The sequence below is a fragment of the Neoroseomonas alkaliterrae genome, assembly GCF_014199195.1.
GTDB classification, from domain to species: domain Bacteria; phylum Pseudomonadota; class Alphaproteobacteria; order Acetobacterales; family Acetobacteraceae; genus Neoroseomonas; species Neoroseomonas alkaliterrae.
In genome coordinates this window covers 51513-162850 of sequence record NZ_JACIJE010000006.1, presented here as the reverse complement: position 1 = coordinate 162850, position 111338 = coordinate 51513, and the positions used below count along the sequence as shown (strand labels likewise).

Below are 111338 nucleotides of genomic sequence, written 5' to 3'. Positions count from 1 at the left end.
ATTTTCCCGCCGAGCCCGACGATGCGGCCGGTCAGATCGCGCTTCTGCGCGCCGTGGTGGCGGAGCGGCCGGATGCGATCCTCTTCGCCCCGGCCGACGATGCCCTCCTGGAGGCCCCGGTGGCCGAGGCGATCGCGGCGGGCATTCCCTTCATCGGCTTCGTCAACCGCATGAGGGGGGTTTTCGTCTCCTTCGTCGGCGCCGACGACGCGGCCATGGGCCGGACCGTCGCCGGCTTCCTCATCGCGGCCCTGAATGGCCGCGGCGATGTGGTGCTGATCGAGGGGCCGGACAGCGCGCCCACCAGCCGCGACCGCGGCCGCGGCTTCCGCGAGGCCATCGCGGCCGCCCCGGGCATCCGCCTGCTCGGCGCCGCGCCGGGGCGCTACCTGCGCGAGCCGGGGCGCGCGGCGATGGAGGCGCTGCTCGCGCGCCATCCGCGCCTGGACGGCGTGATCTGCACCAACGACCTGATGGCGCTCGGCGCGCTGGACGCGCTCGAGGCCGCGGGGCGGCGCGCTCTGGTGGTGGGCAACAACGGCACCATCGAGGCGGCGGAGGCGATCGCCGAGGGCCGGCTGCTCGCCTCCATGGACTATGACGGGCAGCGCATGGGCGCGATCGCCGCCATGGCCGCGCTGCGCCACCTGCGCGGCGAGCCGGTGCCGCGCGAGATCCTGCTGCCCGCCGTCGTCATCCATCGCGGCAACCACGCGGCCTGGCTCGTGCCGATCGAGCAGCGCCCCCTGCCCCGCTGGGAGGATGCCGTGCCCGCCTGATCCGATATCCGCACCGGGAGGAACCGCCCATGACAATGACCCGTCGGGCCTTCGGCGCGTCGCTCGGCGCCGCCCTCGCCTTGCCGGCGGTCGCGCAGCAGCCCTGGCCCAGCCGGCCGGTCCGGCTGATCAGCCCCTTCGCCCCCGGCGGACCGCAGGACGTTCCGGCCCGCTTCTTCGTCGAGCACCTCTCGCCCCGCCTCGGCCAGCCCGTCATCTTCGAGAGCCGTGCCGGGGCGGGCGGGCAGGTCGGGATGCAGCATGTCGCCACCGCGACGGACGGGCATTCCTTCCTCATCACCTCGAACGCCGTGGCGACGCTGCCGGCGCTGCGCCGGGATCTCGGCTTCGACGTGTTCACCGACCTGCCGCCGGTCTCGGTCGTGATGGAATCGCCGCTCACGCTCGCGGTCCGCAGCAGCAACGGACCGGCGGATCTCCGCACCTTCCTCGCCCGCGCGCGGGAGGCGCCGGGGCGCGTCTCCTTCGGCTCCTCGGGCATCGGCTCGGCGACGCATCTGGCGGGCACCTATTTCGCGCAGAAGGCGGGGGTCGAGCTGCTGCACGTGCCCTATCGCGGCGCCGGGCTGATCCTGAACGCGCTGCTCGCCGGGGACATTGACTGCTTCATCGGCGACATCTCGCTCGCGCTCGAGCATGTGCGCGCGGGCAGCATCCGCGTCATCGGCGTGACGACCGAGGCGCGCGCGCCGCTGCTGCCCGAGGTCCCCGCGGTGCGGGAGATCGTTCCCGGCTATGCCGTGCCCTTCTGGTTCGGGCTGTTCGCGGCGCGCCAGACGGCGCCCGAGGCGATCGCGCGCATGAACGCCGAACTGGCCCCGCTCGCGCAGCCCGGGAGCGCGCTGTTCCGGCGCATGGCCGAGCGTGGCTCGACGCTGCTGCTCGACGGCCCGGCGCCACTGGCCGCACGGCTCCTCGCGGAGGTTCCTCAGTGGCGGGAGGTTGTGCGCGTGGCGGGAATCACGCCGGAATAGGCGCGCCCCTCACGGCCGCATGGTGAAGGCCGCCATCCCCGGCGCCAGCAGCTTCTGCGCCAGCCGCGAGAACTCGCACAGCAGGCGGCGGGAGTCGCGCGGGTCGATGATCTCCTCGACCCAGAAGGCCTCGGCGGTGCGGAAGGGGGAGCGCAGCTTCTGCAGCCGCGCCTCGATCTCGGCGACCTTCGCGGCCTTGTCCTCGGCGGCCGCGACCTCCGCCGCATAGGCCGCCTCGACGCCGCCTTCGAGCGGCAGGGAGCCCCAGCGCGCCGACGGCCAGGCGTAGCGCAGCGAGAAGCGCCCGGCCGGCTGGTGCACCACCCCCGCCACGCCGAAGGCATTGCGCAGGATGATGGTGCACCAGGGCTGGCGGCACTGGTTCACCGCCGCCATGGCGCGCACGCCCCAGCGGATGGTCGCGTTGCGCTCGGCCTCGAGCCCGACCGCGAAGCCGGGGCAGTCCATCAGGTAGACGACCGGCAGGTGGAAGGTTTCGGCGAGGTCCACCTGGCGGATCACCTTCTGGCAGGCATCGGCCGTCCAGGATCCGCCCTGGAACACCGGGTCCGAGGCCAGCACCGCCACCGGCCGCCCTTCGAGCCGCGCGAGGCCGGTGACGACCGGCCGGCCGAACCAGCGCCCCGTCTCGAAGAAGGAGCCCTTGTCGAACAGCGCCTCGATGATGGGGCGCACCTTGTAGGCGCGCCGCGGGTCGCGGGGGATGGCCGCGAGCAGCCCCTCCTCCCGCCGCGCCGCATCGTCGCGGGCGCGGATGACGGGCGGCAGCTCGAACACCGAGGAGGGCATGTAGGAGAGGAAGCGCCGCGCGGCGGCGAAGGCCTCGGCCTCCGTCTCCACCGCGTCGTCCACCGCGCCGGCCTTGCACTGGATCTCCCAGCCGCCAAGGTCGCGCTTGTCCAGCGTCTCGCCGAGGCGCGCCACCACCGGCGGGCCGGCGACGAACATCGCCGAGGACTTCGTCATCACCGAGTAGTGCGCCGCCGCGAGCCGCGCCGAGCCGAGCCCGGCCACCGAGCCGAGGCCGAGCGTGACCACGGGCACAAGGCCCATATTCGCCGTGGTCTGCTGGTAGAGCTGCGTCCCGCCCACCCCGCCGGGCAGGTTGGCGCGGCCCGTCGTCTCGATGGTCTTGACCGAGCCGCCGCCGCCCGAGCCCTCGATCAGCCGGATGATCGGCAGGCGCAGCTCCGCGGCCATGCGCTCGGCCATGATCGGCTTCTCGCGGATGGTCGCGTCCGCGCTGCCGCCGCGCACGGTGAAGTCGTCGCCCACCACCACCACCGGCCGGCCATCCACCATCGCCCGGCCCATCACGCAGTTCGAGGGGGTGAAGGCCGCGAGGTCGCCCTTGGCATCGTATTCGGCGCGGCCCGCTATGGCGCCGACCTCGTGGAAGGAGCCGCGGTCCACCAAAGCCTCGACCCGCTCGCGCACCGTCAGCCGGCCGCCCTCGTGCTGGCGCTTCACCTTGTCGGGCCCGCCCATCGCCCGGGCCAGGGCCTCGCGGCGGCGCAGTTCGTCGAGTTCGGGCTGCCAGCTCATGCGTGCGGAGTGTCCCCTTCCTCCGCCGAGTGTCCCGCCGGCGCGGCGCGACGGCAAGCCGGGGTCAGGGCGCGATCACCTCGTCGCGGCGGAACCAGAGCGTCAGCGCGGGCCCGCTCGTCAGGCGAAGCTGCACGAGGTTGCCCTCGGTCGCGACCACCGCCCATTCGTTGATGCGGAAGGTGGTCCGGCACCCCCCGGCGGCACGCGCCTCGGCCAGGATGCGGGGCGAGGCGTCGGTGCGGTCGCCGAGCAGGCGCAGCGCGGCGGGATCGGCGCAGCCCACCGTCCCGTCGCGCTGCACGCGCCAGACCGGCGCCGCGTCGGCGGCGCGCGGCGGCGCGGGCGTGGCCTCGGGCGCGGAAGCACCCCCTGGCGCCTCGGACGCCGCGTCGGGCGAGGGCGGCGGGGCGGGCGGAACTCGGCCGCCGCGCAGCAGCGGGGGCGGGGGCGGAGGCAGCGGCAGCGGCTCCTCGGGCGGCGGCGGCTCTGGCGCGCAGGCGGCGAGCACGAGCAGCAGCCCGATGGCGGCGCGCGGGAAGGGGCGAATCATCGCCCGACCGTAGCATTCGCGGCCGCCGGACCGGGAGTGCATCAAGGAACCACACGCAGCCTTGCCTTGCATTGCCGATTCGATTCACCGATGATTCAGGTGTTTATGGGGCGGGGTCTGCCGCGGCGGGGATGATCGGTCGAGGCGAAAGGCGGGAACGGAACCCTGCGCGGTCGCGCGCGCCGGACTTGGCGGCGCGGCTGCGCAGCCTCGTGATCCTGGCCGTCGTGCCGCTGCTGGTCGCGGCGCTGGGTGTCGGGGCCGGGCTCATCTGGCTCGAAGGCAGCGCCGCCGATGCCCGGCTGGCCGAGGCGGCGCGGATCGCCTCGCGCGCGGCCGATGCCGAGATCGAGCGCCGCCGGGCCGCGCTGGAGGGCTTCGCCGCCGCGCTGGCCGCGGCGCCGGACGACGATCTTGCCGCGACCGACGCCGCCGCGCGGCGCCTCGCGGAGACGGTCGGGGCCCCGATCGCGGTGCTCGATCGCGCGCTCGGGGTGCTCGTGGACACGGCCCAGCCCTTCGGCACGCCGCTCGGCTCCACCCCGGCCATCGCGGCGGCGATCTGGGCGGTGGAGACGGGGCGCCCGCGCGTGAGCGACGTGCTGGTCGGCGCCCAGGGAACGGAGGGCGCGCCCCCGCAGCTCGTGCTGCCGCGGATGCAGGATGGCCGCGCGACGGGCGTGCTCACGATCCAGATCGTGCCGGAGCGGATCGCCGATGCGCTCGCCGTGCCGCGCGCGGTGATATTCGACAGCCGCGGCCGCGTGGTCGCGGCGCATGGCGAGGAGGCCGGCCGCGGGCCGGCATGGCCGGCCGTCTATACCGCGCCGCGCGGCACCGCGCAGGAAGGGCGCGGCGCGGACGGGGCGGCGCTGCGCTTCGTCGTGGCCCATCTCGCCGAGGCGCCGGAGTGGTTCCTCGTGGTCTGGGAGCCGTCGGGGCTGGCGGCCTCGCCACTCGGGCGCTTGCTGCCGGTCGCCGCCGGGCTGCTGCTGCTCGCCCTCGCCGCCGCGGCCATCGCCTGGCGGCGCAGCCTGCGCCTGCTGCGCGAGCCGGTCGAGGCGGCCGAACGCCACATCGAGGCGATGGCCGCCGCCCTCGCCGGCGAGGGCCAGCCCCCTGCCCCGCCGCGGCTCGGCGGCGCGGCCGAGTTCGCCGCGCTGGGCGAGGCGCTGGCCGAGGCGCAGGCGGCGGTGACGGCGCGGGAGCGGCGGCTGCGCGCGCTCGCCGAGGCCGGCGCGCTGGTGCTCTGGCGCGCCGATGCCGCGGGCGGCTGGATCGAGGCGGCCGGCTGGGCCGGGCTGACGGGACAGACCGCGCCGGCCTTCCGCGGCGATGGCTGGCTCGAGATGCTGCACCGCGACGACCGCGCGCCGACGCTTGCCGAGTGGGGCCGCTGCCTCGTCGCGCGCAGCATCATCGGCGTGGAGTTCCGCCTGCGCATGGCCGACGAGGCGGCGGGCTGGCGCTGGGTGCGCGCCACCGGCGCGCCGGTGACGGGCGAGGACGGCCAGATCCTGGAATGGGTCGGGGCCATCCACGATGTCGCGGAGGCGCGCGGGGCCGGGCAGGCGCATCGCGTCAACGAATCCCAGGTGCGGCAGACGGTCGCCGAACTGCGCGCGGTCTACGACAACGTGCCGGTCGGCCTCGCGCTCGTGGACCAGGGGCTGCGCTTCGTGAACGTCAATGCCCGCTTCGCCGCCATCAGCGGCCTGCCGAACGAGGCGCATATAGGCCGGGCAGTGCGCGAGGTGATGCCCGAGGGCCTCGCCGCGCCGCTCGAGGCGGCGCAGCGGCGCGTGCTCGAGACCGGCCGGCCGGTGCTCGACGTGGCCTGTTCCGGCCAGGCGCCGGGCGAGGTGCAGAACCTGCGCCACTGGCTCGCTTCCTGCCATCCGGTGAAGGATGCCGAGGGTGTCGTGACCGGCGTCTCGGCGGTGCTGCAGGACGTGACCGAGCGCGTGCATGCGGAACGCTCGCGCGAGTTGCTGGTCACGGAGCTGAACCACCGCGTCAAGAACACGCTGGCCACGGTGCAGGCGATCGCGGCGCAGTCCCTGCGCGGCACGGCGGGCGCGGCCGGGATGGGGCGCGAGTTCGTCGGCCGGCTGCAGGCGCTGATGCGCAGCCACGACCTGCTCGCCGACCAGGGCTGGGAGCCGGTTGACCTCGCCCGCGTGGTGCGGGCGGGGCTGCTGCCCTGGCTCGAGGCCGGCCGCGCCATCCGCCTCGGCGGCTCGGGCCGCATCCAGCTGACGCCGGCGCAGGCGCAGGCCGTCGTGCTCGGGCTGAACGAGCTCGCCGGCAATGCGGTCCGGCACGGCGCGCTGTCGCGCCCGGGCGGCGAGGTGGACCTGACCTGGAGCCTGTCCGAGGACGGCGTGGCGAGCCTTTCCTGGCACGAGAGCGGCGGGCCGAAGGCGAGCCCGCCGCCGCCCGAGCGCCGCGGCTTCGGGCTGCGCCTGCTCGAGCGCGGGCTGGTCCATGATCTCGGCGAGGGCGCCTCTGTGTCGCTGCGCTTCCCCGAGGAGGGGCTCGAGGCACTGATCCGCTTCCGCGTCGGCGAACCGGCCCGGCTGCCCGAGACCGCGCCCTTGGCCCTGGGGCAAAGCCGCGTATAACGCCCCCCGTTCACTCGACAACGGCAGGATGGGCTGGGGCATGGCGCGCGCGCTGATCACCGGGGTGACGGGCCAGGACGGCGCCTATCTGGCCGCGCTGCTGCTCGGCAAGGGATACGAGGTCCATGGCCTGCTCCACCGCCACGGTGGATCGGAGGCGGTGAGCGAGCGGCTGCGGCGGCTCGGCTGCGCGGGCGAGGTCCGCATGGTGGACGGCAACCTGATCGACCTCTCCTCCCTGATCCGGCTGCTCGAGAAGGTGAAGCCGGACGAGATCTACAACCTCGCCGCCCAGTCCTTCGTGCGGATGTCGTGGGACCAGCCGCTGCTGACCACGCAGGTCACCGCCATCGGCACCGCCAACATGCTGGAGGCGGTGCGCATCGCCGCCCCCGGCGTGCGCTACTTCCAGGCCAGTTCGAGCGAGATGTTCGGCCGCGCCGAGACGCCCGCGCAGAACGAGGACACGCCTTTCCATCCGCGCAGCCCCTATGCCTCGGCCAAGGTCTTCGCGCATTGCCTCGTGCAGAACTACCGCGACGCCTTCGGCCTGTTCGGCTGCAACGGCATCATGTTCAACCACGACAGCCCGCTGCGCGGCATCGAGTTCGTGCTGCGCAAGATCACCGATGGCGCGGCGCGCATCAGCCTCGGCCTCGCGAAGGAACTGCCGATGGGCAACCTCGAGGCGCGGCGCGACTTCGGCCATGCGCGCGACTATGTGCGGGCGATGTGGCTGATGCTGCAGCAGGACAAGCCCGACGACTATGTGGTGGCCACCGGGCGCGCCGCCTCGATCCGCGACCTCTGCCGCATCGCCTTCGCCCATGTCGGCCTCGACTACCAGGACCATGTGCGCGTGGACCCCGCCTTCCTGCGTCCGGCCGATGTGGACGTGACGGTCGGCGACGCGAGCCGGGCGCGCACGCGCCTGGGCTGGGTGCCGGAGACGAGCCTCGAGGCCATGATCGCCGAGATGGTGGACGCCGACCTCACGCGCTGGAAGGCGCGGCTCTAGGCCAGGCCGCCGGGGCGGATCCGATCCCGGGCGAACTCGTCCCTCGACACGACCGGCCGGGCGGGCTACCGCGAAGGCCGGCGCCATGAGGCAGGCGCGAGGGTGGTGCCGCCACGCGACCGAGGGTGGCGGCGGGCTGCGGAGCATCCGGCGCGATGCCGGGAAGTGTCAGGAGATCAGGCAGGCATGATGTCGCGCAAGCGCGTTCTGGTGACCGGCGGGGCCGGCTTCATCGGCTCCCATCTGTGCGAACGCCTGCTCGCCGAGGGCGCTTCCGTGCTGTGCGTGGACAACTACTTCACCGGCACGCGCGACAACATCGCCCACCTTCTCGCCCATCCGCGCTTCGAGGCGATGCGCCACGACATCACCTTCCCGCTCTATGTCGAGGTGGACGAGATCTACAACCTCGCCTGTCCCGCCTCCCCGGTGCACTACCAGTTCGACCCGGTGCAGACGACCAAGACCTCCATCTCGGGCGCGCTCAACATGCTCGGCCTCGCCAAGCGGGTGAAGGCCAAGGTGCTGCAGGCCTCCACCAGCGAGGTCTACGGCGACCCGGAGGTGCATCCGCAGCGCGAGGACTACCGCGGCAGCGTCAACCCTCTCGGGCCCCGCGCCTGCTACGACGAGGGCAAGCGCTGCGCCGAGACGCTGTTCTTCGACTACCGCCGCCAGCACAATGTCCGCATCAAGGTGGCGCGGATCTTCAACACCTATGGCCCGCGCATGCACCCCAATGACGGGCGCGTCGTGTCGAACTTCATCGTCCAGGCCCTGCGCGGCGAGCCGGTCACGATCTACGGCGAGGGCACGCAGACGCGCTCCTTCTGCTTCGTGGACGACCTCGTGGAGGGGCTGATGCGCCTGATGGCGACGCCCGACGAGGTGACGGGGCCGGTCAATCTCGGCAATCCGCACGAGATCACGGTGCGCGAACTCGCCGAGCGGGTGATCGCGCTCTGCGGCGAGGATGCGCGCATCGAGAAGCGCCCCCTGCCCCAGGACGACCCGACCCGCCGCTGCCCCGATATCGGCCTAGCGAAGCGGCTGCTCGGCTGGGAGCCGAAGGTGCCGCTCGAGGACGGGCTGCGCCGGACGGTCGCCTATTTCGACGCCCTGCTCCGGCGGCCCGAGACGGCGGACTGATACCCTGCGGACAAAGGATCGTCCTTTGCCCACAGGGCATCAGGGTTCGGTTCCGCGCGCGGCCACCCCGCGAACCCCGCACGCCGTGCCAGCGGGCGAAAGATCCGACCTTCCACCCGCTAGTATGAGCCGCCGCTAAGGGGCCGCGCCGCGCCTCAGCGCAGTGGGAAGCCCAGAGCGACCAGCTTCTCCTTCAGCCTGTCGCGCCCGCTCAGCGCCTTCATCGTGCCGAGCCGCGCGATCACGCGCTGCGACCAGGTCTGGTCCGCCATCTCATTGCGGCGGGAGAACTCGGCCATGCGCGGGTCGTAGGCGGCGCGGTGCGCGGCGTCGTCGGCGTCATAGGCCTCATGGTGCAGAACGGCGGCCTGGGGCAGGCGCGGCTTCACCTCGCCCTCGCGGCCCGGCAGCGGATAGCCGACGCACAGGCCGAAGACCGGCGCCGCGCCGGGCGGCAGGCGCAGCAGTTCCGCCACCCGCGTCACGTCGTTGCGCAGCGCGCCGATATAGACGGTGGAAAGCCCGAGGCTCTCGGCCGCCACCACCGCGTTCTGCGCGGCGAGCGCGGCGTCGATCGCGGCGACGAGGAAGGATTCGAGATACGGCATCCCGGCCAGTTCCGCCCCGGCCTCGGCGGCGAGCCGGCCGTTGCGCGACACGTCGGCGAGGAACACCAGGAAGATCGGGCACTGCTCGATATGCTTCTGGTTGCCCGCGATCGTCGCGAGTTCCCGGCGCGTCGCCGGGTCGTTGACCGACACCGCCGACCAGGTCTGCAGGTTCGAGGAGGTCGCCGCCGACTGCGCCGCGGCGATCAGCGCCTCGAGCGTGCCCGCGGGCGGCGCGTCGGGGCGGAAGCCGCGCACCGAGCGGTGCGAGAGAAGCAGCGCGAGCGTCTCGTTCCAGGGTCCGGCCTTGGGCTCGGCGCCCGCGCCGTAGCGCGCGGCAAGGGCGGCGGCGGCCGCCGGCATCTGCGTTCCGTCCATGATCTCGTCTCTCCCGGGGATGACCCGAAGGTAGCGTGCGCCGCCCGGTCGGCAAGCCGGCCGGCGATGGCGGCGGCCGGATCCGGCGCAGTGACGCGCCATGCCGCCGGCATGCTCCCGCATCCGATGCCGCAGGCGCCGCCGCGCCGCGCCGCTCCGTCAGTTCTCCGGCCGGAAGCCGCTCTCGCGCACGATCCGCGCCCAGTCGTCGCGCTCGCGCCGGATGCGCTCGGCGAAGGCGGCGGGGCTCTCGGAGGTGGTCGCGGCATATTCGAGCCGCTCCATCGCCGCGATCATCTCGGGCGTCGCGGCGGCGGCGCGGATCGCGCCATGCAGCGCGGTGACGATGGGCGCGGGCGTGCCCGCCGGCAGCAGCGCGCCGAACCATTCGTCCTTGTTCAGGTCCGGATGGCCCAGTTCCGCGAAGGTCGGCACATCCGGGAAGCGCGGGTTGCGCGCGGCGGAGGAGACCGCGAGCAGCCGCAGCCCCTGCCCGTGATGGGCCGAGACATCGCCCAGCACGCCGATGAAGCAGGTCAGCCGCCCGGCGATCAGGTCCTGCACCGCGGGCGCGGCGCCGCGGAAGGGGATGTGCGTCAGGTTGAGCCCGGCCTTCTTCGCCAGCACGATGCCCATGAAATGCGGCGAGGACCCGGCGGCCGGCGAGGCCCAGGGCAGTTCCCGCCCCTGCGCCCTGGCCCATTCGATCCAGGCGGGCAGGCTCTGCGCGGGGTGTTCGCGCGGCACCGCGAAGGCGAAGGGATAGGTGCAGACGGTCGAGACCGGGATCAGGTCGGTCAGCGCGTCGTAGCGCACCTCTCGAGGGAAGACATGCGGCTGCAGCACGAGCATGGAGGCCGGCGTCTGCAGGATGGTGGTGCCGTCGGCCTCCGCGGCCTTGACGTGCTCGACCGCGATGCGCCCGGCCGCGCCGACGCGCCCGTCCACCACGATCGTCGGCGCGAACACGCCGCGCAGGCGCTCGGCATAGAGCCGCGCGATGACATCGGAGGACCCCCCGGGCGGAAAGCCGATGACGATGCGCGCATTGCGCTGCAGCGTCTGGGCGCGGGCAAGGCCCGGCGCGGCCGTGGCGGCGAGCAGGCCGAGCGTCGCGCGCCGGCCGATGGCGAAGGTCATGGCGTTGCATCCTCCCTGGGCCCCGGCGGAGGGGCGTTGCGGCGAGCAGATAGCGAGGCGGGCGGCCCGGCGCCAGGGCCATCCGGCGCCATCCGCGGTTCAAAGCCCGAGGCCCGGCACCAGCATCGCCTCCAGCGCCGCGCGCCGGGCGGGCGGGATCGGCACGGCGCGGCGGGCGGCGAGGTCGAAGGCCACGCCCACCGCCTCGGCCGCGGCGACCGGCGCGCCGGTCTCGCCGTCATGCAGGAGGTGCGTCCAGGTGGTGGTCTTCTCGCCCAGCGCGCGCAGCCCGCTGCAGACGGTCACGAGCTGGCCAGCGCGCATCGGGCGCAGGTAGCAGACGCGGTATTCGAGCGCCGCGCTGCCCATGCCTTCCTCCTTCACGCCCACGCCGGTGCCGCGGTTGCGCAGGTTGGGCACGCCGTCCCAGACGCGCGCGATGACGCCATCGGGGCGCATCACGCCGGCGGCGTCGCACTCATGCGCGCGCACGGCGCCGCGGTAGCCCTCCGCGAGGCCCATGGCGAGCGCCGCCCCGCGGTCCGGCAGGGCACGCGGCGGCGCGAAGGAAAGCCCGCGCGGCGCCGCATGCGCGGGCAGCGCGACGCGCAGCGCATCGAGGGCAAGCCCGCCGGCAGGTGCTGCGAGGTCGGTGACGAAGGTCGCGGCCGGCGCGTCGGTCGCGGTGTTGCGGATCTCGGCAAAGCAGCGCAGCCCGTCCGGCGCCGCCTCCAGCACGCCGCCGGCGATGGTGAAGGGCGTGCCGGGCGACATCTCCCGCAGGAAGCGGATGTGCTGGTCCCGCACCACGAAGCCCGCGCGGGAGGGCGGCAGCCCCGCCTCCAGCAGCAGCCAGGCGAGCGCATCCGTCACCCGCGCGACGTAGTGGCGCACATTCATGTGCCCCATCACGTCGCATTCCTCCTGCTGCACGCTGCCCCGGCCGATGATGATCACGCCAACGCCCCCTCGCTGTCGCCGCCCAGATCAGCGCGGCAGCGCCGCGGCGGCAAGCCGGGCGGGGGGTTGCGCCCGGCGCCCGCTTCGCGGGAGCATGCCCGCAAGCACGGAAGGGAACGCGCCATGGATGTCGGTCTGTTCTGCCTGATGGGCTATCGCACGCGCGGCACGCCGACCGCGGCCATCTACGACGACGCGGTGGCGCAGGTGAAGGCGGCCGAGGAAGCCGGCTTCGCCATCGCCTGGTTCGCCGAGCACCATTTCTCGAACTACTGCGTCTGTCCCTCGCCGCTGATGATGGTCGCGCACATGGCCGCGCACACCTCGCGCATCCGGCTCGGCTCGGGCGTGGTGATCGTGCCGCTCTACCATCCCTCGCGCCTGCTCGCCGAGATCGGGATGGTGGATTCGCTGACCCATGGGCGGCTCGTGCTCGGCATCGGCAGCGGCTACCAGCCATACGAGTTCGAGCGCTTCGGCCAGGATCTCGCGGAAGCCCCGGCCCGCCTGCTCGAGGTGATGGCCATGATGGAGAAGGCCTTCGCCGCCGAGACCTTCACCCACCAGGGCAGGCACTACGCGCTGCCCGAGATGCACATCGCCCCGCGCCCGGTGCGCGGCCTGCCCGATGTCTACGTCGCCGGCGACAACGCCGACCTGCACCGCTATGCCGCCGAGCGCGACTGCGTGGTGATGGTCACGCCGCGGCACTTCACCCCGGCCATGCTCGCTGCCGCGCGGGCGCGCTTCGAGGGCGTGTGGCGCAACGCCGGCAAGGCGCCCGAGACGCTGCGCTTCGGCGCCATGCGTCCCTTCTGCATCACCGAGGACCGCGAGGAGGCCGCGCGCTTCCTCGAGAATGCCCGCTGGCAGATCCGCCTCTCCCAGGCGCTGCGCCGGCGGGAACAGGCGATGGACGGCGGCATGCTGGTCGAGAAGCCCTGGGAGGGCGAGCCGAGCCTCGAGGAGATGGGCGCGCACATGATGGTGGGCGACGCCGCCACCGTCGCCGCGCGCATGGCCGCCGAGATCCGCGCGGCCAGCCCCTGCCACTACCTGCTGCAATGCCATGTGGGCGACATGCCGCTCGGCACCGCGCTGCGCTCGATCGCGGCCTGGAAGGCGCAGGTGAAGCCGTTGCTGGAGCGCGAGTTCGGCCCGCTCGACCGCATCGGGATGCCGGCTGCCGCCGCGGCGTGAGCCCCCCTCGCGGGCGCTTGACCCGCCGCCCCCGGATTTGCCACCGTTTGCGTCGTGGGGATCCTGGTCAATGTCCGTGGCGGGGATGACGACACGCTCTGGGCCGTCGTGGCGACGGTCGGGCGGCGGTCCCGGATCGCGGAAGTGTTCCGCTCCCGCGCCCAGGCGCTGAACGACCGCGCCTGGCGGGACCAGCAGGTGCGCGACTACGCCGACTGGCTGGCCCGCGCCAAGCAGCCCATTCCGGCCTATTCCGTGGCGCCGATCCGGCGCTCCGACCTGCCGCGCAAATGGACGCCGCTGCCCGCCCTCGGCTTCCTGCGCGGGCAGACGATCTGACGCCGCCGGGCGCGGGCCCCGTCCTCTCGCCCGCTGGCAGCAGGCGATCCGGCGTGATCGCTACCCGCCATCCCCCGGCCGCCGCCCGGCCCAGAACATCCAGGCGATCCAGCCGAAGGCGCCGAGGAAGAGCAGATGGGCGCCGAGCACCGCCAGCACCGCTTCCGGGTGCCATTCCGCCGCGCGCAGCGCCGCCAGCCCGCCCGGCACGGACCACCAGAGCACGCCGAGCATCACGGCGAGGATCACCGATGCCACGACCGGCCGGCGCGCCGCGCCATGGCCTTTCGGGATGCGCGGTTCGCTCACGGGACGCGCACCCCGCGCGGGGCAGGGCGAGTCGCGGCGGGCAGAGGCCCATCCGGCCCGGCGATGCGCGCCGCGCCCGCATCCACCGGGGCCGCCCCCGAGTCGCGAAGGCACGCCGTCAGGCCGCAGGCGGCGCCCGGCCGGACACGCCCCCCGTGCAGGGCGAACACAAGGAGGCCGGGCGCGCCGGCCCCGAGCCCTTCGCGCGACCCCGCCCGCCGCACGGCCTCACCCCGATTTGGCGAGCGTGTCGAAGGCCTTGAGTCGCGCCATCAGCGCCGGCATCTCGCGCAGCGGGATCATGTTCGGGCCGTCCGACGGCGCGTGGTCGGGGTCCGGGTGGGTCTCGATGAACACCGCCGCGACGCCCACCGCCACCGCCGCGCGCGCCAGCACGGGGGCGAATTCGCGCTGGCCGCCGCTGCTGGTCCCCTGCCCGCCCGGCTGCTGCACGGCATGGGTCGCGTCCATGACCACCGGGTATCCGGTCTGCGCCATGATCGGCAGTGCGCGCATGTCGGCGACCAGCGTGTTGTAGCCGAAGGAGACGCCCCGCTCGCAGAGCAGGATGTTCTCGTTGCCGGTGGAGGCGATCTTGGCCGCGACGTTCGTCATATCCCAGGGGGCGAGGAACTGGCCCTTCTTGACGTTGATCGCGCGCCCCGTCTGCCCGGCCGCGATCAGCAGGTCGGTCTGGCGGCAGAGGAAGGCCGGGATCTGCAGCACGTCCACCGCCTCGGCCGCGGGGGCGCATTGCTCGGGGGCATGGACGTCGGTCAGCACGGGAAGCCCCGTGGCCTCGCGCACCTCGGCCAGGATGGCGAGGCCCTCCTTCATGCCGATGCCGCGCGCGGCCTTCACGGAGGTGCGGTTCGCCTTGTCGAAGGAGGATTTGTAGATCAGCGGCACGCCGGCGGCGGCGGCCATCTCGGCCAGCGCGGCCGCGGTCTCCAGGGCGTGGGCGCGGCTCTCGATCTGGCAGGGGCCGGAGAGGAAGACGAGCGGCAGCGCATTGCCGATCGCCACGCCCCGCACTTGGACCGTGCGCATCAGACGAGCCTCGCCTGCTTCACCGCCGCGCCGATGAAGCCCTTGAAGAGCGGGTGCGGGTCGAAGGGTTTCGACTTCAGCTCGGGGTGGTACTGCACCCCGATGAACCAGGGATGGTCGGGGTATTCCACGATCTCGGGCAGCACGCCGTCGGGCGACATGCCGGAGAAGCGCAGCCCGGCCGCCTCCAGCCGCTCGCGATAGGCGACGTTGACCTCGTAGCGGTGGCGGTGGCGTTCCTGGATCTCGGCCGCGCCATAGACCTCGCGCACCAGCGAACCCTCCGCGAGCCGCGCCGGATAGGCGCCGAGGCGCATCGTCCCGCCGAGGTCGCCATTGGCGTTGCGGCGTTCGAGCTCGTTGCCGCGCAGCCATTCGGTCAGCAGCCCGACCACCGGTTCCTCGCAGGGGCCGAACTCGGTGCTGGAGGCGCCCTTGATGCCGAGCAGGTTCCGCGCCGCCTCGATCACCGCCATCTGCATGCCGAAGCAGATGCCGAAGAAGGGCACCTTGCGTTCGCGGGCGAAGCGGACGGCCTCGATCTTGCCCTCGCTGCCGCGCTCGCCGAAGCCGCCGGGCACGAGGATGCCGTTGACCTTCTCGAGCCGCGCGACGGCCGCGGCGTCGTTCTCGAAGATCTGGCTGTCCACCCAGTCGAGCCGCACCCGCACATTGTGCGCGATGCCGCCGTGGGTCAGCGCCTCCGCCAGCGACTTGTAGGCGTCGAGCAGGTTCGTGTACTTGCCGACGACGGCGATGGTGACCTCGCCCTCCGGCTGCTTGATGGACTGCACGATCGCCTGCCAGCGGCGCATGTCCGGCTCGCCATAGGCCGAGAGGCCGAAATGGCGCAGCACCTCCTGGTCCAGCCCCTCCTCGTGGTACTTGAGCGGCACCTCGTAGATGGTGCCGGCATCGAGCGCGGGGATCACGCTCTCGGGGCGGACATTGCAGAAGAGGGCGATCTTGCGCCGCTCGTTCTCCGGGATCGGCCGGTCGCAGCGGCAGAGCAGGATCTGCGGCTGGATGCCGAGGCCGAGCAGCTCCTTCACCGAATGCTGCGTGGGCTTGGTCTTCAGCTCCCCGGCCGACGGGATGTAGGGCACCAGCGTCAGGTGCATGAAGAGGCTGCGCTGCGGCCCGAGCTCGTTGGCGAGCTGGCGGATGGCCTCGAGGAATGGCAGGCTCTCGATGTCGCCGACGGTGCCGCCGATCTCGACCAGCACGAAGTCGTAGTGGTCGGTCTCGGCCTGGATGACTTCCTTGATCTTGTCGGTGATGTGCGGAATGACCTGCACCGTGCCGCCGAGATAGTCCCCGCGCCGTTCCGCCGCGATCACGTCGAGGTAGAGCCGCCCCGTGGTCCAGTTGTCCGCCTTGCGCGCCGCAACACCCGTGAAGCGTTCGTAGTGGCCGAGGTCGAGGTCGGTCTCCGCCCCGTCGTCGGTCACATAGACCTCGCCGTGCTGGTAGGGGCTCATCGTCCCCGGATCCACGTTGAGGTAGGGGTCGAGCTTGCGCAGGCGGACCTTGTAGCCGCGCGCCTGCAGCAACGCGCCGAGCGAGGCGGATGCGATGCCCTTGCCGAGGGAGGAGACCACGCCGCCGGTGATGAAGACGAACCGCGCCATGGGCGCCCTCCATAACAAGCCGCGCACGGCCCCGCCACCCGCACGCGGCGCGGGGCGGCCTTGCGCCAGGAAGTGATTGCGAAGACTGGGTTAGTTGGTCGGGACGGCAGGCAGCGCCGGGATCGCGGGCGCCGCGGGGGCGCCGGCGGGCGGCGGCGAATCGAGGATCGAGCGGTTCTGCTGGCCCGCGCCGCGGTTCAGGATCGCGAGCGTCAGCGCCAGCACGAAGAAGATCGTGCCCAGGATGGCCGTGCCGCGGGTCAGCAGGTTCGCCGTGCCGCGCCCGCCCATGAAGGCGCCCATGCCCCCGGAGGAGCCGATGCCGAGCCCGCCGCCCTCGCTGCGCTGGAGCAGCACGACGCCGATCAGCGCCAGGGTGACGAAGAGGTGCAGGACGAGCAGGACGGTGGTCATGGCGCCGCGTATCTAGCGAAGGGAAGGCCCCGGGGCTACCCCGCCGCGCGGGCGATGGCGAGGAAATCCTCCGCGACCAGGCTCGCGCCGCCCACCAGCGCCCCGTCCACATGCGGCAGGGCCAGGATGGCGGCGGCATTCGCGGGCTTGACCGAGCCGCCATAGAGGATGCGCAGCCCGCCCCCGTGCTGCGGGAAGGCGGCGACCAGCCGGGCGCGGATCATGGCATGCATGGCCGCGATGTCGGCCTCGGTCGGCGTGCGGCCGGTCCCGATCGCCCAGACCGGCTCATAGGCCACCACCCCGCCCGCCGCGCCGAAGCCCGGCGGCAGGCTGCCCGCGATCTGCTCGGCGACCACCTCCTCCGCCCGGCCGAGCAGCCGGTCGTCCTCCGGCTCGCCGACGCAGACGATGGGCACGAGGCCCGCGGTGATCGCCGCCTCGGCCTTGGCGCGCACGGTCGGGTCGGTCTCGCGGTAGGCGGCGCGGCGCTCGGAATGGCCGAGGATGACGTAGCGCGCCCCGGCATCGGCCAGCATCGGCGCGGCGATGTCCCCGGTATGGGCGCCCTTGGGGGCGGCGTGGCAGTCCTGCCCCCCCACGGCGACCGGCGTTCCCGCCAGCGCCGCCGCCACCGCGGCCACCAGCGTGGCCGGCGGGCAGACCAGCAGCTCCGCCCCGACCCCCGCCGCGCCGGCCGCCACCGCGCGGGCGAGCGCGAGGCCGTCGGCGGCGAGGCCGTGCATCTTCCAGTTCCCGGCGATGAGGGGGCGGATTCCGGGCGTCATGGGCGTCTCCTCGCGGCGTTCCGGGCGCGAGGTAACGGAAATGCCGGGCGGCTCCAACCCGGGGGTGCGGGCCGGCGGGTCTCGCCGCCCCTTCCGCCGCCGGGGTGGGGCGGCTAATCAGCCCGGCATGCTCACCGCGCTCCGCCGGATGGCCGGCACCTGGGTCGCCAAGATCCTCTTCGCCCTCCTCATCCTCTCCTTCGCCGTCTGGGGGATCGAGGACGTGGTGCGCAACCTCGGCCGCGAGACGGCGGTCGCGCGCGTCGGCGACAGCGCGATCGAGCTGACCGAGGCGCAGAACGCCGCGCGGCGGGAGATGGCGCGCCTCGCCCGCCAGCTCGGCGCCCGCTTCGACCCGGACGAGAATGTCCGCCGCGCCGTCGCCGCCGCCTCGCTCGAGCAGCTCATCTCCGACCGCGCCCTGCGCGCCGAGGCGCAGCGCCTGGGCATCGTCGCCCCGGCCGCGGCGGTGCGCGACACGGTCTTCTCCATTCCCGGGCTGCGCGGGGCGGACGGCGCCTTCTCGCGCCCCATCTTCGACAGCCTGCTGCGCCAGAACGAGCTGAACGAGGCGCAGTTCCTGCAGGTCGTGGCGGGCGACGTGCTGCGCCAGCAGCTCGCCGGCGCGGTGCGCGCGGGCGCGGCCGGGCCGGATGCCCTCGCGGCGCCGCTGCTCGCCTGGCTGATGGAGCGCCGGGTGGCCGAGGTGGTGCAGGTCGCCCGCGCCGCCATGCCCGAGCCCGAGGCGCCGACCGAGGCGCAGCTCCGCCGCTTCCAGGAGAACAACCCGGCGCAGTTCTCCGCGCCCGAATACCGCGAGGTGGCGGTCGCGGTCCTGTCGGCCGAGGCGGTGGCCGGGGAGATCGAGCTCGACGAGGCGACGCTCGCCCAGGCCTTCGAGCAGCGCCGCGCCCAGTTCGAGACGCCCGAGCGCCGCGCGCTGCGCCAGGCCGTTCTGCCCACGGAGGAGGCCGCGCGCGCCCTGGCCGAGGCCTGGCGCGGCGGCGCCGATTTCGCCGCGATCGAGGCGCAGGCCGTGGCGGCGGGCGGCACGGCGGCGGATCTCGGCCTGCTCGACCGCGCCGCCATGCCGATCGAGACGGTCGGCGCCGCCGCCTTCGCCGCCCCCGCGGGCGGCGTGACGGACCCGGTGCGCAGCCCCTTCGGCTGGCATGTGCTGCAGGTCGAGCGCGTCGAGCCGGCCGAGAGCCGGACGCTCGCGCAGGTGCGCGGCGCGCTGCGCCTCGAGGTGGCGCGCGACAGGGCGCTCGACCTCGCCTATGAGCGCGCCAACCGGGTCGAGGATGCGCTCGCCGGCGGCGCCGGCCTTGCGGATGTGGCGCAGCGCTTCGGCCTCGCCGTCGCCACCGTCACCACCGATGCCGCCGGGAATGCGCCCGAGGGCGGCGCCGCGAGCCTGCCCGTGCCCGAGGCGCAGCGCGCCGACCTCCTGCGCGCGATCTTCGCCGCCCGGCAGGGCGACGCCCCGCGCATGACCGAGATGGGCGAGGCCTTCGTGGCCATCGAGATCCGCGAGGTGCGCCCGCCCGCGCTGCGGCCCTTCGAGACGGTGGAGGCGCAGGTCCGCGCCGCCTACCTCGCCGATGCGCGCCGCCGCGCCGCCGAGGAGCGCGCCGCGGCGGTGCTCGCCGCCGCCGGGACCGGCCGCCCGCTCTCCGAGGTGGCGGAGGAGGCCGGGCTGCCCTTCCAGCGCGTCGGCCCCTTCGGCCGCAACCCGGCGACCGCCGCGCCCCTGCCGCCCGAGCTGGTCGCGCCGCTGTTCGAGGCGAGCGGGCAGGCGCCGACCATGGTCGAGACGCGGGACGGCTTCGCGGTGGCGCGGCTGGTCGAGGTGCTGCGCTTCGACCCGGCCTCCGACCCGCTGGGCCTGGGCCGGATGAGGGGGGAGATCGAGCAGTCCATGCAGGACGAGCTCGAGGAACAATTCGCCGTGGCCCTGCGCGCCCGTGCCAATGTGCGCATCAACACGCAGCTGCTGGAGCAGGTGAGCGGCCGATGAACGAGATGTCCGCGGGCAGCGCCCGGGCGGCGCTGGAGGCCGGGCGCGGCGCCATCCTGGTGCGCGAGCGCGTGGCCGACCTCGACACCCCGGTCGGCGCCTTCCTCAAGCTGACGGGCGGCGCGCAGGCCCATGCCTTCCTGCTGGAATCCATCGAAGGCGGCGCCGCGCGCGGCCGCTATTCCGCGATCGGCCTTGCGCCCGACCTCGTCTGGCGCTGCCGCGACGGCCGGGCGGAGGTGAACCGCCACGCGCTGACCGCCCCCCACGCCTTCGAACCCGAGCCCGGCGCGGCGCTCGACAGCCTGCGCCGGACCATCGCCGAGGCGCGGATGGCCGTCCCGCCCGGGCTGCCGCCGATGGCGGCGGGGCTGTTCGGCTATCTCGGCTACGACATGGTGCGGCTGATCGAGAAGCTGCCCTCGCTCAAGCCGGATGTGCTCGGCATCCCCGATGCGGTGCTGACACGGCCCACGCTGATGGCGATCTTCGACCATGTGCGGGACACGCTGACGCTCTGCGCCCCGGTCTGGCCCGGCGGCGAGCCGGGCGCGCTGATCGAGGCCGCCGAGGCGCGCCTCGACGAGGCCGAGGCCGCGCTCGACCGGCCGGTGCCGCGCGCCGCGCCGCCGGCCAACCTGCCGCGCCTCGCCCAGCCCGACAGCAATTTCACCGAGGCCGGCTACATCGCCGCGGTGGAGAAGGCGAAGGAGTACATCCGCGCCGGCGATGCCTTCCAGATCGTCCCGTCGCAGCGCTTCTCGGTGCCCTTCGCCCTGCCGCCCTTCGCCCTCTACCGCGCGCTGCGGCGGATCAACCCCGCGCCCTTCCTGGTGTTCGGGGATTTCGGCGGCTTCTCGGTGGTGGCGGCGAGCCCGGAAATCCTGGTGCGCTGCCGCGACAACACCGTGACGGTGCGCCCGCTCGCCGGCACGCGGCGGCGCGGCGCGACGCCGGAGGAGGACCGCGCGCTGGAGGCCGAGCTGCTCGCCGACCCGAAGGAGCGGGCGGAGCACCTGATGCTGCTCGACCTCGGGCGCAACGATGTCGGCCGCGTGGCCGAGATCGGCACGGTCAAGGTCACGGCGCAGTTCCAGGTCGAGCGCTATTCGCAGGTGATGCACATCGGCTCGGAGGTGCAGGGGAGGCTGCGGGCGGGGCTCGATGCGCTGGACGCCTATTGTGCGGGCTTCCCGGCGGGCACGCTGACCGGTGCCCCCAAGATCCGCGCGATGGAGATCATCGAGGAGCTGGAACCCTCGCGGCGCGGCCTCTATGCCGGCGGCATCGGCTATTTCGGCGCCGATGGCGGCATGGACACCTGCATCGCGCTGCGCACCGCGCTGGTGAAGGACGGCATCATGCATGTCCAGGCCGGCGCGGGCGTGGTGGCCGACAGCAACCCCAAGGCCGAGTACGAGGAGACGGTGCAGAAGGCCCGCGCCCTGTTCCGCGCCGCCGAGGAGGCCGTGCGCTTCGCCGCCGGCCGGCGTGAGCGCGGCAACGGCTGACCCCGCGCCGCTGCTCGCGCTGGCCGAGGCGGCGCGGCGCGAAGGGCGGGCGGTGGAGGCGGCGGCGGCCCTGCGCAGCCTGGCCGCCCTGCTGCCCGGCGATGCCCGCATCCGCGCCGCGCTGGCGCGCTGCCTGTTCCAGGCCGGCGCCTGGGAGGAGGCCTGGGAGGCCTACCAGGTCCGCTTCGAGCTGATGCCCGCGGCCTTCCCCCGCGTCACCCGCCCCGGGCCCGGCGGCCCCGTGCCCATCCCGCCCTGGCGCGGCGAGGGTTCGCCCGCCGCGGTGCTGGTGATGGGCGAGCAGGGGCTGGGCGACACCATCCAGTTCGCGCGCTACCTGCCCATGCTCGCCGCGCGCGGGGTGCGGGTCCATGCGGTGCTGGACCGGCGGCTGCACCGGCTGCTCGGGCCGCTCTGCGACGGCATCGACCTGCGCGCGAGCGACACGCCGGGCCGGGTGGCGGGGCTGCGGGCCTGGCTGCCCATGCTCGACCTGCCGCGCGCGCTGGGCCTCTCGCCGCGGGCGTATCGCGGGCGGGTGCCCTACCTCGCCGCCGAGCCCGATCGCCTCGCGCGGCTCCGGACGCGCATCGGCGCCGAGGGCTTCCGCGTGGGCATCGTCTGGCAGGGCAACCCGGCGGCGCCGGTGGATGCCAACCGTTCGGCGCCGCTTGCCGCCTTCGCGCCGCTCGCCGCGCTGCCGGGGGTGCGGCTCTTCGCCCTGCAGAAGGGGCCGGGCGAGGCGCAGGACGCCGCCTTCCCGCTCGACCGGCTGGGCCGGGAAATCGACAACGGGCCGGACTGGTTCCTCGACACGGCGGCGGCGATCATGGCGCTCGACCTCGTGGTGTCGGTGGACACGGCGGTGGTGCATCTCGCGGGCGCGCTCGGCCGGCCGGCGCTGATGCTGATGCATGGCTGCCAGGGCGACTGGCGTTGGCTGCACGCGGAGCAGACCCCGCTCTGGTATCCCTCGCTGCGGCTCCTGCGCTGCCCGGGCGGCGGGGCCGACTGGCAGGCGGCCGCCGCGCGCGCGGCGCAGGCGATCAGGACGGGGGACCTGCCCGCGCCGGCCCATCCGGGTTGACCGGGCGGGGCGCAGGCCGCCGGGCGAACGCCTCGGGCTTCGGTCAGGTGCCGAACAGCGTCAGCGCCTCGATCAGGTTCAGCGTCGTCCAGACGGTGATGATGGCGAGCGCCAGCCAGATCATGACCATGCCGACCACCGCGCCGGTGCTCCCGGCGATGCGCCGCACCACGAGGCCCCCGGCCACCAGGGCCAGCACCACCGCCGGCAGCCGCCAGGAAACCTCGGCCAGGGCGTCGATCATGCCGCACCGCCGCACGGGAGCGCGGCCTGACCGCGCGCGGCGGCGGGCGCGCGCCCGGCCGTGCCGGGAGGTTGCCCGGCGAGGCGGCGGCGAGGGGCGCGGACTCGGCTCATGCGGGCAGGCTACTGCGCCCGGGCGGCCTGTCCCAGCCCCCGCGGCCGCGCCGCCCTTGATTCCCCCGCCCCGCGGGTCCAAGGATCACCGGCCATGATCCTGCTGATCGACAACTACGACAGTTTCACCTTCAACCTCTTCCATTTCCTCGGCGATCTCGGGGCGCGGGTGGAGGTGCGGCGGAACGACGCCATCGACCCGCAGGGCGTGCTCGCCATGAAGCCCGAGGCGGTCGTGCTCTCCCCCGGCCCCTGCACGCCGAACGAGGCCGGCATCTGCCTGCCGCTGATCGGCCTCGCCGCCGAGGCGCGGCTGCCGGTGCTCGGCGTCTGCCTCGGCCACCAGGCGATCGGCCAGGCCTTCGGCGGGCAGGTGGTGCGCGCGCCCGAGCCCGTGCACGGCAAGGTCTGGCAGGTCCACCACGACGGCACGGATATCTTCGCCGGCATCCCCTCCCCCTTCGCCGCGACGCGCTACCATTCGCTGATCGTGGACCGCGCGAGCCTGCCCGAGTGCCTCGAGGTGACGGCCTGGACCGAGGACGGGCTCATCATGGGGCTGAAGCACCGGGCGCTGCCGATCTCCGGCGTGCAGTTCCACCCCGAGAGCATCGCCTCGGCCCATGGCCACGACATCCTGCGCAACTTCCTGACACTGGCCGGCGCGACCCTGGCGGCCCCGGCCGCGGCCTGAGGCAATGTCGCTCAAGCCGATCCTGGCGCGCCTCGCCGCCGCCGAGCGCCTGTCCGAGCCCGAGGCGGAGGAAGCCTTCGGCATCATCATGGGCGGGGAGGCGACACCGGCGCAGATCGCCGGCCTGCTGATGGCCATGCGCGTGCGCGGGGAGACGGTGGCCGAGATGACCGGCGCCGTGCGCGCCATGCGCGCGCGCATGGTGGCGGTGGAGGCGCCACCCGATGCCATGGACATCGTCGGCACCGGCGGCGATGCGGCGGGAACGCTGAACATCTCGACCGCCGCGGCGATGGTGGTGGCCGGCTGCGGCGTGCCCGTGGCCAAGCACGGCAACCGCGCCTTGTCGTCTCGCTCGGGGGCGGCGGATGCGCTCTCGGCCCTCGGCATCTCGCTCGACGTGCCATTCGAGCGCCTGCCCGCCGTGCTGCGCGAGGCGGGAATGGTGTTCCTGATGGCCCCGCGGCACCACGCCTCCATGCGGCACGCCGCGGGCCCGCGGGTGGAACTGGGCACGCGGACCATCTTCAACCTGCTCGGGCCGCTGGCCAATCCGGCGCGGGTGAAGCGCCAGATGACCGGCGCCTTCGCCCCCGAATGGCTGCGCCCGATGGCCGAGGCGCTGGCGCGGCTGGGCAGCGAGCGCGCCTGGCTGGTGCATGGCCAGGGCCTCGACGAGCTGACGCTCGCGGGCGAGAGCCAGGTGGTCTCGCTCGAGGCCGACGGCAGCATCCGCGAATTCACCGTGACACCCGAGGATGCCGGCCTGCCCCGCGCGCCGACCGAGGCGCTGCGCGGCGGGGACCCGGCCGCCAATGCCGCAGCGCTCGAGGCGCTGCTGCAGGGGGCGGCCGGGCCCTATCGCGACGTGGTGCTGCTCAATGCCGCCGCGGCGCTGATCGTCGCCGGCCGCGCCGCGACGCTGCGCGAGGGCGCGGCGCTGGCCGCCCGCGCGCTGGACGAGGGCGCCGCCCATGGGGTACTCGCCCGCCTCCGCGCCGCCTGCCCTCCCAAGGACGCTGCCGCATGAACGCGCCCCACATCGCCACCGCCAAGGCCGCCGCCGTCGAGGTGCCCGACGTGCTGGTCCGCATCATCGCCGACAAGGAGAAGGAGGTCGCGGAGCGCATGGCCGCGACGCCGCAGGCGGAGATCGAGCGCGCGGCGGCCAATGCGCCGCCGGTGCGCGACTTCGTCGGCGCGCTCTGCGCCCGCATCGGCGAGGGCCGCACCGGGCTGATCGCGGAGATCAAGCGCGCCTCGCCCTCGGGCGGGTTGATCCGCGACCCCTTCGACCCGCCGGCGCTCGCGAAGGCCTACGAGGCGGGCGGGGCGGCCTGCCTGTCCATCCTGACCGACGGGCCGTATTTCCAGGGCGCGCGGGAGCATCTGGAGGCCGGCCGGGCCGCCTGCTCCCTGCCCGTGCTGCGCAAGGACTTCATGATCCATCCCTGGCAGGTCTTCGAGGCCCGCGCCATGGGTGCGGACTGCATCCTGCTGATCATGGCCTGCCTGAGCGACGCGACGGCGGCGGAGCTGCTCGAGATCGCCCATGCGCTCGACATGGCGGTGCTGGCCGAGGTGCATGACCGGCGCGAGCTCGACCGCGCGCTCGGGCTGAACACGCGGCTGATCGGGATCAACAACCGCGACCTGCGCACGCTGCAGACCGACATCGCGACCACCGAGCAGCTCGCGCCCCTGGTCCCGGCCGACCGCCTGCCGGTGGCCGAGAGCGGCATCCGCACGCCCGCCGATGTGCGGCGCATGGCCATGGCCGGGGCGCATTGCATCCTGGTCGGCGAGCACCTGATGCGCCAGGCCGACGTGACGGCGGCGGCGCGCGAACTGGTCGAAGCGCGCTGATGGCGCTGACGCATTTCGACGCCGCCGGCCGCGCGGCCATGGTGGATGTCTCGGCCAAGGCGGAGACGGCGCGCAGCGCGACCGCGCGCGGACGGATCGTGATGCAGCCGGCCACCCTCGCGCTGATCCGCGAGGGGCGCGCGGGCAAGGGCGACGTGCTGGGTGTGGCGCGCATCGCGGGCATCATGGCGGCGAAGCGGACCGCGGAGCTGATCCCGCTCTGCCATCCGCTGATGATCAGCAAGGTCGCGGTGGAGCTGGAACCCGAGGGCGAGGACGCGGTGGCGATCGAGGCCACGGTGACGCTCACCGGCCGCACAGGCGTCGATATGGAGGCCCTGACCGCCGTGACCGTCGCGGCCCTGACCGTCTATGACATGGTCAAGGCGGTGGACCGCTCGATGCGGATCGAGGATGTGCGCCTCGTGCACAAGGCAGGCGGCAAGTCGGGCGAGTTCCGTGGCGAGTGACCTGCTTCCGGTGGAGGAGGCGCGCGCGCGCATCCTCGCCGCGCTGAGCCCGACCGCGGCCGAGACGGTAGCGCTGCCGGATGGCGCGGGCCGCGTGCTGGCGCGGCCCGTGGTCGCGCGGCTGACCCAGCCGCCGGCCGATGTCTCGGCCATGGACGGCTATGCGGTGCGCGCGGCCGATGCGGCGGAAGGCGCGGTGCTCGCGGTGATCGGCTCGGCCCCCGCCGGCCGGCCCTTCGCCGGCCGCGTCGGGCAGGGCGAGGCCGTGCGCATCTTCACCGGCGGCTTCGTGCCCGATGGCGCGGACGCGATCCTGCTGCAGGAGGACGCGGTGGCGGAAGGCGATGCCGTGCGGGTGCGGGAGGCGGTCACCCCCGGCCGCTGGATCCGCCGGCGCGGGCTCGATTTCGCCGAGGGCAGCGAGGTGCTACCGGCGGGACGGAAGCTGACCGCGCGCGACATCGGCCTTGCCGCCGCCTCGAACAACCCCTGGCTCGCGGTGCATCGGCGCCCGCGCATCGGCATCCTCGCCACCGGCGACGAGATCGCGCTGCCCGGCGACCCGATCCCGCCGGGCGGTATCGTCTCCTCCAACGCGCATGCGCTGGCCGCGCTGGTGAAGGCGGCGGGCGGCGATGCGGTGGTGCTGCCGATCGCGCCCGACGACACCGCCGCGATCGCCGGCGTCGCCGCGACCGCGCATGCCTTCGACCTGCTGGTGACGACCGGCGGGGCGAGCGTGGGCGAGCATGACCTGATCCAGTCGGCCCTGGGCGGGGAGGGCTTCGAGCTCGGCTTCTGGAAGATCGCGATGCGGCCGGGCAAGCCGCTGATCTGGGGCCGGCTCGGGCGCACGCCTGTGCTCGGCCTGCCGGGCAATCCGGTCAGCGCCATGGTGTGCGGGGTGGTGTTCCTGATGCCCGCGATCGCGCGCCTGTCCGGCCTGCCCGGGGACCCGCCGCCGACGCGCCGCGTGCTGACCGCCGTGCCGCTGCCCGAGAACGACCGGCGCGCGGACCATCTGCGGTCGGTGCTGTCGGTGGATGAGGCGGGGCGGCTGGTGGTCACGCCGGCGCGGGTGCAGGATTCCTCGATGCTCGCCACGCTCGCGCGTGCCGATGCGCTGGTGCTGCGCGCGCCCTTCGCGCCCGCCCTGCCGGCCGGGGCGGAGGTGGAGGCGATCCTGCTGGCGGAACTGGGCATCTGAAGCCGCGGCCGCCCCGGGCGGCGCCCGTTCTCAGGTTCCGGTGTCCAGAGGCCTTTCGGCCTCCGCCGGGTCTTCAGGGAGGGCGGCGCCCTCCCCGCCGCTCGCGCGGTCCCGCCACGGCGGCGCCACGTCCGGCCGGCCGCGGCGCATGCGGCCGCGCGAGAGTTCGGTCACCACGCCGTGCAGCGTGCGTAGTTCCTGCTCGGTCACCTCGCCGCGCTGGAACCAGTGGCGCATGTTGCGGACCATGCCCGGGCGCTTCTGCGCGTGGTCGAGGAAGCCGCAGGCGTCGAGTTCCGCGACGAGGCGCTCGAGGAAGGATTCCAGCTCGCCCTTGGTCGCGACGCGCGTCTCGTTCGTCATCAGCACGCGCGGTGGCGTCGTCTCGGCCGCCATCCACCATTCATAGGCGAGGATCATCACCGCCTGGGCGAGGTTGAGCGACATGTGCTCGGGGTTGAGCGGGTAGCGCACCAGCGTGTCGGCGCAGGCCATGTCGTCGTTCTCGAGGCCCGCGCGCTCGGGGCCGAAGAGCACGGCGCTGCGCAGGCCGCGCGCGGCGATCGCGCGCAGATCCTCGGCCGCCGCGCGGGCAGTGCGGACGGGAATGACGACGTGGCGCGGGCGGGGACAGGTGGCGAGCACGCGATGGCAGTCCGCCACCGCCGCCGGCACGCTCTCGAACACCTGCGCGGCGTCGAGGATGGCATCCGCCCCCGAGGCCGCGGGGTAGGCATCGGGCTGCGGCCAGCCGTCGCGCGGGGCGACGAGGCGCAGGTGCCACAGCCCGCCATTGGCCATGGCGCGCGCCGTCGCGCCGATGTTGCGCGCCATCTGCGGGCGGACGAGGACGATGACGGGCGTCTCGCCCGCGGGCGGCGTGAGGTTCGCCCGCCCGTCCTTCCGCCCGCCGGTCATCGCGGCTGGGTTCGCGCCAGGAAGGCGCGGAGCTGGGCGATCTCGGCCTCCTGGGCGCGGATGATGGATTCGGCGAGCGCGCGGATCTCGGGGTCCGAGCCGTGGCGGAGGACGACGCGCGCCATGTCGATGGCGCCCTGGTGGTGCGGGATCATGCCGGCGGCGAAGTCGCGGTCGGCATTGCCGGTGAAGCGGATGTTCATGTCGCGGTGCATCCGCTCGTTGGCGGCGCGGAACTCGCGGGTGGAGGCCGGCTCCTGCGCGGCCGGCGCGGCGCCATGGCCGCCGTGATGCGGGCGCTGCGCGGCGGCGGGCAGGGCGATCAGGGCGGCGGCGAGGGCGAGGGCAAGGCGGGTCATGTCGGTCTCTCCCGTGCGGATGGCTGGTCCGGATGGGATGCGGCTTCCCGTCATGGCAAGGTCAAGCGCGGCGCCAGCTGGTGCCGGCGGGGCCGTCCTCGAGGATGATGCCCTTCGCCTTGAGGTCGTCGCGGATGCGGTCGGCCTCGGCCCAGTTCTTCGCGCGGCGGGCGGCGAGGCGGGCGGTGATGGCGGATTCCACCTCCTCCCTGGTCGGCCCGGCCACGGCAGAGGCCATGAGCGTGTCGCCCGACGCCGTCGCTTTGCCTGCGCCCGCAAGGCCCTGCGCCCAGGCTTCCGGTGCGAAGCGCGTGATGCCGAGGATCTGTGCGGCCTCCCTGAATGCCGCGGCCGCCGTGCCGGGCGCGGGCTCCCGCGTGAGCCCGATCCGTTCCAGCACCACCGTCGCGGAACCGCCGACGGTCAGCGCATTCTCGAGCGTGCGGAGATCGCGCAGGCGCGCGAGCGCGAGCGGCGTGTTCAGGTCGTCGTGCAGAGGCTCGAGCACCCATTCAGCCATGCGTCGCGCAAGGCCCTCGTCATGCGCCGCAGGCGCGCGCCGCAGCATGGCGTAGTGCCCGTCGAGCTCCGCCTTCGCCTCCCGCAGCCCCTCCATCGTGAAATCGAGCGCCGCGCGGTAATGCGTGCGCAGCAGCAGCAGCCGGAACGCCTCCCCCGCCCAGGGGCCTTCGGCGAGGATGTCGCGCACGGTCATGAAGTTGCCGAGCGACTTCGACATCTTCTCCCCGTTCACGAGCAGCATGCCGTTGTGCATCCAGTACCGCGCGAAGCCGCGGCCGGGGAAGGCGCAGACGGATTGCGCGACCTCGTTCTCGTGGTGCGGGAAGATCAGGTCGTGGCCGCCGCCATGGATGTCGAAGGCCTCGCCGAGATGCTTCCACGACATGGCGGAGCATTCGATGTGCCAGCCTGGCCGGCCGCGCCCCCAGGGGCTCTCCCACCCGGGGGTGTTCTCGTCGGAGGGCTTCCACAGCACGAAGTCGCCGGCGTCGCGCTTGTAGGGCGCGACATCCACCCGCGCGCCGGCCAGCAGCTCGTCCGGCGATCGGCCCGAGAGTTTCCCGTAGTCGCGGAACGACGGCACGCTGAACAGCACATGCCCCTCGGCGACATAGGCATGGCCGTTGGCGATCAGGCGCTCGATCAGCGCGATCATCTCGGCGATGTGCTGCGTCGCGCGCGGCTCCACGGTCGGCTCGAGCGCGCCGAGGGCGGCCATGTCGGCGTGGAAATCGGCCGTGGTGCGGGCGGTGATGGCCTCGATCGGCTCGCCGGTCTCGCGCGAGCGCGCGTTGATCTTGTCGTCCACGTCCGTGATGTTCCGGACGTAGGTCACCTTTGGATAAAGCCGCCGCAGCAGGCGGAACAGCACGTCGAAAACCACCACGGGGCGGGCATTGCCCAGATGCGCGAGGTCATAGACGGTCGGCCCGCAGACATACATCCGCACATGGCCGGGGTCGATCGGCTCGAAGCGGCGCTTCCTGCGCGCGGCGCTGTCGTGGATGAAGAGGTCTGTCATGGCGGTCCGGCGGCGAAGGGAGAGGTGCAGGCGCGCGGGGAAGGACCTTCCCCTCGGGGACGGTTCAGCGACAGAGCGCGGATGCGCGGAGCCTGGACACGGACATGCCTATCCTTGTGCGCCGATCCCGCCCGGGATTCAAGCGCCGGCCGCAAGGCGCAGGCGGGCGGCCGCCCTCTCCCGCCCGATCAGGGGCAGCAGCGTGCCGAGGTCCGGCCCCTGCTCCTCCCCCGTCAGCGCGAGGCGCAGCGGCAGGAACAACGCCTTGCCCTTGCGTCCCGTCGCCGCCTTCAGCGCGCCGGTCCAGGCGGACCAGGTGGTGCCGTCCCAGGGCTCGGGCGGCAGGGCGGCGAGGGCGGCGGCGAGGAAGTCGTGCTCGCCCTCCTGCACCGGCGGGACGATGCTGCCGCGCAGGATGTCGAACCAGGGGCGCGCCTCGCGCAGCAGGTCGAGATTGCCGCGCACGGCGAGCCAGAAGGCCTCGTCCGCGCCCTCGGGCAGGCGGTCGCGCACCGCGGCGAAGGGGGCCTCGTGCAGCACGCGGCGGTTCAGCGCGAGCAGGTGGCGCGTGTCGAAGCGCGCGGTCGCGTGCGAGACGCGGCCGAGATCGTAGCCGGGCGCGAGGTCGCGCGGCATGCCCGCCACCGGGTCGGCCGAGGTGCCGAGCGCGGCAAGATAGCCCGCGAGCGCCGCCGGCTCGATCCCGTCCTTGCGCAGGTGGCGCAGCGAGATCGAGCCGAGGCGCTTGGACAGCGCGCCGCCCTCCTCGTCGGTCAGCAGCGGCAGGTGGGCGAAGGCGAGGCGCGCGGCGTCGCCGCCCAGCGCCTCGAAGATGTCGAGCTGGATGCCGGTGTTGGTGACGTGGTCCTCGCCGCGGATGACGTGCGTGACCGCCATCTCGAGGTCGTCCACGACCGAGGTGAAGGTGTAGAGCGGCGACCCGTCCGCGCGGATCAGCACGGGGTCGGAGATGGCGGAGAGCTTCACGCGGCGCTCGCCGAGCACGAGGTCGGTCCAGGCGACGCTGCGCGGCGAGAGGCGGAAGCGCCAATAGGGCTGCTTGCCGTTCTCGATGGCGCGCGCGATCTGCTCGGGCGTCATCTTCAGCGCCTCGCGGTCGTAGATCGGCGGGCGGCCCTCGCGGCGGCGGCGCTCGCGCTTGAAGGCGAGCTCCTCCTCGGTCTCGAAGCAGGGATAAAGGCGGCCGTCCTGCTTCAGCCGCTCGGCGGCGGCGGCGTAGCGGTCGAGGCGGGCGGACTGCGCGATGCGCTCATCCCAGTCGAGGCCGAGCCAATGCAGGTCCTCCTCGATCGCCGCGGCGAATTCGGGCCGGGACCGCTCGCGGTCGGTGTCGTCCAGGCGCAGCACGAAGGTGCCGCCATGCCGGCGCGCATGCAGCCAGTTGGCGAGCGCGACGCGGGCATTGCCGACATGCAGCAGCCCGGTCGGCGAAGGGGCGAAGCGCAGTTTCATCGGTCGGGGTCGAGCGCCTGGTAGTCCGTGTCGGCCTTGCGCGTCGCAGGGTTGGCGATGCAGTGCTCGAGCCAGGGCTGCAGTTCGAGCCCCGGCGCGATGGCGTATTCGCCGAACATCAGGAAGGCCTGCCGCAGCGCGCGGGCATCGGGGTATGCGCCGCGCAGGTGCTCCACCTGGTCGCGCACGAAGCGGCGGGCGTATTCGGCGGCGGCCTCCGCGCTGCGGAAGCCCTCCACCGACCATTCCTCCTCGGGGTCCTGGTCGCTGGCGAAGTCGCCGCAGAGGACGGCATGGCTCATGCCTCGTCCTCCTCCTCGTCCCGCCGGGGGTCGAGGACGCGCCAGTTGCGCTCCTCGGCGTCGCGCACCGGGGTGTCGGCGAAGTCCTTGAGTTCGCTGCGACTCACCCAGGCGTCGTCGCCGGCGCCGAGCACCTCGGCATCCTCGCCGAAGGCGAACCAGGCGTCGAGCACGGCCTTGGCGTCCATCCCCGGCGCGCGGCAGCGCTCGACGGAATCGCGCACATAGCGGCGGGCGAAGGCGTTGGCGTGCTCGATGCTGATGAAGCCCGTGACGGTCTCGACCGGGTCGGAACCATTGGCGCCGGAGAGGTCCATGATCCGCACGGCGTAGTCGCCGCGGGGGAAGATCTCCGCCTCGAACTCGCCGCTCATGTCACCAGCGCCGTGAAGCCGTTGGTGATCGGGTAGCGCCGGTCGCGGCCGAAGGCGCGCGGCGTGATCTTCACCCCGGGCGGCGCTTGCCGGCGCTTGTATTCGGCGCGGTCGAGCAGCCGCCAGACGCGCAGCACGGTCGCGCGGTCATGGCCCTCGGCGACGAGCGCATCCACGGATTTCTCGCCTTCGACGAGGCCCTCCAGGATGGCGTCCAGCACCTCATAGGGCGGCAGGCTGTCCTGGTCCTTCTGGTTGGGGCGGAGTTCGGCGGAAGGCGGCTTGGTGATGACGCGCAGCGGCATCACCGCCCCGTCCGGCCCCTTCGCGCCCGCCGGGCGGTTCGCGTTGCGCCAGCGGCTCAGCGCGAAGACCATGGTCTTGTAGACGTCCTTCAGCACGGAATAGCCGCCCGCCATGTCGCCGTAGATGGTGGCGTAGCCGGTGGACATCTCGGACTTGTTGCCGGTGGTCAGCAGCATGTCGCCGAACTTGTTCGACAGCGCCATCAGCGTCAGGCCGCGGATGCGCGACTGGATGTTCTCCTCCGTGATGTCGGGCGGACGATTGCCGAAGACCGGCGCCAGCATGGCCGTGAAGGCCTCCATGGCCGGCCCGATGCCGATGACGTCGTAGCGGATGCCGAGAAGCCGCGCGCATTCTGCCGCATCCTCGAGGCTCTCCTGGCTGGTGTAGGGCGAGGGCATCATCACCGCGCGCACGCGGTCCGCGCCCAGGGCATCCACCGCCACGGCGGCCGAGAGCGCCGAATCGATCCCGCCCGAGAGGCCCAGCACCACGCCGGGGAAGCGGTTCTTGTCCACATAGTCGCGCAGGCCCAGCACCATCGCGGCATAGACCTGCCCGAGCGTCTCCGGCGGGCGGCTGATCGCGCCAGGGGTGCAGACGAGGCGCTCGCCCTCCCGCCGCCACTCGGTCAGGCGGACCTCCTCCTCGAAGCTCGGCAGCAGATGCGCGAGCGAGCGGTCGGGGTTCAGCACGAAGGAGGCGCCGTCGAAGACAATCTCGTCCTGCCCGCCGACCTGGCCGAGGAAGACGAAGGGCAGCCCCGTCTCCACCACCCGCGTGACCGCGAGCGGCAGGCGCTGGCGCTCGTGCTTGTCGGCCTCGAAGGGCGAGCCGTTGATCGAGAGCAGGATCTCCGCGCCCGTCTCGCACAGCGTCTCGGCCACCGCGGGCAGCCACCAGTCCTCGCAGACCATCAGCCCGAGGCGGAAGCCGCGAAAGGGCACCGGGCCGGGCGCGGGGCCGGGGTCGAAGACGCGCTTCTCGTCGAAGACGCCGTAGTTCGGCAGCTCGTGCTTGGCGCGCCGCGCGGCGATGCGGCCGCCTTCGAGCAGGAAGGCCGCGTTGTGCAGCTTCGCCCCGTCCTGCCACGGCCCGCCGACGATCAGCCCCGGCCCGCCATCGGCGGTCTCGGCGGCGAGGCCGGCGATGACCTCGGTGCAGGCCGCCACATAGGCGGGCTTGCGGACCAGATCCTCGGGCAGGTAGCCGCCGACCGAGAACTCCGGCGTGACCACGAGGTCGGCGCCGAGGCGCGCCCCTTCGGCGCGGGCGCGACGGATGCGCTCGGCATTGTCGCGCAGCGCGCCCACATGGGTGGTGTTGATCTGCGCGAGCGCGATCTTCAGCGTGTCGGCCATGATGACGGCACCATAGTGCAAGCCCTTCAGGAGCGTGAGAGGGGCCGCCGGAACGGAGCGCGCGCATCGCTGCAAAGGGCGGCACACCGCCCCCGGCCCGCCCCGGCCCGGCGCCTCACTGCCCCACGCCGTCCTTCCTCCGCGCCTCGCCGCGCCGCAGCAGGAACTCGCGCCCGACCTTCACGCGCGGCACGCCGTCATACTCCACGATGTCGGCGGTGGCGTAGGTCTCGGACCAGGCGTCGGGGATGAAGGATCCGGTGCCGACCACGTCGATCGGCGCGCGCGCCTCGGCCATCACGCGGCACTTGCCGACGCCGAAGCCGGAGGAGGCGACGATGCGCACCTTCGGGAAGCCGGCCTCGTCCAGCGCCTCGCGCATGCGCCAGATGGCCGCGGCCGAGACGCCTGTGCCGACCAGGTGGCGGAGTTCCGTCTCGCTGCGGTAGCGGCGGATCGCGCCCGGCGCGTGGCGTTCGAGCACGGCGTAGGATTCCGCCGGATCGAGCCCTTCGAGGAAGCGCCCGCCATGGGTATCGAGTCGCACCGCGAGCCGCCCCGCCGCCGCGAGGTCGGGGAAGCGGCGCGCCACTTCGAGGCCATCCGTCACCTCCCGGCCGAAATAGTCCACGAGCACGGTCAGCGGATCGTCCGGGTAGGTCTCGTGGAACATCTCGGCCGCGCGCACGGTCGAGCCGGCATAGCCGATCAGGGCGTGCGGCATGGTGCCGTAGCCGGATTTCTGGCCGAACCAGTGCGCCGTCGCGTCGTTGGCGTTGCCGATGAAGCCCCTCGCCCCCTCCTGCTGCGCCGCGCGGCTGCCGACGGAGGCGGCATAGGCCATCATCTCCTGCATCTCGGCGCCGGCGCAGTGGCGCGCCTCCATCGCCAGGAACGCGACCTGCGGCAGTTCCAGGCACATCTGGTAGGCGTTGTGGGCGGCGACACAGGCGGCCCCCAGCTTCTGCAGCAGCAGCGTCTCGAGGTCCGACAGCGCGACGAAGGAGCCGGTGATGTAGACGAGCGGGTCACCCGCGCCGACCCACTGGCCCTCCTGGTGCACGAGGTCGATCCGCACCTCCGTCCCGCGCGCGGCGGCGACGGCGCGCAGCCAGTCCAGCATCAGCCGCGGCGCCGAGACGACCGGGCGGCGGAGGAAGACCGCGTAGGTGACGCGCGCATCGCCGAAGCGCGCGACGATCCGCTTCGTGCGGTTGAAGTAGCTATCCGTGCGCGCGGCGATCGCCGCATCGTCGGTGTCGGACGGCGCGGGCCGGGCCGCGGCGCGGCCGGGCAGGCCGGTGGCCAGCGCCTCGCCGAGCGCGCCGGCGCCGAGGGCGGGCGGCTTGTTCACTGCGCCGCCTGGGCCGGGGCCGCCTGGACGGCGGCCTTGCGGGCCTTCAGCTCCTCCGCGATCAGGAAGGCGAGTTCGAGCGACTGCTCGGCGTTCAGCCGCGGGTCGCAGGAGGTCGCGTAATTCGCCGCGAGGTCGGCCTCCGAGAGGCGATGCGCGCCGCCGAGGCATTCCGTCACGTCGCTGCCGGTCATCTCGACATGCACGCCGCCGGCGATGGTTCCCTCGGCCTCGTGCGCGTCGAAGAAGCGGCGGACCTCGGCGAGGATGGCGTCGAAGGCGCGCGTCTTGTAGCCGGCGACAGTGGTGGTGTTGCCGTGCATCGGATCGCACAGCCAGACCACGTTGCGCCCGGCATCGCGCACGGCGCGCAGCAGGGGCGGCAGCTTCGCCTCCACCTTGTCCGCGCCCATGCGGGAGATGAGCGTCAGGCGCCCCTTCTCGTTGGCGGGGTTCAGGATCTCGGTCAGGCGCACGAGTTCCGCCGCGTCCATGCTGGGGCCGACCTTCATGCCGATCGGGTTCTTCACCCCGCGCAGGAACTCGACATGCGCGCCATCGGGCTGGCGCGTGCGGTCGCCGATCCAGAGGAAGTGGGCCGAGCAGGCGTAGGCGTCACCGGTGGTGGAATCGACGCGGGTCAGCGCCTGCTCGTAGGGCAGCAGCAGGCTCTCGTGGCTGGTGTAGAAGTCGGTCTCGCGCACCTGGGGCAGGTCGGACATGCCACACGCCTGCATGAAGCTCAGTGTCTGGTCGATGCGCGTGGCCAGGTCCTCGTAGCGCGAGGCGAGCGGGCTGCGCGCCACGAAGCCGAGGTTCCAGCGATGCACATGGTGCAGGTCGGCATAGCCGCCGGTGGCGAAGGCGCGCAGCAGGTTCATCGTGCCCGCCGACTGCATGTAGGCGAATTCCATGCGCGCCGGGTCGGGGATGCGCGCCTCGGCGGTGAAGTCCGGGCCGTTGATGATGTCCCCGCGATAGGAGGGCAGGGTCACGCCGTCCCGCGTCTCGGTGTCGCTCGAACGCGGCTTGGCGAACTGCCCGGCCATGCGGCCGAGCTTCACCACCGGCACCTGCCCGCCGAAGGTGAGCACCACGGCCATCTGCAGCAGCACGCGGAAGGTGTCGCGGATGATGTTGGCGGTGAAGTCGCCGAAGCTCTCCGCGCAGTCCCCGCCCTGCAGGACGAAGGCCTCGCCGTCCCCGGCGCGGGCGAGCGCGGCCTTGAGGCGCCGCGCCTCCCCGGCGAAGACCAGCGGGGGAAACCGCGCGATCTTCCCCTCCATGGCGGCCAGCGCCGCCTGGTCCGGGTAGTCCGGCACCTGCCGGATCGGCATCGCCCGCCAGGAATCCGGGCTCCAGCCACGCGCGCTCATCGTCTGGCTCTCTCCTGCATGCAAGTCCGCCACCTTAGCCCCGGCGGCGGGGCTGGGGGAAGCCGAGCGACCGTGCGAGGCTGCCCGGCGGGCCGTGCAGCCAGGGAGGACGCAGGTGGAACTTTCGCATGCCGTCGCGGCGATGATGCAGGGCGCGGTCCAGTCCGGCGAGGTGCCGGGCGTGGTGATCGCCGCCGCGGGGCGGGAGCAGGCGGGCTTCGTCCGGGGGTTCGGGGTGCGGCGCCTCGGCGCGCCGGAGCCGATGGAGCCGGACACGGTGGTCTGGATCGCCTCCATGACCAAGGCGGTGGTGGCGGTGGCAGCCATGCGGCTGGTCGAGGCCGGCCGCATCGCCCTCGACGCGCCCGCGGCCGCGCTGGTCCCGGAGATCGCGGAGGCGCAGGTGCTGGAGGGCTTCGACGCGCAAGGCCAGCCGCGGCTGCGGCCGCCGAGGCGGGCGATCACGCTGCGGCATCTGCTGACCCATACCTCCGGCTTCCCCTACGAGATGTGGAGCGCGGAGACGATCCGCGCGCGCAAGGCGCTCGGCCTGCCGCCCATGCCCTCGGGCCGGCTGGCGGCGCTGCGGCTGCCGCTGCTCTTCGACCCCGGCGAGGACTGGACCTACGGGATCGGCCTCGACTGGGCGGGGCGGGTGGTGGAGGCGGCGAGCGGCCAGCGCCTCGGCGCCCACCTGCAGGAGGCCATTCTCGGGCCGCTCGGCATGGCCGACACCGCCTTCCGCCTGCGCGAGGACATGCGCGCGCGCCTGGCACCCGTGCATGCCCGCGCGCCGGACGGCAGCCTCGCGCCGACCGCCATGGTCGTCGAGCAGGACCCGGAGTTCGAGAGCGGCGGCGGCGGGCTCTATTCCACGGCGCGCGACTACCTCGCCTTCGCGCGCATGATCCTCAACGGCGGGCGGCACGGGCGCGAGAGGCTGCTGCGCCCCGAGACTGTGGCCGAGATGGCGCGGGACCAGATCGCGCCGCTCGCCGTCAAGCCGATGCTGAGCGCCATGCCGGCGGCGACGAACGACGTGGATTTCTTCCCCGGCCTGCCCTGCGGCTGGGGGCTTTCCTTCCTCATCAACCGCGGCCAGAGCCCGCAAGGCCGGGCGGCGGGCGGCCTCGGCTGGGCGGGGCTCGCCAACACCTACTACTGGATCGACCACGGGCGCGGGACGGCGGGGGTGTTCCTCACGCAGATCCTGCCCTTCTTCGACGCGAAGGCAGTGGCGCTGTTCCGGGGGTTCGAGGCGCGGATGAACGGGGCCGGGCCGTAGGGCGAACGGCCTGCGCCTCGCCGCAGGCTCACGGCCGCCCGCGGCATCTCACTGTGCCGCCGCCGGCACGCCCGCGACGCGCGTGCGCGTGCGCAGCGTGACGAATTCCTCCGCGGCGGTCGGATGGATGCCGATGGTGCGGTCGAAATCCTGCTTGGTCGCGCCCATCACCACCGCGATGCCGATGCCCTGCATGATCTCGGCCGCGTCCTCGCCCAGCATGTGCGCGCCGAGAACCTTCTGCGTGCGCTGGCAGACCACGAGCTTCATCAGCGTCCGCCGGCCGGCGCGCTTCGTGATGGTATGCCGCATGGGCGTGAAATGCGTGACATAGACATCAACCGGCCCGCGCGCGGCGGCCTCGGCCTCGGTCAGCCCCACCGTGCCGATCGGCGGCGTCATGAAGACGGCCGTCGGGACGTTCTCGTAGGAGGCGCGGCGCGGCTTGTTCCCGAACAGCGTATCGGCCAGCGCATGGCCCACCGCCGTCGCCATGGGCGTGAGGTTCACGCGGTCCAGCACATCGCCGATCGCGTGGATGTGCGGCACCGAGGTGCGGTGCTCCTCATCCACCGTGATCGCGCCCGAGGGCGTGGTCGCGACGCCGGCGCGATCGAGCCCCAGCCCCGCCGTGTTCGGCGCGCGGCCGGTGCAGAAGAACACGGCGTCCACCTCCTTCACGGAGCCGTCGGAGAGCGCGACCATCAGATGGTCCTCGATGCGCGCGATGCGCGTCGGCGTCACATCCGGGTTCAGCGCGATGCCGCTCGCCGCCAGCGCCTCGGCGGCGGCGGCGCGGATGTCCTCGTCGAAGCCGCGCAGCGGCAGCGGCGCGCGGTAGAGCAGTTCCACCTGCGCGCCGAGGCCTCGCAGGATCGAGGCGAACTCCACCGCGATGTAGCCCGCGCCGATCACCGCCGCGCGCCTCGGCAGGGCCTTCAGCGTGAACAGGTCGTCCGAGACCAGGCCGAGTTCCGCGCCGGGAATCGGCAGGCGCGTCGGCGTGCCGCCGGTCGCGATGACGATGCGTTCGGCCGTGATGCGCCTGCCGCCGACATCGAGGGTGTGGGCATCGAGGAAGCGCGCCCGCGCGTCGAAGGTCGCGACGCCCGCGCCGGCGAGCAGTTTGGCGTAGATGCCGGACAGGCGCGCGACCTCGGCATCGCGGGCGGCGGCGAGCTTCGCCCAGTCATGGCCATGGGCGGCGATGTCCCAGCCGAAGGCCGAAGCGTCCTGCGCCCAGGCGCCGTATTCGGCGGCATTGACCATGATCTTCTTGGGCACGCAGCCGACATTGACGCAGGTGCCGCCCCAGAAGCGCTCCTCCGCCACGCCGACGCGCGCGCCATGGCCCGCGGCGATGCGCGCGCAGCGCACCCCGCCGGAGCCGCCGCCGATGACGAAGAGGTCGAAGTCGAAGGCCATGCGGAGCGCTCCGGAACGCTTCCGGGGGGATGAAGCCCCCCGGCGCCAGGTCAGGTGCCGATCCCGCCCAGGGCGAGATACTTCACTTCCAGGTATTCCTCGATGCCGAGATGGCTGCCCTCGCGCCCGAGGCCGGATTGCTTGAAGCCGCCGAAAGGCGCCTCGGCCGTCGAGATGATGCCCTCGTTGATGCCGATGATGCCGTATTCCAGCGCCTCGGCGACGCGGAAGATGCGCCCCACGTCGCGGGCGTAGAAATAGGCCGCGAGGCCGAACTCGGTGTCGTTGGCGAGCCGGATCGCCTCCTCCTCCGTCTTGAAACGGAAGAGCGGCGCCACCGGACCGAAGGTCTCCTCGCCGAAGATCTTCGCCCCGCGCGGGACGTTGGCGAGCACGGTCGGCTCGAAGAAGTTGCCGCCGCGGGCGTGGCGCTTGCCTCCCGTGACGATCGTCGCCCCCTGCGCCAGCGCGTCGGCGATGTGCTCCTCGACCTTCGCCACCGCCTCGGCGTTGATCAGCGGGCCCTGGGTGACGCCGGGCTCCATGCCCGGGCCGACCTTGAGTTGCTCCACCGCCGCCTTCAGCTTCTGCGCGAAGGCGTCATAGACGCCGTCCTGCACCAGGATGCGGTTGGCGCAGACGCAGGTCTGCCCGGTGTTGCGGTACTTGGACGCCATCGCCCCCTGCACCGCCGCGTCGAGGTCGGCATCGTCGAAGACGATGAAGGGCGCGTTGCCGCCGAGCTCCATCGAGGTCTTCTTGATCGTCTCGGCGCACTGCGCGAGCAGCACGCGCCCCACTTCCGTCGAGCCGGTGAAGGACAGTTTCCGCACGATCGGGTTGGAGGTGAGCTCCTTGCCCGTCTCGCCGGATGGCCCGGTGATCACGTTGCACACGCCCGCCGGCATGCCGGCACGCTCGGCCAGCACGGCGATGGCGAGCGCGCTGAACGGCGTCTGCGAGGCCGGGCGGATCACGCCCGTGCAGCCCGCCGCCCAGCCGGGCCCGGCCTTGCGGGTGATCATGGCCGAGGGGAAGTTCCAGGGCGTGATGGCGGCGAAGACGCCGATCGGCTCCTTCGTCACCAGGATGCGGCGGCCCTTGGCGTTCTGCGGGATGGTCTCGCCATGGACGCGCCGGCCTTCCTCGGCGAACCACTCGATGAAGGAGGCGGAATAGACCACCTCGCCCTTCGCCTCGGCGAGCGGCTTGCCCTGCTCGGCCGTCATGATGGCGGCGAGGTCGTCCGCGTTCTCGTGCATCAGGGCCGCGATGCGGTGCAGGATCGCCGCGCGCTCCTTCGCCAGCATGGCGCGCCAGGCGGGCCAGGCGGCGTTGGCGGCCTCGATGGCCCGGCGCGTCTCGTCGCGCCCCATGGCGGGCACGCTGCCGATCACCTCCCCGGTGGCGGGGTTGCGCACGGCGATGGTCTTGCCGCTCGCGGCCTGCACCCATTGCCCGCCGATGTAGTTGGCCTGGCGGAACAGGTCGGGGTCCTTGAGCGGAATCCTGGCTGCGGCGTCGAGCATGGCGGCCCCTCCTTCGTGTGGGCGCGAAGATAGGCGCCCCGGCCCCGGCTGTCAGCCATGCGCCCTTGCGCGGCGCGGCCTGCGGGGCATGATCGGCGCGAGAGACGGAGGAAACGACGCATGGCCGCGCGCGACGCGACCCACGACCCGGCGCTGCGCAGCTGGGTCGCATCGGCGAACGAGGCCGGCACCGACTTCCCGATCCAGAACCTGCCGCTCGGCATCTTCGACCGGCCGGGCGAGACGCCGCGCGCGGGTGTGGCGATTGGCGATGCCGTGCTCGACCTGCGTGCCGCGAAGGAGGCCGGGCTCATCGCCGGCGAGGCCGCCGAGGCGGCCTGCGAGCCGGCGCTGAACCGGCTGATGGCGCTCGGCCGCAGCGCCTCGGCCGCGCTGCGGCGGCAGGTCTCCGCTCTGCTCGCCGAGGGCGCCGCGGCGGCCTCGCTCGCCGACCGCATCCTGGTGCCGATGCACGAGGCCCGGATGCGGCTGCCGGCGCGGGTCGCGAACTTCTCGGATTTCATGGCCTCCTACGACCATTGCGCGCGGCTCGGCGTGCGGCGGGACCCGAAGAACCCGCTGCCGCAGGCCTTCCGGAACCTGCCGGTGGCCTATCATTCGCGCGCGAGTTCGGTGCGCGTCTCGGGCGAGCCGGTCGTCAGGCCGAACGGCCAGTGGCAGCGCCAGGACGGGACGGTGCATTTCGGCCCGAGCGAGGCGCTCGACTACGAACTCGAACTCGCGATCTGGATCGCCGGGGAGAATGCGCTGGGCGAGCCCGTGCCCATGGCCCGCGCGCCGGAGCGCATCTTCGGCTACGGGCTGCTCAACGACTGGTCGGCGCGCGACATCCAGCGCTGGGAGATGCCGCCGCTCGGCCCCTTCCTGGCCAAGAGCCTGTCCACCAGCGTCTCGCCCTGGATCGTGACCGCCGAGGCGCTGGCGCCCTTCGAAGTGCCGGCGCCGCCGCAGGATCCGCCCGCCCTGCCCTACCTCGACAGCGCGTGGAACAGGACGAACGGCGCGCTTTCCATCCGCATGAGGGCGGCGATCCTGACACCCGCGATGCGCGCGGCCGGCGCGGCGCCCTTCGTGCTGACCGAGACGCAGTTCGCGGCCATGTACTGGACCGCGGCGGCGATGGTGACGCACCACGCCTCCAACGGCTGCAACCTGCTGCCGGGCGACCTGCTCGGCAGCGGCACCGTCTCGGGCCCCGAGGACACGGCGCGCGCCTGCCTCGCCGAGATCGGCCTGACCGGCGCCGTGACCCTGCCGAACGGCGAGACGCGCCGCTGGCTCGAGGATGGCGACGAGGTGATCTTCACCGCCCGCGCCGAGGCGCCCGGCGCCGTGCCCATCGGCTTCGGCGAATGCCGCGCCGTCATCGCCCCCGCCCCCGCCTGGCCCCAGGAGTAGCGCGCCATGCCCCGACGCATCGTGGACATATCCTCGCCCCTGATGGCCGGCGTCGCCTCGGACCCACCGCACATGCTGCCCGAGATCGACTACGTGGATCACCGCATGAGCGCCCCGCGCATGGCCGAGGAATTCGGCATCCGCGTGGACCAGCTCCCCGAGGGGGAATACGCGGCCGTCGAGCGCGTGCGCATCAGCACCCACAACGGCACGCATCTCGATGCGCCCTACCACTTCTTCTCGCGCATGAACGAGCGGCTGAAGCCGGGCGGCGAGCCCTCCTGGCGGATCGACGAGGTGCCGCTCGACTGGTGCTTCCAGCCGGGCGTGAAGCTCGATTTCCGCCACCTGCCGGACGGCTACGTCGCGACACCCGCGGACGTGCAGGCCGAACTCGCGCGCATCGGCCATGTGCTGAAGCCGCTCGAGATCGTGGTGGTGAACACCGCCGCCGGCGCGCGCTACGGGCAGGAGGACTACATCCACCGCGGCTGCGGCGTGGGCCGCGCGGCGACGCTGTGGCTGCTCGAACAGGGCGTGCGCGTGACGGGAACGGATGGCTGGTCCTGGGACGCGCCTTTCTCCCACACCAGGCGCAAGGTGGCCGAGACGGGCGACGCCTCGCTCATCTGGGAAGGCCACCGCGCGGGGCGGGAGATCGGCTACTGCCACATGGAGAAGCTGAACAACCTGGAAGCCCTGCCGCCGGACGGCTTCATGATCGCCTGCTTCCCCGTGAAGGTTCACCGCGGCTCGGCGGGCTGGACCCGCGCCGTCGCCATCTTCGAGGAGTGAGACCGATGCGCCGCCTGCTGCTCGCCCTCGCGCTGGCCATGCCCGGCGCGGCCATGGCCTTCCCCGACCGGCCGATCACCATCATCAACCCCTATGCGACCGGCAGCAGCACCGATGCGGTCGCACGCGCGCTGGCGGAATCCTTCACCGCCGAGCTCGGGCAGAACGTGGTCGTCACCTCGCAGTCCGGCGCCTCGGGGGTAGTGGGCATGCGCGCCCTCGCCGCGGCCGCGCCGGACGGGCACACCCTCGCCTATTCGCCGCTGGTGCCGCTGGTGGTGCAGCCGCATCTCGTGCGCAACACCGGCCTCGGGCCCGAGGCCGTCGCGCCGGTCTGCAACGTGACCGAGAACATCCTCGGCCTGATGGTCAGGGCGGAGAGCCCGATCCGCGACCTGCAGGGCCTCGTCGCCGCGGCGCGGCAGCGGCCGCTCTCCTACGGCTCGCCCGGGCCGAACTCGGCGCCGCAGCTCGGCGTGGAGCGCATCCGCGCCGCCGCGGGCGGCGACTACACCCATGTGCCCTTCCGCGGCGACGCCGCGTCGCTGACGGAGGTGATCGCCGGCCGGCTCGACTTCGCGGCGATCGTCGCGGCCTCCGGCGTGCCGATGGCGCGGTCCGGCCAGACGCGGATGATCGCGGTCTTCTCCGAGCGCCGTCACCCGGCCTTCCCCGAGGTTCCGACGGCGCGCGAGCAGGGGGTGGATGCGCTGCAGCCCTCCTATGCCGCGCTCTTCGCCCCGCGCGCCACGCCCGCCGCCGTGCTCGACCGCCTGCAGGCCGCCTGCGAGCGGGCCATGCGCACCGAGACCTTCGCGCGCGTCGCGGCGAACTGGGGCGTGGTGCCCGATTTCCGCCCGCGCGCCGAACTGCAGGCACGGATGAACCGGGAATACGAGGAGACGGGCCGCGTGCTGCGGCTGCTCGGGGCGCAGCCCGATTAGGGCTACTCCACCGTCACCGACTTCGCGAGGTTGCGCGGCTGGTCCACGTCCGTGCCCTTCAGCACCGCGACGTGGTAGGCGAGCAGCTGCACCGGGATCGCGTGCAGGATGGGCGCCGAGAACGCGCCCACGCGCGGCAGCACCACCACCCGCTCGGCGAAGGCGCGCAGCCTCTCGGCGCCGAGGTCGTCGGTGAAGGCCATGATGCGCCCGCCGCGCGCCGCGGCCTCCTGCAGGTTGGAGGCGGTCTTCTCGAACATCGGCCCCGAGGGGCAGAGCGAGATCACCGGCACGGCGGCGTCGATCAGCGCGATGGGGCCGTGCTTCATCTCGCCCGCCGCATAGCCCTCGGCATGGATGTAGCTGATCTCCTTGAGCTTCAGCGCGCCTTCCATGGCGATCGGGAACATCGTCCCGCGGCCGAGGAACAGCACGTCCCGCGCCTTGGCGACCTCGGCGGCCATGGCGCGGATCTCGGCGTCGCGCTCGAGCACCAGCGCGGCATTGGCCGGCACCTCGAGCAGCGCGGCGGTGAGCTTCGCCTCGTCCTCGGCCGTGATGGTCCCGCGCGCGCGGCCGAAGCCGATGGCCAGGCAGGCAAGGACCGCGAGCTGCGCGGTGAAGGCCTTGGTCGAGGCGACGCCGATCTCGGGACCGGCGACGGTCAGCACGGCGCCGTCGCTCTCGCGCGCCATGCTGCTCTCGGGCACGTTGACCACCGAGAGCACCTTCTGCCCGCGCGCGCGCAGCAGGCGCAGCGCGGCCATGGTGTCCGCCGTCTCGCCCGACTGGCTGACGAGGATCGCGGCCCCGCCCTCGGCCAGCGGCGGGTCGCGGTAGCGGAACTCGCTCGCCACGTCGGCATCCACCGGGATGCGCGCGAGCTGCTCGATCCAGTAGCGGCCGACCTGGCCGGCAAGGAAGGCGCTGCCGCAGGCGGTGATGGTCAGCCGCGGCACCGCGGCCGGGTCGAAGGGCAGCGGCGGCAGGCTGACGCTGCGCGTCAAGGGGTCGAGATACTGCGTGAGCGTGTCGCCCAGCACCACCGGGTGCTCGTGCAGTTCCTTCTCCATGAAGTGGCGGTAGTTGCCCTTGCCGGTCGCGGCGCCCGAGATCGCGGTGAGGCGGATTTCGCGCTCCACCGGCCGGTCGTCGGCGTCGAAGAAGCGCGCGCCGGCATCGTCCACCACGGCCCAGTCGCCCTCGTCGAGATAGGCGATGCGGCGTGTCAGCGGCGCGAGCGCCAGCGCGTCCGAGCCGACGAACATCTCGCCCTCCCCGAAGCCGACGGCGAGCGGCGCGCCCTGCCGCGCGCAGATCAGCGTGCGCGGATGGCCGGTGAAGATCATCGCCAGCGCATAGGCGCCATGGGCGCGCTTCAGCGCGGCGGCGGCGGCCTGCTCGGGGCTCATCCCCTCGGCGAGGTGCTGGTCCACGAGGCGCGCGAAGGTCTCGGTGTCGGTCTCCGTCTCGAAGACCTGGCCTTTCGCTTCCAGCTCGGCGCGCAGCTCGGCGTGGTTCTCGATGATGCCGTTGTGCACCACGCTCACCCGCGCCGTCCCGTGCGGATGGGCGTTGCGCTCGGTCGGCGCGCCATGCGTCGCCCAGCGCGTGTGGCCGATGCCGGTGGTGCCGGGCAGCGGGTTCGCCTCCAGCACGCGCGCGAGGTTGCCGAGCTTGCCCTCCGCGCGCCGGCGCTCGATGTGGCCGTTCACCAGCGTCGCGATGCCCGCGCTGTCATAGCCGCGGTATTCCAGCCGCCGCAGCGCCTCGAGGATGCGCGGGGCGGCCTCTTCCCGCCCGACGACGCCGACGATCCCGCACATGCGCTACTTGCCCTTCCCCTTGAAGCCGCGCCCCTCGTAGACGGTCTGGCGGCCGCGCGCGATGGCGAGCGCATCCTCCGGCACATTGGCGGTGATGACGCTGCCCGCGCCCACCAGCGCCCGCGCGCCGACCTTCACCGGCGCGACGAGGGCGGTGTCGGAGCCGATGAAGGCCCCCTCCCCGATCTCGGTGCGGTGCTTGGCCACGCCGTCGTAGTTGCAGGTGATGGTGCCCGCGCCGATGTTCGCGCCCGCGCCGATGCTGGCATCGCCGAGATAGGAGAGGTGGTTCGCCTTCGCCCCCTCGCCGAGCGTCGCGGCCTTCAGCTCGACGAAATTGCCCACATGGGCACGCGCCTCGATCACCGTGCCCGGACGCAGCCGCGCGAAGGGGCCGATCACCGCCTCGCGCCCCACGGCGCAGCCTTCGAGATGGCTGAAGGCGCGGATCAGCGCGCCTTCCGCGACGCTCACGCCGGGGCCGAAGACGATGTGCGGCTCCAGCACCACGTCGGGCGCGAGGCGCGTGTCGTGGGCGAGGAAAACCGTCTCCGGCGCCTGCATTGTCACGCCGGCGGCGAGCGCGGCCTCGCGCAGCCGGCGCTGGACCTCGGCCTCGGCCGCGGCGAGCTCAGCGCGGGAGTTGATGCCGCGCAGCTCGGCCTCCGGCGCCTCCACCGCGCGCACGCGCCGGCCCTCGGCGCGGGCCAGCGCCACCACGTCGGTCAGGTAGTATTCGCCCTTGGCATTGTCGTTGCGCACCGCCGCGAGCCATCGGAACAGGTCGGCCGAGGCGGCGCAGACCACGCCGGCGTTGCACAGGCCGATGGCGCGCTCCGCCTCGTTCGCATCGGCCCATTCGACGATGCGCTCGACCATTCCGCCCTCGCCCAGCACCACCCGGCCATAGCGGCCGGGATCGGCAGGCCGCATGGCCAGCAGAACGAGATCGGCCTCGGCCCTCGCGGCGAGCAGCCGGCCGAGCGTCTCCCCGGTGATCAGCGGGTTGTCGCCGTAAAGCACCGCCACGTCGCCCGGATGCCCGCCGAGCAGCGGCATGGCCTGCAGCGCGGCATGGGCGGTGCCGAGCCGCTCGCGCTGGACCGCCACGCCATGCGGGGCGACCGCGGCCTCGAGTTCCGGCATGTCCGGGCCGACCACGGCGACGATGCGGGCGAAGCGCGGCTCGCAGGCGGCGAGCAGGTGGCGGATCATCGGGCGCCCGGCCAGCGGGTGCATGACCTTCGGGCGGCCCGAGCGCATGCGCGTGCCGAGCCCGGCGGCGAGGATGATGGCGGCGGCGGAGGACATGCCTTCCGGTAACAAGCCGCGCCGCGCCGCGTCCAGCGGCGCGCGCGTCAACTCCCGTTGCGCCGTGTGTCGGCCGGGCGGCGCGGGGGCCGTGCAGCCAGGCGCGGGCCGCCGCACCCGGCCCCATCATGCACCGCCCCCTTGCCGGACGCGCCGGGCCTGCGTAGCGGGACGGCATGATCCGCACCGCCGTCTTCGACCTCGACGGCACGCTGCTCGACAGCGCGCCCGACATCCACGCCGCGCTGAACCGCGCCATCGCCACGCGCGGGCTGCAACCCTACACGCTGCCCGAGGTGACGGCGATGATCGGGGATGGCGTGCAGGTGCTCGTCACCCGCGCCCTTGCCGGGCGCGGCCTGCCCTTCGATCCCGCCGTGCTGGCCGCGCTGATGGCCGACGAGGCGATCAGCCACGCCCGCGACACCGCGCCCTTCCCCGGCATACCCGAGGTGCTCGAATCCCTCTCGGACCAGGGCTGGCGGCTTGCGGTCTGCACCAACAAGCCCGAGGCGGCGGCGCGCGCGCTGCTCGGTTCGCTGGGGCTTGCGGGGCATTTCGCCGCGATCGGCGGCGGCGACAGTTTTCCCGTCCGCAAGCCCGATCCGGGCCATCTGCGCGCGACGCTCGCCGCCGGGGGCGGCAGCCCCGAGGGCGCGGTGATGATCGGGGACCATCGCAACGATGTGCAGGCCGCCGCCGGCGCCGGGCTGCCCTGCATCTTCGCCGGCTGGGGCTACGGGACGCCCGCCATGGCGGAGGGCGCGCCCATCGCCGTCCGGCCGGCCGATCTGCCGGGGCTGCTGGCCGCGCTACGGCCCTGAGCGGTTGATCCGCACCAGGTCCAGCCGGAAGGCGCCGAGGAAGGTCGAGGGGAACTCCACCCGGAGCGGCATCGGCGGCTGCCCCGGCCCGAGCGTCGCGATCCAGGCATCGGCCTCGCGCGGGCGACCGGCGCGCGCCGGGTCGTCGCCGCGCCGGAAGCCGCCGACCAGCCGGCTCTCCAGGCGGCAGCGCAGCGCCTCGCCCGTGATGCCGCGCAGCGGCGGCGCATCGGTGCCGATGGTGCGGGAGGACCATTCCATCTTGCGCCGGCCGTCGAAGACCGCGCCCGTGAGGTCGCACCGCCCGGTCGCCGCCGCATCGCGCGAGAGGCGCACCAGCGCCGAGAGGGTGTCGATCGCCCCCTCCCGCGCCTCGGGCGGCACGGGGATGCGGTCGGGGCCTTCGGGCGGTTCGAGCACCACCGGGCGGGGCGTCGCGCCGGCGAATTCCAGCAGCGTCCGCCGCGGCGTGCCGCGCCATTCGCCTTCCGCGAGGTAGCGAGCCGGCTGCACCTCGCGCCCGGCCAGGCGGCCCTCGGCCTCCGCGCGCTGCTCGGCCGGCAGGAACAACCGCCCGATCCCGCGCGCGCGGGAGACGCTGACGAGGCGATACCGCCCCTCGGTCATGTCGAGGGTGAGTTCGACCTCCATCACGGTCACGCCGGCCTGGGAGACGGCATAGACCGCCTCGAGCGGCATGGCGCGCGCGATCGGGGCGCCGAGGGCGCAGGCGGCCAGCAGCATGAGGGCGCGGCGGGGGAACATGAGGCGCAGGTTGGGCGCGCCGCCACCCCGCGCAAGGCCCGGCGCTTGACACCCGGGGCCGGGGGCCTCTATTCCCGCGCTCCCTGGTCGGGCGCGTAGCTCAGCGGGAGAGCATTCGCTTCACACGCGAAGGGTCACAGGTTCAATCCCTGTCGCGCCCACCATTCCCTCCCCGACCTGTCCGAGATCGTCGAGCAAGGCTGAGCGCACGGTCGTGCGCGACGCCGCCGCGACGAGCGCGGCGGCGCCTTCCGGTTCAGCGCGGGCCGGGCCCGCCCGGGCCACCGGGGCCGCCGGGGCCACGCGGGCCACGCGGACCGTCGCCGCCGCGGCGGCGCACCTCGTCGCGCGTCAGCACGCCGTCGGCATTGCGGTCGGCCGCGCGGAACATCGCCTCGGCGACGGGGCGGAGCTCCTCGAAGGTCACCCGGCCATCCATGTTGGCATCCACGAAGCGGAACATGGCCGCGCCGCGCTCCTGCATCCGCGCGCGCGCGTATTCCGGCATCTCGCGGCGCCGCTCGGGGCGGCGGGCCTCGTACCAGGCGCGGAGTTCCTCGAGCGTGACCGCACCGTCGCTGTTCGCGTCCGCCTCGGCGAAGCGGGCCTGCAGCCAGGCCCGGCCCTCCTCGAGGGTGACGCGGCCGTCATTGTTGGCGTCGGCGCGCGCGAAGGCCTCGCCGGCGGCGAAGCCGCCACCCGCACCGCGGCGCCCGTGGTGGTAGTGATGGCCGGGACCGCCCTGGCCGCCCGGCCCGCCCTGCCAGCCCGGACCACCCGGGCCGCCCGGCCCGCCGCCGGGACCGGGCTGCGCCAAGGCGAGGCTGGAGGCCCCCGCCGCCAGAACCGCGGCCATCGCCGCCATCGTCATCTTCCGCATGGGCTGCGTCCTTCCATTTCGCGGCATGGCGCCGCTAAGGGAACACTGCGCCGCCTTTGTAACAGCGGCATTGCCCCGGCCCGGCCCCGAGGTGAGGAAACGTAACGCCCCGCTTATGGCTTCGGGGTGCCGGCCTCGCCCAGATCCCACCACATGCCGGCGAAGGCGAGGATGCCCTCCCGCGCCGGGGCGATCAGGAAATGCTCGTCCGGCCCGTGCTGCTTGCAGCCATTGTAGCTGTGCGGCACCCAGACCAGCGGCACGCCGAGATGGTCCACGAAGACATCGCCCGGCAGCCCGCCCGAGGCATTGGGGATGATCTGCACCCGCTTGCCGAGGGATTTCGCCATGCTCGCCTGCGCCCAGCGCACCCAGGGGTGGTCGGGGTCGGTGCGCGAGGCCGGCATGCGCAGCCCGGCATTCTCCACCGCGACATCGTGGAACCCGTGCGCGTCCAGATGCGCGCGGATCGCGGGGCCGAAGGCCGCGGGGTCGCTGTCCACCGTGTAGCGGATCTGGCAATGCGCCCGCGCATCGGGGGCGACCGCGTTGACCGGGTTCTCCGGCCGGCCGGAGATCATCGCGAGCACGATCAGGCTGTTCCAGCCGTAGATCTTCTCGGCGCTGGTCAGGCCCGGCTCGCCCCATCCCTCGTCGATCGTCGCCGCATCCCCGCCGCCGCCCACCGGGCAGCCGTCGAGCACGGCGCGCACCGAGTTCGGCAGGGCGGGCGGCAGGATTCCCCGCACCAGCACGCGGCCGTTGCTGTCCATCAGGGTGGTGAGCGCGTGCGCGAGCAGGATGGCCGGGTCGCGCGTCAGCCCGCCCCAATGGCCCGAATGCACCCCGCCCGGGCGCAGCCGCAGCACGAGGTCGAAATGCCAGGTGCCGCGCGTGCCGGTGGCGATGGTCGGGATGTCCGGCTCGACGCGCGGGCCGTCCGAGGCGATCAGCACATCGGCCGCGAGTTCCCGCGCATGGGCCGCGACGAACTCGCGCAGGCCGCGCGAGCCGCGCTCCTCGGCCATCTCCAGCACGACCTTGACGTTGAAGCCGAGGCGGCCGCCGCGCTCGGCGAGCACGGCCTCGAGCGCGGCGATGTCGAGCGCGTGCTGGCCCTTGTTGTCGGCGGTGCCGCGGCCATACCAGCGGCCATCCTCCTCGATCAGCCGCCAGGGCTCGAGCCCCTGCCGCCACTGGTCCTCGAGGCCGCGCACCGTGTCGCCATGCCCGTAGAGCAGGACGGTCGGGCGTGCGGGATCCTCGATGCGGATGCCGGTGAGGATCGGGCCGAAGCCGGCGACCGGGTTCGGCCGCACCTGCACCGCGAAGCCGAGCCGTTCGAGCCAGGGGCGGATGGCGCCGTTCAGGTAGCGGTCGAGATCGGCCTCGCGTCCTTCCTCCTGCGCGGTGGAGGGGATGGCGACGAGGTCGGAGAGCAGCGCCTTGAAGCCGCCCCCGTCGAAGAAGGCGGCGGCGCGGGCAAGGGCGCCTTCGCGGCTCGGCATGGCGGGCCTCCCCTCAGACGATCTGGTTCACGAGGGCGGTCTCGCCCCGCTGCAGTCGGGCGATGTTCTCCATCATGAAGTCGAGCACGTTGTCCTCGTAGCGGTGCGTCTCGCCCCCGGTATGCGGCGTGATCAGGACGTTCGGCATGGCCCAGAGCGGGCTGTCGGCGGGCAGCGGCTCCTCCGCCGTCACGTCGAGGGCCGCGCCGGCGATGCGGCCTTCCTGCAGCGCGGCGATGATGGCCGGTTCGTCCACCACGCGGCCGCGCGCGACGTTGATGACCTGCGCCGTCGGCTTGAGCAGCGCGAGTGCGGCGGCGTCCACCAGGTGGCGCGTCTCCTCGGTCAGCGGGCAGGCGAGAATGAGGAAATCGGCGCGCGGCAGCACCGCCTTGAGGTCGCGGAAGGAATGCACCTCGTCCGCACCCTCCGCGCCGCCGGCGACGTTCTGGCGCACGCCGACGACATGCATGCCGAGCGCCTTGGCCAGCCGCGCGATGCGCCCGCCGATGCGGCCCAAACCCACCACCACCGCGGTCTTGCCGCCGGCCTCGTCCTCGCGCTTGCTGAAATCGCCCATCATGCCGCGCCAGAACCGCTTGGCCTGGTTGTCGCGCGCTTCGGGGATGCGGCGCAGCAGCGCGAGCATCAGGGCGATGGCGTGCTCGGAGACCGCATTGGCATTCACGCCCTGGCCGGAGGCGAGGCGGATGCCCGCCTTCCTCAGCACCTCCCGGTCATACTGGTCGGTGCCTGCCGAGGCCGACTGCACGAACTTCAGCTTCGGCGCGATCTGCGGCAGGTCGTTGCGCCACAGGCCGGAGCAGACCAGCACATCCGCCTCTCCGATCGCCGCATCGAGCCCGGCGCGGTCGCGCACCTCGACGAAGCGGATGCCGGTGTTCCGCAGCGCGAAGCGGTCCCCGAAGCGATAGGCGACATGGGCGAAACAGAGGGTGAGCTGGTCGCGCGGCGGCAACATGCGTGGCGGTCTCCCGAGGATGGAACGGGCGCGACCGTGACCCCGCGGCGGCGGGGGCGCAAGGGGGCCGGGTTCAGCGCGTGCGCGAGGGCGCGGCCGAGGCCGAGCCGCCACCGCTGCTCCCGCCACCGCCGCCGAGGATGACCGCGAGCGCCGCGGCGCCGGCGAGGCCCGCGGCGGCGGCCGCGCCGGGCGCGGTCAGGGTGTCGGGCTCGCGCGCGGTGGCGATCAGGCGCTGCTGGGCCCGCGTCGGCGGCGCGAGGCTCGCCCGCGGCTGCGCCTGGCCGCGCGGGGCGATCACCACCGCCGATCCGGCCGGCACGACGAGCGTGCGGGTCTGCGCCATGGCAGCGTCCGCGGCGAGGCAGGCGAGGAGGGCGAGGGCAAGGGTTCTTCTACCCATGGTAGAGAACCTTTAGCGCGTCCTCTCCCGAGGGGCAATCATGCTCTCCACGCGCGGGGCCTGCCGGACGCCCTGGCGCGCCGGGGGCGTCCTCTGCTCGCTTCCCTGTGGTGCTCTGCCTGCCGACATGATCCTGCCGGCGGCGCGACGGCGCGGAGCGCGCCGCAAGGCGCGGTCCCGGCCTGCTTGCCAGCCACCCTCCCGGGGCCTAATCCCCGGGACGAGACGGGAGAACGCCCCATGGACGCACATGTGCCGAACGACAGCCACGCCGAGATCCGCGAGGAGGTGCGCAAGCTCTGCGCCCGTTTCCCTGGCGAGTACTGGCGCGCGCTCGACCAGCGGCGCGGCTACCCGACCGAGTTCGTTCAGGCGCTGACCGAAGCGGGCTGGCTCGCCGCCCTGATCCCCGAGGAATACGGCGGCTCGGGCCTGCCGCTCTCCGCCGCCGCGGCAATCCTCGAGGAGATCCACGCCGCGGGCTGCAACGCCGCCGCCTGCCATGCGCAGATGTACACCATGGGCACCGTGCTCAAGCACGGCAGCGAGGAGCAGAAGCGCAAGTACCTGCCCAAGATCGCGACCGGGGAGCTGCGCCTGCAGGCCTTCGGCGTGACCGAGCCGACCTCGGGCACCGACACCACCGCGCTGCGCACCTTCGCGAAGAAGGAAGGCGACAAGTACATCGTCAACGGCCAGAAGATCTGGACCTCGCGCGCCGAGCACTCCGACCTGATGCTGCTGCTGGCGCGCACCACGCCGCGCGACCAGGTGGCGAAGAAGACCGAAGGGCTGTCCACCTTCCTCGTGGACATGAAGGCCGCGCTCGGGAAGGGGCTGACCATCCGCCCGATCCGCACGATGATGAACCACAACTCCTGCGAGGTCTTCTTCGACAACATGGAGGTCCCGGCCGAGAACCTGGTCGGGCAGGAGGGCCGCGGCTTCCGCTACATCCTGGACGGGATGAACGCCGAACGGATGCTGATCTCGGCCGAATGCATCGGCGACGCCAAGTGGTTCATCGAGAAGGCGGTGGAGTATTCCAAGCAGCGCGTGCTGTTCGGCCACCCGATCGGCAGGAACCAGGGCGTGCAGTTCCCGATCGCCCGCGCCTATGCGGCCATGCGCGCGGCCGAGGCGCTGCTGCAGCAGGGCCTGAAGAAGTTCGAGGCCGGCCTGCCCTGCGGGGAGGAGGCGAACATGGGCAAGATGCTCTGCGCCGACGCCGCCTGGATGGCGGCCGAGGCCTGCATCCAGACCCATGGCGGCTTCGGCTTCGCCGAGGAATACGACGTCGAGCGCAAGTATCGCGAATGCCGCCTCTATCAGGTGGCGCCGATCAGCACGAACCTCGTGCTCTCCTACATCGGCGAGCATGTGCTGGGGATGCCCAGGAGCTACTGACCATGGCCGGGGTGCCGGTCGCCATCGCCTACGACTTCGACGGCACGCTGGCGCCGGGCAACATGCAGGAGCACGTGTTCCTGCCCAAGCTCGGCGTCGAGCCGGCGCAGTTCTGGGCCGAGGCCAATGCGCTCGCCGTCGCGCAGCAGGGCGACCGCATCCTGACCTACATGCACCGCATGCTCGAATGGGCGCGCTTCAAGCACCTGCCGGTGCGCCGGGAGGATTGGATCGCCCAGGGTGCCGGCATCTCGCTCTTCCCGGGCGTCGAGGACTGGTTCGATCGCATCGGCGCCGCAGCGGCGCGGCGGGGCCTTGCGGTGGAGCACTACGTGATCTCCTCCGGCCTGCGGGAACTGATCGAGGGCACCGCGATCCGCCGCCATTTCCGCGCCGTCTTCGCCTCGGGCTTCCTCTATGACGGCTCGGGCGTGGCGATCGCGCCGGCGGTCGCGGTGAACTACACCACCAAGACGCAGTATCTCTTCCGCATCAACAAGGATGCGCTCGACCTCGCCGACGACACGGCGGTGAACGCCTACCGGCCGCAGGACCAGCGCCGCGTTCCCTTCGCCAACATGATCTTCATCGGCGACGGCGACACCGACATCCCCTGCTTCCGCACCGTGAAGGAGCAGGGCGGGCATTCCATCGCGGTGCATCCGGCGGGCGATGCGGCACGGGCCGAGCGGACGCGGCGCCTGATCGCCGAGGGCCGCGTCCATTGCGCCGTGCCCGCGGACTACCGGGCGGGAGGCGAGCTCGAGGCCCGCATCCTCGCCATCCTCGACCTGCTCGCCGCGCGCGAGCGCGTGACAGCACCCCTGCCGGAGACCCACGCATGAGCGGTTCCCGCCCCCTCGAAGGGCTTCTCGTCGTCGCCATGGACCAGGCGGTGGCCGCGCCCTATTGCGCCTCGCGCCTCGCCGATGCGGGCGCGCGCGTAATCAAGGTCGAGCGGCCGGAGGGCGATTTCGCGCGCGGCTACGACACCGTGGCCAACGGGCTTTCGAGCTACTTCGTCTGGCTGAACCGCGGCAAGGAGAGCATCTGCCTCGACATCAAGAAGCCCGAGGACAAGGCGCTGCTCGAGCGCATGATCGCGCGCGCCGATGTCTTCATCCAGAACCTCGCCCCGGGCGCGCTCAAGCGCGCGGGCCTCGGCAGCGCGGAGCTGCGCGCGCGCCATCCGCGGCTGATCACCGTGGACATCTCCGGCTATGGCGAGGAGGGCGACTACGCCACGATGAAGGCCTATGACCTGCTCGTGCAGGCGGAAAGCGGCCTCGCCTACATCACCGGCCGGCCAGAGGGGCCGGGGCGCGTCGGCGTCTCGGCCTGCGACATCGCCTGCGGCATGCACGCCTATGCGGCGGTGCTCGAGGCGCTGCTCTCGCGCGCCATAACCGGCCAGGGCAAGGGCATCTCGGTCAGCCTCTTCGACGGCATGGCGGACTGGATGACGGTGCCGCTGCTGCAATACGAAGGCACGGGCAAGAACCCGCCGCGCATCGGCCTCGCGCATCCCTCCATCTGCCCCTATGGCGCCTTCCGCACGAAGGACGGGCACGACGTGCTCATCGCCATCCAGAACGAGCGCGAATGGGCCTCCTTCTGCGCGCATTTCCTCGAGGAGCCGGAGCTGCCGCAGAAGCCGGGCTTCACCGTCAACAACGACCGCGTGGCGCACCGGCCGATGGTGGACGGGCACATCGCGCGGATGTTCGCGACCCTGACGCGCGAGGAATGCGCGGCGAAGCTGCGGCGGGCGAACACCGCCTACGGCTTCGTCAACGATTGCGGCGGCCTGCAGAAGCACCCGGTGCTCAAGCGCGCGCCGGTGCAGACCGAGAAGGGGCCCGTGCAGATCGCGCTGCCGCCGGCCCGGCTCTCGGACGGGTTGCGGCCCTTCGGGGCCGTGCCCGCCCTGGGCGAACACGGTGCTGCCATCCGCGCGGAGTTCGGCGGCTGACCGCGCCGCCGCACGATCCGGGTTGACCCGGGCGCGCGCAGTCGCGACTTTAGGCGGCGTCCAATCGTACTCGACAAGAAGGCGCCGCCGGCAAGGCGGACGCCCGAACTAGCCAGGGAGGCAAGAAGACATGATCCGACTGTCCCGCCGCCGGCTCGCGCTGGCCGGAGCCGCCACGGTGCTCGCCGCACCAGCCTTCGCCCAGCAGCGGCAGGCACGCTCCTATGTGCTGACGACGGCCACCACGGGCGGCGTCTTCTATCCGGTGGGTGTCGCCATCGCGACGCTGACCAAGGTGCGCCTGCAGGCCTCGCAGGGGCTCGACCTCAGCGCCATCTCCTCCGCCGGGTCGTCCGAGAACGTGAAGCTGCTGCGCGAGAACCAGGCGCAGTTCGCGATCCTGACCGGCCTCGTGGCGCAGTTCGCCCGACAGGGCAGCGGGCCCTTCCAGCAGGATGGCCCGCAGAACAACCTGCGCGGCCTGCTGCCGCTGTGGTGGAACTACGACCAGTTCGTGGTTGACCGGCGCCTCGCCCCCACCGGGCGCATCGGCGACCTCGCGAACCTCTATGGCCGCAAGTACTCGATGGGCGCGCGCGGCTCGGGGCTCGAGACGCATCACCGCTGGCTGTTTCCGAATCTCGGGCTGCAGACCGACCGCTTCGACCTCGTCTATCTCGGCTACGGCCCCACGGCCGAGGCGCTGCAGAACGGCACCATCCAGGGCGGCAATTTCCAGGCCGGCCTGCCCACGGGCAGCCTGACGCAGCTCATGGCGAGCGCGGGCGACCGCATGCGGTTCCTCGAGTTCAACGAGGAGGACGTGGCCAAGGCGAATGGCGGCGGCTCGCTGCTCTTCCTCGGCACGATCCCGGCGAACACCTATCCGAACCAGCCGCAGCCCTGGAAGACGGCGCGGCTTTCGAACTACCTCGCCTGCAATGCCGCGGTGCCGGAGCAGGATGTCTATCTGATCGTCAAGACGATCTTCGAGAACCTGCCCTTCCTCAACAACATCCATGCCGCGACGCGCGAGATCGACCTCCAGGACGCGGCGAGCGGCGGTCCGCTGCCGCTGCATCCCGGCGCGATCCGCTACTACCGCGAGCGCGGACTGACCATCCCGCCGGCGATGATCCCGGGCTGAGGCGCAGCGGCCGGGGCGCGAGCCCCGGCCGGCCGCGGACGAGTTTGCGCCTGGGCGGCCGGGCGCCAATCACAGAGCGTGGGGGCTTCCGCGGCCGTGCCGGGCGATCGCGGGCAGGGAGTTGTTCAGGATGTCCGAGGGGATGGCGGAGCGGCAGGCGAAGGCCGCCGAGGCTCCGGTGGACGTTGATACTGGCAAGGCGCTGCGCGGGCCCGGCACCGCCGCGGGGCAGGCCGCCATGGTCGGGGGCGCGCTGCTCTCGCTGCTGCACATCTATCTCAACACGCTCGGCACCTGGTCCGAGATGTGGGTCAACATCGTGCATTTCGGCGGTTTCGGGGCGCTCTGCGCGCTCGTCTATCCCGCCTTCCAGGCGCGCAGCGCGCAGGGCGCGCGCCTCGTGCTCGTGCTCGATGTGGTGCTGGCCGCGCTCTCGCTCTCGCTCATCGCCTACCTCATGCTCGGCGAAGCCTCCTTCTTCGAGCGCAATGCGCGGTTCGAGTGGTACGACTGGTTCTTCACCGCGCTTGCTCCCTTGCTCGCGCTGGAATTCGTCCGCCGCACCACGGGGTTGCTGATCCCCGCGATCATGGTCACGGCCTTCACCTATGTGGTGCTGTGGGGGAAGTACGTGCCGGGGATGCTGACCTTCCCGGGCCTCACGCTCGAGACGATGCTCTACCGCAGCTTCTACACAGATGACGGGATGCTCGGGAACATCGCCTCGATCTCGGCGACCTATGTCTTCATGTTCGTGCTGTTCGGCGCCTTCCTCAACCGCTCGGGCGCGGGGGAGTTCATCATCGACTTCGCCCGCGCGGTGGCGCGGCGGATGATCGGCGGGCCGGGTTATGTGGCGGTGATCGGCTCGGCGCTGATGGGCACCATCTCGGGCTCGACGGTGGCCAATGTCGCGGCGACGGGCGTCATCACCATCCCGATGATGAAGCGGGCAGGCTTCCGGCCGAAATTCGCCGCGGCGACGGAAACCGCGGCCTCGACCGGCGGGCAGATCATGCCGCCCATCATGGGGGCGGGCGCCTTCGTCATGGCGTCCTATACCGGCATTCCCTACCTGACGATCGTCGCGGTCTCGGTGATCCCGGCGATCCTCTATTTCTGGTCGGTCGCCATCTACATCCGCATCGAATCGCGCAAGCAGGGCCTGACCGCGACCGACCCGGACGCGCCCTCTGTGGGCGAGGCCTTCCGCCGCGGCGGGCTGCAGTTCTTCCTGCCGATCGGGGTGTTGATGGGCCTGCTGATGGCGGGCTTCACGCCCACCTATTGCGCCGGGGCCGGCATCATCGCGCTGATCGCCTCCTCCTGGCTGCGCAAGGGCTACGGGATGGGGCCGCGGGCGATCTACGAGGCGCTCGCGAAGGGTGCGGCGGACATGATCCTCACCGCGGTGCTGCTGGTCGCCGTCGGGGTGGTGGTCAACGCCATCGCCACCACCGGCATCGGCAACACCTTCTCGCTCATGATCAACCAGTGGGCGGGCGGCAGCCTGATCATCGCCCTCATCCTGATCGCCCTGGCCTCGCTGGTGCTGGGCATGGGCCTGCCGGTGACGGCGGCGTATGTGGTGCTCGCGACGCTCTCGGCGCCGGCGCTGGCGGAACTCATCGCCCATTCCAGCGTGCTGCAGGCGGTCGCGGCCGGCACCATCGGCGACCAGGCCAAGGCCATCCTGATGCTCGCCGCCCCCGACCGCATGGCCGAGATCGGCCAGCCCATGAGCCTCGAGGCGGCCCGCGCCCTGGTCGCGCTGATCCCGCCCGAGATCAGCCGCACCTTCGCCGAGGGCGCGCTCTCGCGCGAGGCGCTGACGGTCGCGCTGCTCTCGGCGCACATGATCATCTTCTGGCTCAGCCAGAGCTCGGGCATCACGCCGCCGGTGTGCCTGACCGCCTTCGCCGCGGCGGCGATCGCCAAGACCCCGCCCATGGCGACGGGCTTCGTCTCGCTCAAGCTGGCCAAGGGGCTCTACATCGTGCCGCTGCTCTTCGCCTACACGCCGATGATGGGGGGCAACATCTGGCACGACCTGCAGGTGGCCTTCTTCGCGTTCTTCGCCATCTACGCGATCGGCGGCGCGATAGACGGCCATCTGGAGGCGCCGGTCTCCTGGCTCGTCAGGCCCGTGCTGCTGCTGGCCGGCGCGGCGATGATGTGGCCGGAGAACCTCCTGGCGCATGTCGTCGGCCTCGCGGTATTCGCCGCCCTCTTCGCGCTGAACCTGCGGGCGGCGCGGCGGGCCGAGGCGAGGCCCGCGGCGGCCTGAGGCGATCCTCCCGGCACCCTCGCGCGCTCAGCCCGGGCGCCGGAAGAAGGCGAAGGGCGTCACGCGGCCGGGCGGCTGGGCCGGCGGCTGCGCGGCCGGCCGGCCCACCATCATGATCGGCGCCGCGCGGTAGGCGTCGAGGCCGCGCCCCTGCCCCGGGTTCGCCGCCGGCAGCACCTGGGCCCGCTCGGCCCGGTTCGCGAGGCTGAGCGGCCCGGAGGCCGCCCCGCCGGCGGCGAAGCGCGCGAGCAGCGCGGCTTCGGCCGCCGGATCCCCGGCCGGCCGCCCCTGCTCGCCGGCCCAGGCGGCCAGCACCCGGGCGCGGTAGGGCTCGGCCCGCTCGGGCGTCTGGGAGTGGTAGTGCCCGGCCGCGCGCGCCCAATCCCCCGCGGCGGCGCGCAGGTCAGACAGGAACTGCGCGGCGTAGCGCGCATTGGTCAGTGGGTCGAAGGCGGCTTCCAGCGAGGCAAAGGCGTTCGGATGGTGATGCAGGTTCACCTGCATGCACCCCACATCGATCAGCCGGACGCCGCGGGCCTGGAGTTGCCGCACCTCGGCAATCGCTGCCTCGCGTGTCGGGAAATACATGCCGCGCCCCTCGGCATTGATCGTCCAAGGCCAGGGAATGATGCGCCCGGTCGCGGGGTCCCGGCGGCCGGATTCGACGCGCCCGATCGCCTGGAGCAGCCCGGCAGGCACGTCGCGCTCGCGCTCGGCCATGGCGATGGCGGCGCGGCAGGCGGCGCCGGGCTCCGGCGCGGGCAGCGCAAGCGCCTGCGGAACAGGCGCGAGTCCCAGCAGCAGGGCCATCAGTCGCGACAGGCGCGCGCGCGAGGCGGGGGCAGCATGGGGGTGGCTTGGCATGGCCTGGAAACCGCAAGCGCCATGCCACGCAATAAACATGCGTTCGCATGCTGCGTTGCGACATTCATGCTGCGCTGCAAAATTCCCCTTGCGAAGCCCTGCAAACGCGCCTAACTACCGGCCTGCGGCGGGTCGGCCTCGCCTCCCGCCGTCTTTCTTGGACGTTTCCTCCCTAAACTTGGCGGTGCCTTCGGGCACCGCCTTCTTTTTTTCCGCCCCACGGGAGCAAGGCGTTCTCCGGAATGCTGCGGCGCATCAAGGCCGCAGGAAGCCCCAATCCACCCGCGCCAGATGCCCGATCAGGGTCGTGACGTTGCGCGCCAGAGCCGGCAGGCCCGGCCCGCGCTCGATCCGGGCCTCATCCATGTAGAGCGCGCGCGCGAGTTCGATCTGCAGCGCGTGGACCCCCTCCCGCGGCCGCCCGTAATGGCGCGTGACATAGCCGCCGGCATAGGGGTCGTTGCGCCGGACGCGGTAGCCGAGCCCGACCAGCGCCTCCTCGACCAGGCGTGTGGCCCGCGGCGCGCAGGCCGTGCCATGCGCATCGCCGAGCACCATGTCGGGCGGGTTGGCGGCCTGGGCCGGGTGGGCGGGCATGGAATGGCAGTCCACCAGCAGGCATACGCCGAAGCGGGCGCGGGTCTCGGCGATCAGGCGGGAAAGGGCGGCGTGGTAGGGTTCCCAGCAGGCCCGGATGCGCGCCTCGGCCTCCGAAAAGCGCAGCCGGCGGCGGTAGATCGTCTCGCCTGTCGCGACGATGCGGGCGATGGTGCCGAGCCCGGCCCCCACGCGCGGGCTCGAGGTGTTCACCCAGGGCGGCAGGGGCCCGTCGAACATGCTGGGGTCGAGTTCCCAGGGCTCGCGGTTCACGTCGCACCAGACGCGCGGGAAGGTCGCGGCCAGCAGCGGCGCGCCATGGGCGGGCGCGGCGGCGAAGATCTCGTCCACGAAGGAATCCTCGCTGCGCCGGAGCGCGAGCGGGTCGAGCCGCGCCTCCGCCACGAAATCGGCCGGGTAGTCCTGTCCGGAATGGGGGGAGGCGAAGACCACGGGCATGGTCTGCCGCGCCGGGCGGTAGATCGTGTAGGGCGCCGCCTCGGCGCCCGCGCCGAGCGTCTGGGCGGGAAGGTCCATGCGAGGGCGACCAAACCATAGCGCCCCGCCCCTGTCACGCGGGACGGATTAGCGAATTGGTCAGCAGAGGGGCCGCATGCTGCGCCGCGATGTCCGGCAAGGCAAAAGGCCCCCAGGGCGGCGGCACGATCGTGATCCGCCGGGAGGAAGGCGGCGATCACGGCCACCATGGGGGCGCGTGGAAGGTCGCCTACGCCGATTTCGTGACCGCCATGATGGCCTTCTTCCTCCTGATGTGGCTGCTCAACGCCACCACCGAGGAACAGCGCCGGGGCCTGGCCGATTATTTCGCGCCGACCAACCTGCTCGCCCGCTCCGTCTCCGGCTCCGGGGCGCCCTTCGGCGGGCAGACCCCGAACGACCAGGGCAACCAGACCTCGACCACCGGCGCGCTGACCATCCAGCCCGGGCGGCAGCCCGTTGTCCTCGACATCGAGGAGGACGACACCGACACTCCCGCGCGCCCCATGACCCGCCGCGACGGCCCCGAAGGCCGCGAGGAGGCCGAGGATCCGCGCCTCGTCGCGCCGACGCCGCCGGGGGCGTTGAGCGGCCCCGAGCCGCCCCGCGGCGGGCCGGCGGACGAGCCCGCCCCGGATCCCCGCCCCGACGCCCTCTCGGAGGCCGAGCTGCGCCGCGAACTTGCGCGCCGCGAGCGCGAGGCCTTCGAACAGGCGGCGCAGCAGATCCGCGAGGCCGTCGCCGCCGACCCCGCACTCGCGGACCTCGCGCGGCAATTGCTCGTGGAGCAGACGCTGGAGGGGCTGCGCATCCAGCTCGTGGACGCTGAGGGGCTGCCGATGTTCGCGCTCGGCGGGGCCACGCCGAACGAGCGGGCGCGCGCGCTGCTCACCCGCGTCGCGCAGGCCGCGCTGCGCCTGCGCAACCCCATCTACATCGAAGGCCACACGGACAGCACGCCGTTCCGTGGCGGCGCCGGGCGCAGCAACTGGGACCTCTCGGCCGAGCGCGCCAACATGACGCGGCGCCTTCTGTCCGAGGCCGGGATCCCGGAGGAGCGCATCCGCAGCGTCAGCGGCCGCGCGGACCGCGAGCCGCTGATCCCGGAGGACACGGCCGCGCCGGCGAACCGGCGCGTCTCGATCACGCTGCTGCGCCAGATCCGCGAGGAGCCCGGGCGATGACCTCGATCATCGGCGTCGTCCTGCTCTTCGTGATGGTCTTCGGCGGCTACATGCTCGCCGGCGGCAAGTTCGACATCATCGTCAAGGCCCTGCCCTTCGAGATGATGATGATCGGCGGCGCCGCGCTCGCCGCCTTCCTCAGCTCCAACTCGATGCACGACGTGAAGCACACGCTCGGCGGCATCGGGAAGATCCTCAAGGGCGCGCGCTACCACAAGCAGGACTACACCGAGATCCTCTCCATCCTCTACTACCTGGTCCGCCTCGCGCAGACCAAGGGGCCGATGGCGCTCGAGCCGCATATCGAGAAGCCCGAGGAGAGCGCCGCCTTCCAGAAATTCCCCAAGATCGCCGCCGACCGCCACGCGGTGATGATGATCTGCGACTACCTCCGTATGGTCGGCATGAACGCCGACGACCCGCACCAGATCGAGGACGTGATGGGGCGGGAACTGAAGAAGCTTCGGGAGGAGGAGCTGCACCCCTCCCACGCCATCCAGAACATGGCGGATGCGCTGCCCGCGCTCGGCATCGTCGCCGCCGTGCTCGGCGTCATCAAGACCATGGCCTCGATCAGCGAGCCGCCGGCAGTGCTCGGCAAGATGATCGGCGGCGCGCTCGTCGGCACCTTCCTCGGCGTCTTCCTCGCCTACGGCATCGTCGGCCCGATGGCGACGCGGCTGCGCGGCGTGGTGGAGGAGGAATCGCGCTACTATGAGGTGATCAAGGCCGTCATCGTCGCGCATCTGCACGGCAACGCGCCGCAGGTCGCGGTCGAGACCGGCCGCAAGCTGGTGCCGAGCAGCCACATGCCGACTTTCCAGGAGCTGGAGCAGGCGCTGCAGGAGCTGCAGATCGGCTGAGCGGCCGAAGCACGCGCCCGTCCATCTTGCGATGGTTTGCGGCGTCGCAAGTGCGAAGGCCACATCAGGCACGGCATGGAGCGTGGCGCCTGCTCCTATACGGCCGCCCCGTCACTCCGCGGCGTAGCCATAGATGCGCCGCGCGGCCTCCTCGCTCACCAGCCCGTCCTCGACATCGCGCCTCACCAGCGCGGGGTCGCGTTCCTTCGGGTTGCCCATGCCGCCGCCGCCCGGGAGTTTGAGCAGCAGCCGCCGCCCCTTCGGAATGATCTGGAACCCCTTGGTCCGCAGCACGGTGCCATTGGCGTCGTTCAGGCCGACCCAGCCGGCCGCGCCATCGCCGCCGCCGTCGCGGCCCTTGGGCGGGTTGGCCACGCGGTCGAAGATGGCGTTCACCGCGAACTCCGCATCGCCCTTGGCTCCGATCTCCATGACCTGCCCGAAGCCGCCGCGGGTGCGGCCGGGGCCGGCGGAATCCGGCCTGAGTTCCTTCTTCCAGAAGATCACGGGCGCGACGTTCTCGGTCGCCTCCACCGGCATGGTGCGCACGCCCGAGGGGAAGGCCGTGCCGTCCAGCCCGTCCTTGCCCGGGCGCGCGCCGGTGCCGCCGGAGTTGAAGGTGATGATCTCGAAATCCTCGACCTCGGCGGCCGGGCCCGAAACCTGGGAACCACCCCGCAGCGGCGGGTTCCACAGCGCGGAGGAGCCTTCGGCATTCACCCGGTGCGGGACCGCCTGGTGCAGGCAGCCCATCATCAGGTCGGGCAGAAGCTGCCCGATCACGTGCCGCACGCTGACCGGATAGGGGCGCGGCGCGTTGAGGATGCAGCCCTGCGGGATCTCCATCTCGAAGGGCCTGAGGCTCGCCCAGTTGTTGGGAACCTCGGGCGCCACCACGCACTTGATGCCGAAGCAGGCATAGGCGCGGCAATAGGCGGGGGGCACGTTGATGCCGCGGTTGGACAGGCCCGAGGTGCCGGCGAAATCCACCACGATGCGGTCCGCGTGGATGGTCATCGCGGCCTTCAGCGTGACCGGCGCCTCGTAGCCGTCGGAGCGGATCTCGGCGCGATAGGTGCCGCGCGGCAGTTTCGCGATCTCGGCCAGCGTCGCGCGCGTGCTTGCCTCGAAGATGGAGTGCGCGAGCTCGTCGAGGCTGTCCATCGCGAACTCGTCCATCATCTCCACGAGCCGCTTCGCGCCGGCGTCGTTGCAGGCGCAGAGGGAGTAGATGTCGCCCTCGAGTTCCACCGGCGTGCGGGAGCCGGCGCGGATGAAGTCGAAGAAGGTCTCGTTCGGGACGTTGCGGTCGAAGCACTTCACGATCGGGATGTAGAGACCTTCCTCGAAGACCGACCGCCCCTCCGGCCCCATCCCGAGGCCGCCGATGTCGATGATGTGCGCGGTGTTGGCGAACAGGCCCACGATCTTCCCGTTGCGGAAGGCGGGCGTGACGACCGTGAGGTCGTGCAGGTGGCCGGTCGCGAGCCAGGGGTCGTTGGTGATGTAGTGGTCGCCCGGCTGCATGGTGTGCGCGGGGAACTTGGCGAGAAAATGCGCGACCGATTCCGCCATGGAGTTCACATGGCCCGGCGTGCCGGTCACGGCCTGGGCCAGCATCCGCCCCTCGAGGTCGAAGATGCCGGCGGAAAGGTCGCCCGCCTCGCGCACCGTGGTGCTGAAGGCGGTGCGGATCATGGTCTGCGCCTGCTCCTCCACCACGGCGATCAGGCGATTCCACTGGATCTGGCGCTGGATCTGCGCGAGCGCGCCGGTTTCCTTGCTCATCACGCGGCCTCCTGCGTCAGGTCGAGATAGCCGAGCCCATCCATCCGGCACGTCCAGCCGGGGCCGACCAGCGTGCTGGTCTCGGCTTCCGCCACGATGGCGGGGCCGGGGATGGTCGCGCCCGGCGGCAGATGGGCGCGGTCATAGACCGGCCATTCGCCCACCTCGCCCGTCGCCGTGTCGCGCACCATCTGCACGCGGACCGGCTTCGGCGCGGGCGCATCGGCCACCGGCGCCACCGGTTCCACATGCGCCTCCACCGTGCGCACCGTGACGGCGAAGGAGAGGATCTCCACATCCGAGCCCGGCACTGGCCGGTCGTAGAAGCGGGCATATTCGGCATCGTAGAGCGCGCGGATGCCGGCCACGTCGGCGGCCGTCAGCGCGCGCGGCGGCAGCGGCACCGGGATTTCGTGCCCCTGGCCGACATAGCGCATGTAGGCGATGCGCGTCTCCTCGACCGGCGCGCCGAAGGCGCCCTCGCTCACCACCTGCGTCGCCTCGGCCGACATGGAGGCCAGCAGCGCGTTCACCGCCGCGAGGTCGAAACTGCCGAAACGCTGGTAGAGCGAGCGCACCACCTCATAGGCGACCGGCGCGCGCAGGAAGCCGATGGCCGAGCCGACGCCAGCACCCGAGGGCACCAGCATGCGCTTGACGCCGATCTTCTCGCAGACGCGGTAGCCATGGACGGGGCCGCCGCCGCCGAAGGCGATGACGATGCGCCCCTCGTATGACTTTCCGCTCTCGATGGCATGCACGCGCGCGGCATTCGCCATGTTCTCGTCCACCATCTCGACCACGCCGAGACCGGCCATCTCCGCCGAGAGCCCGAGCCGGCCACCGACATGGGCCACGAGCGCCTCCCGCGCCAGATCGGGCTTCAGCGGCAGCGAGCCGCCGGCGAAGAGCGAGGGCTCGTAGCGGCCGAGCACGAGGTTCGCATCCGTCACCGCCGGATGCGTGCCGCCGCGGCCATAGCAGGCCGGTCCCGGATCGGCGCCTGCCGATTCCGGCCCCACCTGGATGCGGCCCATCCCGTCCACCTGCGCGATGGAGCCGCCTCCGGCGCCGATCTCCACCATCTCGATCACCGGGATGCGCAGCGGCAGGCCCGATCCCTTCTTGAAGCGGCCGACGCGCGCCACCTCGAAGGTGCGGGACGCCTGCGGGCGGAAGCCGTCGATCAGGCAGACCTTCGCCGTGGTGCCGCCCATGTCGAAGGAGAGCACCTTGTCGAAGCCGCGCTGCCTCGCGACGAAGGCGGAGAAGATCGCGCCCCCCGCAGGGCCCGATTCCACCAGGCGGATCGGGAAGCGCGAGGCCGTCTCGATCGTGGTCAGCCCGCCGCCCGAGAGCATCAGGAACAGCGGGCAGGCGACACCCGCCGCGCGCAGGCCGGCCTCGAGCCGCCCGAGATAGGTCGCCATCAGCGGCTGCACATAGGCATTCGCGACGGTGGTGCTGAAGCGCTCCCATTCGCGCATCTCGGGCGAGACCTCGGAGGAGAGCGAGATGGGCAGCCCGGGCCACATCTCGCGCACGATCTCGGCGGCACGGCGCTCATGCGCCGGGTTCACGAAGGCATGCAGGAAGCCGATGGCGAGGCTCTCGATGCCCTCGCCCTTGAGGAACTCGACCTGCTGGCGCAGCGCCGCCTCATCCAGCGGCAGCAGGACCTTGCCGGTGTTGTCGAGCCGCTCGGGCACCGGCAGGCGCCAGCGGCGGCGGACGAGCGGCTGCGGCAGCTCGATGTTGAGGTCGTACTGGTCGTAGCGCGCCTCGTTGGCGAGAGCGAGCACGTCGCGGAAGCCCTCGGTCGTCAGCAGCGCGGTGCGCGCGCCCTTGCGCTCGATGATGGCATTGGTCGCGAGCGTCGTGCCGTGGATGAGCAGCGAGAGCTCGCCCGGCGCCATGCCCGCCTTGGCGAGCACCTGCGCGACACCCTCCAGCACGCCCTTCTCGGGCGCGGATGGCGTGGTCAGGACCTTGGCCGTCCAGCGCTGCCCGCCCTTCTCGATGGCGAGGTCGGTGAAGGTGCCGCCGATATCGACTGCCAGCCGAGCGGTCACTGCGCGGCCTCCGCCGCCCAGCGCTGCACCACGGCGCAGGCCGCCGCGTAGTCTTCCATGCGCATGTCTTCCTTCGGATTGTGGCTGCCGTGCTGGTTGCGCACGAACAGAAGGGCGGCTGGGATCTTCGCCTCGGCGAAGGCGGCCGCGTCGTGGCCCCCGCCCGAGGCCATCTCGCGCCAGGGAATGCCGAGGCTGCTCGCCGCGCTGGCGAGCGCGGCGCGGATGCCCGCATCCATCGGGCTGGCGCGGCTGCCGGTTTCGGGGCCACGCTCGAAGCGCACGCCGCGGCGCGCCTCGATCTCCTCCATGAAGCGGTGCAGCGCCTCGAACATCAGGTCGCAGGCATGCGGGCTGACGCTGCGCACATCGAGGGAGAACTCCGCCTCCCCCGCGATCTTGGTGAAGCCGGCCTCGGCGGTGGTCGCCATGGTGCAGAAGGTGCAGACCAGCGCGTGGCCCATGGTCTCGAGCCGCACCCATTCCTCGTCCATGCGGTGCACGAGTTCGGCCAGCGCGGCCGCCGCGTCGCGGCGATACTTCCGCGGCGTCGCGCCCGAATGGTTGTATTCGCCGATGACGCGCGCCTGGCGCAGGCGACGGCTGCCCGGAATGCCGGTGACGATGCCGATCGGCACCTGCTCGGCATCGAGCACCGGCCCCTGTTCGATGTGCAGTTCGAGGAAGGCGGCGACGTTGTGCGGGCCGAGCGCATGCTCGCCGCGCGCCACCGCGTCGGGGTCGAAGCCTTCCTCGCGCATGTGCTCGGCGAGGCTCCGCCCAGTGTCCTGCCGGCGGATGGCGAGGCCGTCCGGTTTCAGCAGCCCCAGCGCCATGCGGCTGCCGGGATAGGAGACAGGGAACCAGGAGCCGGCCTCCTCGGCGCGGATCGCCATGACGGTGATGTCGCGCCCCGGCACGAAGCCCGCGCGCTTCATGCCCGCCACGGCGGCCATGCCCGCGAGCACGCCCGCCGCGCCGTCGTAGTTCCCGCCCTGCCGCACGCTGTCGAGATGGCTGCCGATGACGAGGCGCTTGGCCGACCGGTCCGTGCCGGGGAGCGTCATGTAGAGGTTGCCCGCGACATCCACGGTGCTTTCCAGCCCGAGGCGGTCGGCCGCGGCGCGCACCAGCGCATGCGCCATGCGTTCGCCGGGGCCGTAGGCCTCGCGCGTCACGCCCTCGCCGTCCGCGCTGCCGGCGCGCAGCCCGGCGAAGAGTTCGGCGGCGAGGTCCATGTCCGGGGTCAGGTTCGGCAGCATCCGCGCGGCTCCTTGTCGGTTGCGTCACCTGCGGGGCACCGGTGCGGCGCCCCGCCGCGGCTCAGAGCATGCTGCGCACGCGGCCGCCATCCACGCGGACCATCGTGCCCGTGATGTAGGCGCCGGTGACGCCGGCGAGGAAGGCGCCCATCGGCCCGTATTCGTGCGGCTCGCCGACGCGGCCGGCCGGGATCTCGCGCCCGGCCTTGGCGATCTCCTCCTCGACGCTGGTGCCGGCCTTCTCGGCGCGCACCGCGGCGGTCTGAAGGATGCGGTCGGTGCGGATCGAGCCCGGCGCAAGGACGTTCATCGTCACGCCATCCGCCGCGACCTCGGCCGCGAGCGTCTTGAGCCAGGCCCAGATCGAGGCGCGCAGCGTGTTCGACAGCGCGAGCGTCGGGATCGGGTGCTGCATGCCCGAGGAGCCGACCACGATCACGCGTCCGTATTTCTGCGCCCGCATCGCGGGCATCAGCCGCATCGTGATGCGGATCGGCGAGACGACGATGTTCTGGAACCACTTCACGAGGTCCGCCTCCTTCATCTCGGAGGCGGTGCAGACGGGCGGGCCGCCATGGTTCAGCACCAGGATGTCCACCCCGCCCATGGCCTTCACGGCGGTGTCCGCCAGGCGGTCCATGTCCTCGCCGGAGGCGACATCCGCCTGCACGACGGTCACCGCCGGCGCGCCGAGCGCCTTCAGCTCGCCCGCGGCCTTCTCCATCGCCGCCACGTCGCGGCCGCTGATCGTCAGCACCGTGCCTTCGGCGGCGAGCGCATCCGCGATCGAGCGCCCGAGGCCCTTCGCGCCGCCCATCACCAGCGCGCGCTTGCCCTTCAGACCGAGATCCATATCCGCAACCCCTTCATCCGTGCCGTGGAACCGGGCCGGACCCTGCCCCCTCCCCCGCCCCCTGGCAAGACGGGGCGGGGCGCGCTATGCGCGACGCGTCATCCCCGAAGCATGCAGGAAGCGTTCCATGGCAAAGCCGGTCCTTCTCGTCACCCGCAAGCTGCCGGACGGCGTGGAGGCGCGCCTCGCATCGCTGTTCGATGCCCGGCTGAACAGCGCGGACGAGCCCTGGTTCCGCGACGGCGCGGAGATCGCGCGGCGGGCCAGGGCGGCCGGCGCGGCGGGCGTGCTCTGCGCGGCGGGCGACCCGATGAACGCCGGGACCATCGCCGCCCTGCCCGACAGCGTGCGCATCGTGACCACCTTCTCGGTCGGCGTGGACCACATCGCGCTCGATGCCTGCAAGGCGCGCGGCATCGCGGTGACGCACACGCCGGAGGTGCTCTCCTTCGCCACCGCCGAATGCGCCTTCACGCTGATGCTGATGGCCGCGCGCCGGGCGGGCGAGGGCGAGCGGCTGGTGCGCTCGGGCAAGTGGGAAGGCTGGGCGCCGACGCAGCTCATGGGTGTCACGCTGCAGGGCAAGCGGCTCGGCATCCTCGGTTTCGGGCGCATCGGGCGGCAGCTCGCGGAGATGGCGCGCGGGATGCAGATGGAGATCCACTACCACGACGTGCAGCGCCTGCCGCCCGAGCTCGAAAAGGGCGCGACCTTCCACCCGGATGAGGACGGCTTCCTCGCCGCGATCGACGTGCTCTCGATGCATGTCCCGGGCGGCGAGGGCACGCGCAAGTGGCTGAACGCCGCGCGCCTGGCGAAGATGAAGAAGGGCGCGCTGGTGGTGAACACCGGCCGTGGCCCCTCGGTGGACGATGAGGCGCTGATCGCCGCGCTGAAGTCGGGCCATATCCGCGCCGCCGGCCTCGACGTCTATGACGGCGAACCGAAGGTCCATCCCGGCTACATCGCGCTCGAGAACGTGGCCTTGCTGCCGCATCTCGGCTCGGCCACGATCGAGACGCGCGATGCGATGGGCGCGCGCTGCATCGAGAACCTCGAGGCGCTGCTGATCCGGGGCGAGAACCCGCCCCACCGCGCCGCCTGACGCCTGACGCCGGACAAGGACGACCGCCATGCATTTCGACTTCACGCAGATCCCGCACGAGCAGGCCTATAAGCTCGTCGTCGCCTCGGTCGTGCCGCGTCCGGTCGCCTGGGTCGTCAGCCAGGACCGCGAGGGGCAGGTGAACGCCGCGCCCTATTCCTTCTTCAACGCCTTCTCCGACAACCCGGTGGTGGTGGGCATCGGCTGCGGCCCGCGCGCGGGTGCGGCGAAGGACACGCTCGCGAACATCGAGGCGACCGGCCAGTTCGTGGTCAACCTCGTCTCCGCCGCAACGGCCGAGCAGATGAACGTCACCGCCATCGACTTCCCCCATGGCGTGAACGAGATCACCGAGGCAGGCCTGACCACCGCGCCCTCGCTGAAGGTGAAGGTGCCGCGCATCGCCGAGAGCCCGGTCGCGCTGGAATGCGAGATCTTCCAGTTCGTCCCCGCCGGCCACCACACCATCGTGATGGGCCGCGTGGTCGCGCAATACGTGCGCGACGATTGCGTGCTGGACGCGGCGAAGTTCTACATCGACACGCCGAAGCTCGAACTGGTCGGGCGCATGCACGGGCGCGGCTGGTATGCGCGCACCACCGACCGCATCGAGATCCCGCGCCTGTCCGTCGCCGACTGGGAGGCACGCCGGGGCGGCTGACGACCCGCCCGCAGGGCGGGCTTGCGGCGGCGTCGCGTTGCGGCAGGATGGGCGCAACGGAGAGGACAACGCCCCGTGATGCACCGCCGTCATCTCGCGCTCGCCGCGCTGCCGCTCCTGGCGCGCCCGGCGCTGGCTCAGGGCGGGGCCTGGCCGTCGCGGCCCATCCGCCTCGTCGTGCCCTTCGCACCGGGCGGCACCACGGATGTGGTCGGCCGGCTCGTCGCCGAGCGGCTCGGCGCCCGGCTCGGCCAGCCCATCGTGGTGGAGAACCGGCCCGGCGCGGGTGCCACCATCGGCGCGCAAGCGGTCGCGCGGGCCGAGCCGGACGGGCACATGCTGCTCGTCTCCTCCTCCACCTCGCATGGGGTCTCGCCTGCGCTCTACCCGACCATCGCCTACGACGCGCTGCGCGACTTCACCCACATCGCCATGATCGCGCGCAGCCCCTCGGTGCTGCTGGTGAACCCCGCCAACCCGGCGCGCACGCTGGACGATTTCGCCGCCGCGGCCCGCGCGGCCGGCGAGATCCGCTTCGCGGTGGCGGGGATCGGCACCTCCTCCCATCTCGCGGGCGTGCGGCTCGCCATGGCGCTCGGCGTGCGGACCGAGAGCATCCCCTATCGCGGCGCCGGGCCCGCCCTGTCGGACCTGATCGCCGGCGTGGTGCCGGCGATGCTCGACAGCCTGCCCTCCTCCGGCCCGCATGTGCGCGCGGGCGCGCTGCGGGCGCTCGCGGTCAGCGCGGCGGAACGCACCGATGCCCTGCCGGGCGTGCCGACGCTGCGCGAGGGCGGGCTCGATGTCGTCTCCTATGCCTGGTTCGGCATCTCGGGCCCGGCCGGCCTGCCGCCTGCCATCACCACGCGGCTGTCGCAGGAGATCCGCGCGGTGCTGGCCGACCCGCCGACGCGCGGGCGCCTCGAGGAGCTGGGCGGCGCGCCGCCCGACACCACGCCCGAGAGCTACACCGCCTTCGTGCGCGACGAACTCGCCGCCTTCGCCCCGCTGGTGCGCGCCGCGGGGCTCCGCCCCCAGTGAGGACAACGACATGACCCGCACCGTCGGCCGCATCCTGGCCGAAAGCCTCGCCGCGCATGACGTGGACATCATCTACTGCGTGCCGGGCGAGTCCTACCTCGGCCTGACCGATGCGCTGACGGAATTCCCGCAGATCCGGCTCGTAGTCTGCCGCCATGAGGGCGGCGCGGGCTTCATGGCCGCCGCCGACGGGCGCATGCGCGACGGGCGGGCCGGCGTGGCCCTGGTTTCGCGGGGGCCCGGCGTGACCAATGCGATGATCGCGCTGCACACCGCCTATCACGACGCCACCCCGCTGGTGATGCTGATCGGCCATGTGGAGCGCAAGGATGTCGGCCGCCTCGCGCTGCAGGAGCAGAACTATTCCCGCCTGCTGTCGGACGTGACCAAGGGCGTCTTCGAGGTCATCCAGCCCGTCCAGGCGAGCGAGGTGATCGCGCGCGCCTTCCACCTCGCGCAGGCGGGCACGCCGGGGCCGGTGGCGGTGATCCTGCCCGAGGACATCTTCGACGAGCCGGCCGAGGGCCCCGTGGTCGCGCCGCGCGCCCTGCCCAAGCCGGGGCCGCGGGCGGAGGACCTCGATCGCCTCGCGGAGATGCTCGCCAATGCCGAGCGCCCGCTGGTGCTGGTCGGCGGCGCCTTGGCGGCGGGGGGCGAGGCGGCGCTCGCCGATCTCAACCGCCTCGCGGAAGCCTGGACGCTGCCGATCAGCCCGACGCACCGCCGGCCGCACCTGTTCGACGCCCATCATCCGAACTACGGCGGCTACATGGGCATCCGCGTGCCCAAGCCGCTGATCGAGGAGATGAAGAAGGCCGACCTCATGGTCTGCCTGGGCGAGCGGCTGTCGGATTCCATCAGCCAGTCCTACACCTTCCCCGCCGCGCCCGAGCCGCAACTGCCGCTGGTCCAGGTCTGGCCGGACGCCAACGAGATCGGCCGCGTCTGGCGCGTGGACCTGCCCATCGCCGCCGACCCGCATGCCGTCATCCGCGGCCTGCTCGCGCGCAATGCGCCGGAGGCGAGCGAGGCCCGCCGCCGCTGGGTGAAGGGGCTCAATACCATCCACCGCAGCCTGCTCGCGCCCGAATGGGAGCGGATGGAGGACGGGGTGAACTTCGCCGCCGTCTGCGCGGCCATGTCGCGGCACATCCCGGCGGATGCGGCGGTGACCTCGGATGCGGGGAACTTCTCCTCCTTCCTGCATCGCTACTTCCCGTTCCGGCAGACGCACATGTTCCTCGCCTCGAATGTGGGCGCCATGGGGGCCGCGGTGCCCATGGCGGTGGCAGCGGCGCTGCGCCGGCCGGGCAAGCGGGCGGTGGCCTTCGTGGGCGACGGCGGCATCCTGATGACCGGCAACGAGATCGCCACCGCCATGCGCGAAGGCGTCGCGCCGGTGGTGATCCTGTCGGACAATTCCGGCTACGGCACCATCGGCATGCACCATGAGGGGCGCTATCCGGGCCGCCCCTACGACCAGGCGACGCGGCTGGTGAATCCGGACTTCGTCGCCTGGGCGAAGTCCTTCGGCGCCGCGGCCTTCGCGATCCGCACCGAGGAGGAGATCGAGCCGGTGCTCTCCGAGGCCTTCGCCGTCACCGACCGCCCGGTGGTGGTGCATGTGAGGTCCTCCGCGATGCAGGCCTCGGCATGGAAGAAGCGGACCATGCCGCTGCCGGCCTGAGCCGCCGCCCGCGGTGACCGTTTCGCGGCACGGCTCTTGCTGAATTCCGGTCCGAGGGGCGCCCCCCGCCGGGGGAGTGACGCCCCGCCCACCAAGCCGCAGCGGCGGCCAGGAGAGGATCGGACACGACTATGCGCAAACGGCTTGCAGCGCTCGCCATCGGCCTCGGGCTTCTCTCGGCGCCCGCCATGGCGCAGGTGGATCTCGGCGCGGGGTTCAGCCTCACCGGCACGGCGACCGCCGCCACCGACTACGTGTTCCGCAACATCAGCCAGACGCGCGGCCGGCCGGCGGTGCAGGGCGCGCTCGAACTGAGCCACGAGATCGGCCTCTATGTCGGCGCCTTCGCGAGCAACGTCGCCTTCGCCGGCACCGACGCACGGCAGGAGGTGGACATCCTCGCGGGCTACCGCCGCAGCATCGGATCATTCACCTTCGACATCGGCGGCATCGCCTACACCTACCCCGGCTACAGCCGTCAGCCCGGGCAGCAGGAGATCTCCTACTTCGAGACGATGCTGCGCCTGAAATACGAGCTCGATCCCGTCACCTTCGTCGGCACCGCGGCCTGGTCGCCGAACTTCTTCGGCCGCTCCGGCGACGGCTACTGGCTCGAAGGCGGGGTGGACGTGAAGCTGCCGGTGCTCGACATCACCCTCTCGGGCCGGCTCGGCTACCAGTGGATCGAGCGCAACGCGCGGTTCGGCACGCCCGACTACCTCGCCTATTCGGTCTCGGCGACCATCCCGATCCGCTACGGCTTCGCCGTGACGGCGGGCTATTACGGCACGGACATCAGCCAGCGCGAATGCGGCGGGCTGAAGGTGTGCGACAACCGCTTCATCGCGGCGCTGACCTGGACCTTCTGAGCGGCGCGGCCGCGCATCGCCGTCATTCGGCGGCGATGCGCGCCGGGTCGAGCGCGACCTGCGGGATGTCGTAGGCGCGCAGATCGGCCCAGAGCCGCGGCAGGTCGGCCTCGAACAGCCCGCGCGTGACGCCTGCGGCGATGCGCGGCACGGCGATGCTCATGGCATTGATCGAGGAGCCCGCCGGCCCGAAGGACATGGTGGTCGCGATGCCGAAGAAGTGGATGTCGCGGATCCAGGGCGTCTCGCCCAGCCGGCGCTCGACGAAGGAGGAATCGGGCGCGAGGTAGGGGAAGGCCGCGAGGCGCTCATTGGCCTCCTCGGGCGGCGGCGTGTAGCGGTCGGACCACAGCGCGATGTTGTCCCAGAAGCCCGCGAGCTCGGGCACCAGCGAGGGATCCATCCGCACGCCGGTGCCGCAGATGGCGTAGTCCGCCACGAAATCCCCGCGCGGCGTGGCGAGCACGACGCGCCCGCCCTCCTCCCGCGCATCCGTCCAGGGGCGCCCGACATGCATCGTGAAGTTCGGGAAGGCGAGGACGCGGTTGTAGGTGTCCTGCGGGAAGCCCTCGCGCAGGCCGAGGATGTAGGACATGAAGCGCCAGCGCCATGCGTCCGGCATCTCGTGCAGGTGGCGCAGGAAGCCCGCGAAGGTCAGCCAGCGATAGGGCTGGATGACCATCGGCTCGGCCCGGCGGCAGAAGAGATGGACCTCCTTCGCGCCGGCCTCGAGCGCCACCGCCGCATTGTCGAAGGCCGAGGCGCCCGCGCCGAGCACCGCCACCACCCGCCCGCGCAGCGCCGCGAAGTCGATCGCCTCCGCCGCATGGGCGCGCAGATGCGGCGGCAGCGCCTTCACGAAGCCGGGCATCCACCATTCGCCGAAGCCGTCCTGGCCGGTCGCCAGCACGACCTTGCGCGCATGGATCGGGCCCTCGCTCGTCTCGACGGCGAGGCAGGGCAGGCCGTCATCGGTGCGCGCGGGCGCGATGCGCCCGACGGTGACGCCGTTGCGCACCGGCACGCCGGTCACGCGGCGGAACCAGAGCAGGTAGTCGTTCCAGAGTTCCTTCGGGATCCAGCGCAGGGCGGCGAAATGCGCCGCGCCGAACTGCGCCTCGTGCCAGGCCTGGTAGGTCAGGGACGGGATCCTGAGGTCCGGCCCGGTCTGGTCCTTCCACGAACGCAGCGTGTGCATCCGCGCATAGGTCACCCATGGCCCCTCGCGCCCTTCCGGGGCGCGGTCCAGGACCAGGATGTTGTCCACTCGGTCCCGCTTCAGCGCGAAGGCGACGGCGACGCCGCATTGGCCGCCGCCGACGATCAGGCAGTCGAGCACGGGTTTGCCGCCGCATTGCCTGGGCACCAGCCAGGGCGCGCGCGGATGGGCGGTCAGTTCCAGATCCCGGGCGATGTCGGCCTCGAGCTCGGCGAGGCTGCGGGGATGCGGCATGGTCGCGGCGGTATCCTTCGGGTCGCGTGCGGTTCAGGGGAGCCCGGGGCAGCCTCCACCCTGCGGACGAGGGCATGCAAGGCCCGCGCCGCTTGCCGCGCGCCCTGCCCCGCCACTAGGCTCGGCCGAAAGAGAATGGAGGAGGCGCCATGAAGCGCAGGACGATGCTCGCCGCCGCCGGGGTCGCGCTGGCCCGGCCCTCGCTTGCCCAGGGCCAGTGGCCGGACCGCCCGATCCGCTGGATCGTCCCCTTCCCGCCCGGCGGTTCGACCGACCTGTGGGGCCGGATGGTCGCCGAGCCGATGGCCGCCGAGCTGGGCCAGCCCATCGTCGTGGACAACCGCGGCGGCGCGGGCGGGCTGATCGGCACCGAGGCCGCCGCCAAGGCCGCGGCCGACGGCTACACCATGCTCTTCACCATCACGACGCATGTGCAGACGCCGGTCGTGCTGCGGCGCTTCCCCTACGACCCGGTCAACGACTTCGCCCCGATCGGCAAGCTCGGCGTGACGCCGCTCGTGCTCTGCGCCTCGCCCTCGACGCAGGGGAACACGCTGCAGGATTTCGTCGCCTGGGCGCGGGGGAAGGACCTCTCCTACGCCTCCTACGCGGCAGGCTCGACCGGGCACGCCTATGGCCAGATGTTCACCGACGAGGCGCGGCTGAACATGACCCATGTGCCCTATCGCGGCGAAGGCCCGATGCTGCAGGACATGGTGGCGGGCAATGTCGCCTGCGCCTTCCATTCGATGGCGGCGAGCGGCGGGGCGATCCGCGCGCGGCGCATCCGCCCGCTCGGGCTCGCCGGGGAGCGGCCGCTGCCCTCCCTGCCCGAGGTGCCGCTGCTGGTGAACAGCGGGTTCTCGCGGCGCTTCGCCTTCTCGGGCTTCATCGGTCTGCTGGCGCCCGCGCGGACGCCGCAGCCCATCCTCGACCGCACGGCCGCCGCCTTCCGCAAGGTGGTCGAGAACCCGGCCATGCAGCGCCGCCTGCTCGAGATCGACACCATCCCCGGCTATCTCGGCCCGGCCGAGTTCCGCGAGGACATCATCCGCTCGATGCGGGACTGGGAGGCGCTGGTCAACGAGCTCAACCTGAGCATCCAGAGCTGACGGCGGCCGGGAGGCGGGCGCATTCCCGCCTTGATTTGGCCCCGCCGCTGCTGTTCCTGATGGGGCCGGGCGGGCCTGCCGCCCGCCCCGCCCGGGATGCCCCATGACCAGCCCTGACGCCCCCGCGCTCTCCGTCGTCGTGCCCGCCTACAACGAGCAGGAGGTGCTGCCGGAGTTCCACCGCCGCCTCGCCGCCGCGCTCGAGGGCATCGGGATGGCATGGGAGGTCGTCTATGTGAACGATGGCTCGCGCGACACCACGCTCGAGGTCATGCTCGGACTCCAGCGGCAGGATCCGCGCGTCGCGGTGGTCAACCTCTCGCGCAACTTCGGCAAGGAGATCGCGCTGACCGCGGGGCTCGACCATGCCCGCGCCAGCGATGCCGTGGTGGTGATCGACGCCGACCTGCAGGACCCGCCGGAAGTCATCCCCGCGCTCATCGCCGGCTGGCGGGAGGGTTTCGACGTCGTCTATGCCCAGCGCAACACGCGCGAGGGCGAGACCTGGCTCAAGAAGGCGACCGCGGCCGCCTTCTACCGCTTCATGCAGCGCATCGGGGGCAAGGTGCAGCTCCCGCCGGATACCGGGGATTTCCGCCTGCTCTCGCGCCGCGCGCTGGATGCGCTGCTGAAGCTGCGCGAGCACCACCGCTTCATGAAGGGCCTGTTCGCCTGGATCGGCTTCCCGGCCAAGGCGGTGCGCTACGACCGCGCCCCGCGCGCCGCCGGGACGACCAAGTGGAACTACTGGAAGCTGTGGAACTTCTCGCTGGAGGGGATCACCTCCTTCACCGTCGCCCCGCTCAAGGTCGCGACCTATGTCGGGCTTCTCACGGCGGTCGGCGCGGTGATCTACCTCGCCCAGCTTCTCGTCCGCACCTTCCTCTACGGCAACCCGGTCGCGGGCTACCCCTCGCTGCTCGCCGTGGTGCTCTTCCTCGGCGGCGTGCAGATGATGATGCTCGGCATCATCGGGGAATACCTCGGGCGAATCTTCAATGAGACGAAGCAGCGCCCGCTCTATTTCACCGAGCGCTACCTGCCGAGCCGGCAGGCGAGGATCTCGCCGACCGGCGCGCAGGCCTCGGCGAAGCCGGGCATCACCGCCGAGGCCTGATCCCGCGCCCCGGGCAGGATCACGCGCAGCTCGCCGGGGGCGAGCGGTGCGGCGATCACGGCGGCATCCCCGCAGGCCGACCGCGCCCCGCGCCAGCGCGCGACATACATCGTGTTGGCCGGCACCGGCCGCTCGGCGGCGAGCGCCAGCACCTGCAACTGCCGCGCATGGTCGCCGAGCGGATCGGCCTTCGGAACGCAGGGCCAGCTCGGCAGCAGCGTGAGTCGCTCCGCGCCCGCGAGCAGCGCGCGCAGCGCCGGCGCCTCCACCGTCCAGGGCGGGCGGGCCGCCGCCCAGTCCCGCAGCGCCGCGCGGTTCGGCGCGGCATCGGCGAATTGCAGCAGCCCGACGGCGAGGGCGAGCGCCGGGCCGATGCGCGGCAGGCGCGCCAGCAGCGCGATGCAGCCGATGAGCAGCGCAAGGCCCACCGGCCAGAAGAACCGGCCCGAGGAGCGGAACTGTTCGAGGAAGCCGGGCGCGGGCCCGAGATCCAGCACCACCGCCCCACCCAGCCCCACGCGGAAGGAGAGCGCGAGCAGCGTCAGCGCGGCGAGCACCAGGGCAAGCCCCGCATGCCGCCGCACCGTCCCGGCCACCTGCCGCGGCACGCGCAGGGCCAGCACGAGGAGCCCCGCCAGAAGCCCAAGGCCCAGCCAGTTGTAGCCCTCCCATCCGCCATGGCCGGAGGCGTCCACCTCCGCGCCCACGAGCCCGCCCAGGAACCAGGAGCGCCAGGGCCAGACCGGGGAGAGCAGGTTCAGGGCGAAGTCGCCGAAACCGCCATCGCCAGCGGCGCCGAGATAGCCGAAGGCCGCCATGGTGGCCCCGACCGCCGCCGCCGTCGCCGCAAGCCCCGCCGCGGCCGCGCCCCAGCCGCGCTCGCCCCGCAGCAGCAGCGTCGCCGGCACGGCAGCGAGAAGGGCGAGCACCATCGCCGCGAGATAGGGGTGGACCAGCAGCGTCCCGACCGCGCAGAGCGCCGCCCCGGCCCAGAGGCGGAGCCGCTGCGCGCCGACCAGCCGCAGGTAGAGGCCGAGCGCGACAAGCAGCGTGAAATGCCCGGTCAGCGCCGCATGGCCGTAGCGGTTGATGAAGGCCGGCATGGCCGAGGCGGCGAGCGCGACCGCGACCGCCGGCAGCAAGCGCCGCTCGCCCGCCCCGCGCAGGCACCACACCGCGGCCAGGGGCTGCATCACCCAGGCGATGGCGTACCACAGGCCGATGCCGTGGAAACCCTCGGGCAACAGGCCGCGCAGGGCCTTGAGCGGCAGCGCGAGCGCGGGGATGCCGTCCGCGAAGGCGATGTTCAGCCCCTCGGGCGGCAGGATGTTGCGCGCGAGCAGCGGCGGCCAGCGCCAGGCATCGCCGATGAAGTAGCGCTGCGCGATGGCGTGCTGGGCGGCATCGCCCTGCGGCGCCCAGCCCATCCCGGCGCGGGGGAAGAGGAAATCGGCAGGGAAGAGGAAGGCGACCAGCGCCACGCCCAGGGCGGCCGCGAAGGCGTAGGACAGGGCGGTCTGCGGGCGCGGCGACAGCGTGCGATCCTCCATCGGCCGGGCGGCTCTAGGCCCCGCGGGCGGGCTGGGCAAGCGGGCGGCGGAAGGGACCGGAGGCGGAATGCTGCGCCGCCACAATTGCGCCGCAAGCAGGTCCCAAATCCGTCAGCACCGAAGGGCATCACTGCGCGCAAGCAGAGGCCGGGAGGCCCGCCGTGAAGGAGGCGGGATCCAGGCCGAAGACCCCCTTTGGCCGCCGCCGGCCCCCCTCCGGTGGCGGTGCTCCCGAGAAGGCCCTTGTCGCTCATGTCCAGCGTCCCGGTCGGCCCCCTCCCCTCCAACGGCGCCCCCGCGCCCGCCGTCGCCGCCCTTTCCCGGCGCGACCGCGCCGCGCGCCTCGCGCCCATCGCCAAGCGGGCGATGGATGTCGCCATCGCGGGGCTGGCGCTGCTCGTCGCCGCGCCCTTCTTCCTGATCGTCGCGGCGCTGGTCCGCGCCGATGGCGGGCCGGCCTTCTACGCCCATCCGCGCGTCGGCCGCGGCGGGCGCATCTTCGGCTGCCTGAAGTTCCGCTCCATGGTGGTGGACAGCCAGGCCCGGCTGGAGGCGCTGCTCGCCGCCGACCCCGCCGCCCGGGCGGAGTGGGAGGCGACCCGCAAGCTCAGGAACGACCCGCGCATCACCCGCATCGGCCGCTTCCTGCGCGCCACCTCGCTCGACGAGCTGCCGCAGCTCATCAACGTGCTGAAGGGCGAGATGAGCATCGTCGGCCCGCGCCCCGTCACGCAGGCCGAGCTCGACCGCTACTACGGCGCGGCCGCCGCCCATTACCTGAGCGTGCGGCCTGGCATCACCGGGCTGTGGCAGGTGAGCGGCCGGTCCGAGACCTCCTACGACCAGCGCGTGGCGCTCGACGTGGCGTATGTCTCGCAGGCCTCGCTGCTCGGCGACATCCGGATCCTGCTCCGCACGCCCGCCGCCGTGCTCTCGCGCCGCGGCGCGCACTGAGGCGGGGCCGCGCCGATCGCCCCCGGCCCTCGGGCCGGGCGGCATTCCCTTCGGCGGCATGCTAGGATGACCAGCATGACAGGCACGGCGTCCGATGGCCCGGAGGACCGGGCCGGCGGGCGCCGGCTCGTCTCCGGGGTGGTGTGGAACGCGCTCGGCCGCGGCGTGCCGCTGCTGCTGGCGCTTGCCCTCACGCCCGTCCTGGTCGGGCTGATGGGGACGGAGCGCTGGGGGCTCTTCACGCTGGCGCTCGCGCTCGTCGGCATCTTCGGCGTCTTCGATCTCGGCCTCGGCATGGCGCTGACGCGCGCGGTGTCCGAGGCGATCGGCGAGGGGCGCGGGCGCGACGCCCCGGCGCTGGTGGGCGCGACGCTGATCGCGCTGCTGGCGCTCTCCTCGGTCATGGCCGGGCTCGCCTTCGCGCTGATGCCGGTGCTGATCGGGCGGGTGCTGATCGTCCCGCCCGCGCTGGAGGCGGAGGCGCTGGCGGCCTTCCGCGTGCTGGCGCTGGCCGCGCCGCTCGTGGTGCTGAATGCAGCGCTGTGGGGGGTGCTCGCGGCCTGGCAGCGCTTCCGGGCGGCGAACCTCGTGAACATGCCGGTCAGCGTCTTCTACTACCTCGGGCCGGTAATCGCGCTGCTGATGTGGGACAGCCTGGTGGCGGTGATGCTCGCGCTGGTGCTGGTGCGGCTCGTCAGCGGCATCGCCTATGCCGCGCTCGCCTGGCGGGACGTGCCGGGGCTCGGCCTTGCGCGCGCGCGCATCGGGCTGCTGCGGCCGCTGCTCCGCCAGGGCGGGTGGATGAGCCTCTCGGGCGCGCTGACCCAGGTGCTGCTCTATGCCGACCGATTCCTGATCGGCGCGCTGATCGGGCTGACGGCGGTCGCCTTCTATGCCACACCGCTCGACCTCGTGATGCGCATGTGGATCCTGCCCGTCGCGGTGGCGCAGACACTGCTGCCGGCCATCGCCTCCGCCTTCCGCGCCGCGCCGGAGCGCACGGCCCTGCTGATCCGGCGCGGGGCGCTGATCGTGGCCGCGCTCGTCCTGCCGGCCTGCGTGGTCCTGGTGGCGCTCGCCGAATGGCTGCTGCGGCTGTGGCTCGGCGCGGAATTCGCGGCCGGTGGCGGGATGGTGCTGCGCATCCTCGGCGTCGGCATCTTCTTCTCCTGCCTCGCCTTCGTGCCGGGCACGCTGCTCGATGCGATCGGGCGGCCGGAGGTGACGGCGACCTTCTCGCTGGTCCAGGCGGCGGTGTTCCTGCCGCTCGGGGCGCTGCTGCTGGTGCTGATCGGCATCGAGGGCGCGGCCATCGCCTGGGCGCTGCGCGCAGCGACGGATTGCGCCGGGCGCTTCCTGCTCGCCGCGCGCTTCTACCCGCCCGCCGCCGAGGCCGGGGCGGCGCTGCGGCCGCTGCTGGCCGTGGCGGGGCTCGGGCTCGCTGCGATGGTGCCGCTGCCCGCGATGGCCGCGCTCGGCGTCGGGGCGCTGGCCTTCGGTGCGAGCACTTGGCTCGGCTGGCGCATCGCGCCGCGGGAGGACCGCGCTGCCGTGCTCGGCCGCCTGGGGCTGCGCGCGGCATGAGCGGCATCGCCATCAACGGCCGGTTCCTCACCCAGGGGACCACCGGCGTGCAGCGCTTCGCCGCGGAAATCGTCGCCGCCGCCGATGCGCTCGCCGCGCGCGGGGAGTGGCCCGCCGCGCGCGTGCTGCATCCGCCGGGGGCGCGGGAGGCCGGGCTGTCCGCCTTCCGCGTCGAGCCGGTCGGGCGGCGCGGCGGGCAGGCCTGGGAGCAGCTCGACCTGCCGGGCGCGCTCGCCGGCGATTTCCTGCTCAGCCTCGGCAACACGGCGCCGCTGCGCGTGGGCAGCCGCCAGGCGGTGGTGATCCATGACGCCGGCGCCTTCGACACGCCGCAATCCTACTCCTTCGCCTTCCGCACCTGGTACCGGCTGATGCAGCGGCGCCTCGCGCGCAGCGGCGCGCGGCTGCTGACAGTCTCGGCCTTCTCGCGCGGGCGGATCGCCGCGGCCCTCGGCATCGAGGCGGGCGAGATCCGCATCGTGCCGGAAAGCGGAGAGCATATCCTGCGCGTCGCCGCCGAGGAGGCGGTGCTGGCGCGCCACGGGCTCGCGCCGGGGCGCTACGCGCTCGTGGTCGGCAATCCGGCGGCGCACAAGAACCTCGCCGCGCTGACCGCGGCGGCCGATCTGCTCGGCGCGCGGGGGCTCACCCTCGCCGTCGCGGGCGCGGCCGACCCGGCGGTGTTCCGTGCGGGCGGCGGTGTCGCGGCCGGGGCCGCGAAGGTGCTTGGCCGCGTCAGCGACGGCGCGTTGCGCGCGCTCTACGAGAACGCGCTCTGCCTCGTCTTTCCCTCCCGCTACGAAGGCTTCGGGCTGCCGCCGCTCGAGGCGATGAGCTGCGGCTGCGCCGTCATCGCCGCGCGCGCCGGCGCGGTGCCGGAAGTCTGCGGCGAGGCGGCGCTGTGGTTCGATCCGGACGCGCCGGACTCGCTGCGCGCCGCCTTGGGCCGCCTGCTCGACGAGGCCGGGCTGCGGGAGGGGCTGCGCGCCGCGGGCGCCGCGCGCGCGGCCTCCTTCACCTGGGAGAATGCCGCGCGCCAGCTTCTCGCGGGCATCGGGGACCGCATCGCATGAAGGTCGCCATCGTGCATGAATGGCTGGACTCCTTCGCGGGGTCCGAGCGCGTGGTGGAGCAGTTGCTGGCCGAATGGCCGGAGGCGGACCTCTTCGTCCTCTGCGACTTCATGCCGGAGGCCGAGCGCGGCTTCCTGCGCGGCAAGGCGCCGCGGGTCAGCTTCATCCAGCGCCTGCCCTTCGCGCGGAAGCATTTCCGCAAGTATCTCGGCCTGATGCCGCTCGCCATCGAGCAGTTCGACCTCGCGGGCTACGACCTCGTGCTGTCCTCCTCGCACGCGGTGGCGAAGGGCGTCATCACCGGGCCGGGCCAGCGCCACGTCTCCTATGTCCACAGCCCGATGCGCTACGCCTGGGACCTCCAGCACCAATATCTGCGCGAGGCCGGGATGGAGCGCGGCCTCAAGGGCGCCTACACGCGCTGGCTGCTGCACCGCCTGCGCATCTGGGACCGCGCCAGCGCGATGAACCCGGACATCATCGTCGCCAACTCCACCTACATCGCCGAACGCATCCGCAAGGCGTGGCGGCGCGAGAGCGTGGTCGTCCACCCGCCGGTGGACGTGGACCGCTTCGCCCTGCGGACGGAGAAGGAGGACTTCTACCTGACCGCCTCCCGCATGGTGCCCTACAAGCGCATCGAGTTGATCGCCGAGGCCTTCCGCCGCATGCCCGGCCGCCGCCTCGTCATCGTCGGCGACGGCGCGAACGAGGCGCGCGTGCGCGAGGCGGCCGGCGGCGCGCCGAACATCGCCTTCCGCGGCCGCGTCGGCACGGAGGAGCTGGTGCGCCTCACCCAGGCCGCGCGCGCCGCGGTCTTCGCGGCGGAGGAGGATTTCGGCATCGCCACCGTCGAGGCGCAGGCCTGCGGCACGCCGGTAATCGCCTTCGGCAAGGGCGGCGCGCGCGACATCGTGGTGGCGCCGCCGGCGGCGAACCCGACCGGCCTCTTCTTCGGCGCGCAGACCGCCGATGCCGTCATCGGCGCCGTCGAATCCTTCGAGGCGCTGCGTTTCGCGCCCGAGGACTGCCGCGCCAATGCCGAACGCTTCAGCCATGCCGCCTTCCGCGCGCGCATGCGCGCGATTGTCGCGGAGGCGATGGCGTGAGGTTCTCCCTCATCGTCGCGACGCTCGGCCGCGACCGGGACGTCGCGGCGCTGCTCGACAGCCTGCTCGCCCAGGGGCGGTCGGATCTCGAGGTCATCATCGTCGATCAGAACGAGGACGACCGGCTCGGCCCGATCGAGGCCGCCTATGCCCCGCGCCTGCCGCTGCGGCGGCTGCGCTCCTCCATCCGCAACGCCAACAACGCGCGCAACCTCGGCCTGCGGCATGCGCGCGGCGCGATCGTGACCTTTCCCGACGACGACTGCCTCTACCCGCCGGGCGTGCTCGACCGCGTGGACGCGGCCTTCGCGACGGATCCGTCGCTGCAGGTGCTGACCGGGCCGGCGGCCTCCCCGGAAGGGGGTCTGGGTTCGGGGCGCTGGCGGCAGGAGAGCGGGCCGATCGACCTCGCGACCGTCTGGACGAGCGTGATCGAGTTCAACATCTTCCTCCGCCGCGAGGCGGCGCTGGCGCTCGGCGGATTCGACGAGGGCATGGGTCCGGGCAGCCCCTTCGGCTCGGCAGAGGGCAACGACCTCGTCTGCCGCGCCATCGCCCGCGGCTGGCGGGCGCAGTACGACCGCGATCTGCGCATCATCCATCCCGACAAGAGTCTCTCGGATGTCGCGGTGGAACGGGCCGAGCGCTACGGCCGGGGCCTCGGGCTCGCGCTGCGGCGCAACGGCGCGCCGGCGCGGATGTGCCTGACCTTCCTGGTCCGCCCCCTGGGCGGCGTGGCCGTCAGCCTGCTGCGCGGACGGATGCACGATGCCGGCTACTACTGGATGACCTTCCGTGGCCGACTCGCCGGGATGATGGCGCCGGAGGCGCGCCGGGCGCCATCGCTGCCGCCGCTGACGGAGAGCGCCTGATGCGCATCGCCATCGGCATCGCGACGCGCGGCAGGCCGGCGATCCTCGCCGGCGTGCTGCGGGACCTGCGGCGGCAGACGCGCGCACCGGACCGCATCATCGTCTGCCATGTCGGCCCCGAGGATGTGGCGGGCTGCGACGGCGCCGAGTTCATCACCGCCCCGGCCGGCCTGCCGCGCCAGCGCAACGCCATCCTCGACGCCGCGGCGGATTGCGACGTCGTGCTGTTCCTCGACGACGACTTCCTCTGCGCGCCCGAATATCTCGCCGTGACGGAAGCCGCCTTCGCCGCGCGGCCCGACATGGTGGTGGCGACCGGCACCGTCATCGCCGACGGCGCCAAGGGGCCCGGCTACTCGCTGGAGGAGGGCGCGGCGCTGCTCGCCGCGGACACGCCGCCCGCCGACCCGATGGCGATGGCGCCGCACTTCAACGGCTATGGCTGCAACATGGCCTTCCGCATGGCGACGGTGCGCGCGCACGGCATCCGCGTGGACGAGCGGCTGCCGCTCTATGCCTGGTACGAGGACATCGACGTGACGCGGCAGCTCGGGCGGCATGGCAGCATCATGCGCCTCGCCGGCGCGCGCGGCGTGCATCTCGGCGTGAAGGGCGGGCGCGTGAAGCAGTTGCGCCTTGGCTATTCGCAGGTGGTCAACCCGATCTATCTCGCGCGCAAGGGCACCTTCCCCTGGAGCCACGCCATCCCGAGCGCGGCGCGGCACTGCCTCGCGAACCTTGTCCGCTCGCTGCGGCCCGAGCCCTGGGCCGACCGCTGGGGGCGGTTCCGCGGCAACATGATCGGGCTGTGGGACCTGCTGCGCGGCCGCGCGGCGCCGGAACGGATCCTCGATCTCTGATCGACCGTCCGGTCGGTCCGGGCGCCCCCTTTTCCGATCGCGCGCGCCGGTGGAACATGCGGCCCTGACCAGCAAGGAGGAAGCGCCGCCATGTCCCTCGAACCCGGCCGCCCACGGCCCGAGCCGACGCCCGAGACCAGGCATTTCTGGGACGGCGCCAGGGAAGGCAAGCTGCTGCTGCAGCGCTGCAAGGACACCGGCAAGGCGTATTTCCCGCCCCGCCCCTTCAGCCCCTACACCGGCAGCCGCAACGTCGAGGTCTTCGAGGCCTCGGGCCGCGCGACGCTGCATTCCTACGTCATCCATCACCGCCCGGTGCCCGGCTTCAAGCCGCCCTACGCCATCGCGGTGGTCGAGCTGGAGGAAGGCCCGCGCATGATGACGAACATCGTGGACTGCCCGCAGACGCCCGAGGCGCTGGTGCTCGACATGAAGCTCGAGGTCGCCTTCACGAAGATGGACGACGAGATCACCCTTCCGCTCTTCCGCCCCGCGAAGGGAGCCTGAGGCCATGACCATCAAACCGGGCGAGATCGCCATCGTCGGCGCCGCGGAATCCACCCGCATCGGCACCGTGCCGGACATGTCACAGATCATGCTGCATGCCGACGCGGCGTTGAACGCGATGGCCGATGCCGGCCTGAAGCCTTCGGACATCGACGGCTTCGCCTGCGTCGGGCCGATGATGCCCCAGCAGCTGGTGCACTACCTCGGCATCACGCCGAAATGGGTGGACGGCACGGGCGTGGGCGGGTGTTCCTTCATGCTGCATGTCCGCCACGCGGCGGCCGCGATCCACGCGGGCTATTGCAGCACGGTCCTCATCACGCATGGCGAGAGCGGCAAGTCGCGCATCAACGCGACCCCGCGCCCGCCCGAGCCCCAGAGCCTGCAGGGCCAGTTCGAGATGCCCTTCGGGCCGATGGGCCCGCCCACGCTCTTCCCCATCCCCGTGCTGCGCTACATGAAGACCTACAACGTCACGCACGAGCATCTCGCGCAGGTCGCGGTGGTGCAGCGGGAATGGGCCGCGAAGAACCCGCGCGCGGCCTTCCGCGACCCGATCACGATCGAGGACGTGCTCAACAGCCGCATGATCGCCTACCCGTTCCGGCTGCTGCAGTGCTGCCTCGTCACCGATGGCGGCGGCGCGCTGATCCTCACCTCCGCCGACCGCGCGAAGGACTTCCCGCAGAAGCCCGTCTACATCCTGGGTAGCGGGGAGAGCGCCGAGGCGACGATGGTCAGCCAGATGCAGGACTTCACCTCCTCCCGCGCCTTCCGTGTCGCGGGGCCGGAGGCCTTCCGGATGGCCGGCATCAAGCACGGCGACGTGGACCACCTGATGATCTACGACGCCTTCGCGCATCTGCCGCTCTACGGGCTCGAGGACCTCGGCTTCGTCGAGCGCGGAGCGGCGAAGGACTTCATCTGGGAAGGCCACACGCGCCCGGGCGGGAAGCTGCCGCTCAACACCAATGGCGGCGGCCTCTCCTACACGCATACGGGCATGTACGGCATGTTCGCGCTGCAGGAGAGCGTGCGCCAGGTGCGCGGCATCGCGCCCGCCCAGGTGCCGGGCGTCGAGATCAGCGTCTGCCACGGTGTCGGCGGGATGTTCTCGGCTTCGGGCACGGTCGTGCTATCCAACCAGCGGCCCTGAGCCGCCACCTGGCCCCGCGCCTCCGCGCGCGGGACCACCACAAGACCACGTCCGGGGAGAGACCGAACCAATGACCATGACCCCTTCGCGCCGCGCCCTGCTTGCCGCCGGTGGCGCGCTGCTCGCCGCACCGGCCGTCGCGCAGGCCGGCTTCCCGAACCGCCCGATCCGGCTGATCGTGCCCTGGCCGCCCGGCGGCTCCACCGACGGGCAGTTCCGCGCCTTCGCCGAGGTCGCGACGCGCATCCTCGGCCAGCCCGTCGTGATCGAGAACCGCGCCGGCGCCGCCGGCACGCTCGGCGCGCAGTCCATGGCGCAGGAGGCGCGCGGGGACGGCTACCTCGTCGGCCAGCTTCCCATCACGGTGTTCCGCTACCCGCTGATGCAGAGCCGCCCGGGCTGGGACCCGATGCGCGACTTCACCTACATCATCCACCTGACCGGCTACCTGTTCGGCGTGGTGGTGCGGGCCGACAGCCCCTGGCAGACCTGGGAGCAGTTCCTCGACCACGCCAAGGCGAATCCCGGCCGCGTCGCCTATGGCTCGCCCGGCGTCGGCTCCTCGCTGCACATCACCATGGAGCGCATCGCGGCCGAGAAGGGCATCGAGTTCCTGCACGTGCCCTTCCGCGGCGGCGCCGACAACGCGCAGGCGCTGCTCGGCGGCCAGACGCAGGCGATGGCCGATTCCACCGCCTGGGCGCCGCTGGTCGAGGGCGGGCAGTTCCGCCTGCTCGTCACCTGGGGCCCGGAGCGCGCGAAGCGCTATCCCAATGTCCGCACGCTTCGCGAGACCGGCATCGACATCGTCTCGGCCTCGCCCTACGGCGTGGGCGGACCGAAGAACATGGACCCGGGCGTGGTGCGCGTGCTGCACGACGCCTTCAAGCAGGCGCTGCACGACCCCGCCCATCTCGCGGTGCTCGAGCGCTTCGACATGCCGGTGATGTACATGAACGGCGAGGACTACCGCGCCTCCGTCCAGCGCATCATCGAGGAGGAAGGCGCGCTGATCCGCCGCCTGAACCTTCGCCTGAACTGAGAACGGGGCGCGGCCGCGACGCAGGCGGCCGCGCCTCACCCCTTGGGCAGGTCCACCTTGCCCGTGTGGAGTTGCAGGCGGGAGAACTCGGGCGCCTCCTGCCCTGCGTCGCGGAAGGCCTGCTTCAGCGCCGCCATGTTGGGCGCGAAGATCGTCTCGCGGTTCGCGCTCACCCAGTCCCGCGACTGCTGAGGCATGGTCAGGCTTCCCTGGAAGCGCGGCATCACCCAGCGCGCGAACAGCTCGAAGGAACGCCAGGTCGCCTCGCGGTCGGCCCATTCATGGGCGCGGAACAGGATGCCGCCCGCACCGCCCTCGGTGAAGGAGAGAAGCCGCTCGATCCCCGCGGCGATGGTCTCGGGCGAACCCACCAGCGTCGAGCCCTGCGCCAGCCCGTCGCGCAGCGGATCCTCCGAGCGCATCGGCGGACGGCCGAGCGTCTCGCTGAAATAGGTGAGCGTCTCCAGCGCCTCGCCGTGGCGCACGTCGCGCAGCGCGCGTTCGTCATCCTCGGCGCAATGCATGTTCACGACGAGGCGCCAGTTGGCGCGGTCCATGCTCTTGCCGTGCTTGGCGGCCTCGGCCTCCGCCATGCGCCACTGCTCGGCGAGCATCTTCGGCCCGCCATGCAGCCCCGCGCCGAGCGAGAGCAGACCGATCCCGTGCCTGCCAGCCGCCAGCGCGCCCGAGGGCGTGGTGGAGGAGGCGACGGCGATCGGAAAGCGCGGCTCGGAATAGGGCGCGAGATGCAGCCGCGCCTCCCGCAGCGTGAACCAGTCCGTCTCCATCGTCACCGGCTCCTCGCAGGCGAGCAGGCGCATGATGGCGGTCAGCGATTCGTCCATCCGGCGGCGCTGGTGCGCGGGCTCGATGCCCATCATGTAGGCGTCGGAGACGAGCGCGCCCGGCCCGCAGCCGAGGATGACGCGCCCGCGCGTCATGTGGTCGAGCTGCACGAAGCGCTGCGCGACCAGCAGCGGATGGTGGTAGGGAAGGCTGGTGACGCCCGAGGCAAGCCGGATGTGCTTCGTGCGCTCAGCCGCCGCGGCGATCACGATCTCCGGGCTCGCGATGGTCTCCCAGCCGGCGGAATGGTGCTCGCCGATCCAGGCCTCGTCGTAGCCGAGGTGGTCGAGCCACTGCACGAGGTTGATGTCGCGCTCGATCGCGAGCGTCGGGTTGTCGCCCACGCGATGGAAGGGGGCGAGGAAGATCCCGAAGCGCAGCCGGCGTGGTGTCACCATGATTCCCCTCACATGGAAGGCGGGTCGCCGGCGAGGAACTCCTCGCCGCCGTAATCGGCCGCGGCCGGTATCCGAAGGATGCGGCCCTCCGGGGCCATGCGCATCTCGGGCAGGACGGTGACGACGGGCCGCGCGCGAGCGGCGGCGAAGGCCTCGGCGACGCTGGCGCTGCGCGCGAGCTTGGCGAGGTTCATCCGCGTCGGGAACACCACCTTGCGGCGGCCCGCCTCGGCATCGGCCAGGGCGTCGGCGGGGCGGATCCAGACGCTGTCCACCGCCTCATGCCCGTCATGCAGCGCATCCTGGCCATGCGGCGCGGCGGCGAGGAAGAAATGCGTGTCGAAGCGCTTGGGCACCGGCTCCGGCGTGATCCAGTGCGCGAAATGCGCGAGGCCCCGGACATCCGGCACCAGGCCGCGCGCGGCGAGCATGCGCGCGAACTCGCCCTCGGCGGGAAGCGGCGCGCCCGGCACGGCGAGCAGCACGCCGCATTCCTCCCAGGTCTCGCGGATCGCCGCGACGCGGAAGGCCGCAGCCTGGTCCCCCCCGGCCAGCGCGACATCGGCGCCTTCCACACGGCCACCCGGGAATACCAGCGCACCGGAGGCGAACTCGATCTCGCGATGGCGCACCACCATGAAGACCTCGAGCCCCTCCGCGCCGTCGCGCAGCAGCAGGACGGTCGAGGCAGGCCGGGCGGGCGCGGGCGTCGTCATGGCTCCATTGCAGCGCGCCGCGGCGCGCGCGGCAAGCCGCGTTGACGCCGCGGAATCGCCGCATCAGGCTTGCGTGCCTCGAAGGGGAGGAAGGACATGGCGTTGCTCGCGCGCTGGGCGGAGGCCACACCGGACAAGGTCGCGGCACATTTCCCGGACATCGGCGCCGAGGTGACGTTCCGCCAGCTCGACGCCCGGGCGAACAGGGCCGCGCAATGGCTGATAGCACTCGGCCTGGAGCCGGGCGACGGCATCGCCATGCTGATGGACAACCGGCCCGAATTCCTGGAACTCGCCTTCGCCTGCCGCCGCGCCGGCCTCTACTACACGCCGCTGTCGGTGCATCTGCGCCCCGCCGAGGTCGCCTACACGATGAAGGATGCCGGGGCGAAGGCGATCATCGTCTCGCCCGCGCTCGCGAGCCCCGCCACCGCCCTCCTGCGCGGAGGCGCCACGGGCGATGCCCCGCGCTTCGCTGTGGGCGAAGGGGTCGAGGGCTATGCCTCCTACGAGGATGCGCTGGCGGCCTTCCCCGACCCCGCGCCTCTGCCCGAACGGCCGGTCGGTCGGGAGTTCCTCTATTCCTCCGGCACCACCGGGCTGCCCAAGGGCATCAAGCGCCCGCTCGTGCCTTGGGAGAACCGCCTCGCCCCCGAATGGGACATGAGCTGGAAGGAGATCTACGGCTTCGGCCCCGACACGATCTATCTCTGCCCCGCGCCGCTCTATCACGCGGCGCCGCACGGCTACACCATCCGCCGCACCATCGCCGAGGGCGGCACGGCGGTGGTGATGGCGAAGTTCGAACCGCTCCGCGCGCTCGAGCTGATCGAGCGCTACCGCGTCACGCACAGCCAGTGGGTGCCGACCATGTTCGTGCGCCTGCTCGCCCTGCCGGAGGAGGAACGCACGCGCTTCGACCTCTCCTCCCATCGCTGCGCCATCCACGCGGCCGCACCCTGCCCCGTCGGCGTCAAGCGCCGCATGATCGAGTGGTGGGGGCCGATCGTGTGGGAATACTACGCGGGCTCGGAGGGCGTCGGCACGACCGTCGTCTCCCCGCAGGACTGGCTCGCGCGCCCTGGCACGGTCGGGCGGCCGGTCAACGGCGTGCGCATCCATATCTGCGACGAGGAGGGGCGCGAACTGCCCCCGGGCGAGGTCGGGCGCATCTGCTTCGAGGGCGCGCCGCGCTTCGCCTATCACAATGCGCCCGAGAAGACCGCCGCCGCCTACGATGCGCGCGGCTGGGCGAGCCTCGGCGACCTCGGCCGCGTGGACGAGGAAGGCTGGCTGTTCCTCTCGGACCGGCGGGCGGACCTCATCCTCTCGGGCGGCGTGAACGTGTATCCGGCGGAGGTCGAGCAGGCCCTTACGCGCCATCCGGGCATCGCCGAGGCGGCGGTCGTCGGCATCCCGCACGAGGATCTCGGCGAGCAGGTCCATGCCGTGATCGTCCCGCGCGACCCGCGCGCCGACCAGGCCGCCCTGCGCGCCGAGCTCGAAGCCCTCTGCCGCGAGCACCTCGCCGGCCCCAAGCGCCCGCGCTCCTGGGAGTTCGCCGAGGAGCTCCCGCGCAGCGAGGCCGGCAAGCTGCTGCGCAGGATCCTGAAGGAGCGCTACCTCAGCCCGCCCTGAGGCCGAGGCGCGTCACGCGCTCCTCCTCCTCGTTGATGGTGCGCTGCATGAAGGCGCCGTAGTCCTCGGAGTTCAGGTATTCGAGCGGCATGTCCAGCCGCTCGAGCAGCGCGAGATGCTCGGGGTGGTGCAGCGCCTGGCGGAAGCCGTCGTGCAGGCGGCGGACGATGTCCGGGTTCATGCCGCGCGGCCCGACCAGACCATAGGGCGAGGTCACCACCATGTCCGGGTAGCCGAGTTCGACGAGCGTCGGCACGTCGGGCAGTTTGCGCGAGCGCTCGCGTGGCCAGACATTCAGCGCGCGCATCCGCCCGTCCGCGATCATCTGCAAGGGCCCCGAACCCGTGGCGGCGACCTCGATATGCCCGCCGAGAAGGTTCGGCGTGCTGTCGGCCTCCCCGCGGAAGGGAACGTGGATGACATCGAGATTCTCGCGCCGCGCAAGCTCGACGAGCGTGAGATGCGGCGTGCCGTTAGCCCCCGTATTGCCCCAGCGGATCTCGCCCGGGCGGCGGCGGCATTCGGCAAGCAGGTCGGCCCAGCTCCGGATCGGGCTCTCGCCGCGCACGCACATCATGAAGAGATAGCCGGTCAGATGGATGATCGGCGTGAAATCCGTGCGTGGATTGAAGGGCATGCGCTGCATGAAGGGCAGGCGCATCGCGGGCAGGGGAAACTGCGCGAGGGTGTAGCCATCCGGCTGAGCGCGGACCATCGCCGCGGCCGACAGCGTGGCACCGGCGCCGGGCCGGTTCTCCGTGATGACCTGCTGGCCGAACACGTCCGAGGCGATCCGCGCCAGCGCGCGCATCTGCTGGTCGGTCGAGCCGCCGGCCGGGAAGGGCACGAGCAGCGAGATCGGCCGGCTCGGAAAGCTCTGCGCGAGGCCGATCCCCGGCGCGAAGGCCGGTGCCGCGAGCGCGGCGGTGAGCAGCAAGCGACGGTTCATGGACGTTCTCCCGGTCTGTGGCGTCTGGTCACGGGCGCTCACAGCGAGCGCGCGATGATCTCCTTCATGATCTCCGAGCTGCCTCCGTAGATGCGCCCGACGCGCGCATCCGCCCAAGCGCGCCCGATCTCGTAGTCGGCCATGTAGCCGTTGCCGCCATGCATCTGCAGGCAGTCGTCGAGAAGGCGGTTCTGCATCTCGGTGCCCATCAGCTTGGCCATCGCGGCCATCTCGATGGACAGGCCGCCGTTCATGTGCAGCGCCAGGCAGTGGTCGGCGAAGACGCGGAACATGGTGGCCTGGGCACGCAGCTCGGCGAGCTTGAAGCGGTTGTGCTGGAAGTCGAAGACCGTCTGACCGAAGGCCTTGCGGTCCTTGGCGTATTCGATGGTCTTTTGCAGCATCGCCTCCATCGAGGCCGCGGCGCGGATGGCGATGACGAGGCGTTCCTGCGGCAGGTTGCGGATGAGGTAGGAGAAGCCGGCATTCTCCTCGCCGAGCAGGTTCTCCGCCGGCACGCGCACCTCGTCGAAGAACAGTTCGGAGGTGTCGGCCGCGTGCATCCCGATCTTGTCGAGGTTGCGGCCCTTGACGAAGCCCTTCGTCCCTTCCTCGACGCAGATCAGGCTGATGCCCTTGCGCCCCGCGCCGGGGTCGGTCTTGCAGACGACGATGACAAGGCCGCAGTTCTGCCCGTTGCTGATGAAGGTCTTCGACCCGTTGATGATCCAGTCCGACCCGTCGCGCCGCGCATGGGTCTTCACCGCCTTGAGGTCGGAGCCCATGCCCGGCTCGGTCATGGCGATGGCGGTGATGATCTCGCCCTTGGCCATGCGCGGCAGCCATTCGCGCTTCTTCTCGGGCCGCGCGAATTCCTCGACATAGGGCACGACGATGTCGGAATGCAGCGGGAAGCCGACGCCGGTGGCGTTGCAGCGCCCGATCTCCTCGGTGATGACGGCCGAATAGCCGAAATCCGCGCCCGCGCCGCCGAATTCCTCGGCGAGCATCGGGCAGAGCAGGCCCTCGGCGCCCGCCTTGAGCCAAAGTTCGCGCGGCACGATGCCCGCGCGCTCCCACTCGCGGTGGAAGGGCACGACCTCGCGTTCGAAGAAGCGGCGCACCTGCGCGCGGAAGATCTCGTGCTCCGCGGTGAAGACGGTGCGCACGGCACCCGTGGGCGGTGCTGCGGTATCCATGGACGGCTCCTCGGTCTCCCTCGGCGCAGACTATCGCGCGGGCGCGGCTGCTGTCAGCCGGGGATGGCCGCCGCCACCTCCGCATCCGAAAGGCCCCAGGCGGCGAGCGCCGCGGCACCGTCCGCCCCGCGCCTCGGCGCCGGCGCGGGCTCGTCCGGCGGCGTGCGCGAGAAGCGCGGGCTCGGTGCCGGCTGGAAGCCGCCCCCGCGCGCGAGGAAGGTGCCGCGCGCCGTATTGTGCGGATGCCGCGGCGCCTCCTCGAGATCGAGGACCGGCGCGACGCAGGCGTCCGAGCCGGCGAAGACGCGCGCCCAATCATCGCGCGGCCGGCTGCGGAAGATCGCGGCGAACTCCGCCTTGATCGCGGGCCAGCGCGCCGGGTCCGTGCGGTCGGCGAAGCGCGCGGGATCGAGCCCGAGCCCCTGCAGCAGCAGCGCGAAGAACTGCGGCTCCAGCGCGCCGACGGCGACGAACTTGCCGTCCGCGCATTCGTAGGTGTCGTAGTAGGGGCAGGCGCCGTCGAGCATGTTCGCCTCGCGCGCATTGCGCCAGCGCCCCTGCGCGAGCTGCCCGTAGAAGGCGCCCATCAGCGTGGCGGAGCCGTCGGTCATCGCCGCGTCCACCACCTGCCCGCGCCCGCTGCGCCCGGCCTCGAACAGCGCGGCCATGATGCCGTAGGCGAGCAGCATCCCGCCGCCGCCGAAATCGCCCACCAGGTTGAGCGGCGGCACCGGCCGTTCCCCGGCCCGCCCCATGGACCACAGCGCGCCGGTCAGCGCGATGTAGGTGATGTCGTGCCCCGCCACGGGCGCGAGCGGCCCGTCCTGCCCCCAGCCGGTCATGCGCCCATAGACGAGCCGCGGATTGCGCGCGTGGCAGGCCTCGGGCCCGAGGCCGAGCCGCTCCATCACGCCGGGACGGAATCCCTCGACCAGCACATCGGCCCGCTCGACCAGCCGCAGCACCGCCGCGACCGCCTCCGGCCTTTTCAAATCCAGCGCCACGCTGCGCCGGCCGCGCCCCAGCACATCCGCCGGATGCCCGCCCGGCGGCCCGTCGGGCCGGTCGATGCGCAGCACTTCGGCGCCGAGATCGGCCAGCATCATGCAGCAGAAGGGGCCGGGGCCGATGCCGGCGATCTCCAGCACCCGCAGCCCTTCCAACGGACCGGGCATGGGTCAGCGCCCCTCGAAGCGCGGCGGGCGCTTCTCGCGGAAGGCCGCCACGCCTTCCTTGAAATCAGCCGAGTTGCGGATCGCCGCCATGCGCTGGCCATGGATCGCCATCTGCTCGGAGGGCCCGCGCGGGATGATCTCCTCGGTCACCATGCGCTTGATCTCGTGCAGCACCAGCGGCGCCATGCCCGCGAGCTCGCCCGCCCATTCGCGGGCCTTGGCGAGCGCCTCGCCCTCCGGCACCACCTCGTTCACCAGCCCGATGCGCTCGGCGCGCTGCGCGTCCACCGTGCGGCAGAGCAGCGCGATCTCCATCGCGACCTTGTGCGGGATGCGCGAGACGAGACCCGCGATCATGCCGCCCGTCAGGCCCAGCTTCGCCTCGGGGTAGTAGAATTTCGCGCCCGCGCCGCAGACCATCAGGTCGCACATCATCGCGAGCACGATGCCGCCACCGACGCACCAGCCCTCCACCGCGCAGATCACCGGCTTGAGCGGGCGGTAGCCCACGGTCGGGATGGCGCGCCACAGCTCCGGCGGGTCCGCGACATCGGCGCCGAAGGTGAAGGCGCGGGTGCCCACGGCGGTGATGATGGCCACGCGCAGATCCTCGCGGCGCTCGAACTCCTGCATCACGGCCTGCACCTGCTCGGCCATCGGGCGGCTGATCGCATTGCCCTTGGCGGGGTTGTTGAGCGAGACGATGCGGATCGGACCTTCGTCCGTGACAGTCACCAGTTCCACGTCAGTTCACTCCTGCTCCGGTGCGGCGGATGATGTCGCCGAAGATGGCGCGGTCCCGCGCGATCCGGCTGGCGAAGGCCTCGCCCTTCTCGAAGGCCGGGCGCAGGCCGCCGATCGCCAGCGCCCGTGCCACGGCCTCCGATTTCAGCGCCTGTTCGAGGCTGTCGGCGATGCGCGCCTGGATGGCCGCCGGCGTTCCCGCCGGCGCGGCGATGCCGAACCAGGACATGGCTCCGCGCTCGGCGAGGCCCATCTCCATCAGCGTCGGCACGTCGGGGAATTCGGGGTGGCGCTGCTCGCCGAAGGTGGCGAGCGCGCGCAGGCGCCCCTCGCGCACCAAGGGCAGCGCCGCGGGGTCGCAGACCATCTGGATGTGGCCCGCCATGAGGTCGTTCACCGACAGCGCCGATCCGCGATAGGGCACGTGTTCCAGCCGGATGCCCGCGGCCATGCCGAATATCTCGCACTGCATCTGCGTGATCGTGCCGTTGCCGGCCGAGCCGAAGCGCACCTGCCCGGGATTCGCCTTCGCATGGTCCACCAGTTCGCGGATCGTGCGGACGGGAAGCCGGGCGGGATTGATGACGATGAAGGCGTCCGATGCCGCGACGCGCGCGATCGGCGCGAAGTCGCGGTCCACATCGTAGGGCGGGCGCATCATGTGCGGGCTGATGGTGAAGATCGCGGTGGGAAAGAGCAGCAGCATGTGCCCGTCCGGCCGCGCGCGCGAGACCACCTCCGCCCCGATCGTCCCGCCCGCCCCGCCGCGGTTCTCGATGACGATCGTCTCGCCGATCACCCGGCTCCATTCCTGCACGAGCGGGCGCGCGACGTTGTCCGTGCTGCCGCCGGGCGGATAGGGCACGAGCAGGACGACGGGCCGCTGCGGCCATGCGGCCTGGGCGCGCGCGAGGGCGGGGGCGAGCAGCGCGGCGCCGAACGGTGCCAGCGCGCGACGGGACAGGCTTGCGGTCATGACGCATCCTCCTCCGCGATGGTCGCGCGGGCATCCACGGCGATCGCCCCCTGCCCTTCCGCGCGCAGGATCAAGGGGTTCACGTCCAGCTCCGCGATGCGCGGGCCGAGATCGGCGGCGAGCCAGGACAGGCGGACCAGCGCATCGGCCGCGGCGGCGAGGTCGGCCGCGGGCCGCCCGCGCAGGCCGCGCAGCAGCGGCGCCATGCGCAGGCCCTCGATCAGCGCGCGGGCATCGCCGGCCGCAAGCGGCGCCGGCGCCATGCGGACATCCTGCAGGAACTCGACCAGGACGCCGCCGGCCCCGACCATGACCATCGGGCCGAACTGGGCATCGTGCATCGCGCCGAGGAACAGCTCCGCCTCGCCGCGCGCCATCTCCTGCACCACGCACCCCTCGCCCGCGCCGGGCGCGGCGCGATCGAGCGCCTGCGTCACCTCCGCGAAGGCCATGCGCAGCGCTTCCTCCTCCGCGAGGCCGAGCCGGACCAGGCCGAGGTCGCTCTTGTGCACGACCGCGCGGCTCACGCCCTTCAGCACCACCGGATAGCCGATGGCCCGCGCCGCCGCGGCGGCCGCGTCGGCATCCGCGACCGTCGCCTCGCGCGTCACCGGGATGCCATAGGCAGCCAGCAGGCGCTTCGCCTCGCCTTCGGTGAGAGGGCCGGCGGACAGCGCGGGCGGCGGGCCGGCACCTTCGGGCCGGGCGGGCATGGCGGCCTGCGCGCGGGCGCGGCCGGCGGCCTCGGCATCCAGCGCGCGCGCGACGGCGAGGGCATCGGCCATGCGGTCGTAGAAGGGGAAATCCGCGGCCCGCATCACCGCGCGCGAGGCGTCCCCGACCGCGCCCGCCGTCATGACATAGAGCAGCGGCTTGCCACCCTCGCGCGCCAGCGGCGGGAACAGCGCGGTGCGCCCGGCCATGTCGGGCTGCGTCGTCATCGGAACCGCGACGGCGCCGACATCCGGGTCGGCCATGAAGGCGCGGATGCAGGCCGCGAGCCCGTCCCCGCGCGTGCCTTCGTGGAAGGAGCCGGTATCCACCGGCAGCGCCACATGGCTCTCGGGCATCCAATCGCCGAGCACCGCGCACGTGGCCGGGGCCATCTCCGCGAGGCGCAGGCCGAAGGCCGGCATCATGTCCGCGAAGGTGACGGTGCTGCCGCCCGAGGAGGCGATCGGCGCGAGGCCGAGCCCCGCCGCCGGCCAGGGCGGCAGCCGGATCGCCGCATCGCAGGCGAGGATCATCGCCTGCGGGTCGTCCAGCACCACCGCGCCCGCCTCGCGGCAGATCGCCTCGAAGACCGGGAAGGCGCCGGCGAGGCTCGCGGTGTGCGAGCGCGCGGCCTTCGCACCCGCCTCGCTGCGCCCCGCCTTCACCGCGAAGACGGGCTTGCCCGCCACGCGCGCGGCCTTGAGCAGCGCGCGGAAGCGCGGCGCGTCGCGCAGCCCCTCGACATAGAGGCCGATGGTCCGGGTCGCCTCGTCCTCCAGCAGGTAGGCGAGGAAATCCTCGAGCGTCAGGTCCGCCTGGTTGCCCACCGAGATGCAACGCGAGAAGCGCGCGCCGTGGTGGCGGCCGAAGGAGAGCAGCGTGCCCATCAGCGCGCCGGACTGGCTGACCAGCCCGATGCCCCCCGGCGCGAAGTCCGGCTCCTCCAGGGCGAGGCTCGAGGACAGCATCGCCCGGTCCACCGGGTTGAAGATGCCGAGGCAGTTGGGCCCCAGGATGCGCATCCCCGCGCCGCGCGCCATCGCCACCACGCGATCCTGCAGCGCCGCCCCCTCCGGCCCGGCCTCGGCCAGCTTGCCGGTGATGACGATGCAGGCGCCGACCCCGGCCTTCGCGCAATCGGCGATCTGCGCCTCGAGCGTCGCGGCCGGCACGGCGAGGATGGCGACATCCGGCGCGAGAGGCGCATCGCTCACGCGCGGCCAGGCCGGCAGGCCGCGGATGGTCGCACGGTTCGGGTTGATCGGCAGCAGCGTGCCGGGGAAGCCGTGGCGGATCAGGTAGTGGATGACCCGCCCGCCGAACTTCCCGACATCCTCCGAGGCGCCGATGACCGCGACCGAGCGCGGCGCGACGATCCGCCCGATCGGCAGGGGCCGCGTGGGTGCCGCTTCCTCCAAGCCCGTCTCCTCCGCGGGGTGCGGAAGCAGGCTAGGGCAGGTTTCGCGCCGCGTCAGCCCACCGCCTCGGCGCGGAACCCGTCGCCCCAGCGCGCCAGCCGCGCGCGCGAGGGCGAGGGGAAATGCGCGAAGCACATCAGCGTGCGCGCCTCGCAGGCGCATTCCAGGACCCGCCTGCGTGTCTTCGCGGCCAGCGCCGGGTCCCAGTCGGCCCGCATCGAGAGTTCGGGGTAGCGCGCCTGCAGGGGTGAATGGATCAGGTCGCCGGTGAACAGCGCCTCGGCATCGCCGCGCCCGACCCGCAGCGCGACATGATGGGGCGTGTGGCCGGGCGTGGGTTCGAGGCGGATGTCGTCGCCGATGGCGTGGTCGTCGGCCACCAGATCCGCCCGCCCGGCCTCGACCACCGGCAGCACGGAATCGGCGAAGGGCGGCACCGGGGCCTTGGCGTTCTCGGCCTTCCAGTGCGCGAACTCGGCGGCGGAGAAGACGTAGCGCGCCTTCGGGAAGGTCGGCACCCAGCGCCCGTTCTCGAGCCGCGTGTTCCAGCCGACATGGTCCACATGCATGTGCGTGCACATCACCACGTCGATGTCGTCCACGCGCAGGCCCAGCGACGCGAGGCCGCGCATGTAGGCCTCCCCGCGAAGCCGGTTCCAGAAGGGATGGGAGGGCCGGTCCTTGTCGTTGCCGACGCAGGTGTCCACCAGGATGGTGTGGTGGCGCGTCCGCAGCACCCAGGACTGGATGCAGAGGCTCAGCTTGCCGGTCGCGGGGTCAAGCGCGGCCGGCTCGAGCCAGCCGCGGTTCTCCTCCAGCACCTCCTTCGTCAGCGTCGGGAAGAAGGTCAGCGGATCGAACAGCGGCCCTTCCTGCTCAATGATGCGCTGGACGGTGATGTCGCCAAGCCTGAAGCCGTCCGTCATGGAACCCCACCTCCCTGTTGCCTCAGCGCGCGTCGCTGTCGCGCGGGGCGCGCAGCAGGACCACGCCGACGACGAGCGCCGGCAGCCCGCAGGCCGCGAAGCCGAGCCCGTGGCTGCCCGTGGCCACCAGCGTGCCGGAATAGACGAGCGGCAGCAGCAGCCCGCCCATCTGTCCGAAGGACAGCACGCCCCCGGTCGCCGAGCCGCGCTGCCCCGCGGGCGCCAGCCGCGCCGCCTCGGAGAGCAGCACCCCGTGCCAGGACATGACGGTGGCGCTCAGCACGACTGCCAGCACGCCGATCAGCGCGAGCGGCCAGGCCGGGCCGATCAGCGCCATGGCCGCGCTGCCCCCGGCCATGCCGAGCGCCAGCCAGCAGAGCACCGCCGCCGGCTCGGCATATCCGCTGCCGAGCCAGCCCCAGAAGATGCGGCCCGGCACGGCGATGACCATCGCCACCGAGAACACGAAGCCCGCGGCGACAAGCCCATGGCCAAGCTCGGTCAGCACCACGACGAAATAGGAGGTGAACACCGTCTGCAGCCCGTTGAAGGCGAAGCAGGCGAAGGCGAGGCGCCGCAGATGCGCCTCCCCGGTCACGCCCGTCACTGTCGTCAGGAAGTCCGATGCGTGGAAGGACCGGCTCGGCTCGCGGTCGGCGTCGAACTCGCCGCGCAGCGGTTCGAGCATGGCGGCGAAGGCGATGCAGGCCAGCCCCGCGGCGATCATCGCGCCACGCCAGCCGGTCAGGCCCGTCAGCCAGGGCCCGAGGATGCCCGCCGCGAGCAGCCCGGCCGGAACGGCGGTCTGCTTGATGGAGAAGACAAGCGGCGCCTGGCGCGGCGGCGAATAGCGCCCGAGCAGATGCGAGCTCGCCGGCGTGGACATCGCCGCCGCCCCGCCGCCGATCACGCCCGAGACGAGCAGCAGCCCGACCGGCCCGATGGTGGCCAGGACCAGCCCGATGCCAAGCAGCACCAGCGCGACCTGGCTCATGCGCATCGCCCCGTAGCGCAGGATGAAGCTGCCGCAGCCGAGCTGGAAGATTAGGGCCGAGAGCGCCGCGAGCGCGACATAGACGCCGAGCCAGGCCGGATCGAGCGCGAGGTCCGAGAGGATGGCCGGGGCGATGATCGGCGGCAGCGATCGGCCGAGCGTCGCGAAGGCCTGCTGCAGGAACATCGCCACCAGGACGATCACCAGCAGTCGCGTTGATCGGTCGGGTGGCATCGCGCTCCGTGCTGGCCTCGGCGGCGCGCTGCCGCGCCGCACGGTGAGGATAGGACGGCCCGGCCGGAGCACGAAACCCCACCGGGGCTCGCGCGCCGCGGCCCGCCGGCGGCCGCGGCGCGATCAGAGGTTGCGGCGCGCGGCCCGCAGCGTCGGCAGCCCGATCCCCGCCGCCTCGAAGCCGCCATCCACGGCGATGACCTGGCCCGTGAGGTAGGAGGCGCGCGGGCTGCAGAGGAACACGATCGTCTCGGCGAGTTCCTCCTCGAGCCCGTAGCGGTTCAGCGGGATGCTGTCGTGGTAGTCGCGGCGGATCTCGGGCGTGTGCACCGCCTTGGCCATGGCCGTGTCCACCGGGCCTGGCGCGACCGCATTGACGCGGATGCCGAGCGCGGCGAGCTCGACCGCCTGCTGCTTCGTCAGATGCGCGAGCGCCGCCTTGGAGGTGCCATAGGCGACGCGCAGCGTCGAGGCGCGCAGGCCGGAGATCGAGGTGACGTTCACCACCGCGCCGCCGCCGGTCTCGGCCATCAGCGGCGCGGCCGCCTGGGTGGCGAGGAACGGCCCGGTGAGGTTGACCGCGAGGACGCGGTTCCATTCCTCCTCGGTCGTCTCAAGGATCGGCTTGAACACCGCGGTCCCGGCATTGTTCACGAGCGCATCGAGCCGCCCGAAATGCGCCGCCGCCTGCCGCACCGCCGCCACCACGCCGGGCCCGTCGGCCACGTCGCAGTGCAGCGCCAGCGTCTCCTGCGGCCGCGCCAGCGTCGCCATGGCGCCGCCGAGCAGGCTGGCGTCGATGTCGAGCAGCGCCACGCGCCACGACTCGTCGAGGAACCGGCGCGTGACGGCGAGGCCGATGCCGCGCCCGGCACCGGTCACGAGGGCGACCGGGCGGGTCATGAGCGGCCCGGCGGCGCCGGGATGGAAGGCTTCGTCATCGGCATCTCCCCCGCGCGCGGTAACCGCGCGGGGCGATCATTCCATGCCGGGCGGTGTGCCGAAAGATCGCCCGGCATGGATCGCGGCACGGGAGGGCGCGCGCCGCGAACCGGGCGGAGGGCGCGAACCTCTCGCCCGGCCGGTGCCCTCAGTGGCGCGGCGTCGCCGACAGCAGCGCCGTCACGGCGTGCAGGATGCGCACCGCCTCGACCTGCCCGGCCTCGTGGGCCGCGGCGAGGATCCGCTCGATGGCCGCCGTCGCCGCGGTGATCGGATCGGTGGCCGAGAATGGCTCTTCCCGGTCCGGCCGTAGTATCGCCGCCATCCGGAACGGCTCGCTGACCTGGTTCATGCATCGATCCCCTATGCATCGTCCAAATGACCGGTCCGGAGGGAAGTCCGGGCCGCGCCGGGTTCCGTCAACGGACCATCCCCAGGCCCGTCACGTCTCCGTCAACCCTTCCGGGACGCGCTTTGACAATTACCGGCTTCCCGCCAAGCCGCTCGCGAAATCGCCGTGAGTGTCGCGTTAACAGCCCCGGCGCGAGGCGAGCGTCGCAACCGATAAGCCTTGCTGCTCCGCAGGACTTGCAACCGCCGCGCGAGCGCGGTTGATCCCATGGGAGGGAGTGGGTAGCCCTGACCCATGCCCACCACCGACGCCCCTGACGCGGAAGCCACCGCCGCATGGCACGCCCTTCCTGCAGCGGAGGCGCTTGCGGCCACCGGCTCGCGCCCGGAAGGCCTGACGGGCGCCGAGGCGGCCGAGCGCCTCAAGCGCCACGGGCGGAACCGCCTGCCGGAACCGCCCCGGCCCGGCCCGCTCGCCCGCTTCCTCGCGCAGTTCCGCAACCTGCTGATCTACGTGCTGCTGGTCGCCGCCGCGGTCAGCCTCGCGCTCGGCCATCCGCTCGACGCGGCGGTCATCCTCGCGGTGGTGCTGCTGAACGCGATCGTCGGCTTCGTCCAGGAAGGCAGGGCGGAGCAGGCGCTGGCCGCGATCCGCGACATGCTCGCCCCGCGCGCCGTCGTGCTGCGCGACGGGCGCCGCATGGAGATCGAGGCGTCCCTTCTCGTGCCGGGCGACGTGGTGCTGCTCGAGGCCGGGGACCGCGTGCCGGCCGACCTGCGCCTGCTCGCCGCCAACGGCTTGCGCGCCGAGGAGGCGATCCTGACGGGGGAGTCGGTCCCGGCCGACAAATCCGCCGAACCGGTGGAGCCCGATGCCCCGCTCGGCGACCGGACCTGCCTGCTGTTCTCCGGAACAATGATCGTGGCGGGGCAGGGCCGGGGCGTGGTGGTCGCGACCGGCGGCGCGACCGAGATCGGCAAGGTCAGCGCCATGCTGGCCGATGTCCAGACGCTGGAGACGCCGCTGCTGCGCCAGATGCATGCCTTCGCGCGGCTGCTGACGGTGGTGATCCTGGCCGTCTCGGCGCTCGTCTTCGGCATCGCCCTGCTGCAGGGCCGCCCAGCGGACGAGAGCTTCATGGCCGTGGTCGGCCTCGCCGTCGCCGCCATCCCCGAGGGCCTGCCGGCGGTGCTGACCATCACGCTCGCCATCGGCGTCCGGCGCATGGCGGCGCGCAACGCCATCATCCGCCGCCTGCCGGCGGTCGAGACGCTCGGCGCGGTGGGCGTGATCTGCTCGGACAAGACCGGCACCTTCACGCGCAACGAGATGGTGGCCGGGGCCGTGCTCACCACGGCCGGCCGGCTCGCCATCGAAGGCGAGGGCTACGGGCCGCAGGCCCGCATCGCCGGCGCGGCGGGCGGCGAGCCTGAGCCCGGGGCCGCCGCGCTGCTGCGCCGCCTCGCCCGCGCCGGCGCGCTCTGCAACGACGCCGAGCTGAAGCAGGCCGAGGACGGCCAGTGGCAGGTGCTGGGCGACCCGATGGAGGGCGCGCTGCTCGCGCTCGGCGCCCGTGCCGGGATCGCGGCGGATGCCCCGCGGCTCGACGCCATTCCCTTCGATTCCCGCCATCGCTGGATGGCGACGCTGCATGCCGACGGGGAAGGTGGCCGCCTCGTCGCGGCGAAGGGCGCGCCCGAGGCCCTTCTCGCCCTCTGCGCGAGCGAAGCCACGGCGGAGGGCGAGCGCCCCCTCGACGCCGCCGCCTGGGACCGCGGCGCGCACGAACTCGCCGGCGCCGGCTTCCGTGTGCTTGCCATCGCCGAGGCGCGGCTGCCGGCCGATGGCGCCATCGCGCTCGATGCCATGCCGCCGCTGACGCTGCTCGGCCTCGTCGGCCTCGTGGATCCGCCGCGGCCGGAGGCGATCGAGGCGGTCGCCGAATGCGCCAGGGCCGGGATCGCGGTGAAGATGATCACCGGCGACCATCCCGGCACCGCCCGCGCCATCGGCGGCCAGCTCGGCCTGCGGCGGACCGAGCGCGCGATGACGGGCCATGACCTCGAGGCGCTCGACGACGCGGCGCTGCGCGAAGCGGCACGCGGCACCGACATCTTCGCGCGCACCAGCCCCGAGCAGAAGCTGCGTCTCGTCACCGCGCTGCAGGCGGAGGGCGCCATCGTCGCCATGACCGGAGACGGGGTGAACGACGCGCCGGCGCTCAAGCGCGCCGATGTCGGCGTCGCGATGGGCCGCAAGGGCACCGAGGCGGCGAAGGAGGCCGCCGACATGGTGCTGGCCGACGACAACTTCGCCTCGATCGCCGCCGCCGTGCGGGAGGGCCGCACCGTCCACGACAACCTGCAGAAGGTGATCGCCTGGACGCTGCCGACGAATGGCGGGCAGTCGCTCGTGGTGATCGCGGCGATCATGCTCGGGCTCGCGCTGCCGGTCTCCCCGGTGCAGATCCTCTGGGTCAACCTGGTCTGCTCGGTCGCGCTCGGCATGACGCTCGCCTTCGAGCCGCCGGAGCGCGACGTGATGGCGCGGCCGCCAAGGCCGGCCGAGGCCTCGCTGCTGCCGGGCATCCTGGTCTGGCGCGTGGTCTTCGTCTCGGTGGTCATGGCGGCGCTGGCCTTCGCGCTCGACCTCTGGGGCGCGTCGCGCGGGCTCGGCATGGCCGAGACGCGGACCATCGTGGTGAACGCGATGGTCGCGATGGGCGTCGGCTACCTCTTCGCCGCGCGGCAGTCGCGCGGCACCGGCTTCTCGGCGGAGGGCTTCCGCGGCACGCCGGCCGTCTGGATCGGCATCGCGAGTGTCGCGGTGGCCCAGGCGCTGCTCACCTGGGCGCCGCCGATGAACCGGGTCTTCGGCACGGCGCCGATGGGCCTTGCGGAAGCCATCGCCTGCATCGGCTCCGGCGCGGCGCTGCTCGTGCTCGTGGAGGCCGAGAAGGCGGTGATGCGACGGCTCGCCGGCCGCGGCAGGCAGCAGGGCCTCGCCTAGCGAGGTGCCGCACGGGGGACGGAACAACCCCCGCGCCCGGACCGCCGCCTGGCTTGCGGCGGACATCTCGTCCGCGCCACATCGGCACGCGCGGCCGCGGCGCCGGGAAACCGTCCGGCCCGGCGGCGCTTGTCCGTGGACAGCGTGGCCACGATACTCGCGCCAGGTCAGGCCGGGAGGATGCCGCCATGCCGATGCAACGCCGCGGGCTGATCGCCGCGGGCCTGGGTCTCGCCGCAGGTCCGGCGCTCGCACAGGGGAACATCCACCCGCATCACGCCGGGCAGTTCGAGCGGCTGAACCAGCCGGGCCGGATGGACCTCCCGGATCTGCACCACGCCCATGCGGTCACGGACAGCCCGGCCCCGCGGGCGGCGAGGCAGGGCGCATGGCGGGCACTCGCGCCCCTGCCTGTGCCGCGGACCGAGATGGCCTGGGCCGTCGAGTATCGCGGCCGCATGCATCTCGTGGGCGGCTATGCCGAGCAGCGGGTGGACCGCCCCTACCACCACGCCTACGACCCGCGCAGCGACAGTTGGGCCGAATTGCCGCCGCTGCCGCGGGGGGCGAACCATGTTGGCGTCGCGACGCTCGGCGAGCGCCTCTATGCCTTCGGCGGCTTCATCGAGCAGAACCGCACGCCGCATGACGGCGCCTACGCCTTCGACGGCGAACGCTGGCACACGCTGCGGCGCCTGCCGGAAGCCTGCGGCGCCATGGCCTGCATCGCGCTCGGCGACCGGATCCACATCATCGGCGGCGCGATCGGCTCGGAGAACCGGCGCTCGGTGGATTGGCACCTCGTCTATGATCCGCGCGAGGACCGCTACAGCCGCCGGCAGCCGATGCCGCTCGGCCGGGACCATGCCGGGATCGTCGCGGTGGGGGGCGCGATCCATGTGATCGCGGGGCGCGTGGACACCTTCCACACCAATTCGAACCTGCACCACAGCTACGACCCGCGCGGCGACGCCTGGACCTTCCGCGCGCCGATCCCGACCGCGCGATCGGGCCATGGCTGCGTCTGGTATCGCGACCGCATCTTCTGCATGGGCGGCGAGGGCACCAACCGAGTCTATGGCCAGAACGAGGCCTACGACCCGGCGACGAACCGCTGGGAATCCTACGCGCCGATGATGACCCCGCGCCATGGCATGGGCGCCGTGGTCATCGGCGACGCCGTCTATGTCGCCGGCGGCGGCCCGCAGATGGGCGGCGGCGTGAAGAGCGCGATCAACGAGGCCTTCACGCTGGCGTAGCGGTCCCGCCGCACGGCGCCGGCGAGCGGTGAGCCCTTGTCGGCCGCGAATGGCGCCCGGTTTCGCGCGCGCCCGCCACACCGGCGCCGCGCATCTTGGCGGCGTCTCGCTTGGGATGGCGCTTGGCCGTCACGGGCGGAGGGTCCGACCGGTGAGCCGACCTGTCGCCGCTCAGAAAACAGGCTCCTCCCATCCAGGCGGGCGGCTTCCGGTTTCCCGGCCATCCCGCCGGACGGGCTACCTTGCAGCTGCCGGTGGGATCCGCGACGGCGGACAGGGCGCCTCTTGCCGCGCTCGGGCGACCTGCCCTCAGCGCCGGCCACCCACGCGCGCGAAGACCGCCGAGCCCGCGGTCGCGCGCGAACCTGCTTGCGGCGCGGATGGCGCCGCGCGGAGCGGCGGCTCATGCCCGATCGCCTTGGCGAGGCACTCCACGATCGCCTCGGCGCGGGCATCGGCCAGGGTGTAGAGCACCGTCCGCCCTTCGCGGCGCGAGACGAGCAGCCCGGCCTCGCGCAGTTCGGCCAGGTGCTGGGAGAGGTTCGGCTGACGGATGCGGAGCTCGGCCTCGAGATCGGCCACCGAGACCTCGCCGGCGCCGATCCGCAGGACGAGGCCGAGCCGCGCCTCGTTGCCCAGCAGGCGCAGCATCTTCGCCGCCTCGGGCAGGCGCATCGCGGGCGGACGGCGCGCCGTCATGGCCGGCGCCTCCGTTCGCGGCCCGGCGTCGGCATGGGCATGGGGCGCAACAGCCAGCCGGCGCGCTTCGTGCCATCCGCCACGATCTGCTCGATGGATGTGGGGGGCGGCTGCAGCAGCGCCTCGCCCGGCTCCCAGCCTTCGGGGGCGAGACCGCCGAGCCGGTCGGCCTCGCGCAGGGCGGTGACGAGGCGCAGATGCTCCAGCGCATTGCGGCCCGCCGCGACGGGATAGCAGGTGGTCGCGCGGACGATGCCGGCCGGGTCGATGACGATGCTGGCCCGCACCGTGGCGGAGTCGCGCGCGTCGCCGTGGATCATGCCGTAGGCGCGGGCGACTGCCATGGTCGGATCCTCGACGATCGGGAAGGGCACGACCACGCCCGTCTCCTCGGCGATGGCCTGCACCCAGGCGAAATGCGCGTAGAGGCTGTCCACCGAAACCGCGAGGATGTCGCACTCCTGCGCCTGGAACTGCGGATAGAGGCGGCTGAAGGCGACGAATTCGCTCGTGCAGACCGGGGTGAAATCGGCGGGATGGGAGAGGAACAGCAGCCAGCGGCCGCGATAGCTCTCGAGCGACCGCTCGCCCATCGTCGTCCGGGCGGTGAAGAGGGGCGCGGGATCGCCGATGAGGATGGGCCGGTCGCTCTCGGGCGCGGCGGGAATCGTCATGACGGGTCCTGTAGGCCTCGATTAGTCGCCCTGACAAGATGAGGACGCCCGCCCCGGAACGAGTGCGCGCAAGATCGCATGGATGGGAGGAGCGCGGCTTGATTCATGTCAAAACCGGCCGATCCCCCCAGGGTCCGAAGAGGCTTGCATTCGAGGATGCCACGCGGCACACTCGCAACTATAGAAAATTCACTAAGCGAGCGCCTTTTATTGAGCGTGGGCGGCGGCAGCAGTCCCCTGCCCCGCCGGGCCGGCGGCGCCGCACCTGGAGAGGAGACGGGCATGAGCCGAGACCGCCTGAGCCGCCGCGACGGGCTGGCCCTTGCCGCGGGCCTTGTCGGGCTGTCGCTGCTGCCGCGCGCGGCCGCCGCCGAGATGCCGGCTGCCGCCCGCGCCGCGCTGGACCGCGTGCTGGCGGGCCGGGCGGCGGAGGAGGGCGGCATCACGCTCCGCCTGCCCGCGATCGCCGAGAACGGCAATTCCGTGCCCATGGCCGTGATCGTGGACAGCCCCATGACGGCGGCCGACCACATCCGCACCATCCATGTCTTCGCCGACCGCAACCCGACGCCCGAGGTGGCGCTGTTCCGCCTCACGCCCGCGATGGGCCGCGCGCAGGTCGAGACGCGCATCCGCCTCGGCGAGACGCAGGACGTGATCGCGGTGGCCGAGACCTCGACCGGGCGGCTGATGATCGGCCGGGCCGAGGTGAAGGTCACCATCGGCGGCTGCGGCGGCTGAGAGCGAGGAGGAACGCAGATGTCCGCACCCATGGGCCAGCCCCGCCTGCGCCTGCCGCAGCAGATCCGTACCGGCGAGATCATCGAGATCCGCACCCTGATCTCCCACATCATGGAGACCGGCCAGCGGCGCAATGCCGAAGGGCAGATCGTGCCCCGCGACATCATCAAGAGCTTCGTCTGCCGCTTCGACGGGCAGGAGGTCTTCTCGATGGAACTCGCGCCCGCCATCGCCGCCAATCCCTACATCGCCTTCCCTCTCAAGGTTGAGGGACCGGGCACGCTCGAACTCGTCTGGACCAACGACGCCGGCGAGGAGCGCCGCGCCACCGCCCAGCTCCGGCCGGCCTGACGCGGCCGCCGCCCGGCCGATGATCACCCGGCGCGACCTCGCCGCCGCCGTGCTGGCGCTCGCCGCAGCGGGCCGTGGCGCGGCGGCGCAGTCGCTGCCGAGCCAGGAGGAGCTGCTCCGCTTCCAGTCGCTCGGCCAGGTGACGCTCCTGCACCTGACGGATCTGCACGCGCAGCTCCCGCCGATGCATTTCCGCGAGCCGGGAACCAATGTCGGCGTCGGCGAGTCGCACGGCCGGCCGCCGCACCTGACCGGCGAGGCGCTGCTCGCCGAATTCGGCATCCCGCGCGGCAGCGCCATGGCGCATGCGCTGGCCGATCTCGACTTCGAAAGCCTCGCCGCCCGCTTCGGGCCGATGGGCGGGGTGGACCGGCTCGCCACGCTGATCGCCGCGATCCGCGCCGAACGCCCGGGCCGCGTGCTGCTGCTCGACGGCGGGGACACGCTGCAGGGCTCCTGGACCGCGCTGCAGACCAAGGGCGCGGACATGATCGAGGTGCTGGCCCATCTTGGCGCCGAGGCAACAACGGGGCATTTCGAGTTCACCTACGGCGCCGAGCGGGTGAAGGAGATCGTCGCCGCCCTGCCCTGCCCGCTGCTCGCCGGCAATGTCCAGGACAGCGAATGGGAGGAGGACGTCTTCGAGCACACGAAGATGTTCGAGCGCGGCGGCGTGAAGGTGGCGGTGATCGGCCAGGCCTTCCCCTACACGCCGATCGCCAATCCGCGCTGGCTGATCCCGGACTGGCGCTTCGGCATCAAGGAGGAGAAGCTCGCCGAGCGTGTGCGCGCCGCACGCGAGGACGGCGCGCGGCTCGTCGTGCTGCTCTCGCACAACGGCTTCGGCGTGGACCGTAAGCTGGCCACTCGGGTTCCGGGCATTGACGTGATCCTGACCGGGCATACGCATGACGCGCTGCCGGTGCCGGTGCAGGTGGGCCGGACGCTGCTGATCGCCTCGGGCTGTCATGGCAAGTTCCTCGGCCGGCTCGATCTTGATGTGGGGCCGGAAGGCGTGCGCGGATTCCGCCATGCCCTCATCCCTGTCTTCGCCCGCGCGATCAGGCCCGAGCCGGAGGCGGCGGCGATGGTCGCGCGGCTGCGCGCGCCCTTCGCGGCGGAACTCGAACGGCCGGTGGCGCACGCAGAGACCACGCTGTGGCGGCGCGGCAATGTTGCGGGCACGATGGATGCGGTGATCTGCGCCGCGCTGCAGGCCGAGCGCGATGCGGAGATCGCGCTCTCGCCCGCCTTCCGCTGGGGCTATGCGATCCCAGCCGGCAGCACGGTGACGGCGGAGGACATCTGGGCGCACACCGCCATCACCTATCCCCAGGCCTGGCGGCAGGAGATGACTGGCGCGCAGATCCGCGCGCTGCTCGAGGATGTGGCGGACAACCTCTTCAACCCCGATCCCTACTACCAGCAGGGCGGCGACATGGTCCGCAGCGCGGGGCTCTCCTACACGCTCGATGTCGCGGCCCCGGCCGGGCGGCGCATCCAGGACCTGACGCTGAGCCGCACCGGCGCGCCGCTCGATCCGACGCGGCGCTATGTCGTCGCGGGCTGGGGTTCGGTGGCGGAGAATGTCGAGGGCCCGCCGGTCTGGGAGCTGATCTTCCGCCATCTGGCCGCGACACCCGTGCTGCGCCCGGCCCCGCCCGCGGAGGTGCGGCTGCGCGAGGGCTGAGGCGCTCGGCTGGCCCGAGACCCTGTCAGCCGCGCGGCAGGCGCGCGACCAGCGCCTCGGCGCGCGGCCAGAAGAAGATGTCCCCGCCATAGCCCTGGATGCGCCCGATCTCGGCGCCGTCGGCGACCAGCACGAAGGTCGGCGTCACCTGCCAGTCGCGCAGGAAGGCGAGC

General features: G+C 72.7%; 101 protein-coding genes and 1 tRNA gene (2 of these 102 cut by a window edge). 50 read left to right on the top strand and 52 right to left on the bottom strand.

Features of this window, described 5'->3' with window-relative positions; all coding sequences use genetic code 11:
- On the top strand, positions 1–779 hold the 3' portion of the coding sequence (locus FHS88_RS12020) for a substrate-binding domain-containing protein (protein WP_184484918.1). It extends 112 nt beyond the left edge of the window; 779 of the gene's 891 nt are visible here — the last part of the coding sequence; the start codon falls outside the window, past its left edge; its stop codon occupies positions 777–779.
- A gap of 29 nt (positions 780–808) precedes the next feature.
- Positions 809–1774 carry a Bug family tripartite tricarboxylate transporter substrate binding protein gene (locus tag FHS88_RS12015; RefSeq protein ID WP_184484916.1) on the top strand — a complete coding sequence of 322 codons (966 nt, stop codon included), beginning with the start codon at positions 809–811 and terminating at the stop codon, positions 1772–1774.
- A 9-nt stretch (positions 1775–1783) separates the two neighbouring features.
- Here the strand turns inward: FHS88_RS12015 and FHS88_RS12010 are convergent, their stop codons facing one another.
- Positions 1784–3340 carry an acyl-CoA carboxylase subunit beta gene (locus FHS88_RS12010; RefSeq protein WP_184484914.1) on the bottom strand — a complete coding sequence of 519 codons (1557 nt, stop codon included), beginning with the start codon at positions 3338–3340 and terminating at the stop codon, positions 1784–1786.
- Positions 3341–3404: 64 nt separating this feature from the next.
- Positions 3405–3893, bottom strand: a complete 489-nt coding sequence (locus FHS88_RS12005; RefSeq protein WP_184484912.1) for a hypothetical protein — start codon at positions 3891–3893, stop codon at positions 3405–3407.
- A gap of 188 nt (positions 3894–4081) precedes the next feature.
- Here FHS88_RS12005 and FHS88_RS12000 point away from each other — a divergent pair, with 188 nt between their 5' ends.
- From FHS88_RS12000 to FHS88_RS11990, 3 genes are all read left to right on the top strand, one after another.
- The gene (locus tag FHS88_RS12000) at positions 4082–6517 is read left to right on the top strand and encodes a PAS domain-containing protein (RefSeq protein WP_184484910.1); all 2436 of its coding nucleotides are present in this window, start codon (positions 4082–4084) and stop codon (positions 6515–6517) included.
- Positions 6518–6557: 40 nt separating this feature from the next.
- Positions 6558–7535 carry a GDP-mannose 4,6-dehydratase gene (locus FHS88_RS11995; protein ID WP_184484908.1) on the top strand — a complete coding sequence of 326 codons (978 nt, stop codon included), beginning with the start codon at positions 6558–6560 and terminating at the stop codon, positions 7533–7535.
- 186 nt (positions 7536–7721) lie between these two features.
- Positions 7722–8684, top strand: a complete 963-nt coding sequence (locus FHS88_RS11990) for a UDP-glucuronic acid decarboxylase family protein (protein ID WP_184484906.1) — start codon at positions 7722–7724, stop codon at positions 8682–8684.
- Between the two features lie 155 nt (positions 8685–8839).
- Here the strand turns inward: FHS88_RS11990 and FHS88_RS11985 are convergent, their stop codons facing one another.
- The 3 genes from FHS88_RS11985 to FHS88_RS11975 form a co-directional block, all read right to left on the bottom strand.
- Positions 8840–9670: a nitroreductase family protein gene (locus FHS88_RS11985; RefSeq protein ID WP_184484904.1), complete on the bottom strand. Its 831-nt coding sequence runs from the start codon at positions 9668–9670 to the stop codon at positions 8840–8842.
- Positions 9671–9829: 159 nt separating this feature from the next.
- Positions 9830–10810, bottom strand: coding sequence for a Bug family tripartite tricarboxylate transporter substrate binding protein (locus tag FHS88_RS11980; protein WP_184484902.1), 981 nt, complete (start codon positions 10808–10810; stop codon positions 9830–9832).
- 99 nt (positions 10811–10909) lie between these two features.
- The gene (locus FHS88_RS11975) at positions 10910–11767 is read right to left on the bottom strand and encodes a thioesterase family protein (RefSeq protein WP_184484900.1); all 858 of its coding nucleotides are present in this window, start codon (positions 11765–11767) and stop codon (positions 10910–10912) included.
- A 126-nt stretch (positions 11768–11893) separates the two neighbouring features.
- On the opposite strand from FHS88_RS11975, the gene FHS88_RS11970 reads away from it, so the two are divergent.
- Together FHS88_RS11970 and FHS88_RS11965 are read left to right on the top strand one after the other, a co-directional pair.
- On the top strand, positions 11894–12970 hold the full coding sequence (locus FHS88_RS11970) for an LLM class flavin-dependent oxidoreductase (protein ID WP_184484898.1): 1077 nt from the start codon (positions 11894–11896) through the stop codon (positions 12968–12970).
- A 54-nt stretch (positions 12971–13024) separates the two neighbouring features.
- Entirely contained in the window at positions 13025–13309 is a 285-nt protein-coding gene (locus tag FHS88_RS11965) for a hypothetical protein (RefSeq protein WP_184484896.1), read from the top strand.
- Positions 13310–13369: 60 nt separating this feature from the next.
- On the opposite strand, the gene FHS88_RS11960 is transcribed toward FHS88_RS11965, so the two are convergent.
- The 5 genes from FHS88_RS11960 to tpiA form a co-directional block, all read right to left on the bottom strand.
- Positions 13370–13618, bottom strand: coding sequence for a hypothetical protein (locus FHS88_RS11960; protein ID WP_184484894.1), 249 nt, complete (start codon positions 13616–13618; stop codon positions 13370–13372).
- A gap of 228 nt (positions 13619–13846) precedes the next feature.
- Positions 13847–14668, bottom strand: a complete 822-nt coding sequence (kdsA, locus tag FHS88_RS11955; protein ID WP_184484892.1) for a 3-deoxy-8-phosphooctulonate synthase — start codon at positions 14666–14668, stop codon at positions 13847–13849.
- Positions 14668–16299, bottom strand: a complete 1632-nt coding sequence (locus FHS88_RS11950) for a CTP synthase (RefSeq protein WP_184484890.1) — start codon at positions 16297–16299, stop codon at positions 14668–14670. Before FHS88_RS11950 ends, kdsA begins: the two co-directional genes overlap by 1 nt.
- Before the next feature lie 90 nt (positions 16300–16389).
- Entirely contained in the window at positions 16390–16713 is a 324-nt protein-coding gene (gene secG, locus FHS88_RS11945) for a preprotein translocase subunit SecG (RefSeq protein ID WP_184484888.1), read from the bottom strand.
- 35 nt (positions 16714–16748) lie between these two features.
- Positions 16749–17489, bottom strand: coding sequence for a triose-phosphate isomerase (tpiA, locus tag FHS88_RS11940; protein ID WP_211842497.1), 741 nt, complete (start codon positions 17487–17489; stop codon positions 16749–16751).
- A 139-nt stretch (positions 17490–17628) separates the two neighbouring features.
- On the opposite strand from tpiA, the gene FHS88_RS11935 reads away from it, so the two are divergent.
- From FHS88_RS11935 to FHS88_RS11925, 3 genes are read left to right on the top strand one after another with little or no spacing between them, the layout of a single operon-like run.
- Positions 17629–19521, top strand: coding sequence for a peptidylprolyl isomerase (locus FHS88_RS11935; protein ID WP_184484884.1), 1893 nt, complete (start codon positions 17629–17631; stop codon positions 19519–19521).
- Positions 19518–21032, top strand: coding sequence for an anthranilate synthase component I (trpE, locus tag FHS88_RS11930; protein WP_184484882.1), 1515 nt, complete (start codon positions 19518–19520; stop codon positions 21030–21032). Before FHS88_RS11935 ends, trpE begins: the two co-directional genes overlap by 4 nt.
- Positions 21013–22119: a tetratricopeptide repeat protein gene (locus FHS88_RS11925; RefSeq protein WP_184484880.1), complete on the top strand. Its 1107-nt coding sequence runs from the start codon at positions 21013–21015 to the stop codon at positions 22117–22119. The genes trpE and FHS88_RS11925 overlap by 20 nt, the downstream gene beginning before the upstream one ends.
- 43 nt (positions 22120–22162) lie before the next feature.
- Here the strand turns inward: FHS88_RS11925 and FHS88_RS11920 are convergent, their stop codons facing one another.
- Positions 22163–22363 carry a hypothetical protein gene (locus tag FHS88_RS11920; protein WP_184484878.1) on the bottom strand — a complete coding sequence of 67 codons (201 nt, stop codon included), beginning with the start codon at positions 22361–22363 and terminating at the stop codon, positions 22163–22165.
- 207 nt (positions 22364–22570) lie between these two features.
- On the opposite strand from FHS88_RS11920, the gene FHS88_RS11915 reads away from it, so the two are divergent.
- The 5 genes from FHS88_RS11915 to FHS88_RS11895 are packed head-to-tail and all read left to right on the top strand — an operon-like array spanning position 22571 to position 26713.
- Entirely contained in the window at positions 22571–23170 is a 600-nt protein-coding gene (locus FHS88_RS11915) for an anthranilate synthase component II (RefSeq protein WP_184484876.1), read from the top strand.
- Between the two features lie 4 nt (positions 23171–23174).
- Complete coding sequence (gene trpD / locus FHS88_RS11910; protein WP_184484874.1) at positions 23175–24200, top strand: anthranilate phosphoribosyltransferase; 1026 nt, start codon at positions 23175–23177, stop codon at positions 24198–24200.
- Positions 24197–25036 carry an indole-3-glycerol phosphate synthase TrpC gene (trpC, locus tag FHS88_RS11905; protein ID WP_184484872.1) on the top strand — a complete coding sequence of 280 codons (840 nt, stop codon included), beginning with the start codon at positions 24197–24199 and terminating at the stop codon, positions 25034–25036. Before trpD ends, trpC begins: the two co-directional genes overlap by 4 nt.
- Positions 25033–25506 carry a cyclic pyranopterin monophosphate synthase MoaC gene (gene moaC, locus FHS88_RS11900; protein WP_184485186.1) on the top strand — a complete coding sequence of 158 codons (474 nt, stop codon included), beginning with the start codon at positions 25033–25035 and terminating at the stop codon, positions 25504–25506. The genes trpC and moaC overlap by 4 nt, the downstream gene beginning before the upstream one ends.
- A gap of 1 nt (position 25507) precedes the next feature.
- Entirely contained in the window at positions 25508–26713 is a 1206-nt protein-coding gene (locus tag FHS88_RS11895) for a molybdopterin molybdotransferase MoeA (protein WP_184485187.1), read from the top strand.
- A gap of 30 nt (positions 26714–26743) precedes the next feature.
- Here FHS88_RS11895 and FHS88_RS11890 read toward each other — a convergent pair whose 3' ends face one another.
- The 9 genes from FHS88_RS11890 to FHS88_RS11850 form a co-directional block, all read right to left on the bottom strand.
- Positions 26744–27631 carry an RNA methyltransferase gene (locus FHS88_RS11890; RefSeq protein ID WP_184484870.1) on the bottom strand — a complete coding sequence of 296 codons (888 nt, stop codon included), beginning with the start codon at positions 27629–27631 and terminating at the stop codon, positions 26744–26746.
- Positions 27628–27990, bottom strand: coding sequence for a CopM family metallochaperone (copM, locus tag FHS88_RS11885; protein WP_184484868.1), 363 nt, complete (start codon positions 27988–27990; stop codon positions 27628–27630). Before copM ends, FHS88_RS11890 begins: the two co-directional genes overlap by 4 nt.
- A 61-nt stretch (positions 27991–28051) precedes the next feature.
- A complete protein-coding gene (gene cysS, locus FHS88_RS11880) occupies positions 28052–29533 on the bottom strand; it encodes a cysteine--tRNA ligase (protein WP_184484866.1) in 1482 nt (493 codons plus the stop codon).
- A 138-nt stretch (positions 29534–29671) separates the two neighbouring features.
- Complete coding sequence (gltX, locus tag FHS88_RS11875) at positions 29672–31006, bottom strand: glutamate--tRNA ligase (RefSeq protein ID WP_184484864.1); 1335 nt, start codon at positions 31004–31006, stop codon at positions 29672–29674.
- Positions 31003–31308, bottom strand: coding sequence for a hypothetical protein (locus tag FHS88_RS11870; RefSeq protein WP_184484861.1), 306 nt, complete (start codon positions 31306–31308; stop codon positions 31003–31005). Before FHS88_RS11870 ends, gltX begins: the two co-directional genes overlap by 4 nt.
- Complete coding sequence (locus tag FHS88_RS11865) at positions 31305–31682, bottom strand: hypothetical protein (protein ID WP_184484859.1); 378 nt, start codon at positions 31680–31682, stop codon at positions 31305–31307. Before FHS88_RS11865 ends, FHS88_RS11870 begins: the two co-directional genes overlap by 4 nt.
- Positions 31679–33349 (bottom strand): NAD+ synthase, encoded by a 1671-nt coding sequence (locus FHS88_RS11860; RefSeq protein WP_184484857.1) that lies wholly within the window; start codon positions 33347–33349, stop codon positions 31679–31681. The genes FHS88_RS11865 and FHS88_RS11860 overlap by 4 nt, the downstream gene beginning before the upstream one ends.
- A gap of 115 nt (positions 33350–33464) precedes the next feature.
- Complete coding sequence (locus FHS88_RS11855; RefSeq protein WP_184485184.1) at positions 33465–34646, bottom strand: beta/alpha barrel domain-containing protein; 1182 nt, start codon at positions 34644–34646, stop codon at positions 33465–33467.
- Between the two features lie 53 nt (positions 34647–34699).
- Entirely contained in the window at positions 34700–36079 is a 1380-nt protein-coding gene (locus FHS88_RS11850; RefSeq protein ID WP_184484855.1) for a class II 3-deoxy-7-phosphoheptulonate synthase, read from the bottom strand.
- A 115-nt stretch (positions 36080–36194) separates the two neighbouring features.
- Here FHS88_RS11850 and FHS88_RS11845 point away from each other — a divergent pair, with 115 nt between their 5' ends.
- On the top strand, positions 36195–37364 hold the full coding sequence (locus tag FHS88_RS11845; RefSeq protein WP_338146539.1) for a serine hydrolase domain-containing protein: 1170 nt from the start codon (positions 36195–36197) through the stop codon (positions 37362–37364).
- A gap of 48 nt (positions 37365–37412) precedes the next feature.
- Here the strand turns inward: FHS88_RS11845 and gorA are convergent, their stop codons facing one another.
- Together gorA and FHS88_RS11835 are read right to left on the bottom strand one after the other, a co-directional pair.
- On the bottom strand, positions 37413–38789 hold the full coding sequence (gorA, locus tag FHS88_RS11840; RefSeq protein ID WP_184484853.1) for a glutathione-disulfide reductase: 1377 nt from the start codon (positions 38787–38789) through the stop codon (positions 37413–37415).
- 50 nt (positions 38790–38839) lie between these two features.
- Positions 38840–40318, bottom strand: coding sequence for an NAD-dependent succinate-semialdehyde dehydrogenase (locus FHS88_RS11835; RefSeq protein ID WP_184484851.1), 1479 nt, complete (start codon positions 40316–40318; stop codon positions 38840–38842).
- Positions 40319–40438: 120 nt separating this feature from the next.
- Between FHS88_RS11835 and fahA the strand changes: the two genes are divergently transcribed.
- Genes fahA through FHS88_RS11820 form a run of 3 tightly spaced genes read left to right on the top strand, consistent with a single transcriptional unit; the run spans position 40439 to position 43476 of the window.
- Positions 40439–41737: a fumarylacetoacetase gene (gene fahA / locus FHS88_RS11830; protein ID WP_184484849.1), complete on the top strand. Its 1299-nt coding sequence runs from the start codon at positions 40439–40441 to the stop codon at positions 41735–41737.
- 6 nt (positions 41738–41743) lie between these two features.
- Positions 41744–42532, top strand: coding sequence for a cyclase family protein (locus FHS88_RS11825; protein ID WP_184484847.1), 789 nt, complete (start codon positions 41744–41746; stop codon positions 42530–42532).
- Positions 42533–42537: 5 nt separating this feature from the next.
- Positions 42538–43476: a tripartite tricarboxylate transporter substrate binding protein gene (locus FHS88_RS11820; RefSeq protein WP_184484845.1), complete on the top strand. Its 939-nt coding sequence runs from the start codon at positions 42538–42540 to the stop codon at positions 43474–43476.
- Positions 43477–43478: 2 nt separating this feature from the next.
- On the opposite strand, the gene glmS is transcribed toward FHS88_RS11820, so the two are convergent.
- On the bottom strand, positions 43479–45302 hold the full coding sequence (glmS, locus tag FHS88_RS11815) for a glutamine--fructose-6-phosphate transaminase (isomerizing) (protein ID WP_184484843.1): 1824 nt from the start codon (positions 45300–45302) through the stop codon (positions 43479–43481).
- Positions 45303–45305: 3 nt separating this feature from the next.
- Entirely contained in the window at positions 45306–46613 is a 1308-nt protein-coding gene (gene glmU / locus FHS88_RS11810; RefSeq protein ID WP_184484841.1) for a bifunctional UDP-N-acetylglucosamine diphosphorylase/glucosamine-1-phosphate N-acetyltransferase GlmU, read from the bottom strand.
- Positions 46614–46789: 176 nt separating this feature from the next.
- Between glmU and FHS88_RS11805 the strand changes: the two genes are divergently transcribed.
- The gene (locus FHS88_RS11805; protein ID WP_184484839.1) at positions 46790–47437 is read left to right on the top strand and encodes an HAD-IA family hydrolase; all 648 of its coding nucleotides are present in this window, start codon (positions 46790–46792) and stop codon (positions 47435–47437) included.
- Here the strand turns inward: FHS88_RS11805 and FHS88_RS11800 are convergent.
- A complete protein-coding gene (locus tag FHS88_RS11800) occupies positions 47426–48202 on the bottom strand; it encodes a DUF3108 domain-containing protein (protein WP_184484837.1) in 777 nt (258 codons plus the stop codon). The two genes, FHS88_RS11805 and FHS88_RS11800, sit on opposite strands and share 12 nt — an antisense overlap.
- An 89-nt stretch (positions 48203–48291) precedes the next feature.
- Between FHS88_RS11800 and FHS88_RS11795 the strand changes: the two genes are divergently transcribed.
- Positions 48292–48366: transfer RNA gene (locus FHS88_RS11795), tRNA-Val, on the top strand.
- A gap of 92 nt (positions 48367–48458) precedes the next feature.
- On the opposite strand, the gene FHS88_RS11790 is transcribed toward FHS88_RS11795, so the two are convergent.
- The 4 genes from FHS88_RS11790 to FHS88_RS11775 all read right to left on the bottom strand — a co-directional run bounded on the left by FHS88_RS11790 (position 48459) and on the right by FHS88_RS11775 (position 51975).
- Positions 48459–49082, bottom strand: coding sequence for an EF-hand domain-containing protein (locus FHS88_RS11790; RefSeq protein ID WP_184484835.1), 624 nt, complete (start codon positions 49080–49082; stop codon positions 48459–48461).
- A gap of 113 nt (positions 49083–49195) precedes the next feature.
- The gene (locus FHS88_RS11785; RefSeq protein WP_184484833.1) at positions 49196–50590 is read right to left on the bottom strand and encodes a M20 family metallopeptidase; all 1395 of its coding nucleotides are present in this window, start codon (positions 50588–50590) and stop codon (positions 49196–49198) included.
- Between the two features lie 13 nt (positions 50591–50603).
- Positions 50604–51572 carry a D-2-hydroxyacid dehydrogenase gene (locus FHS88_RS11780; RefSeq protein WP_184484831.1) on the bottom strand — a complete coding sequence of 323 codons (969 nt, stop codon included), beginning with the start codon at positions 51570–51572 and terminating at the stop codon, positions 50604–50606.
- Between the two features lie 73 nt (positions 51573–51645).
- Entirely contained in the window at positions 51646–51975 is a 330-nt protein-coding gene (locus FHS88_RS11775) for a hypothetical protein (RefSeq protein ID WP_184484829.1), read from the bottom strand.
- Positions 51976–52215: 240 nt separating this feature from the next.
- On the opposite strand from FHS88_RS11775, the gene FHS88_RS11770 reads away from it, so the two are divergent.
- From FHS88_RS11770 to FHS88_RS11750, 5 genes are all read left to right on the top strand, one after another.
- Positions 52216–53382, top strand: coding sequence for an acyl-CoA dehydrogenase family protein (locus FHS88_RS11770; protein ID WP_184484827.1), 1167 nt, complete (start codon positions 52216–52218; stop codon positions 53380–53382).
- Positions 53383–53384: 2 nt separating this feature from the next.
- Positions 53385–54227 (top strand): HAD family hydrolase, encoded by an 843-nt coding sequence (locus tag FHS88_RS11765; RefSeq protein WP_184484825.1) that lies wholly within the window; start codon positions 53385–53387, stop codon positions 54225–54227.
- Positions 54224–55354: a CaiB/BaiF CoA transferase family protein gene (locus FHS88_RS11760; protein WP_184484823.1), complete on the top strand. Its 1131-nt coding sequence runs from the start codon at positions 54224–54226 to the stop codon at positions 55352–55354. Before FHS88_RS11765 ends, FHS88_RS11760 begins: the two co-directional genes overlap by 4 nt.
- Before the next feature lie 130 nt (positions 55355–55484).
- Positions 55485–56501, top strand: coding sequence for a TAXI family TRAP transporter solute-binding subunit (locus tag FHS88_RS11755; RefSeq protein WP_184484821.1), 1017 nt, complete (start codon positions 55485–55487; stop codon positions 56499–56501).
- A 130-nt stretch (positions 56502–56631) separates the two neighbouring features.
- Complete coding sequence (locus FHS88_RS11750; RefSeq protein ID WP_246419847.1) at positions 56632–58788, top strand: TRAP transporter permease; 2157 nt, start codon at positions 56632–56634, stop codon at positions 58786–58788.
- A 27-nt stretch (positions 58789–58815) separates the two neighbouring features.
- On the opposite strand, the gene FHS88_RS11745 is transcribed toward FHS88_RS11750, so the two are convergent.
- The gene (locus FHS88_RS11745; protein WP_184484819.1) at positions 58816–59598 is read right to left on the bottom strand and encodes a transglycosylase SLT domain-containing protein; all 783 of its coding nucleotides are present in this window, start codon (positions 59596–59598) and stop codon (positions 58816–58818) included.
- A 309-nt stretch (positions 59599–59907) separates the two neighbouring features.
- Positions 59908–60786: an N-formylglutamate amidohydrolase gene (locus tag FHS88_RS11740; protein WP_184484817.1), complete on the bottom strand. Its 879-nt coding sequence runs from the start codon at positions 60784–60786 to the stop codon at positions 59908–59910.
- Positions 60787–60875: 89 nt separating this feature from the next.
- Here FHS88_RS11740 and FHS88_RS11735 point away from each other — a divergent pair, with 89 nt between their 5' ends.
- Together FHS88_RS11735 and motA are read left to right on the top strand one after the other, a co-directional pair.
- Positions 60876–61931 carry a flagellar motor protein MotB gene (locus FHS88_RS11735; RefSeq protein ID WP_184484815.1) on the top strand — a complete coding sequence of 352 codons (1056 nt, stop codon included), beginning with the start codon at positions 60876–60878 and terminating at the stop codon, positions 61929–61931.
- Positions 61928–62794 (top strand): flagellar motor stator protein MotA, encoded by an 867-nt coding sequence (gene motA, locus FHS88_RS11730; RefSeq protein ID WP_184484813.1) that lies wholly within the window; start codon positions 61928–61930, stop codon positions 62792–62794. Before FHS88_RS11735 ends, motA begins: the two co-directional genes overlap by 4 nt.
- A gap of 111 nt (positions 62795–62905) precedes the next feature.
- On the opposite strand, the gene FHS88_RS11725 is transcribed toward motA, so the two are convergent.
- From FHS88_RS11725 to FHS88_RS11710, 4 genes are all read right to left on the bottom strand, one after another.
- Positions 62906–64582, bottom strand: a complete 1677-nt coding sequence (locus tag FHS88_RS11725; RefSeq protein ID WP_184484811.1) for a hydantoinase B/oxoprolinase family protein — start codon at positions 64580–64582, stop codon at positions 62906–62908.
- A complete protein-coding gene (locus FHS88_RS11720; RefSeq protein ID WP_184484809.1) occupies positions 64582–66654 on the bottom strand; it encodes a hydantoinase/oxoprolinase family protein in 2073 nt (690 codons plus the stop codon). Before FHS88_RS11720 ends, FHS88_RS11725 begins: the two co-directional genes overlap by 1 nt.
- On the bottom strand, positions 66651–67916 hold the full coding sequence (locus FHS88_RS11715) for a Zn-dependent hydrolase (RefSeq protein WP_184484807.1): 1266 nt from the start codon (positions 67914–67916) through the stop codon (positions 66651–66653). The genes FHS88_RS11720 and FHS88_RS11715 overlap by 4 nt, the downstream gene beginning before the upstream one ends.
- Positions 67917–67977: 61 nt before the next feature.
- The gene (locus tag FHS88_RS11710; protein WP_184484805.1) at positions 67978–68769 is read right to left on the bottom strand and encodes an SDR family oxidoreductase; all 792 of its coding nucleotides are present in this window, start codon (positions 68767–68769) and stop codon (positions 67978–67980) included.
- Positions 68770–68896: 127 nt separating this feature from the next.
- Here FHS88_RS11710 and FHS88_RS11705 point away from each other — a divergent pair, with 127 nt between their 5' ends.
- The 5 genes from FHS88_RS11705 (at position 68897) to FHS88_RS11685 (ending at position 74132) form a co-directional block, all read left to right on the top strand.
- Positions 68897–69874 (top strand): 2-hydroxyacid dehydrogenase, encoded by a 978-nt coding sequence (locus FHS88_RS11705; protein WP_184484802.1) that lies wholly within the window; start codon positions 68897–68899, stop codon positions 69872–69874.
- Between the two features lie 28 nt (positions 69875–69902).
- Positions 69903–70535, top strand: coding sequence for a flavin reductase family protein (locus FHS88_RS11700; RefSeq protein ID WP_184484795.1), 633 nt, complete (start codon positions 69903–69905; stop codon positions 70533–70535).
- 78 nt (positions 70536–70613) lie between these two features.
- Positions 70614–71576 (top strand): Bug family tripartite tricarboxylate transporter substrate binding protein, encoded by a 963-nt coding sequence (locus FHS88_RS11695; RefSeq protein WP_246419870.1) that lies wholly within the window; start codon positions 70614–70616, stop codon positions 71574–71576.
- 10 nt (positions 71577–71586) lie between these two features.
- Entirely contained in the window at positions 71587–73263 is a 1677-nt protein-coding gene (locus FHS88_RS11690) for a thiamine pyrophosphate-dependent enzyme (protein ID WP_184484791.1), read from the top strand.
- A 131-nt stretch (positions 73264–73394) separates the two neighbouring features.
- Positions 73395–74132 (top strand): TorF family putative porin, encoded by a 738-nt coding sequence (locus FHS88_RS11685; RefSeq protein WP_184484789.1) that lies wholly within the window; start codon positions 73395–73397, stop codon positions 74130–74132.
- 22 nt (positions 74133–74154) lie between these two features.
- Here FHS88_RS11685 and FHS88_RS11680 read toward each other — a convergent pair whose 3' ends face one another.
- Complete coding sequence (locus FHS88_RS11680; RefSeq protein WP_184484787.1) at positions 74155–75585, bottom strand: NAD(P)-binding domain-containing protein; 1431 nt, start codon at positions 75583–75585, stop codon at positions 74155–74157.
- A gap of 149 nt (positions 75586–75734) precedes the next feature.
- On the opposite strand from FHS88_RS11680, the gene FHS88_RS11675 reads away from it, so the two are divergent.
- Positions 75735–76697, top strand: a complete 963-nt coding sequence (locus tag FHS88_RS11675) for a Bug family tripartite tricarboxylate transporter substrate binding protein (RefSeq protein WP_184484786.1) — start codon at positions 75735–75737, stop codon at positions 76695–76697.
- A gap of 103 nt (positions 76698–76800) precedes the next feature.
- Positions 76801–77814 carry a glycosyltransferase family 2 protein gene (locus tag FHS88_RS11670; protein WP_184484784.1) on the top strand — a complete coding sequence of 338 codons (1014 nt, stop codon included), beginning with the start codon at positions 76801–76803 and terminating at the stop codon, positions 77812–77814.
- Here the strand turns inward: FHS88_RS11670 and FHS88_RS11665 are convergent.
- Positions 77733–79364: a DUF6311 domain-containing protein gene (locus FHS88_RS11665; protein ID WP_184484782.1), complete on the bottom strand. Its 1632-nt coding sequence runs from the start codon at positions 79362–79364 to the stop codon at positions 77733–77735. The two genes, FHS88_RS11670 and FHS88_RS11665, sit on opposite strands and share 82 nt — an antisense overlap.
- Before the next feature lie 252 nt (positions 79365–79616).
- On the opposite strand from FHS88_RS11665, the gene FHS88_RS11660 reads away from it, so the two are divergent.
- From FHS88_RS11660 to FHS88_RS11620, 9 genes are all read left to right on the top strand, one after another.
- Positions 79617–80318, top strand: coding sequence for a sugar transferase (locus FHS88_RS11660; RefSeq protein ID WP_184484780.1), 702 nt, complete (start codon positions 79617–79619; stop codon positions 80316–80318).
- A 75-nt stretch (positions 80319–80393) separates the two neighbouring features.
- Positions 80394–81902 (top strand): flippase, encoded by a 1509-nt coding sequence (locus FHS88_RS11655; protein ID WP_184484778.1) that lies wholly within the window; start codon positions 80394–80396, stop codon positions 81900–81902.
- Positions 81899–82975: a glycosyltransferase family 4 protein gene (locus tag FHS88_RS11650; protein WP_184484776.1), complete on the top strand. Its 1077-nt coding sequence runs from the start codon at positions 81899–81901 to the stop codon at positions 82973–82975. Before FHS88_RS11655 ends, FHS88_RS11650 begins: the two co-directional genes overlap by 4 nt.
- The gene (locus tag FHS88_RS11645; protein ID WP_184484774.1) at positions 82972–84084 is read left to right on the top strand and encodes a glycosyltransferase; all 1113 of its coding nucleotides are present in this window, start codon (positions 82972–82974) and stop codon (positions 84082–84084) included. Before FHS88_RS11650 ends, FHS88_RS11645 begins: the two co-directional genes overlap by 4 nt.
- Entirely contained in the window at positions 84081–84956 is an 876-nt protein-coding gene (locus tag FHS88_RS11640) for a glycosyltransferase (protein WP_184484772.1), read from the top strand. Before FHS88_RS11645 ends, FHS88_RS11640 begins: the two co-directional genes overlap by 4 nt.
- On the top strand, positions 84956–85816 hold the full coding sequence (locus FHS88_RS11635; RefSeq protein ID WP_184484771.1) for a glycosyltransferase family 2 protein: 861 nt from the start codon (positions 84956–84958) through the stop codon (positions 85814–85816). Before FHS88_RS11640 ends, FHS88_RS11635 begins: the two co-directional genes overlap by 1 nt.
- Before the next feature lie 90 nt (positions 85817–85906).
- Positions 85907–86323, top strand: coding sequence for a Zn-ribbon domain-containing OB-fold protein (locus FHS88_RS11630; RefSeq protein WP_184484766.1), 417 nt, complete (start codon positions 85907–85909; stop codon positions 86321–86323).
- Positions 86324–86327: 4 nt separating this feature from the next.
- Positions 86328–87479 carry a thiolase C-terminal domain-containing protein gene (locus FHS88_RS11625; protein WP_211842241.1) on the top strand — a complete coding sequence of 384 codons (1152 nt, stop codon included), beginning with the start codon at positions 86328–86330 and terminating at the stop codon, positions 87477–87479.
- A gap of 70 nt (positions 87480–87549) precedes the next feature.
- The gene (locus FHS88_RS11620; RefSeq protein WP_184484764.1) at positions 87550–88521 is read left to right on the top strand and encodes a tripartite tricarboxylate transporter substrate binding protein; all 972 of its coding nucleotides are present in this window, start codon (positions 87550–87552) and stop codon (positions 88519–88521) included.
- A 35-nt stretch (positions 88522–88556) separates the two neighbouring features.
- Here FHS88_RS11620 and FHS88_RS11615 read toward each other — a convergent pair whose 3' ends face one another.
- Both FHS88_RS11615 and FHS88_RS11610 read right to left on the bottom strand, forming a co-directional pair.
- The gene (locus FHS88_RS11615) at positions 88557–89765 is read right to left on the bottom strand and encodes an LLM class flavin-dependent oxidoreductase (protein ID WP_211842240.1); all 1209 of its coding nucleotides are present in this window, start codon (positions 89763–89765) and stop codon (positions 88557–88559) included.
- Positions 89766–89773: 8 nt separating this feature from the next.
- Positions 89774–90481: an NUDIX hydrolase gene (locus tag FHS88_RS11610; protein WP_184484762.1), complete on the bottom strand. Its 708-nt coding sequence runs from the start codon at positions 90479–90481 to the stop codon at positions 89774–89776.
- Positions 90482–90577: 96 nt separating this feature from the next.
- Here FHS88_RS11610 and FHS88_RS11605 point away from each other — a divergent pair, with 96 nt between their 5' ends.
- A complete protein-coding gene (locus tag FHS88_RS11605) occupies positions 90578–92119 on the top strand; it encodes an AMP-binding protein (RefSeq protein ID WP_184484760.1) in 1542 nt (513 codons plus the stop codon).
- Here the strand turns inward: FHS88_RS11605 and FHS88_RS11600 are convergent.
- The 10 genes from FHS88_RS11600 to FHS88_RS11555 form a co-directional block, all read right to left on the bottom strand.
- A complete protein-coding gene (locus tag FHS88_RS11600) occupies positions 92106–93068 on the bottom strand; it encodes a tripartite tricarboxylate transporter substrate binding protein (RefSeq protein ID WP_184484759.1) in 963 nt (320 codons plus the stop codon). The two genes, FHS88_RS11605 and FHS88_RS11600, sit on opposite strands and share 14 nt — an antisense overlap.
- Positions 93069–93106: 38 nt before the next feature.
- Positions 93107–94267, bottom strand: coding sequence for an acyl-CoA dehydrogenase family protein (locus FHS88_RS11595; RefSeq protein WP_184484757.1), 1161 nt, complete (start codon positions 94265–94267; stop codon positions 93107–93109).
- Positions 94268–94320: 53 nt separating this feature from the next.
- Complete coding sequence (locus FHS88_RS11590) at positions 94321–95442, bottom strand: CaiB/BaiF CoA transferase family protein (protein ID WP_184484755.1); 1122 nt, start codon at positions 95440–95442, stop codon at positions 94321–94323.
- A gap of 3 nt (positions 95443–95445) precedes the next feature.
- Positions 95446–96186, bottom strand: coding sequence for an enoyl-CoA hydratase-related protein (locus FHS88_RS11585; protein ID WP_184484753.1), 741 nt, complete (start codon positions 96184–96186; stop codon positions 95446–95448).
- 1 nt (position 96187) lies between these two features.
- Entirely contained in the window at positions 96188–97162 is a 975-nt protein-coding gene (locus FHS88_RS11580) for a tripartite tricarboxylate transporter substrate binding protein (protein ID WP_184484751.1), read from the bottom strand.
- Entirely contained in the window at positions 97159–99294 is a 2136-nt protein-coding gene (locus FHS88_RS11575; protein WP_184484749.1) for an acetate--CoA ligase family protein, read from the bottom strand. The genes FHS88_RS11580 and FHS88_RS11575 overlap by 4 nt, the downstream gene beginning before the upstream one ends.
- Positions 99295–99347: 53 nt before the next feature.
- Positions 99348–100220, bottom strand: coding sequence for an MBL fold metallo-hydrolase (locus FHS88_RS11570; protein ID WP_184484747.1), 873 nt, complete (start codon positions 100218–100220; stop codon positions 99348–99350).
- A 22-nt stretch (positions 100221–100242) separates the two neighbouring features.
- Complete coding sequence (locus tag FHS88_RS11565; RefSeq protein WP_184484745.1) at positions 100243–101448, bottom strand: MFS transporter; 1206 nt, start codon at positions 101446–101448, stop codon at positions 100243–100245.
- Positions 101449–101571: 123 nt separating this feature from the next.
- A complete protein-coding gene (locus FHS88_RS11560; RefSeq protein ID WP_184484743.1) occupies positions 101572–102351 on the bottom strand; it encodes an SDR family NAD(P)-dependent oxidoreductase in 780 nt (259 codons plus the stop codon).
- Positions 102352–102538: 187 nt separating this feature from the next.
- Entirely contained in the window at positions 102539–102742 is a 204-nt protein-coding gene (locus FHS88_RS11555; RefSeq protein WP_184484741.1) for a hypothetical protein, read from the bottom strand.
- A gap of 294 nt (positions 102743–103036) precedes the next feature.
- Here FHS88_RS11555 and FHS88_RS11550 point away from each other — a divergent pair, with 294 nt between their 5' ends.
- The gene (locus FHS88_RS11550; protein WP_184484739.1) at positions 103037–105751 is read left to right on the top strand and encodes a cation-translocating P-type ATPase; all 2715 of its coding nucleotides are present in this window, start codon (positions 103037–103039) and stop codon (positions 105749–105751) included.
- Between the two features lie 188 nt (positions 105752–105939).
- Entirely contained in the window at positions 105940–107010 is a 1071-nt protein-coding gene (locus tag FHS88_RS11545) for a Kelch repeat-containing protein (RefSeq protein ID WP_184484737.1), read from the top strand.
- Between the two features lie 309 nt (positions 107011–107319).
- Here FHS88_RS11545 and FHS88_RS11540 read toward each other — a convergent pair whose 3' ends face one another.
- Positions 107320–107709, bottom strand: a complete 390-nt coding sequence (locus FHS88_RS11540) for an ArsR/SmtB family transcription factor (protein ID WP_246419845.1) — start codon at positions 107707–107709, stop codon at positions 107320–107322.
- Positions 107706–108383, bottom strand: coding sequence for a peroxiredoxin (locus FHS88_RS11535; protein ID WP_184484735.1), 678 nt, complete (start codon positions 108381–108383; stop codon positions 107706–107708). Before FHS88_RS11535 ends, FHS88_RS11540 begins: the two co-directional genes overlap by 4 nt.
- A 282-nt stretch (positions 108384–108665) precedes the next feature.
- On the opposite strand from FHS88_RS11535, the gene soxY reads away from it, so the two are divergent.
- Genes soxY through soxB form a run of 3 tightly spaced genes read left to right on the top strand, consistent with a single transcriptional unit; the run spans position 108666 to position 111165 of the window.
- Positions 108666–109124: a thiosulfate oxidation carrier protein SoxY gene (gene soxY, locus FHS88_RS11530; protein ID WP_184484733.1), complete on the top strand. Its 459-nt coding sequence runs from the start codon at positions 108666–108668 to the stop codon at positions 109122–109124.
- Between the two features lie 18 nt (positions 109125–109142).
- Positions 109143–109475, top strand: coding sequence for a thiosulfate oxidation carrier complex protein SoxZ (gene soxZ / locus FHS88_RS11525; protein ID WP_184484731.1), 333 nt, complete (start codon positions 109143–109145; stop codon positions 109473–109475).
- Positions 109476–109494: 19 nt separating this feature from the next.
- Positions 109495–111165, top strand: coding sequence for a thiosulfohydrolase SoxB (soxB, locus tag FHS88_RS11520; RefSeq protein ID WP_184484729.1), 1671 nt, complete (start codon positions 109495–109497; stop codon positions 111163–111165).
- Positions 111166–111190: 25 nt separating this feature from the next.
- On the opposite strand, the gene FHS88_RS11515 is transcribed toward soxB, so the two are convergent.
- Positions 111191–111338 carry the end of a transcriptional regulator gene (locus FHS88_RS11515; protein ID WP_211842239.1) on the bottom strand. Its footprint extends 236 nt past the window's final position, so 148 of the gene's 384 nt are visible here — the last part of the coding sequence; its start codon lies beyond the right edge, outside the window; the stop codon is at positions 111191–111193.

What these genes read in the sequence shown, in the direction of transcription:
- FHS88_RS12015 (WP_184484916.1), top strand. Translation starts at nt 809, where the DNA reads ATGACAATGACCCGTCGGGCCTTCGGCGCGTCGCTCGGCGCCGCCCTC.
- FHS88_RS12010 (WP_184484914.1), bottom strand. Translation starts at nt 3,340, where the DNA reads ATGAGCTGGCAGCCCGAACTCGACGAACTGCGCCGCCGCGAGGCCCTG.
- FHS88_RS12005 (WP_184484912.1), bottom strand. Translation starts at nt 3,893, where the DNA reads ATGATTCGCCCCTTCCCGCGCGCCGCCATCGGGCTGCTGCTCGTGCTC.
- FHS88_RS11995 (WP_184484908.1), top strand. Translation starts at nt 6,558, where the DNA reads ATGGCGCGCGCGCTGATCACCGGGGTGACGGGCCAGGACGGCGCCTAT.
- FHS88_RS11990 (WP_184484906.1), top strand. Translation starts at nt 7,722, where the DNA reads ATGATGTCGCGCAAGCGCGTTCTGGTGACCGGCGGGGCCGGCTTCATC.
- FHS88_RS11985 (WP_184484904.1), bottom strand. Translation starts at nt 9,670, where the DNA reads ATGGACGGAACGCAGATGCCGGCGGCCGCCGCCGCCCTTGCCGCGCGC.
- FHS88_RS11980 (WP_184484902.1), bottom strand. Translation starts at nt 10,810, where the DNA reads ATGACCTTCGCCATCGGCCGGCGCGCGACGCTCGGCCTGCTCGCCGCC.
- FHS88_RS11970 (WP_184484898.1), top strand. Translation starts at nt 11,894, where the DNA reads ATGGATGTCGGTCTGTTCTGCCTGATGGGCTATCGCACGCGCGGCACG.
- kdsA (WP_184484892.1), bottom strand. Translation starts at nt 14,668, where the DNA reads ATGCGCACGGTCCAAGTGCGGGGCGTGGCGATCGGCAATGCGCTGCCG.
- FHS88_RS11950 (WP_184484890.1), bottom strand. Translation starts at nt 16,299, where the DNA reads ATGGCGCGGTTCGTCTTCATCACCGGCGGCGTGGTCTCCTCCCTCGGC.
- secG (WP_184484888.1), bottom strand. Translation starts at nt 16,713, where the DNA reads ATGACCACCGTCCTGCTCGTCCTGCACCTCTTCGTCACCCTGGCGCTG.
- FHS88_RS11935 (WP_184484884.1), top strand. Translation starts at nt 17,629, where the DNA reads ATGCTCACCGCGCTCCGCCGGATGGCCGGCACCTGGGTCGCCAAGATC.
- trpE (WP_184484882.1), top strand. Translation starts at nt 19,518, where the DNA reads ATGAACGAGATGTCCGCGGGCAGCGCCCGGGCGGCGCTGGAGGCCGGG.
- FHS88_RS11920 (WP_184484878.1), bottom strand. Translation starts at nt 22,363, where the DNA reads ATGATCGACGCCCTGGCCGAGGTTTCCTGGCGGCTGCCGGCGGTGGTG.
- FHS88_RS11915 (WP_184484876.1), top strand. Translation starts at nt 22,571, where the DNA reads ATGATCCTGCTGATCGACAACTACGACAGTTTCACCTTCAACCTCTTC.
- trpD (WP_184484874.1), top strand. Translation starts at nt 23,175, where the DNA reads ATGTCGCTCAAGCCGATCCTGGCGCGCCTCGCCGCCGCCGAGCGCCTG.
- trpC (WP_184484872.1), top strand. Translation starts at nt 24,197, where the DNA reads ATGAACGCGCCCCACATCGCCACCGCCAAGGCCGCCGCCGTCGAGGTG.
- FHS88_RS11890 (WP_184484870.1), bottom strand. Translation starts at nt 27,631, where the DNA reads ATGACCGGCGGGCGGAAGGACGGGCGGGCGAACCTCACGCCGCCCGCG.
- copM (WP_184484868.1), bottom strand. Translation starts at nt 27,990, where the DNA reads ATGACCCGCCTTGCCCTCGCCCTCGCCGCCGCCCTGATCGCCCTGCCC.
- cysS (WP_184484866.1), bottom strand. Translation starts at nt 29,533, where the DNA reads ATGACAGACCTCTTCATCCACGACAGCGCCGCGCGCAGGAAGCGCCGC.
- gltX (WP_184484864.1), bottom strand. Translation starts at nt 31,006, where the DNA reads ATGAAACTGCGCTTCGCCCCTTCGCCGACCGGGCTGCTGCATGTCGGC.
- FHS88_RS11870 (WP_184484861.1), bottom strand. Translation starts at nt 31,308, where the DNA reads ATGAGCCATGCCGTCCTCTGCGGCGACTTCGCCAGCGACCAGGACCCC.
- FHS88_RS11865 (WP_184484859.1), bottom strand. Translation starts at nt 31,682, where the DNA reads ATGAGCGGCGAGTTCGAGGCGGAGATCTTCCCCCGCGGCGACTACGCC.
- FHS88_RS11860 (WP_184484857.1), bottom strand. Translation starts at nt 33,349, where the DNA reads ATGGCCGACACGCTGAAGATCGCGCTCGCGCAGATCAACACCACCCAT.
- FHS88_RS11850 (WP_184484855.1), bottom strand. Translation starts at nt 36,079, where the DNA reads ATGAGCGCGCGTGGCTGGAGCCCGGATTCCTGGCGGGCGATGCCGATC.
- gorA (WP_184484853.1), bottom strand. Translation starts at nt 38,789, where the DNA reads ATGGCCTTCGACTTCGACCTCTTCGTCATCGGCGGCGGCTCCGGCGGG.
- FHS88_RS11835 (WP_184484851.1), bottom strand. Translation starts at nt 40,318, where the DNA reads ATGCTCGACGCCGCAGCCAGGATTCCGCTCAAGGACCCCGACCTGTTC.
- fahA (WP_184484849.1), top strand. Translation starts at nt 40,439, where the DNA reads ATGGCCGCGCGCGACGCGACCCACGACCCGGCGCTGCGCAGCTGGGTC.
- FHS88_RS11825 (WP_184484847.1), top strand. Translation starts at nt 41,744, where the DNA reads ATGCCCCGACGCATCGTGGACATATCCTCGCCCCTGATGGCCGGCGTC.
- FHS88_RS11820 (WP_184484845.1), top strand. Translation starts at nt 42,538, where the DNA reads ATGCGCCGCCTGCTGCTCGCCCTCGCGCTGGCCATGCCCGGCGCGGCC.
- glmS (WP_184484843.1), bottom strand. Translation starts at nt 45,302, where the DNA reads ATGTGCGGGATCGTCGGCGTCGTCGGGCGGGAAGAGGCCGCCCCGCGC.
- glmU (WP_184484841.1), bottom strand. Translation starts at nt 46,613, where the DNA reads ATGTCCTCCGCCGCCGCCATCATCCTCGCCGCCGGGCTCGGCACGCGC.
- FHS88_RS11805 (WP_184484839.1), top strand. Translation starts at nt 46,790, where the DNA reads ATGATCCGCACCGCCGTCTTCGACCTCGACGGCACGCTGCTCGACAGC.
- FHS88_RS11800 (WP_184484837.1), bottom strand. Translation starts at nt 48,202, where the DNA reads ATGTTCCCCCGCCGCGCCCTCATGCTGCTGGCCGCCTGCGCCCTCGGC.
- FHS88_RS11790 (WP_184484835.1), bottom strand. Translation starts at nt 49,082, where the DNA reads ATGCGGAAGATGACGATGGCGGCGATGGCCGCGGTTCTGGCGGCGGGG.
- FHS88_RS11785 (WP_184484833.1), bottom strand. Translation starts at nt 50,590, where the DNA reads ATGCCGAGCCGCGAAGGCGCCCTTGCCCGCGCCGCCGCCTTCTTCGAC.
- FHS88_RS11780 (WP_184484831.1), bottom strand. Translation starts at nt 51,572, where the DNA reads ATGTTGCCGCCGCGCGACCAGCTCACCCTCTGTTTCGCCCATGTCGCC.
- FHS88_RS11775 (WP_184484829.1), bottom strand. Translation starts at nt 51,975, where the DNA reads ATGGGTAGAAGAACCCTTGCCCTCGCCCTCCTCGCCTGCCTCGCCGCG.
- FHS88_RS11770 (WP_184484827.1), top strand. Translation starts at nt 52,216, where the DNA reads ATGGACGCACATGTGCCGAACGACAGCCACGCCGAGATCCGCGAGGAG.
- FHS88_RS11765 (WP_184484825.1), top strand. Translation starts at nt 53,385, where the DNA reads ATGGCCGGGGTGCCGGTCGCCATCGCCTACGACTTCGACGGCACGCTG.
- FHS88_RS11760 (WP_184484823.1), top strand. Translation starts at nt 54,224, where the DNA reads ATGAGCGGTTCCCGCCCCCTCGAAGGGCTTCTCGTCGTCGCCATGGAC.
- FHS88_RS11755 (WP_184484821.1), top strand. Translation starts at nt 55,485, where the DNA reads ATGATCCGACTGTCCCGCCGCCGGCTCGCGCTGGCCGGAGCCGCCACG.
- FHS88_RS11750 (WP_246419847.1), top strand. Translation starts at nt 56,632, where the DNA reads ATGTCCGAGGGGATGGCGGAGCGGCAGGCGAAGGCCGCCGAGGCTCCG.
- FHS88_RS11745 (WP_184484819.1), bottom strand. Translation starts at nt 59,598, where the DNA reads ATGGCCCTGCTGCTGGGACTCGCGCCTGTTCCGCAGGCGCTTGCGCTG.
- FHS88_RS11740 (WP_184484817.1), bottom strand. Translation starts at nt 60,786, where the DNA reads ATGGACCTTCCCGCCCAGACGCTCGGCGCGGGCGCCGAGGCGGCGCCC.
- FHS88_RS11735 (WP_184484815.1), top strand. Translation starts at nt 60,876, where the DNA reads ATGTCCGGCAAGGCAAAAGGCCCCCAGGGCGGCGGCACGATCGTGATC.
- motA (WP_184484813.1), top strand. Translation starts at nt 61,928, where the DNA reads ATGACCTCGATCATCGGCGTCGTCCTGCTCTTCGTGATGGTCTTCGGC.
- FHS88_RS11725 (WP_184484811.1), bottom strand. Translation starts at nt 64,582, where the DNA reads ATGAGCAAGGAAACCGGCGCGCTCGCGCAGATCCAGCGCCAGATCCAG.
- FHS88_RS11715 (WP_184484807.1), bottom strand. Translation starts at nt 67,916, where the DNA reads ATGCTGCCGAACCTGACCCCGGACATGGACCTCGCCGCCGAACTCTTC.
- FHS88_RS11710 (WP_184484805.1), bottom strand. Translation starts at nt 68,769, where the DNA reads ATGGATCTCGGTCTGAAGGGCAAGCGCGCGCTGGTGATGGGCGGCGCG.
- FHS88_RS11705 (WP_184484802.1), top strand. Translation starts at nt 68,897, where the DNA reads ATGGCAAAGCCGGTCCTTCTCGTCACCCGCAAGCTGCCGGACGGCGTG.
- FHS88_RS11700 (WP_184484795.1), top strand. Translation starts at nt 69,903, where the DNA reads ATGCATTTCGACTTCACGCAGATCCCGCACGAGCAGGCCTATAAGCTC.
- FHS88_RS11695 (WP_246419870.1), top strand. Translation starts at nt 70,614, where the DNA reads ATGCACCGCCGTCATCTCGCGCTCGCCGCGCTGCCGCTCCTGGCGCGC.
- FHS88_RS11690 (WP_184484791.1), top strand. Translation starts at nt 71,587, where the DNA reads ATGACCCGCACCGTCGGCCGCATCCTGGCCGAAAGCCTCGCCGCGCAT.
- FHS88_RS11685 (WP_184484789.1), top strand. Translation starts at nt 73,395, where the DNA reads ATGCGCAAACGGCTTGCAGCGCTCGCCATCGGCCTCGGGCTTCTCTCG.
- FHS88_RS11680 (WP_184484787.1), bottom strand. Translation starts at nt 75,585, where the DNA reads ATGCCGCATCCCCGCAGCCTCGCCGAGCTCGAGGCCGACATCGCCCGG.
- FHS88_RS11675 (WP_184484786.1), top strand. Translation starts at nt 75,735, where the DNA reads ATGAAGCGCAGGACGATGCTCGCCGCCGCCGGGGTCGCGCTGGCCCGG.
- FHS88_RS11670 (WP_184484784.1), top strand. Translation starts at nt 76,801, where the DNA reads ATGACCAGCCCTGACGCCCCCGCGCTCTCCGTCGTCGTGCCCGCCTAC.
- FHS88_RS11665 (WP_184484782.1), bottom strand. Translation starts at nt 79,364, where the DNA reads ATGGAGGATCGCACGCTGTCGCCGCGCCCGCAGACCGCCCTGTCCTAC.
- FHS88_RS11660 (WP_184484780.1), top strand. Translation starts at nt 79,617, where the DNA reads ATGTCCAGCGTCCCGGTCGGCCCCCTCCCCTCCAACGGCGCCCCCGCG.
- FHS88_RS11655 (WP_184484778.1), top strand. Translation starts at nt 80,394, where the DNA reads ATGACAGGCACGGCGTCCGATGGCCCGGAGGACCGGGCCGGCGGGCGC.
- FHS88_RS11650 (WP_184484776.1), top strand. Translation starts at nt 81,899, where the DNA reads ATGAGCGGCATCGCCATCAACGGCCGGTTCCTCACCCAGGGGACCACC.
- FHS88_RS11645 (WP_184484774.1), top strand. Translation starts at nt 82,972, where the DNA reads ATGAAGGTCGCCATCGTGCATGAATGGCTGGACTCCTTCGCGGGGTCC.
- FHS88_RS11635 (WP_184484771.1), top strand. Translation starts at nt 84,956, where the DNA reads ATGCGCATCGCCATCGGCATCGCGACGCGCGGCAGGCCGGCGATCCTC.
- FHS88_RS11630 (WP_184484766.1), top strand. Translation starts at nt 85,907, where the DNA reads ATGTCCCTCGAACCCGGCCGCCCACGGCCCGAGCCGACGCCCGAGACC.
- FHS88_RS11625 (WP_211842241.1), top strand. Translation starts at nt 86,328, where the DNA reads ATGACCATCAAACCGGGCGAGATCGCCATCGTCGGCGCCGCGGAATCC.
- FHS88_RS11620 (WP_184484764.1), top strand. Translation starts at nt 87,550, where the DNA reads ATGACCATGACCCCTTCGCGCCGCGCCCTGCTTGCCGCCGGTGGCGCG.
- FHS88_RS11615 (WP_211842240.1), bottom strand. Translation starts at nt 89,765, where the DNA reads ATGGTGACACCACGCCGGCTGCGCTTCGGGATCTTCCTCGCCCCCTTC.
- FHS88_RS11610 (WP_184484762.1), bottom strand. Translation starts at nt 90,481, where the DNA reads ATGACGACGCCCGCGCCCGCCCGGCCTGCCTCGACCGTCCTGCTGCTG.
- FHS88_RS11605 (WP_184484760.1), top strand. Translation starts at nt 90,578, where the DNA reads ATGGCGTTGCTCGCGCGCTGGGCGGAGGCCACACCGGACAAGGTCGCG.
- FHS88_RS11600 (WP_184484759.1), bottom strand. Translation starts at nt 93,068, where the DNA reads ATGAACCGTCGCTTGCTGCTCACCGCCGCGCTCGCGGCACCGGCCTTC.
- FHS88_RS11595 (WP_184484757.1), bottom strand. Translation starts at nt 94,267, where the DNA reads ATGGATACCGCAGCACCGCCCACGGGTGCCGTGCGCACCGTCTTCACC.
- FHS88_RS11590 (WP_184484755.1), bottom strand. Translation starts at nt 95,442, where the DNA reads ATGCCCGGTCCGTTGGAAGGGCTGCGGGTGCTGGAGATCGCCGGCATC.
- FHS88_RS11580 (WP_184484751.1), bottom strand. Translation starts at nt 97,162, where the DNA reads ATGACCGCAAGCCTGTCCCGTCGCGCGCTGGCACCGTTCGGCGCCGCG.
- FHS88_RS11570 (WP_184484747.1), bottom strand. Translation starts at nt 100,220, where the DNA reads ATGACGGACGGCTTCAGGCTTGGCGACATCACCGTCCAGCGCATCATT.
- FHS88_RS11565 (WP_184484745.1), bottom strand. Translation starts at nt 101,448, where the DNA reads ATGCCACCCGACCGATCAACGCGACTGCTGGTGATCGTCCTGGTGGCG.
- FHS88_RS11560 (WP_184484743.1), bottom strand. Translation starts at nt 102,351, where the DNA reads ATGACCCGCCCGGTCGCCCTCGTGACCGGTGCCGGGCGCGGCATCGGC.
- FHS88_RS11555 (WP_184484741.1), bottom strand. Translation starts at nt 102,742, where the DNA reads ATGAACCAGGTCAGCGAGCCGTTCCGGATGGCGGCGATACTACGGCCG.
- FHS88_RS11550 (WP_184484739.1), top strand. Translation starts at nt 103,037, where the DNA reads ATGCCCACCACCGACGCCCCTGACGCGGAAGCCACCGCCGCATGGCAC.
- FHS88_RS11545 (WP_184484737.1), top strand. Translation starts at nt 105,940, where the DNA reads ATGCCGATGCAACGCCGCGGGCTGATCGCCGCGGGCCTGGGTCTCGCC.
- FHS88_RS11540 (WP_246419845.1), bottom strand. Translation starts at nt 107,709, where the DNA reads ATGACGGCGCGCCGTCCGCCCGCGATGCGCCTGCCCGAGGCGGCGAAG.
- FHS88_RS11535 (WP_184484735.1), bottom strand. Translation starts at nt 108,383, where the DNA reads ATGACGATTCCCGCCGCGCCCGAGAGCGACCGGCCCATCCTCATCGGC.
- soxY (WP_184484733.1), top strand. Translation starts at nt 108,666, where the DNA reads ATGAGCCGAGACCGCCTGAGCCGCCGCGACGGGCTGGCCCTTGCCGCG.
- soxZ (WP_184484731.1), top strand. Translation starts at nt 109,143, where the DNA reads ATGTCCGCACCCATGGGCCAGCCCCGCCTGCGCCTGCCGCAGCAGATC.
- soxB (WP_184484729.1), top strand. Translation starts at nt 109,495, where the DNA reads ATGATCACCCGGCGCGACCTCGCCGCCGCCGTGCTGGCGCTCGCCGCA.